The organism is Mesorhizobium sp. KACC 23794, assembly GCF_052180275.1.
In the GTDB taxonomy this organism is placed as follows: domain Bacteria; phylum Pseudomonadota; class Alphaproteobacteria; order Rhizobiales; family Rhizobiaceae; genus Kumtagia.
The window spans coordinates 6,835,171-6,950,513 of the sequence record NZ_CP197465.1 but is presented as its reverse complement, the minus strand read 5'-3'; the positions used below and the strand labels follow the sequence as shown (position 1 = coordinate 6,950,513).

96 protein-coding genes, 1 tRNA gene and 2 pseudogenes (2 of these 99 only partly in view) are annotated in these 115,343 nt (G+C 63.2%); 71 read left to right on the top strand and 28 right to left on the bottom strand.

All coding sequences use genetic code 11. The features are described from left to right. The 4 genes from ACSBOB_RS33575 to ACSBOB_RS33560 all read left to right on the top strand — a co-directional run. Positions 1-301: the 3' end of an ATP-dependent DNA helicase gene (locus ACSBOB_RS33575; RefSeq protein WP_442580322.1), read on the top strand. 3,494 nt of this gene lie to the left of the window's left edge; only the last 301 of its 3,795 coding nucleotides appear in the window; its start codon lies beyond the left edge, outside the window; the stop codon is at positions 299-301. A 14-nt stretch (positions 302-315) separates the two neighbouring features. Continuing rightward, positions 316-2,379, top strand: coding sequence for a UvrD-helicase domain-containing protein (locus ACSBOB_RS33570; protein ID WP_442580321.1), 2,064 nt, complete (start codon positions 316-318; stop codon positions 2,377-2,379). A 201-nt stretch (positions 2,380-2,580) separates the two neighbouring features. Next, the gene (locus ACSBOB_RS33565) at positions 2,581-10,149 is read left to right on the top strand and encodes a sacsin N-terminal ATP-binding-like domain-containing protein (RefSeq protein WP_442580320.1); all 7,569 of its coding nucleotides are present in this window, start codon (positions 2,581-2,583) and stop codon (positions 10,147-10,149) included. Further along, positions 10,146-12,803, top strand: a complete 2,658-nt coding sequence (locus ACSBOB_RS33560; RefSeq protein ID WP_442580319.1) for a DEAD/DEAH box helicase — start codon at positions 10,146-10,148, stop codon at positions 12,801-12,803. The genes ACSBOB_RS33565 and ACSBOB_RS33560 overlap by 4 nt, the downstream gene beginning before the upstream one ends. A gap of 199 nt (positions 12,804-13,002) precedes the next feature. Here ACSBOB_RS33560 and ACSBOB_RS33555 read toward each other — a convergent pair. Next, positions 13,003-14,192 (bottom strand): IS3 family transposase gene (locus ACSBOB_RS33555; RefSeq protein ID WP_442580318.1). Its coding sequence is split into 2 segments (ribosomal slippage): positions 13,003-13,940 and positions 13,940-14,192, totalling 1,191 coding nucleotides; the frame shifts between segments, so codons are not numbered across the junction. Positions 14,193-14,306: 114 nt separating this feature from the next. On the opposite strand from ACSBOB_RS33555, the gene ACSBOB_RS33550 reads away from it, so the two are divergent. The 5 genes from ACSBOB_RS33550 to ACSBOB_RS33530 all read left to right on the top strand — a co-directional run bounded on the left by ACSBOB_RS33550 (position 14,307) and on the right by ACSBOB_RS33530 (position 18,928). Continuing rightward, positions 14,307-14,618 (top strand): hypothetical protein, encoded by a 312-nt coding sequence (locus tag ACSBOB_RS33550; protein WP_442580317.1) that lies wholly within the window; start codon positions 14,307-14,309, stop codon positions 14,616-14,618. Continuing rightward, the gene (locus ACSBOB_RS33545) at positions 14,618-15,664 is read left to right on the top strand and encodes a DUF7146 domain-containing protein (protein ID WP_442580316.1); all 1,047 of its coding nucleotides are present in this window, start codon (positions 14,618-14,620) and stop codon (positions 15,662-15,664) included. Before ACSBOB_RS33550 ends, ACSBOB_RS33545 begins: the two co-directional genes overlap by 1 nt. 81 nt (positions 15,665-15,745) lie before the next feature. Further along, entirely contained in the window at positions 15,746-16,993 is a 1,248-nt protein-coding gene (locus ACSBOB_RS33540) for a tyrosine-type recombinase/integrase (protein ID WP_442580315.1), read from the top strand. After that, a complete protein-coding gene (locus ACSBOB_RS33535; protein WP_442580314.1) occupies positions 16,990-17,940 on the top strand; it encodes a tyrosine-type recombinase/integrase in 951 nt (316 codons plus the stop codon). Before ACSBOB_RS33540 ends, ACSBOB_RS33535 begins: the two co-directional genes overlap by 4 nt. Continuing rightward, complete coding sequence (locus ACSBOB_RS33530) at positions 17,933-18,928, top strand: tyrosine-type recombinase/integrase (protein ID WP_442580313.1); 996 nt, start codon at positions 17,933-17,935, stop codon at positions 18,926-18,928. The genes ACSBOB_RS33535 and ACSBOB_RS33530 overlap by 8 nt, the downstream gene beginning before the upstream one ends. 344 nt (positions 18,929-19,272) lie before the next feature. On the opposite strand, the gene ACSBOB_RS33525 is transcribed toward ACSBOB_RS33530, so the two are convergent. Genes ACSBOB_RS33525 through ACSBOB_RS33505 form a run of 5 tightly spaced genes read right to left on the bottom strand, consistent with a single transcriptional unit; the run spans position 19,273 to position 24,710 of the window. Continuing rightward, on the bottom strand, positions 19,273-20,235 hold the full coding sequence (locus tag ACSBOB_RS33525) for a SphA family protein (protein WP_442583921.1): 963 nt from the start codon (positions 20,233-20,235) through the stop codon (positions 19,273-19,275). A 5-nt stretch (positions 20,236-20,240) separates the two neighbouring features. Beyond that, complete coding sequence (locus ACSBOB_RS33520) at positions 20,241-21,758, bottom strand: DUF1254 domain-containing protein (RefSeq protein ID WP_442580312.1); 1,518 nt, start codon at positions 21,756-21,758, stop codon at positions 20,241-20,243. Between the two features lie 25 nt (positions 21,759-21,783). After that, positions 21,784-22,281: a hypothetical protein gene (locus ACSBOB_RS33515; RefSeq protein ID WP_442580311.1), complete on the bottom strand. Its 498-nt coding sequence runs from the start codon at positions 22,279-22,281 to the stop codon at positions 21,784-21,786. Positions 22,282-22,296: 15 nt separating this feature from the next. Further along, positions 22,297-23,706, bottom strand: a complete 1,410-nt coding sequence (locus ACSBOB_RS33510) for a DUF1254 domain-containing protein (RefSeq protein ID WP_442580310.1) — start codon at positions 23,704-23,706, stop codon at positions 22,297-22,299. Positions 23,707-23,723: 17 nt separating this feature from the next. Next, a complete protein-coding gene (locus ACSBOB_RS33505) occupies positions 23,724-24,710 on the bottom strand; it encodes an HAD family hydrolase (protein ID WP_442580309.1) in 987 nt (328 codons plus the stop codon). Positions 24,711-24,873: 163 nt separating this feature from the next. Here ACSBOB_RS33505 and ACSBOB_RS33500 point away from each other — a divergent pair, with 163 nt between their 5' ends. Then, positions 24,874-25,893: a helix-turn-helix domain-containing protein gene (locus ACSBOB_RS33500; protein WP_442580308.1), complete on the top strand. Its 1,020-nt coding sequence runs from the start codon at positions 24,874-24,876 to the stop codon at positions 25,891-25,893. A gap of 351 nt (positions 25,894-26,244) precedes the next feature. Here ACSBOB_RS33500 and ACSBOB_RS33495 read toward each other — a convergent pair whose 3' ends face one another. Then, positions 26,245-27,312 (bottom strand): DUF7146 domain-containing protein, encoded by a 1,068-nt coding sequence (locus ACSBOB_RS33495; RefSeq protein ID WP_442580307.1) that lies wholly within the window; start codon positions 27,310-27,312, stop codon positions 26,245-26,247. 132 nt (positions 27,313-27,444) lie between these two features. Here ACSBOB_RS33495 and ACSBOB_RS33490 point away from each other — a divergent pair. Both ACSBOB_RS33490 and ACSBOB_RS33485 read left to right on the top strand, forming a co-directional pair. Then, positions 27,445-28,296 (top strand): annotated as a pseudogene (locus ACSBOB_RS33490) (DUF7146 domain-containing protein); the annotation flags it as partial. Positions 28,297-28,619: 323 nt separating this feature from the next. Next, positions 28,620-29,555: a DUF2493 domain-containing protein gene (locus ACSBOB_RS33485; RefSeq protein WP_442583920.1), complete on the top strand. Its 936-nt coding sequence runs from the start codon at positions 28,620-28,622 to the stop codon at positions 29,553-29,555. Positions 29,556-29,562: 7 nt separating this feature from the next. Here the strand turns inward: ACSBOB_RS33485 and ACSBOB_RS33480 are convergent, their stop codons facing one another. Next, the gene (locus tag ACSBOB_RS33480) at positions 29,563-30,018 is read right to left on the bottom strand and encodes a hypothetical protein (protein WP_442580306.1); all 456 of its coding nucleotides are present in this window, start codon (positions 30,016-30,018) and stop codon (positions 29,563-29,565) included. A gap of 610 nt (positions 30,019-30,628) precedes the next feature. Here ACSBOB_RS33480 and ACSBOB_RS33475 point away from each other — a divergent pair. Beyond that, positions 30,629-31,375 carry a hypothetical protein gene (locus ACSBOB_RS33475; RefSeq protein ID WP_442580305.1) on the top strand — a complete coding sequence of 249 codons (747 nt, stop codon included), beginning with the start codon at positions 30,629-30,631 and terminating at the stop codon, positions 31,373-31,375. A gap of 127 nt (positions 31,376-31,502) precedes the next feature. On the opposite strand, the gene ACSBOB_RS33470 is transcribed toward ACSBOB_RS33475, so the two are convergent. Next, positions 31,503-32,744, bottom strand: a complete 1,242-nt coding sequence (locus ACSBOB_RS33470) for an MBL fold metallo-hydrolase (protein WP_442580304.1) — start codon at positions 32,742-32,744, stop codon at positions 31,503-31,505. Continuing rightward, positions 32,741-33,664, bottom strand: a complete 924-nt coding sequence (locus tag ACSBOB_RS33465) for a hypothetical protein (RefSeq protein WP_442580303.1) — start codon at positions 33,662-33,664, stop codon at positions 32,741-32,743. The genes ACSBOB_RS33470 and ACSBOB_RS33465 overlap by 4 nt, the downstream gene beginning before the upstream one ends. Before the next feature lie 472 nt (positions 33,665-34,136). On the opposite strand from ACSBOB_RS33465, the gene ACSBOB_RS33460 reads away from it, so the two are divergent. The 30 genes and pseudogenes from ACSBOB_RS33460 to ACSBOB_RS33315 all read left to right on the top strand — a co-directional run bounded on the left by ACSBOB_RS33460 (position 34,137) and on the right by ACSBOB_RS33315 (position 61,470). Then, entirely contained in the window at positions 34,137-34,463 is a 327-nt protein-coding gene (locus ACSBOB_RS33460; RefSeq protein ID WP_442580302.1) for a DUF736 domain-containing protein, read from the top strand. 191 nt (positions 34,464-34,654) lie between these two features. Further along, a complete protein-coding gene (locus ACSBOB_RS33455) occupies positions 34,655-34,915 on the top strand; it encodes a hypothetical protein (protein WP_442583919.1) in 261 nt (86 codons plus the stop codon). A gap of 157 nt (positions 34,916-35,072) precedes the next feature. Continuing rightward, the gene (locus ACSBOB_RS33450; RefSeq protein ID WP_442580301.1) at positions 35,073-35,336 is read left to right on the top strand and encodes a DNA -binding domain-containing protein; all 264 of its coding nucleotides are present in this window, start codon (positions 35,073-35,075) and stop codon (positions 35,334-35,336) included. 107 nt (positions 35,337-35,443) lie between these two features. Then, positions 35,444-35,563, top strand: a pseudogene (locus ACSBOB_RS33445) (transcriptional regulator domain-containing protein); the annotation flags it as partial. Between the two features lie 97 nt (positions 35,564-35,660). After that, entirely contained in the window at positions 35,661-36,200 is a 540-nt protein-coding gene (locus ACSBOB_RS33440) for a DUF2285 domain-containing protein (RefSeq protein WP_442580300.1), read from the top strand. A 142-nt stretch (positions 36,201-36,342) separates the two neighbouring features. Then, on the top strand, positions 36,343-36,624 hold the full coding sequence (locus ACSBOB_RS33435; protein WP_442580299.1) for a helix-turn-helix transcriptional regulator: 282 nt from the start codon (positions 36,343-36,345) through the stop codon (positions 36,622-36,624). 17 nt (positions 36,625-36,641) lie between these two features. Beyond that, complete coding sequence (locus ACSBOB_RS33430) at positions 36,642-37,796, top strand: replication initiator protein A (protein WP_442580298.1); 1,155 nt, start codon at positions 36,642-36,644, stop codon at positions 37,794-37,796. Continuing rightward, positions 37,793-38,446 carry a ParA family partition ATPase gene (parA, locus tag ACSBOB_RS33425; RefSeq protein ID WP_442580297.1) on the top strand — a complete coding sequence of 218 codons (654 nt, stop codon included), beginning with the start codon at positions 37,793-37,795 and terminating at the stop codon, positions 38,444-38,446. The genes ACSBOB_RS33430 and parA overlap by 4 nt, the downstream gene beginning before the upstream one ends. A gap of 79 nt (positions 38,447-38,525) precedes the next feature. Then, positions 38,526-38,780 carry a hypothetical protein gene (locus tag ACSBOB_RS33420; protein WP_442580296.1) on the top strand — a complete coding sequence of 85 codons (255 nt, stop codon included), beginning with the start codon at positions 38,526-38,528 and terminating at the stop codon, positions 38,778-38,780. Further along, on the top strand, positions 38,777-39,283 hold the full coding sequence (locus ACSBOB_RS33415; RefSeq protein WP_442580295.1) for a DUF2840 domain-containing protein: 507 nt from the start codon (positions 38,777-38,779) through the stop codon (positions 39,281-39,283). The genes ACSBOB_RS33420 and ACSBOB_RS33415 overlap by 4 nt, the downstream gene beginning before the upstream one ends. Continuing rightward, positions 39,280-39,825 carry a S26 family signal peptidase gene (locus ACSBOB_RS33410; protein WP_442580294.1) on the top strand — a complete coding sequence of 182 codons (546 nt, stop codon included), beginning with the start codon at positions 39,280-39,282 and terminating at the stop codon, positions 39,823-39,825. Before ACSBOB_RS33415 ends, ACSBOB_RS33410 begins: the two co-directional genes overlap by 4 nt. A 67-nt stretch (positions 39,826-39,892) precedes the next feature. Then, positions 39,893-40,228: a DUF736 domain-containing protein gene (locus ACSBOB_RS33405; RefSeq protein WP_442580293.1), complete on the top strand. Its 336-nt coding sequence runs from the start codon at positions 39,893-39,895 to the stop codon at positions 40,226-40,228. A 2-nt stretch (positions 40,229-40,230) separates the two neighbouring features. After that, positions 40,231-40,995: a lytic transglycosylase domain-containing protein gene (locus ACSBOB_RS33400; protein ID WP_442580292.1), complete on the top strand. Its 765-nt coding sequence runs from the start codon at positions 40,231-40,233 to the stop codon at positions 40,993-40,995. A 243-nt stretch (positions 40,996-41,238) separates the two neighbouring features. Further along, positions 41,239-42,978, top strand: coding sequence for a relaxase/mobilization nuclease domain-containing protein (locus tag ACSBOB_RS33395; protein ID WP_442580291.1), 1,740 nt, complete (start codon positions 41,239-41,241; stop codon positions 42,976-42,978). A 21-nt stretch (positions 42,979-42,999) separates the two neighbouring features. Next, the gene (locus ACSBOB_RS33390; protein WP_442580290.1) at positions 43,000-44,988 is read left to right on the top strand and encodes a conjugal transfer protein TraG; all 1,989 of its coding nucleotides are present in this window, start codon (positions 43,000-43,002) and stop codon (positions 44,986-44,988) included. A gap of 5 nt (positions 44,989-44,993) precedes the next feature. Then, positions 44,994-45,428 (top strand): CopG family transcriptional regulator, encoded by a 435-nt coding sequence (locus ACSBOB_RS33385; protein WP_442580289.1) that lies wholly within the window; start codon positions 44,994-44,996, stop codon positions 45,426-45,428. Between the two features lie 329 nt (positions 45,429-45,757). Next, positions 45,758-48,019, top strand: a complete 2,262-nt coding sequence (locus ACSBOB_RS33380) for an McrB family protein (RefSeq protein ID WP_442580288.1) — start codon at positions 45,758-45,760, stop codon at positions 48,017-48,019. 8 nt (positions 48,020-48,027) lie between these two features. Next, the gene (locus ACSBOB_RS33375) at positions 48,028-50,643 is read left to right on the top strand and encodes a hypothetical protein (protein ID WP_442580287.1); all 2,616 of its coding nucleotides are present in this window, start codon (positions 48,028-48,030) and stop codon (positions 50,641-50,643) included. A 363-nt stretch (positions 50,644-51,006) separates the two neighbouring features. Then, positions 51,007-51,984 carry a P-type conjugative transfer ATPase TrbB gene (gene trbB, locus ACSBOB_RS33370; protein WP_442580286.1) on the top strand — a complete coding sequence of 326 codons (978 nt, stop codon included), beginning with the start codon at positions 51,007-51,009 and terminating at the stop codon, positions 51,982-51,984. Continuing rightward, entirely contained in the window at positions 51,981-52,310 is a 330-nt protein-coding gene (locus tag ACSBOB_RS33365) for a TrbC/VirB2 family protein (protein ID WP_442580285.1), read from the top strand. Before trbB ends, ACSBOB_RS33365 begins: the two co-directional genes overlap by 4 nt. Then, positions 52,310-52,591, top strand: a complete 282-nt coding sequence (locus tag ACSBOB_RS33360; protein ID WP_442580284.1) for a VirB3 family type IV secretion system protein — start codon at positions 52,310-52,312, stop codon at positions 52,589-52,591. The genes ACSBOB_RS33365 and ACSBOB_RS33360 overlap by 1 nt, the downstream gene beginning before the upstream one ends. A 10-nt stretch (positions 52,592-52,601) precedes the next feature. Further along, positions 52,602-55,058, top strand: a complete 2,457-nt coding sequence (trbE, locus tag ACSBOB_RS33355; RefSeq protein ID WP_442580283.1) for a conjugal transfer protein TrbE — start codon at positions 52,602-52,604, stop codon at positions 55,056-55,058. Further along, positions 55,055-55,819, top strand: a complete 765-nt coding sequence (gene trbJ / locus ACSBOB_RS33350) for a P-type conjugative transfer protein TrbJ (RefSeq protein WP_442580282.1) — start codon at positions 55,055-55,057, stop codon at positions 55,817-55,819. Before trbE ends, trbJ begins: the two co-directional genes overlap by 4 nt. A 10-nt stretch (positions 55,820-55,829) precedes the next feature. Continuing rightward, a complete protein-coding gene (trbK-alt, locus tag ACSBOB_RS33345) occupies positions 55,830-56,117 on the top strand; it encodes a putative entry exclusion protein TrbK-alt (protein ID WP_442580281.1) in 288 nt (95 codons plus the stop codon). A 3-nt stretch (positions 56,118-56,120) separates the two neighbouring features. Beyond that, positions 56,121-57,449: a P-type conjugative transfer protein TrbL gene (trbL, locus tag ACSBOB_RS33340; protein WP_442580280.1), complete on the top strand. Its 1,329-nt coding sequence runs from the start codon at positions 56,121-56,123 to the stop codon at positions 57,447-57,449. Continuing rightward, the gene (gene trbF, locus ACSBOB_RS33335) at positions 57,446-58,135 is read left to right on the top strand and encodes a conjugal transfer protein TrbF (RefSeq protein WP_442580279.1); all 690 of its coding nucleotides are present in this window, start codon (positions 57,446-57,448) and stop codon (positions 58,133-58,135) included. Before trbL ends, trbF begins: the two co-directional genes overlap by 4 nt. Then, complete coding sequence (gene trbG, locus ACSBOB_RS33330; RefSeq protein WP_442580278.1) at positions 58,132-59,139, top strand: P-type conjugative transfer protein TrbG; 1,008 nt, start codon at positions 58,132-58,134, stop codon at positions 59,137-59,139. Before trbF ends, trbG begins: the two co-directional genes overlap by 4 nt. Further along, entirely contained in the window at positions 59,136-60,293 is a 1,158-nt protein-coding gene (locus ACSBOB_RS33325) for a TrbI/VirB10 family protein (RefSeq protein WP_442580277.1), read from the top strand. Before trbG ends, ACSBOB_RS33325 begins: the two co-directional genes overlap by 4 nt. Before the next feature lie 2 nt (positions 60,294-60,295). After that, on the top strand, positions 60,296-60,523 hold the full coding sequence (locus ACSBOB_RS33320; RefSeq protein ID WP_442580276.1) for a DUF2274 domain-containing protein: 228 nt from the start codon (positions 60,296-60,298) through the stop codon (positions 60,521-60,523). Positions 60,524-60,876: 353 nt separating this feature from the next. Next, positions 60,877-61,470 carry an NAD(P)H-dependent oxidoreductase gene (locus tag ACSBOB_RS33315; protein ID WP_442580275.1) on the top strand — a complete coding sequence of 198 codons (594 nt, stop codon included), beginning with the start codon at positions 60,877-60,879 and terminating at the stop codon, positions 61,468-61,470. A 232-nt stretch (positions 61,471-61,702) separates the two neighbouring features. Here the strand turns inward: ACSBOB_RS33315 and ACSBOB_RS33310 are convergent, their stop codons facing one another. Then, positions 61,703-62,767, bottom strand: coding sequence for a LysR family transcriptional regulator (locus ACSBOB_RS33310; RefSeq protein ID WP_442580274.1), 1,065 nt, complete (start codon positions 62,765-62,767; stop codon positions 61,703-61,705). Between the two features lie 247 nt (positions 62,768-63,014). Here ACSBOB_RS33310 and ACSBOB_RS33305 point away from each other — a divergent pair, with 247 nt between their 5' ends. Then, positions 63,015-64,622 (top strand): RcgA family putative transporter, encoded by a 1,608-nt coding sequence (locus tag ACSBOB_RS33305; protein WP_442580273.1) that lies wholly within the window; start codon positions 63,015-63,017, stop codon positions 64,620-64,622. Next, complete coding sequence (locus tag ACSBOB_RS33300; RefSeq protein ID WP_442580272.1) at positions 64,612-65,610, top strand: alpha/beta fold hydrolase; 999 nt, start codon at positions 64,612-64,614, stop codon at positions 65,608-65,610. The genes ACSBOB_RS33305 and ACSBOB_RS33300 overlap by 11 nt, the downstream gene beginning before the upstream one ends. 126 nt (positions 65,611-65,736) lie before the next feature. On the opposite strand, the gene ACSBOB_RS33295 is transcribed toward ACSBOB_RS33300, so the two are convergent. From ACSBOB_RS33295 to ACSBOB_RS33285, 3 genes are all read right to left on the bottom strand, one after another. Next, on the bottom strand, positions 65,737-66,192 hold the full coding sequence (locus ACSBOB_RS33295) for a hypothetical protein (RefSeq protein ID WP_442580271.1): 456 nt from the start codon (positions 66,190-66,192) through the stop codon (positions 65,737-65,739). 505 nt (positions 66,193-66,697) lie between these two features. Next, positions 66,698-67,003: a hypothetical protein gene (locus ACSBOB_RS33290; protein WP_442580270.1), complete on the bottom strand. Its 306-nt coding sequence runs from the start codon at positions 67,001-67,003 to the stop codon at positions 66,698-66,700. An 18-nt stretch (positions 67,004-67,021) separates the two neighbouring features. After that, entirely contained in the window at positions 67,022-67,645 is a 624-nt protein-coding gene (locus ACSBOB_RS33285) for a recombinase family protein (RefSeq protein ID WP_442580269.1), read from the bottom strand. Between the two features lie 103 nt (positions 67,646-67,748). On the opposite strand from ACSBOB_RS33285, the gene ACSBOB_RS33280 reads away from it, so the two are divergent. Continuing rightward, complete coding sequence (locus ACSBOB_RS33280; protein ID WP_442580268.1) at positions 67,749-69,554, top strand: inositol monophosphatase family protein; 1,806 nt, start codon at positions 67,749-67,751, stop codon at positions 69,552-69,554. A gap of 165 nt (positions 69,555-69,719) precedes the next feature. Continuing rightward, a complete protein-coding gene (locus tag ACSBOB_RS33275) occupies positions 69,720-69,980 on the top strand; it encodes a hypothetical protein (protein WP_442580267.1) in 261 nt (86 codons plus the stop codon). A gap of 94 nt (positions 69,981-70,074) precedes the next feature. Here the strand turns inward: ACSBOB_RS33275 and ACSBOB_RS33270 are convergent, their stop codons facing one another. Continuing rightward, positions 70,075-70,341 (bottom strand): hypothetical protein, encoded by a 267-nt coding sequence (locus ACSBOB_RS33270; protein WP_442580266.1) that lies wholly within the window; start codon positions 70,339-70,341, stop codon positions 70,075-70,077. 83 nt (positions 70,342-70,424) lie between these two features. On the opposite strand from ACSBOB_RS33270, the gene ACSBOB_RS33265 reads away from it, so the two are divergent. Together ACSBOB_RS33265 and sbcB are read left to right on the top strand one after the other, a co-directional pair. Continuing rightward, the gene (locus ACSBOB_RS33265) at positions 70,425-70,826 is read left to right on the top strand and encodes a hypothetical protein (RefSeq protein WP_442580265.1); all 402 of its coding nucleotides are present in this window, start codon (positions 70,425-70,427) and stop codon (positions 70,824-70,826) included. A 79-nt stretch (positions 70,827-70,905) separates the two neighbouring features. Further along, positions 70,906-72,333: an exodeoxyribonuclease I gene (gene sbcB / locus ACSBOB_RS33260; RefSeq protein ID WP_442580264.1), complete on the top strand. Its 1,428-nt coding sequence runs from the start codon at positions 70,906-70,908 to the stop codon at positions 72,331-72,333. A 645-nt stretch (positions 72,334-72,978) separates the two neighbouring features. Here sbcB and ACSBOB_RS33255 read toward each other — a convergent pair. From ACSBOB_RS33255 to ACSBOB_RS33230, 6 genes are all read right to left on the bottom strand, one after another. After that, positions 72,979-73,055: transfer RNA gene (locus tag ACSBOB_RS33255), tRNA-Arg, on the bottom strand. A 274-nt stretch (positions 73,056-73,329) separates the two neighbouring features. Then, the gene (locus ACSBOB_RS33250; protein WP_442580263.1) at positions 73,330-75,705 is read right to left on the bottom strand and encodes an aldehyde dehydrogenase family protein; all 2,376 of its coding nucleotides are present in this window, start codon (positions 75,703-75,705) and stop codon (positions 73,330-73,332) included. 160 nt (positions 75,706-75,865) lie between these two features. Then, a complete protein-coding gene (locus ACSBOB_RS33245; protein ID WP_442580262.1) occupies positions 75,866-76,957 on the bottom strand; it encodes an ISAs1 family transposase in 1,092 nt (363 codons plus the stop codon). Between the two features lie 118 nt (positions 76,958-77,075). Beyond that, positions 77,076-78,125 (bottom strand): deoxyribose-phosphate aldolase, encoded by a 1,050-nt coding sequence (deoC, locus tag ACSBOB_RS33240; protein ID WP_442583918.1) that lies wholly within the window; start codon positions 78,123-78,125, stop codon positions 77,076-77,078. Between the two features lie 194 nt (positions 78,126-78,319). Further along, complete coding sequence (locus tag ACSBOB_RS33235; RefSeq protein ID WP_442580261.1) at positions 78,320-78,718, bottom strand: DoxX family protein; 399 nt, start codon at positions 78,716-78,718, stop codon at positions 78,320-78,322. An 81-nt stretch (positions 78,719-78,799) separates the two neighbouring features. Further along, complete coding sequence (locus ACSBOB_RS33230; protein ID WP_442580260.1) at positions 78,800-79,627, bottom strand: ferredoxin--NADP reductase; 828 nt, start codon at positions 79,625-79,627, stop codon at positions 78,800-78,802. Positions 79,628-79,834: 207 nt separating this feature from the next. On the opposite strand from ACSBOB_RS33230, the gene ACSBOB_RS33225 reads away from it, so the two are divergent. Beyond that, positions 79,835-81,904 carry a hydantoinase/oxoprolinase family protein gene (locus ACSBOB_RS33225; protein WP_442580259.1) on the top strand — a complete coding sequence of 690 codons (2,070 nt, stop codon included), beginning with the start codon at positions 79,835-79,837 and terminating at the stop codon, positions 81,902-81,904. A 5-nt stretch (positions 81,905-81,909) separates the two neighbouring features. Continuing rightward, positions 81,910-83,649: a hydantoinase B/oxoprolinase family protein gene (locus ACSBOB_RS33220; RefSeq protein ID WP_442583917.1), complete on the top strand. Its 1,740-nt coding sequence runs from the start codon at positions 81,910-81,912 to the stop codon at positions 83,647-83,649. 384 nt (positions 83,650-84,033) lie between these two features. Here ACSBOB_RS33220 and ACSBOB_RS33215 read toward each other — a convergent pair whose 3' ends face one another. Then, positions 84,034-85,257, bottom strand: coding sequence for a Tm-1-like ATP-binding domain-containing protein (locus tag ACSBOB_RS33215; protein WP_442580258.1), 1,224 nt, complete (start codon positions 85,255-85,257; stop codon positions 84,034-84,036). 295 nt (positions 85,258-85,552) lie between these two features. Here ACSBOB_RS33215 and ACSBOB_RS33210 point away from each other — a divergent pair, with 295 nt between their 5' ends. Next, positions 85,553-87,064, top strand: a complete 1,512-nt coding sequence (locus ACSBOB_RS33210) for a malonate--CoA ligase (RefSeq protein WP_442580257.1) — start codon at positions 85,553-85,555, stop codon at positions 87,062-87,064. A gap of 29 nt (positions 87,065-87,093) precedes the next feature. After that, the gene (locus ACSBOB_RS33205) at positions 87,094-87,447 is read left to right on the top strand and encodes a DUF488 domain-containing protein (protein WP_442580256.1); all 354 of its coding nucleotides are present in this window, start codon (positions 87,094-87,096) and stop codon (positions 87,445-87,447) included. A gap of 45 nt (positions 87,448-87,492) precedes the next feature. Here the strand turns inward: ACSBOB_RS33205 and fsa are convergent, their stop codons facing one another. Further along, complete coding sequence (gene fsa / locus ACSBOB_RS33200) at positions 87,493-88,149, bottom strand: fructose-6-phosphate aldolase (protein WP_442580255.1); 657 nt, start codon at positions 88,147-88,149, stop codon at positions 87,493-87,495. A gap of 371 nt (positions 88,150-88,520) precedes the next feature. Between fsa and ACSBOB_RS33195 the strand changes: the two genes are divergently transcribed. The 16 genes from ACSBOB_RS33195 (at position 88,521) to ACSBOB_RS33120 (ending at position 108,335) form a co-directional block, all read left to right on the top strand. Next, on the top strand, positions 88,521-89,537 hold the full coding sequence (locus tag ACSBOB_RS33195) for a substrate-binding domain-containing protein (protein WP_442580254.1): 1,017 nt from the start codon (positions 88,521-88,523) through the stop codon (positions 89,535-89,537). 68 nt (positions 89,538-89,605) lie between these two features. Then, positions 89,606-91,126, top strand: coding sequence for a sugar ABC transporter ATP-binding protein (locus ACSBOB_RS33190; RefSeq protein ID WP_442580253.1), 1,521 nt, complete (start codon positions 89,606-89,608; stop codon positions 91,124-91,126). Positions 91,127-91,131: 5 nt separating this feature from the next. After that, positions 91,132-92,154, top strand: a complete 1,023-nt coding sequence (locus ACSBOB_RS33185; RefSeq protein WP_442583916.1) for an ABC transporter permease — start codon at positions 91,132-91,134, stop codon at positions 92,152-92,154. Further along, entirely contained in the window at positions 92,141-93,136 is a 996-nt protein-coding gene (locus ACSBOB_RS33180) for a sugar-binding transcriptional regulator (RefSeq protein WP_442580252.1), read from the top strand. Before ACSBOB_RS33185 ends, ACSBOB_RS33180 begins: the two co-directional genes overlap by 14 nt. 52 nt (positions 93,137-93,188) lie before the next feature. Next, the gene (locus ACSBOB_RS33175) at positions 93,189-94,139 is read left to right on the top strand and encodes an aldo/keto reductase (RefSeq protein WP_442580251.1); all 951 of its coding nucleotides are present in this window, start codon (positions 93,189-93,191) and stop codon (positions 94,137-94,139) included. 20 nt (positions 94,140-94,159) lie between these two features. After that, positions 94,160-95,944, top strand: a complete 1,785-nt coding sequence (locus tag ACSBOB_RS33170; protein ID WP_442580250.1) for an FAD-dependent oxidoreductase — start codon at positions 94,160-94,162, stop codon at positions 95,942-95,944. After that, positions 95,886-96,731: a class I fructose-bisphosphate aldolase gene (locus tag ACSBOB_RS33165; protein ID WP_442580249.1), complete on the top strand. Its 846-nt coding sequence runs from the start codon at positions 95,886-95,888 to the stop codon at positions 96,729-96,731. The genes ACSBOB_RS33170 and ACSBOB_RS33165 overlap by 59 nt, the downstream gene beginning before the upstream one ends. 253 nt (positions 96,732-96,984) lie before the next feature. Beyond that, on the top strand, positions 96,985-98,502 hold the full coding sequence (locus ACSBOB_RS33160; RefSeq protein ID WP_442580248.1) for an FGGY-family carbohydrate kinase: 1,518 nt from the start codon (positions 96,985-96,987) through the stop codon (positions 98,500-98,502). Further along, complete coding sequence (locus ACSBOB_RS33155; protein WP_442580247.1) at positions 98,486-100,087, top strand: GMC family oxidoreductase; 1,602 nt, start codon at positions 98,486-98,488, stop codon at positions 100,085-100,087. Before ACSBOB_RS33160 ends, ACSBOB_RS33155 begins: the two co-directional genes overlap by 17 nt. Before the next feature lie 276 nt (positions 100,088-100,363). After that, positions 100,364-102,748, top strand: a complete 2,385-nt coding sequence (locus ACSBOB_RS33150; RefSeq protein WP_442580246.1) for a heavy metal translocating P-type ATPase — start codon at positions 100,364-100,366, stop codon at positions 102,746-102,748. Positions 102,749-102,924: 176 nt separating this feature from the next. Continuing rightward, positions 102,925-103,338 (top strand): MerR family transcriptional regulator, encoded by a 414-nt coding sequence (locus ACSBOB_RS33145; RefSeq protein ID WP_442580245.1) that lies wholly within the window; start codon positions 102,925-102,927, stop codon positions 103,336-103,338. Between the two features lie 199 nt (positions 103,339-103,537). Then, on the top strand, positions 103,538-104,446 hold the full coding sequence (locus tag ACSBOB_RS33140; protein WP_442580244.1) for an EamA family transporter: 909 nt from the start codon (positions 103,538-103,540) through the stop codon (positions 104,444-104,446). Positions 104,447-104,558: 112 nt separating this feature from the next. Continuing rightward, positions 104,559-104,732, top strand: a complete 174-nt coding sequence (locus ACSBOB_RS33135) for a hypothetical protein (protein ID WP_442580243.1) — start codon at positions 104,559-104,561, stop codon at positions 104,730-104,732. Then, on the top strand, positions 104,729-106,183 hold the full coding sequence (locus tag ACSBOB_RS33130) for a GMC oxidoreductase (RefSeq protein WP_442580242.1): 1,455 nt from the start codon (positions 104,729-104,731) through the stop codon (positions 106,181-106,183). The genes ACSBOB_RS33135 and ACSBOB_RS33130 overlap by 4 nt, the downstream gene beginning before the upstream one ends. A 211-nt stretch (positions 106,184-106,394) precedes the next feature. Then, positions 106,395-107,900: a methyltransferase regulatory domain-containing protein gene (locus tag ACSBOB_RS33125; RefSeq protein WP_442580241.1), complete on the top strand. Its 1,506-nt coding sequence runs from the start codon at positions 106,395-106,397 to the stop codon at positions 107,898-107,900. Between the two features lie 15 nt (positions 107,901-107,915). Further along, positions 107,916-108,335: a VOC family protein gene (locus tag ACSBOB_RS33120; RefSeq protein WP_442580240.1), complete on the top strand. Its 420-nt coding sequence runs from the start codon at positions 107,916-107,918 to the stop codon at positions 108,333-108,335. A gap of 52 nt (positions 108,336-108,387) precedes the next feature. Here ACSBOB_RS33120 and ACSBOB_RS33115 read toward each other — a convergent pair whose 3' ends face one another. The 5 genes from ACSBOB_RS33115 to ACSBOB_RS33095 all read right to left on the bottom strand — a co-directional run bounded on the left by ACSBOB_RS33115 (position 108,388) and on the right by ACSBOB_RS33095 (position 113,903). Continuing rightward, positions 108,388-109,389, bottom strand: a complete 1,002-nt coding sequence (locus ACSBOB_RS33115; protein WP_442580239.1) for an ABC transporter ATP-binding protein — start codon at positions 109,387-109,389, stop codon at positions 108,388-108,390. A gap of 73 nt (positions 109,390-109,462) precedes the next feature. Then, a complete protein-coding gene (locus ACSBOB_RS33110; RefSeq protein ID WP_442580238.1) occupies positions 109,463-110,302 on the bottom strand; it encodes a carbohydrate ABC transporter permease in 840 nt (279 codons plus the stop codon). 213 nt (positions 110,303-110,515) lie between these two features. Next, the gene (locus ACSBOB_RS33105; protein ID WP_442580237.1) at positions 110,516-111,448 is read right to left on the bottom strand and encodes a carbohydrate ABC transporter permease; all 933 of its coding nucleotides are present in this window, start codon (positions 111,446-111,448) and stop codon (positions 110,516-110,518) included. A 243-nt stretch (positions 111,449-111,691) separates the two neighbouring features. Next, complete coding sequence (locus tag ACSBOB_RS33100; RefSeq protein ID WP_442580236.1) at positions 111,692-112,951, bottom strand: ABC transporter substrate-binding protein; 1,260 nt, start codon at positions 112,949-112,951, stop codon at positions 111,692-111,694. Between the two features lie 25 nt (positions 112,952-112,976). Then, positions 112,977-113,903 (bottom strand): N-acetylmuramic acid 6-phosphate etherase, encoded by a 927-nt coding sequence (locus ACSBOB_RS33095; RefSeq protein WP_442580235.1) that lies wholly within the window; start codon positions 113,901-113,903, stop codon positions 112,977-112,979. Between the two features lie 197 nt (positions 113,904-114,100). Between ACSBOB_RS33095 and ACSBOB_RS33090 the strand changes: the two genes are divergently transcribed. Further along, positions 114,101-114,982, top strand: a complete 882-nt coding sequence (locus tag ACSBOB_RS33090) for a BadF/BadG/BcrA/BcrD ATPase family protein (RefSeq protein WP_442580234.1) — start codon at positions 114,101-114,103, stop codon at positions 114,980-114,982. Then, positions 114,975-115,343, top strand: partial view of a GntR family transcriptional regulator gene (locus ACSBOB_RS33085; RefSeq protein ID WP_442580233.1) — the 5' portion only. It continues 414 nt past the right edge of the window; 369 of the gene's 783 nt are visible here — the first part of the coding sequence; the start codon lies at positions 114,975-114,977; its stop codon lies off the right edge, out of view. Before ACSBOB_RS33090 ends, ACSBOB_RS33085 begins: the two co-directional genes overlap by 8 nt.

Genomic DNA, 115,343 nt, shown 5'->3' with positions numbered 1-115,343 from the left:
GAAGATCTCATACGCTTACGAGCAGCCGATGAAGGGCAAAGATGGGTCCGTGAGATATCCCGACTTTACGATCGAAGATGCGGAAACCGGGCAGCGCGTGTTCCTGGAACACCTCGGCATGATGAGCGAGCCATCGTATCGCAAGCGTTGGGAGGAAAAGCTGGCCTGGTATCGGGCACAAGACGTTCGATTGCACGAGGACGGCGGCGGCGAGGCAGGCATCCTCTTGGTCACGACTGAGGAAGGTGGAATTGATTCATCCGGAATCACCAATCAACTCAAGGCCGTATTGGCGCTTTAGGGTGGAGGGCTGCAATGGCCGAGTTGCTGATCACCCAAAAGCCAACGTTCCTCAGCGAGCTTCTCGCTTTGCCGGCCAAGGAAAGCCACCAAGTTCAGGAAAAGCTTGCAGCTCTCACGAAGGATCCGCGGCCTGACGGCAAGGTGCGCAAGCAGCTCAAGGGGTGGTCGCCGACGCTCTACCGATTGAGAAGCGGCAACTACCGCATTTTCTATACCTTCGACGACCGATATATCAGCCTGCTGGCGCTTCGCCGTCGCAGCGAGGATACGTATGATGAGGAAATCGAGGCTGAAGATCTTGGCGGTTTTGACCCCGGCGATCCGCGCCCCGTTCCACAGGTGAACTGGGAGGACATGCTGGCAGCGAACCAGCCCAAAGCCACCCCGCTGCCGCGTCCAATCGACAAAACCCTGCTCGAACGGCTGAGAGTGCCGGTCCAGTTGTCGGGCCCTCTCCTGGAAGTGACCAGCCGTGAGGCGTTGCTCGGCTGCAGCTCAGTTCCAGACGACTATCTTCTCCAAATTGATGAAGTCTTGTTTGAGCGCCCCCTTGAGGAGGTCCTTGAGCAGCCGGATCTGATCTCCGGAAGCGTCGACGATCTCTTCCGCTTCAAGGAGGGCGACCTAGTTGGCTTCCTTCTCAAGCTCAGTCCCGAGCAACAGCAGCTGATCAGCCTTAATCTGGGGCATGCTGGCCCGGTCCTCGTCAAGGGTGGCCCGGGAAGTGGAAAAAGCACGGTGGCACTATATCGGTCGGCCAAGCACGTCGCACGCCTTCCACCAGGCTCGAGGGTGTTATTCACGACCTATACCAACGCGCTGGTTGCGGTTTCTCGCGGGCTTTTGAAAACGCTGCTTGGTAGCAGAGCTGACGCCGTTGAGGTCATGACAGCCGACGCGATTGTCGGCGGCGTGCTCGCCAAGGCTAGGATAGTGTTTCGGCCGGCTTCGCAGGAGCAATTGCTGACGGCTGTTCGCCAAGCGCGCGAGGCGGGCATGTTTGGAAGCAACGCGTTCGAGCGATTGCGCTCCAAGGAGCGGATCGGCCACCTAACAGACGATTATCTCATCGATGAGATCACTGCCGTAATTGAGGCGCGAGGTCTGAGCTCACTCGAAAGCTACCTTCGCTTCCCGAGAACGGGGCGAGAGGAGCCGCTCGATCCCGAACAGCGGTGGTCCATTTGGCAGATCAAGAGTGCATTCGAAAGCCGCCTGAAAGAGCACGGGGTTCAAACATGGTCGCAGGCGAGAAGTACGGCTGCCCAAAAAGTGGGGTCAGCTCCGCCGGCGCGAATCTATGATGCGATCGTGATCGATGAAGCCCAAGATCTCGAGCCCACCGTTCTTCTGGTGCTCAGGTCCCTGCTCAAGGAAGGGGGCGAGATTTTTGTCACGGCTGACGCCAACCAATCCATCTATGGCTCCAGCTTTCGCTGGAGCGATGCCCATCAAGATCTCCATGTCGAGGGGAAAATCGGACTGTTGACCGCGAATTTTAGGTCCACGCGTGAGATCAGCCTAGCTGCCGCCTCCTACCTGAAAAACGCTGCCATCGATCAAGATGCGGTCGATCAGACGTTCGTTCATGAGGGGCCGCTTCCCGCCCTGCGACGCGTTCGCACGCCTAAGCAGGAGATCGAGTTGCTCGTAAGATTTGTTGATGGAGCCTCGCGACAGCTTCGCCTGGCGAAAGGGTCAAGCGCCATTCTGTGCCCATCTGCGCGCGAAGGCGAGCGGATTGCCGACGAACTATCGGCTCATGGCTTACACGCGACGTTCATGCTGAGCAAGGATTTGGACGTTGAAGCGCCCGGCGTGAAGGTGCTCCCGCTTCGTTCGGCCAAAGGGCTTGAGTTTCCCATCGTCGCGTTGGCAGGTTTTTGGCCGCCTTACCCGTCCATGCCGGCCAATGCTGGCAAGCGGGAGCGAGAGGAGCGACTTCTTCTCGAGAGACGCGCTCTGTTCGTCGGCATGACGCGAGCGATGCGAGCACTGCTCGTCATTGTCCCAGACACTCTTTCTTCGACCTTGTTTGCAGGGTTCGATGGGACGCTATGGAATATGTCTGCCTGATGAATCGACCGGAATGACGCTCCGAGACCGCTGTTGCCGGCAGACCCGGTTCTCGGCTCAAAGCCGGACGCTTGCGCTTTCGCGTATTGCACCGCGGGAGTTGCCGGCTATAACTGCGTGATCGACTGGCTTCTGGGGCGTGGCCGGCGCTGCGCGTTGAGCAATCTCAGCCGCTTTGTTTGAAGAGTTTGGCGGGGGATCATGGCTGGCTATTCGGTTAATGCTCGGTCTGTCATCCTTTCTATCCAAAACAACCTGGTCGACCGTTACAAGACGACATTCGACATTTTAAAAGAGCTCGTCCAAAATGCCGACGACGCTGGCGCTTCCAAGCTTGTTGTCGATCTGCGGCCAGGTGTTGCAAATGCCTTTAATCCGCTGCTGCGTGGCGCGGGCTTGCTGATCGTCAATGACGGTCGATTTACCAAGGAGAACGAGGCCGGCATTCGGCACGTTTCGGCGAGCAGCAAGACCGATGAAATGGGCTCGGCTGGCCGTTTCGGTCTTGGTCAGAAATCCTTGTTCCATCTCTGCGACGCGTTCATCGTCGTTCCGAGCGGATACGCAACCGACCTGCGGCCGTTCATTATCAACCCGTATTTCGCCCTGTTTGAGGAAGCGAAGGGCAAGGCCGCCTCGGATGAAACATGGCATGCGACCGCACAGTGGGAGAGGATTGAACCCGAGGTCTCAGCTTTGCGGGGACTGGTCGATACGGCAGCGTTTCCGAAGGCGCATCTCGCTTTCTGGCTGCCGCTGCGCCGTCGTGATCTTTTTCCCGCGGCCAAGGCCGGATTTACCCAGAAGCGTTTCGACACGGCCGATGATCGGAATGAGCTTTTAAACGAATTTTGCCAGGCAGACGCACTCGCCGAACTCGTCGCAGCGGCGCGAAGTCTCGAACATATTGCGATCCGGCTCGACGGTCGTGACGTGATTGCGGTCCAGCGCTCTGGTGAACACATGCGGCTGCTGCCCAAAAGGGGCGAAGAGGCAGCAGACGGCGAGCGACTATTTGGTGGAATGGTTTCGGTCAGCGAAAACGGCACGCAGCGCAAATCAGGCTTCGCTGCGGCTGAATTGCTATCGCACCATAGCGACCTCGTCGGTATTCAAACGGCCGACGACTGGCCGGTCACGCTGGATCTGTTTTCCAATCGGGTGCCAGAAAAAGCGCTGCCACATGGCGCGGCCTTTTTGATCCGGAATGCTGGTCATCGTTCCCGCTTGGCCATCCACAACGGCGTGTTCTTGCCGACGGGCATCAGCCACGAAATCGACCTCGCAGGCGCGGCGAATGGCGACAGCGTCGCGCCACTCGATCTCGCCCTCTTCCTTCATGGGTACTTTTTCGTCGACTCTGGTCGAAAAAACCTCCAGGGCCTGGAGGGTGATGCCTCCGATCGTCAGAGCGTGCCAGTGCTCTGGAACTGCACCTTGCGCGACAGGCTCGTTCTGCCGATCTTGCCCAGGCTCTTTTCGCAGGCACTCGAGCAGCGGCTTGTTTCGTCCGATGAGATGGCGCGATTGGTGTGTGGGCTCGCCCAAAGCTCGTGGTTCCGACAGATGCACCGCGTCGCAGTTTGCTGGCGTGACGCTTGGGCACAAACATGGGGTGCCGGATCGCTGAGCTGGCGTATTCTGCCTGCGGATGCAAAGGTTCGCCCTCTCCCTTCATCTTTGTTGGAATCCGCGAAGGATGTCACCGACCTCTTTCCTGGCCTGGAGGCGTTTGCTGAGGGTCGGCACATCGTGCTTTGCGCGGCGGACGCGCGCGGTTCCGCCCGAGTGCTCGCGCCATTGGATCCGGTTTGGCCGACCGATGAGTTGGCTGAGCTGCTCACGCTCATACCGGCGCGCGCATTTAAGCGCGCGAGGGCTGCTCGTCTGCTACGGGATTTGCTCGAGTGTGTTTCACCGACAGGGATGCCCATTGAAGCGGTCGGCGCCGTATTGCGACGCAAGCTGCGCGAAGCCATGCAGCTTGAGGAGAATTTCGCTCCGGCCGAGGTGATGCGTGGCATTATCAACCACATTCCGGATGCGGGCCTTGTGTTTCTTCCGGAAAAGGCGCGGCATTCCGAGATCCTGAGCGCGCTTGCGCGCGCCCCAGTCGACGCACTTGTTGTGGGCGACGATTGGATCGAGGGAGGCGTTCGTTCCCTGCTCGCTGACTCGTCCCATCTGCCCGAGCTTCTGCGCGCCCTTGAGCCGATCGCCGCACAGGAACGGGAACCGATCCGTGCTGAGCAGGCCGCGCGCGCCGCAATGTCGCTGGTCGCGGCTGCCCGCACAAGTTTATCGAGCCTGTCCCGTGACGCAGCGTGCCGATCCATCCGGGTGTTTCCCGTTACAAGACAGCCAGATGGAACGCGCCTGGCGCTGTCGATCGCCGACCTGGCCGAATCGGCTAAGCGGAAGACCATTTTTCTGGCAACCCCGACCACGAATATGAACGTCAAGGCCGTTTGCGACGCGCTTCCAGAGTTGGTGCTCAACATAGCCATGTCCAACGATGCGGAGCTGTTTCGGAGCATACCCGGGACGGAAGCAGAGTCGGGCAACCTTGAGGCGTCGCACATCGTCGCGCTGGTCAATACAGAGATGCGGTTCGGCGAGGTCGAGCAGCGCAAGACACTGCTGAGCAAATTAAAGAAAGCTTGGTCCGACGACGACCGGTTTCGCGATGCTGTTCGCCGTCTCGTTGTGGGCGTCGCGGAGGCGGGCAATCCGTCGACGAGGCTGTACCACAAGATTCCCCAAGGGCTCGAAGACTTTGTAGAGCGATTGCTCCGCAAGGACGGTTCAGCTTTTGTGGCACCGCAAACCATCCTTGAAGATTTTACCGAGCGGGATAAGGCAACGATCGGTTTGTCTGCGATGGACCCACCGGAACTTGCCCGCCGGATCGAGGCAGCGCTCGCAGCCGGCAGTTTCGATGTCAACGCGGCCGAGGGCGAAGCGCTTCTAGAAGCAGAGCTTTCCGATACGCTGCTTCGCCGATTGCCGATCCATCAACTGGAAGGTGGCGCCCTCGTGGCGCTTGATCCAGGGACGTGTCTTGCGTCGCAGCGAGCTGTTCCGCAAGCGCTCCGGCCGTTCCTGCGCCGGGTTCGAAAGGCACACAGCGAGAAGGCCCGCTTGGTGCAAGAACGTCTCATGCCAGCCCACGACGCTGCCGTGGAGCTCAACGCGGCCGTTCGTGCCCTGGAAGAGCATACTGTTAACGACGCGCTGCGTGACTGCATCCTTGCGGCCCTGGCTGACCTAGCCGAAAATCGTGAGATGGACAGTCAGGTCCGCGACCGCCTGGCCAAAAGCGCTTGGTTGGCTGTTGGGGGTCGCAACGTTGCGCCAACTGACATTCTTTCATTACCGGAAGACGTCGGCGGCCCGGCACGAGCGTTGCTCGGACGTGGAGAAGATTTGGCATTTCATCCGACGGCGAGCCTGCTGCCAGCTATTCGCGAACATCGAGGCTTTGGTCGATTGACGCGGGATTTGCTCCCCTCTCTGCACGAATCGTTTGCAGCGCTCGCTGTGCAGATCGAAGAACGCGGCCTGGTGGGCTTGCCTTTCCCATACAATGGCCAGATGCTCCCAGATTTGGCGCGGCTTGCTGGTTCGGGCGTGGACCTCGGACTGGTCGGCTGGCCGCTCATGGCCGCGCTGTTGCGGGATGACACGGTCGCAGCTTTGTCTGAGCCTTGCCTCGCAGGTTTGGCCCGCGCCAACTCCGTCGACCAGCTCATCACCACGATGTCGGTCTTGGCCGAAACGACAAAACTCGGCGGGGGCGATGGTGAAGCGGCGCGCCGCCTCTATGATATCGCCTTCCAGCAGGCAACCATCTTGGGCGATTCCGAAAGACAGCGACTGTTTGCCAACGTCGACGTGCGAACTCGAGGTGGGTCATGGCGACGGGGAAGCAAGGTCGCGCAGAATGGCGCGGGACTGGATACTGAATGCCTGTTGGATGAGCGGCTGGCGGACTTGCTTAGCAAGCAGCAGGTCAGCGCTACGCATAATGACACAGCACCCGCTGGGAGCAGGCCGGCGGAGATCGCCCTCCAGACAGGTGATGATCTGGACGCCCGATCCGCCAAAGATTTCGCATCGTTCTTGGGCGGGTTGCGGGGCCGCATCGAGAGCGATTTGGCATTGACCGTGCTTGCGCTTGTCGGCCGCTTCGCGGCGATGCGTGATGTCATGGATGAGTGGCGCGCCGGCGCGACGCTGGAGACCCAGTTACACATCGACAAGGTGGACGCGCTGATCAGCAGCCGGCTGGCGCAAGAAATCGATGAGCGGCGTTTCTTGATCGAGGTGATTGAGACCCGGTCTGTCCGCGTGACCGCTTTGAGCGGTGCAGCGTTTGAGGCGAGTCTCGGAGGCCAGCCCGAACTGCTGGTAACAGAGGAGCATAAAAAGCGTCGCCGAGTGGTTCTGCCAAATGGACGGCGAGTGGACCTGTTCGTCCTGCAGCTTCGGCCATCGGTGCTGAACACAGCCTCAACGCATGAGGTGACGCAGCGGCTTCGCCAGCTTGTCAGCGACATTGCACAAGATTGCATGGGCTTCATCTTGAGCTCGCAAGAAGAGTCGCTCAACAAATTGCCTGGCATGTCGGGTGAAGCCGCGCAGGCGCTAATCGAGCACACCCAGGCCGCGTTGCGCGAGCATCTGCCAACCCTGCTTGGGCAGCTTAAATCCAAAGGCCAGCCGGTGCTGCGTTCCCTTGTGGATGAGCATGAAAGGGAGGCGGAGCGGCGTCGTTCGCTTCAGAAGGAAAACTCTGCGTCACGGGCCGACGCCGAGTGGAAATTGTGGCATGGGCTGATTTCCAACCCGGAGGCGCAGAAGGCTCTTCTCGACCGTGTTCGCGTTCGCGTTGGCGAGTTCGGCTACGACTCCAAGCGGGTCGTGCTCGAATTGTTTCAAAACGCCGACGATGCGTATTTGGAGCTCGACGCCAGCCCGATTCTCAGAACCTTCAGGCTTGAGAGCGACGATTTTCGGTTTGAGGCCATTCATTGGGGGCGTCCGATCAACGATCGCGGGCCGAATAGAGAGATTGGCGAACGCAAGAACTGGCACCGCGACCTTCAAAACATGCTGATGATGCATTTTTCCGATAAGCCCGGTGGCGACGAGACCAGCGGCAAGTACGGACTGGGTTTCAAGTCGGTGCATGTGCTGAGCAGCGACGTGAAGATCGCGTCCGGTCTCCTTGCGGCGCGCGTCGTCGGAGGCATGCTGCCCCAGGTGTGGCCAGAGGGACCTGGTCTGGTTACAAGGCACCCCACCAGTGATCGCCACGCCGCGACTGTGATATCGGTCCCCTATGACGACGACAAGATTGGAGAGGGACAAAGCGCCGTCCGCCATTTTTCCGCCTTGGCTCCGTACCTGCCGCTTTTTGCCAAAGCGATCCGTCGCGTGGAACTTGAGACGGCAAAAGTCTCACGTAGCTTCTGGCGCGCCGATGCTGACGATGCCCCGCCTGTGTTGCCGGGCCTGAGGCTTGCCCGGATTGATGGCTCGAATGCGTATCGGGCGCTCCTGGTCGACCTTGATGAGGGTTTCACCCTGGCCATCAAGCTTGGCGAGACCGGGGTGGTGCCGTTTGCAGCTGACGTGCCGCGTATCTGGTGTGTCGCGCCGCTGGCAGAAGACTCCGGAGCGGGCTGGCTGCTCAACGGACCATTTTCGTTGAGCTCCAACCGCTCATCGCTTGCTGACGATCCGGACCGGCTGAAAAACCTTTTCCAGAGATTGGGGAAGGCGTTAGGGCGACAATTGATCAAACTGCACGCGGCGGCCGCGGCTGACTGGCAAGGTTTCGCCCCTGCACTGGGCATCGATCCCGCCGATGCAAGTCTACTGAACTTCTTCGCCGGTCTATGGAATCTGTTCCGTGAAGACCTCAACGACGAGCTGGCCAATCATCTCCATGGCCGCGATCGTGGCCTGGGCGCGTTGGCCGATTCGGCGGCAGTCGTTCCGTCGAACCTCCCGGAACCCTTCAGAAAAATGCTGCGTGCTTCTGACGCGAAGGCTGTTTTCGCCGGTGCGCTTGTCGATGAGGACTTGCGCCGGAGCGTTTCCAGCTGGGTCTCAACCGTCTTCAGCGACGGCGAGATCGTCAGTCACGAAACTGCGAACGACTTGGAAAAGCTTGGATTTGCTCGTCCCGTGCAGTTCACAATGGAGCGGCTGCTCAAGGACGAACTTCAGAGCGTCCACTACCGTGTTGAGCCCGCGACCGCTTTCCGCCTCGGCACAGAGCTCACACCTTCCGCCCTCAGCAAGCCTCCGCTGCAGCTAGAAGGTGCGCAACTGCGCCGGCTCGGCGGGCACGCAACATTCTTAAGTCGTAACGGTACCTGGCGAGGTGCTCGCGAACTTACCACACCGCAACAAGAGGGAAGGAAGGGCGACGCCATTCGCGCCGCTTTTGCTCCGCCGGAGCGCGTACTTTCCGAACAGTATCGGGATGCCGCCGTGAGCTTCGTTCTGCTCGCCAGTGCTGACGCCGGTTACAATGTTGGCGGCGAACTCATGCGTGACTGGGCGACAAAGGCAACAACGAGCGCCGCACAGGAGGGGGTGCTTCGCTTTTTGGTCGAAGAGGATGAGAAAGAGGACTTCCTCAACGCGCTCTTGAGCGATACCCCGCGGTGGATGAGACCACTCACGTCTTTGGCCGACGGCCCGTTGACGCGGACGTGGAAGGATGAGGACCGCAATAAACTCCATAGCAAGCTGACAGCCTATGCGCGCACCCCCGTCCCCGACCATTTACGTTCGGGAGCTGAAGAGCCGGTGGCAATCACCAAAGCCCAGGCAACTGAGGCATTGGAAAACATCTGGGACTGGTGGGCGAACAACCGCGACGAGCTCATCCTCGAATACGACAGACATGTTTATCCAAGCGGCTTCGCTGTCGCGGCCGTGCCTCCTGCGACTAGCACCGAGGAATGCCCGGATCGCGAGAGATGGTTTGGCTTGCTTGCGCTCGCCTGCTTCCAAAACTTCGGCGGAACGCAGAATGGCCAACATCGAACGTTCGTTGAAGACGGCATTCGAAACGGGTGGTGGGCAGAGCTCGCCCAGTCCGAGCCGCCGCAGGATCATGAAGCGTGGATCGCCCGGTTGCGCGAGTGGTCATCAAGCGAGTTGCCCGACCTCCAGCATTGGCGTTGGCGGCGCGCGCTCATTGACCTCTACAAGGTGGCGCGCTGGCTGCCTCAGTATGCCTGGATCATAACCAAGCTCCCTCGCGCGGCTGCCGCGGCTCCCAAGGGTCAAATCAAATTAAGCGACGTTCTCACCCCCTCGTTCTCGCCGCTTTGGCGAGAGGCAGGGGTTGATGCCGCGCCGCTCATTCGTACGCTGGGGCTCGGCGCGAACTGGATGCTGCGTGAGCTGTCGCGCAACAAGTTCTGGACGGACAGCGATGTCGCCGCCATCGCACCCTACACTTGGGCCTCCACGGGCCGTGCTCGGGGCCTGCTGAATAAGCTTGGCGCTGGACTAGGCGACGTCGGGTCCATGGATCTAAGTCGAGCGATCTGGGAGTTCGTAAGCGATCGCTTATCAAACCGGCGAAACGAGCTTGTTCTGGATGGCGACCTGCCGCTCCAAATCATTGCCACGATGCGGCGCAGGAGTGATCTTGATAACTGCCTCTATGGAGTGGCAAATCTGGATGGACCTTGGACCGACTGGGAGGACGAAACCGAGGAAGCTGAGGCGGGCGCCGAATGAGCGACACCATCGATCAGGTCTTTGAGCAGGACACCGTTGTCAGTCACGCCCGTCACGGTGATGGGCGCGTCTTGGCGCAGACCGGAGACCTCGCCATTGTTGAGTTCGCCGGCGGAATTCAGCGGGTTCCCGCGGCCGAGCTGCGCGCTGCCGCAAGCCTCGCGGGAGCTATTGGGGAGGGGCGGTTCGGCGATCCGACCGAGGCGGTTTTGCGGGCCCAGGCACTCGCCATCACCTCGGTCAATGATCAATGGGGCGTCTTTTCCCGCTCGCGCGTGCAGATTCTTCCGCACCAATTGTGGGTCTGCCGCAAGGTGACAAACGCTTGGCCGTTTCGCTGGCTGGTCGCCGATGACGTGGGTCTTGGCAAGACGATCGAAGCTGGCCTTATTCTGATGCCGCTGCTCGCTTCAGGTCGCGTGCGGCGGTTGCTGGTGCTTGCGCCTGCCAAGCTGGTGCCGCAGTGGCGCTCGCGCCTCAAATCGATGTTCGACATCCGCCTGCAGCAATACGCCTCCGCTGCTGACGGAGAACGCAACAATTTCTGGGACACGGCCTCCATGGCGGTTGCGTCTTTTCACACCTTACGCGCCGATGGCCGCGGTGCGCGCTCGCGCCTCTTGGAGGCTGATCCTTGGGATCTGGTGATCGTTGATGAGGCCCACCACCTCAACCTGGACGAGCGGGGTGGCGACACACTGGCCTTCAGCCTTCTCAAAGAGATGCAGGAACGCGGCCGGATCGAGTCGCTGCTGCTTTTCACCGGGACGCCTCACCGCGGCAAAGACTACGGATTTTTCGGCCTCATGGGTTTGTTGCGCCCTGACCTTTTCAATCCCGAGGCGGACCGAGACGGCCAGTTGGCGGCGCTGCCGCACGCCATGATCCGTAACAACAAGGCCACGGTGACTGACCTCAAGGGAGAGAAACTGTTCAAGCCCGTGGCAACGGAGAACCGCGACTACTCTTACTCGGCCGCGGAGGATCATTTCTACCGCACGTTGAGCGATTTCATAATGGACGGGCGCGCCTATGCGAGTTCACTTTTTGGCCGAGCCCAAACCGCGCGCATGCTGGTTCTCATCACCTTGCAGAAACTGGCGGCAAGTTCGACCGCTGCTATCCTCAGTGCGCTGTCCAAGCGCCGAGCCAAACTCAAGGGTTTGTTGACAGAGGGGGGCAAACGCGCCGGAGACTCTGCATCCTCGTCTTTGGGGGAAGAGCTGAACGAAGGCGACGAGGAGGCAGCCGAAATTGCTGCCCTCTTGATGGAAGACGAAGTTTCGAGGCTGGACGAACTTATTGAGCTTGGCTCGGCCATAGCTGATGAGACCAAGATAATGCGGCTGCTCGATCTCATCGAGTCGGAGTTGCACGATGAACAAGTTTTGCTTTTCACCGAGTATAAGGCCACGCAAGCGCTGGTACTGAACGCGCTGCACAGGCGCTTCGGGCAGAATACGGGCACCTTCATCAACGGCGACGAACGGCTGGAAGGCGTGTGGACGGATTCGGGGAAGCAAGCCTTGTCTGTGGGCCGCGACTGGGCTGCCGATGCGTTCAATACGGGCAAAGTTCGCTTCATGATCTCAACGGAGGCGGGCGGGGAAGGCATCGATCTCCAAGAGCGGTGCTCAAAGCTTATCCACGTGGATATGCCATGGAATCCCATGCGCCTCCACCAGCGCGTCGGCCGCATATCGCGATACGGTCAACGTCATAGCGTACGGGTCTTCCTTCTGCGCAATCCCGACACGGTCGAAGCTCGCATCTGGGGGCTGCTGACGGCCAAGCTGGAACGCATCCAGGCGGCGTTGACAAACGCGATGGAGGAACGAGAGGACATCACGCAGCTCGTCATTGGTATTGCCGGGGAGAGCTTCTTTAACGAGCTTTACGTGGGCGCCGAGGGCAGACGCGGCGAAAAGCTCTCCGCTTGGTTCGACGAGAAGACCGCTACACTTGGTGGACAAGATGTCATCGACACCGCACGGGATCTGTTCGGCAACGTTGCGCGCTTTGACTTCCAGTCGGTCGGTCGTGACGTGCCGAAGATCGATCTCCCGGCGCTCGAACAGTTCTTCGTGGGCGCCCTCCAGAGGAACAGTCGGCGCGTGACGCGCGATTCGGAGGGTGGCCTGGAGTTTCTCACACCCGATAGCTGGCGCGAGCGGAGCTGGAGCGTTGCCGATCGCTATAAAGGTCTCGTCTTCGAACGCAACTTGAAGGGAGAAAAGGCTGCAGCTCGTGTCCTCGGCGTCGGCCACCAGCTTATGGATATGGCCCTGGGCGAGGCGCGCGGGTTCGAGACGCGAATGGCGGCGTTCAGTGAACTTACCGAGGCTCTCCTTATCGTCACGGTCGAAGACGGGATCACCGGCGCAGGCGGCACGACCCGGCGCCTCGTCTTCGGCGTGATGGAACAAGAGGGTGCAACCACCATTCTTCGAGATTGGGAACTCATCGAGTGGTTGAATGGGGTCTCAGCCAGGAAAGCCTCCCGCAAGGATGCCCCCGCTACGGACGTTCCCTCCCCAACACAGCTGACCTCACGTCTGTTGGCTGCCATCCGGGCCGCGATGCCTCCCGCCACCATTATTTTTGCTCGACCGATAGTTCGCCCAGAGATGTTGCTGCTACCGCAACGCCCATGAGATGGCACCATCATGGGACAGGCGGCAGGGCCTTCACTCTGCATTAAGGTGCAACGAACCCCTGGCAGCAAAATAGTTCGGACTTCTTTCATGCCGATGAGATCAGGACGTTGGACGGCCAATCGGCTATTGATTTCCACCCAGAGGTGAGCCGGTTGGGCGGTTGGGCGCGTAATATTCATGACCTGCCACTGAACTTTCATCCAGCGGCGATTAGAGCCTTGGCCGTTTCTGTTACGCCATAGGGCGCAGGTTGAGCAACCGGCGGAGACACGCAGCCCATATCGAGCGAAGCGTCGGAGCCGGTTGCGGCGAGGGCCTCGGCGAAAGCCGCCGGGGTCTGGTAGCCGAGCGAGGAATGCGGCCTCGCGGTGTTGAAATCTTCCCTCCATTCGGCGATGGCGCTGCGCGCATGATCGATGCCGAAGAAGAGGCTCTCGTTCAGCAGCTCATCGCGCATGCGGCCGTTGAAGGATTCGACATAGCCGTTCTGCATCGGCTTTCCGGGCGCGATGTAGTGCCATTCGACACGATGATCCTTCGACCAGGCGAGGATGGCGTTCGACGTGAACTCGGTGCCGTGGTCGGAAACGATCATGTCCGGCTTGCCGCGACGGCTGATCAGATCGGTCAGCTCACGTGCCACCCGGCGACCGGAGATCGATGTATCCGGGATCGCGGCCAGGCACTCGCGCGTGACGTCGTCCACGATGTTGAGCACACGAAAGCGCCGGCCACAGGCGAACTGGTCGTGCACGAAGTCAAGGGACCAGCGCGCGTTCGGTCTTGCCTCGACCAGGATCGGCGCTCTCGTGCCCACCGCTCGTCGCCGCGCCCGGCGCTTGCGAACCGTCAGCCCTTCCTCCCGGTAGAGCCGATAGATGCGGTTGATGCCAGATGGCTCGCCTTCCCGCCGCAGCAGGATGAACAGCCGCCGATAGCCAAAGCGTCGGCGCTCATTGGCAAGGTCACGTAGCCGGTCGCGCAACTCGGCCTCCGGCGGACGGCTCGACTGGTAGCGGATCATCTTGCGATCGGCACCGACGAAGGAACAGGCCCGACGCTCCGAGAGGCCCATGACGGCCTGCAGATGCGTGACGGCTTCGCGCTTAGCGGCGGGCCCTACCATTTTTTTGACAGAAGCTCGCGAAGGGCCGAGGCTTCCAGCATCTGGTCGGCGAGCAGCTTCTTCAGCTTCGCGTTCTCGTCCTCCAGAGCCTTCAGGCGCTTGGCGTCGGACACGTCCATCCCGCCATACTTCGCCTTCCAGTTATAAAGCGTCGCCTCGGAAACCCCGTGCTTGCGAGCCAGATCGGCCGCCTTTGCGCCCGCCTCGTGCTCGCGCAGAACCGCGATGATTTGATCTTCCGTGAACCGCTTCCGCTTCATCTGTCCGTCCTTCAATCGAGGCCGGACTCTAACTCCAGGTGGAGGAAAAACTCAGTGGCAGGTCACATCTGCGAGTTGCGCAACTGGCCCGCCGGCGACGGCGGGCCTTTTTGCATGAAGGAGACCGCGATGGCCGAAAGCCCGCACGACCTGGCCCGCCGCCTTGCCGACCAAGCCGATGCTGTCTGCCGTCACTATCTTTCCAGTGGCAAGCGTCAGGGGAACTATTGGCTGGTCGGCGATGTCCGCAACACGCCGGGCCGCTCGATGTTCGTCAGGCTGAAGGATTCCGCAAAGCGACCAGCTGGCAAATGGGCCGAATATGTTGCGGCGGGGGTTATGTTGCGCTCCCGCGATTGGGCGCTGTCCCACGGACGATGGACGGCGTCTACGCAACATAATCTCAGCACGCGGGAGGTGTCGTGATGCCCCGCGACGCTTCCGAGCTTGCGCGTCGCCTCGCCCGCGATGCCGAGGCGGTCTGCCGCCATTACCTGTCCAACGGGCGGCGCCAGGGTCGCTACTGGACGGTGGGCGACGTTCGCAACACGCCGGGCCGGTCGATGTTCGTCCGGCTCAGCGGGCCGGAATCCGGTCCCGGTGCGGCCGGGCATTGGACCGATGCCGCCTCGGCCGAATATGGCGATCTGCTCGACGTGATCCGTGAGAGCTGCAGTCTCGTCGACTTTCGCGATGTCGTCGATGAGGCACGACGGTTTCTGAGCCTGCCGCGCGCCGAACCGCACGGCGCCCCAAAGCCCGTTCGTACACCCGTTCCCGCCGGGTCGCCGGAAGCGGCGCAGCGGCTCTTCGCCATGTCGCAGCCGATCCGCCGGACGCTCGTCGAGACCTACCTACGCAATCGTGGCATCAAGGCTGTTTACGATGCGGGAGCGCTGCGGTTCCATCCGCGCTGCTACTACCGGCCGGACGAGCATTCGCCGACCGAGACCTGGCCGGCCATGATCGCCGCCGTCACCGATCTCGACGGCCGCATCACCGGGGCGCATCGGACCTGGCTCGATCCCAACGGCTTCGATGCCGTGCGGCTCGGCAAGGCGCCGATCGACACCCAAAGGAAGGCGATGGGTGGTCTCCTCGGTCACGCTGTGCGCTTTGGCGTGTCAGGTGAGGTGATGGCGGCCGGCGAAGGCATCGAGACGATGCTGTCGCTGCGCTGTGCGCTGCCTGCCATGCCGATGGCGGCCGCGCTCTCGGCCAACCACCTTGCCGCGCTTCTGCTCCCGCCGGCGCTGCGTCGGCTCTACATCGCCCGCGACGCCGATGCCGCGGGTGACCTGGCGCTCACGGCATTGACCGAACGCGCCGAAGCAGCAGGCATTGAGGTGCTTGCCCTGTCGCCGCGGAGGGGCGACTTCAACGAGGACCTGCGTGCGTTCCGCCTCGGCGCGCTCCGGCGGACATTGCGCGTCCAGCTCGCACCCCAGGATTGCTGCTTTACCTGCAGATGATGAGCACCTTCTTCGCATCAGCGCTTTCATCACAGTGCTCGGTGCGAAAGCTTGAGCCTCCACCAACCTGGAGGCACAAGTATGTTTGAAGCAATCTTCTTTCCCCAAACCGCTGAGAGATATCGAACAGCACCGCTGTCCGAACCGCGCGCGCGGTACCTTCGATACCTAAATGAACTGGGCGCTTGCCGAACAACCTTGCGCAAAAATGCGAACGATCAACTCAGTCTCGTCCGTCTACTGGATTTGCGAGAAGGCGACCGGGTAAGCATTCCCCAAATAGAAGCCGCAGCAGCAAACTGGGCGCTGCCTAAAGGACACAGATATGCTCGGGCAGCTTCGCCCAAGGCGAGAACACTCTTTGTCAGTCGCGGAATCCAATGGCTGCGCTTCCTCGGGTGGCTCGACGCGCCCGAACATAGGCATCACCTACATCAGGCAGAGATTGTGATCTTTGAGAGGTGGCTGCGCGAGGAGCGCGGCCTCTCCACGGCGACCATCCAAGACTACTGCGCCGCCGCCAACCACTTCTTGGCCTGGTTGGCTGGGAAGGGTGTTCCCCTAAACGCCGTCCGGATGACCGACATCGACGATGTCATTGCGGCAGAGCACAGGCGAGGAGTCTGGAAGCGCCGAACGATACACGATTACGCTCAGCGTCTGAGGGCGTTCTTCCTGTTTGCCGAAGCAAGCGGCTGGTGTCGAGCTGGGCTGGCCGCGGGGATCATGGCGCCCCAGTTCATGTCGGACGAGACCGTGCCGAAGGGCATAACGCGCGACGACGCCCTGCGGCTACTGGCTTCTGTTCGGGGGGATCGCCCGGTCGACAAGCGCGACCGCGCGATACTCATGCTGTTTGTAACTTACGGGCTGCGGGCTGGGGAAGTCGCCGGCCTGCGGCTCGACGATTTGGACTGGGAGAACGAGGTCATTCGCGTTCGCTGCTCGAAGCCAGGACGGACCCATATCTGGCCGCTGTCGCATGAGGTCGGACATGCCATTCTGCGCTACATACGGGAGGCACGGCCGTCCGGCTTCGGCCGCAGCCTCTTCTTCACTGCGCATGCGCCCATCCAACCGGTTGGCAGAAAGACCCTCGGCAAGATCGCCCGTGATCGTCTCGCAGGAATAGGCATCGTCACCGGCCGACGCGGCACACATGCCTTGCGCCATACCGCGGCCCAGCATCTGCTGGATCAGGGCATGTCGATGAAGGTGATCGGGGACTTTCTCGGGCACCGCGACCCGTCCTCCACCGCGATCTACGCCAAGGTCAACATCGCGGCGCTTCGCGAGGTGGCGACCCTCGATCTGGAGGGGTTGGTATGACACTGCGCGAGTCCATCGAGCAATACATCCTCTGGCGACAGGCCCATGGAGCCAAGTTTACGACCGGGGCGAACCTCCTGCGTCACTTCCTCAAATATGCGGACGGAGATGAGACCTGCGACGCGGTGACCACAACCCAGATTCTGGCCTTTCTGGTAGGCAAAGGGCCACTGGCTCGCCATCGCGAGAACAAGTATTACGCGCTTGCAGGCTTCTGGCGCCATGCCATCAGCCGTGGCCATGCGACTTGCTCGCCGTTGCCGAACAGCGAACCAAAATCGCCGCCCCGGACGCCACCGTATATCTACTCGCATGACGAGTTGCGGCGGCTCCTCGCCCCCGGGACCGTGGAGAGCAGTCGGCGCGGGGGAGTTCAGCTCGACGCAGTGACATTCCGGACCCTGCTTCTCCTGTTATATGGGGCCGGGTTGCGCTTCAGCGAAGGAACGCGGCTCACGCTGGCGGATGTCGATCTGACGGAAGACGTTCTGACCATACGCGCGACGAAGTTCTACAAGAGCCGTCTGGTTCCGATCGGACCGCAGCTTGCAACGGTGCTGGCCAACTACATGCTTCTGCGGCGGCGCGGCGGTCTTGCGCAGGGCGAGACTTCCTTCCTCTTGGCGAACCGGGACGGCACGCGGCTCGCCAGCAGCACGGTTCAGGCCGCCTTCGACGCGCTGCGGCGTATCGCCGGAGTCCATAGCACGGCAGGAGGGCGACAGATCCCACGCCTACACGATCTCCGGCACAGCTTCGCGGTTCACAGCCTGACTGCCTGGTATCGTCAGGGAGCGGATGTGCAACGGTTGCTGCCCGTACTCTCCACCTACCTCGGCCATTCCGATTTGGAGGGCACGAAGGTCTATCTGTCGATGACGCCGGAGCTTCTGCAGCAGGCATCACTGCGTTTTGCGCAGTATGCAAGAGGAGGCCAGCATGAGTGATCTCGTAACCCTTGGCCCCTGGCTTCGACGCTTTCTGTGCGAATATATCGTCACCGAACGCAATCTGGCGCGGAACACCCGCAAGAGCTACCGGGACACCTTCAGCCTTCTGCTCCCGTTCGTCAGCCGCAAGCTGCACAAACCCGTGGACCGGCTAGCTGTATGTGATCTCACCTCCCGGTATGTGTTGCAGTTCCTTACACATATCGAGGAAGATCGCGGGTGCTCTGCCCGGACCCGCAACCAGAGGCTTGCCACCATCCGGGCCTTCGCCCGCTTCATCGGCAGCCGGGATCCGGCCCATGTCGAATGGTGCGGCCATATCCGCGCCATCGCATCGAAGAAATCCGTGTCGCCACCGGTCGGATGGCTGACCAGGGCGGAAATGGAGACCATGCTCGCTGTGCCTGACCGCAAGACCAGACGGGGCCGCAGCGAATACGCCCTTCTCCTCTTTCTCTACAACACCGGGGCGCGTGTCTCCGAGAGCACGCAACTGAAGGTGCGCGATTTGCAACTCGGGGGCAGGAATAGCGGTCACGATCTTGCCACCCTGCACGGGAAGGGCGGCAAGACCCGCCAGTGCCCGCTGTGGCCGGAAACCGAACGAGTTCTGGCAGACGAGATTCTCGGTCGCTCGAACGATGATGCCGTATTTGTCAGCAGGCTCGGAACGCCCTTTACCCGCTTCGGGGTCTATCGCCTTATCGAGCGTTGCGCGGCCGGGGTGCCGGAACTTGCTGACAGAACGATAACCCCGCATGTGATCCGGCATACGACGGCTTGCCATCTGGTTCTCGCCGGCGTGGACATCAATACCATTCGCGCCTGGCTCGGCCATGTCTCGATCAGCACCACCAACATCTATGCCGAAATTGACCTCACGCTGAAAGCCAACGCCGTAGCTCTTTGCGAAGTCGGTCAGGCACGCCCCGCTCGCTCATGGAAGGAGGACAAGGATCTCATGGCCTTTCTGAAATCATTGTGAGTCCTGAGGTACGTTACGGCGCACTCGGCCTAGCACTCTGTATAAGTGGTGGACGCGCGCGGCGCGGCGACCGCCCTCTTGAAGACCGGCGCGGCTTTGTCCGGAATGGCCTCGCCGGATTGGAGGCGATCGCAAGATTGCCGTGTCGCCGCGCACGAACATGGCTCCGGCCGGGGAGAAGGGGACGTCCGCAATGTGGGCGTTCCGGTCATTCGTAGCGCAAGCGAAGAGGCGTTCTCTGGCGCGCGGTGCGCAACAGGTCAAGGAAAAAGAACGTCCAAAATGGAGGCCGGAAGCTGACGGGCACCTTGAGCCGGGAGCTTTTTCAGAAGCGGAATTAGACTTTAGAATTTCCCAGCAAGATTGAAGAAAATGGCATTACCCTTCATCCGATTTTCCACCTCGATTTCGTGCGCCCACTTCAGCGTCATGTTTATCTCGTTACCTTCACCGAATTTGGCCTTGTAGGTCGCCAGTGGACCAATCGCCACAGACCGCCCCTTGAAGCCATCGTCACGATTGTTGGCGAATGTGCTGTCGTCGTCCTGAATCTGGTAAAGGAACCCAGCCAAAACCCCAACACCGAAATTCTCCGTCACGTTCTTGGTCACGGACAGATCGAGATGCGCTACGGCGCCGCTATAGTAGTCCGTATCAGGATTTTTGGTGTTGATATCGACGCCGAAATTTCCCGAGAAGTCCAAGCCGTGTTGCGGTACCAGTCGGGTGAAGGCAACCGAGGGCGTGAATGTCCAGTAGTTCAACCCGACGAAGGCAATGTCGCCTTCTGTCCAGACGCCCGTCGGTGCGGTGATTGTAAGCGACGTTGACACCCAGGTGTCCATCGCATCGCTATGCCAGCCAAGCACCACGGGAGCGAACGCAATGTCACCGATCCCACTCACCTCCTGGATCACTTCCAGAGGTCCGACATCTGCCTTTGCTCTGGTCCAACCGACGGGAAGCAATCCCTGAACGGCGTAGGTCCAGTTGCCTGGCAAATCGATCTCCGGAACGTAGACCCCCGCGAGGCCTGTAACCCAAAGGTCTGCTTTGAGGCCGAGCGCTATGGAGCCGTCGCCGAAAGGCACATCGCCCGACGCTCCGCCATGATAGTAGATGTTCGAAATAGCCCAATAACCACCTGGGACGGGTGGCACTATGCCGGCTCCCGGCCCAGCAAATGCACCAGGGATGTATCGTCCTGCGGCAGCTTCGGTGGCCTGTGCCTGTGTTCCCAGGAACGTCAGAACCGTCGCGATGGCCACGCCCCAGAATGCTCGTCTGATCATCTCCGTGTCCAACATCAGGATCAACCTGCCTTCTCTACGGGAGGCGGAGTCCACGAGCCGTCCATGACGGCAGGCTTCGGCCAATAGGCGCGCACGTAAAGTGAAAAGTCGCCTTTCGGCGCCGGCAGCCAGTTGGCGCGCGCGACCGGATCGGTCGGCTCATCGGCCTGCACCGTGACGGTGAGCGAGCCATCATCGGCGAGCTTCAAGTCCTTGTTCTTGGTGCCCACGGAGAAGCGGTTGATCGGGTTGGCGATGAAGAAGTGGTGCTCGTTATAGATCGACAGCGACCAGAAGCCGTTCACTGGCGGCGTCTGATCCTTCGCGAACGTCACCGTGTAGCGGTTGGCGCTGCTCAGCCGTGCACCCGAGGCATCGAGATCCTGATAGAAATACTTCGTCTCGTCGGGTGAATTAACCAGGATGTTCGACTTAGCGACAGCTGTCCTCGTGAAATAGTCGACCCCAAAAGCGGATTCGTTGGAGATCGTACTCCAATGGTGGGGCAACTGCTGGCCGTAGTTGCGGAACTGGAACAGCGGGTTCACGAGCTTCTCTTCCGCGTCCTTGGCGGCCTCGATCATTGTCTGCTTGATTTTCGGATCGCCCTCGGAGGCCGCAAGCACGGCCAGCACCTGCGCGTAGCGGGCTTCTTCGCCGGGCAGCGGCGGCGCATCGGCGAGCACCGCCGGCAACTCGTCGAAAAACTTGTCCGGGAATACCCACCGCGTTTCCTCTTCGCCGGGCGGAGCGCCGGGGATCTTGGGCAGCTTGCTCCACTCGATGCGCTTCATCTGTCCGTCATAGTCAGCGAGCGGATACATCACGATTCCGGTCAGGACATCCTGAATTGCCCGCTTGTCTTCCGGCGTATCGTCCTGGGCGATACGTGGCGCGGCGAGACCCGTGCTGCTCGACGCGCGAAACACCCTGGTAATGCCTTTCGGGATCTCACCACTCCAGTCAGGGCCGACCAGCAGGTAGAAGCCGGGCGTGGTGCCGTGCATCTTGCCAAGTTGCGCAAAGCTGTCGGTGCGCAGATCGACGATCTGGTAGACCCAGAACCGATCGCCGAAATCCGGCACCTGGATGACGACAGGGGAAATATCCAGCGCGAGCAGGCCGAGCCCGTAGACCACGTCCTGATTGGGACAGGCGACATTGCGCTCTTCCGGATTGACATAATCCATGAGCATGGTGAGCTCGTTGAGCGGAGACTCGAGCAGAGGGCCGGCGTACCTGTGCTCCTTCATCTTCGAGAATGCGAGCCGGCGATTATACATGTTGACCAGCGGCCAAGCCCAGAAGAAGACGTCGCGAGCGACGTGGGCGGCATAGGCCTCTGTGATCTTCACGCGCGCATCGGGCCCGGGCGGAAGCGCCCCGCCCCAGCCGGGAGACGGCGGCAACGGTTGCGGGTTCAGTTCCGAGGCGTGGGCCGTCCCTACGCCGCCGCTCGCGTCGACCGCCGAAGCGGCAGCAAGTGTTGCGGTGCCGAGCAACATGTCTCGACGGTTAAGTCTGGCAATGCTGGTCATGGCATCCTCCCTGTCTGGTGTTCGGTTAAGCAGCTTCGCCGACTGTCTTGAGGGCGCGCGACACCGCGGCGAACATCACGACCGCGCCCGTGAAAAAGATCGCAATGAACAGCGCCTGACCGAGCAGCCAGGCGTTTTTTCCGATCGCGACAGGGGAGTAATAATAGCCCGGCCAGATCGCATCGAAGACGAAATAGCCGGGATAGCCGACTGCGAAGACGCCTAGCAGCCCAATCACGCAGAGCCAGAGGGCGCCGGAGCCCTTGGCGTCATCCGCCGATCCTGCGCGGCTGGCGACCATTGACGTCAGTCCCAGCGCCACCATGCCCAACCCGCCGGCCTGCACCGCGGCGACCGACAGCGTCCATGGACAGGCCCACCAGAGGGTGATGTTCTGCATGAACAACTCACCGGTTGGCCAGCGCGCGCCGACGCAGTAGTGCGCGACGATGCCGAAGGTCAGGAACACGCCGAATATGAAGAGGCCGAGTCCCCATGTCGCGAAGCGCGCGCCGATTTGCATGACACGCTCCTTTCGCTAGTTCATCTTCTCGACGTCGGGAAGAGTCCACACCTTCTTCTCAAAAAGCGCTTGGGTCGGCGAATAGAGCCGGAACAACAACTCGAAGCCGCGTTGCGGGTCAGTAGGCACCCAGTTCGACTCCTTTCCTTCCGGCGCCTTGGGGCCGAAGAAGATGTCCGTCGATCCATCGGGGTTCGTCTGCACTTCCGCGGCATTTGACGCACGGCTGGCACGGTCCATGTTCTTGACCAGCGCATGCGTCTCCCGGTCGTAGACAGTCACCGACCAGTACAGCTCCACAGGCACATTCGGCGGTACATGCAGGCGGTAGCTGTTGCCGCCGGCCAGCGGTTCGCCATCCTTATCCTTGTTCGCGATAAGGTAGGTCTGTGCAGTGCCGAGGCGCTTTATGCCGATATAGCCCATGCTGTAGGTGAGGGCGCGATAGTCAACTGGGTAAATGTCGGTCTCGGCGTATCCCGAGGATCCCGCCTTGACGAGATCGGGAAAGGCCGGAACGGCCCAATGCGCCGTGGGGAAGAATGGCGGGTACCCAGCCTCATACATCTGATCGAGGAAGGCTCTCGCTTCGGTTGCAGCGGCGTTCAGGATCGCAGTCGTTTCGGCATCGGGAGCGAAAGGCTTGCCTTTCTCTATCCCGATGGACTTGAGCTGATCGATCATCGCCTTGTCGCGGGTCAGCCACGGCTCGCTTTGCACGATGCGATCCAGCGATTCGAAGAAGCGGATGTCGTAGGGAATGCTCGAGTCGTATAGCACGTCGTTGGCGTCGGTGAATTTCGTCTCCGGGGGGCTTGCCGCCTGTGAGAGTGGATAGACCTTGAGCCGCTTCCCGTAAGCCACTGCCTTCTCGATGTCCGCATCGCCATGACTGGCAAGGTTCGAGCGCAACAGCGCATAACCGCCGAACGTCTCGGATTGGACGGCTATGTATCCGTCGGGTGCCTTCCCCTGGTAGCCGGGGGGCAGAATCAAATACTTGCCGCCGGCTCCCTTATCCGCGCCGTAAGGTCCCGCGTCCTCGAGCGGCATCTGCCAGACGGTGTCGATATTGGCGGCAAACGAGCCACCCTCGGCCGGCGGAACGTCGATCACGATCGGCCCCGCTTCCTTCGTGTCGAAGAAGATCATCAAATAGATCGCATCGGGATTGGGCGTGAGCGTCTGGTTGTGCCAGTCGACCGGGCGGGACCAATAAGTGACCTGGTTCACCTTGCCCTTAGTCTTGGTCAACATCTCCTGCAGCATGAGATCGTAGTTGACCGCAGGCATGCCCCAGATGACCGCTTCGACGGCGCGGCGCTCGATGGCTCGCCGCTGCAACTCTTCGGGTGCAAGGCCCTGCGCCTTTGCCGTGCCAATGGCGGCGAGGAGCGAAAGCACGGTAAGGATCGTCTTCAGCATGATCTTGCCTCCTTCGTTCACGGTGCGACAACCGTCTTCCAGTCGTCCCTGATGCTGACCACATGGAAGCCGTATCTTTTCGCTGCGTCGAGCGAGTAGTTGTCGGGCTCGGAATACTCGAACTCGCGCTCTGCATCGTCATGATTGATGAGGAGTTGAAAGCTCGGGCCCGTGCGGTCCTTTGACCAGCGCATCATGGCGATGTCGCCCCTGCCACCCTCGTTGCCGCCGACGAAGACTGGCCGCGCTCCCAGAGCAAGATTGATCGTGGGCGGCTTGCCTTCCTGATCGTTCAGGTGGTCAATTGTGCCGTCGAACACCAATACCGTCTTGCCGTCGCGCTCGTCCAACCTGGTGCCGGAGCTCGTACCCATCACCCGCGCGGGAGGTATTCCAAGCATCTCCATCGAGACGGCGCGCGTGAACAGGATCGGACTGCCGCTGCAGATCCAGTTTTTGAAGCCATTGTCCTCCAGATAAGACAGCAGTTCCGCCATCGGCTTGTAGACGGCACGCGTGTAGGGAACACGGAACTTGTCATGAGTCGTTGCTTTCATGAGCGGAAGAATGCTCGCAGAAAACTCCTCTGTCGTTCGACCATCGGTGACAGCTGCGATCAGATCGTTCAGACCTTGCTCACCTGCATTGTGCAATGCCGCCGCATCGCCTTTCAGGAAGGCCGCGATCGCCGGCTTGTCGGCCAGGATCGGCTTCTTTGCCACCGCCTGCTTGAGGTCAGCGGCGAGTGGAATGACCGCGGCAGGTATCGGCTTCTCCGGAATGAGAGTGCCGTCCATGTCGAAAACGGCGATGCGCTCATCGTCCGGCACGAACTCAGGTCCGCCTCGTTGCGTCACCGTCGTCACGAAATCGATGATCGCCTGTTTTGTGGCTGTGTCGTTCCATGAGGGCAGCGGGTCCGCGCGCGCGACGGCTATGGTTGCGATCAAAGCGAAGGTGAGCGAGGAGCCCAGCCTGCGATATGGAAATATACTGAGCCACATAAGTTACCTCCTCTCCCGGTTGCGGCATGGCATGTGGGCAGATGCACCTCGTAGGGTAGGACATCTCCTCTCCGGAGCAATCGGCAAACTGTGCCACCGTATTGACGATTTGTGCCGCGAAATGTCTGATAGAATTGAGCTTGGCACCGTCGCGGAGGTCACTGTGTCAACGATTCTGCCCTTCGCTCACTTTTCGACCAAAGACTTGCCCGCGAACTTGCAGTTCGAAGCCTGGCGAGAGCAGCCCTATGCATTTGAGGTCAGCCCGGCAGAAGACGAGTGGCCAAAGTCGTTTGCTGCTGAAGTGGATGTATACGTTTTCGGCTCTGCTTTGATGTTGCGCGCCCGACAAGGCGCACAACGATATGCGATCAGTCCCGACCGAGCGCGGACGAAAGGTCGAAATATCTTCCTGTTCACATGTTATGAGCGCGGGGCGTATCGAGGATGCGCTGGAGCGGATGAAATCAACGGAGAAGCCGGTGACATTCAGGTGCTGGACCTCTCCCAAACCATGAACACCATTGAAACCTCGTCAATAATGACGGGCATCGCAATCTCACATGATAACTTGCGAGAAAAGCTCGGTACCCTGGACAAGCTGCATGGTTTGGATCTTCGACAGACCGCTGGGGCATTCTTAAGCGATTATTTGCAACTGTTGCTACGACGACTGCCGACCATGTCGGAACGCGAAGCGTCGGCGATGGCTGACGCCACGATCGATGTCATCGCGGCCTGTGTGCGGCCGACGCAGGAGCGCATGCTGCCGATCGCTGCACAGGTACAAAGCGTCCTGATCGTTCGTGCAGAAAAGTTGGTGGAGCGATATATTCAGGAGCCTCAACTTTCGCCAGCGTTTCTCTGCAAGCAGCTCGGAGTGTCGCGTAGAACCCTTTATCGAGCGTTCGAAGAACGTGGTGGGGTACACGATTACATCCTGGAGCGGCGGCTTGCCGCAGTGGCAGCTAAGGTGACCGCGCCGGGCGAAACTCGGTCCATCTCTGAATTGGCCGAACTTTACGGCTTCACTACATCCGAGACCTTCTGGCGTGCCTTTAAGAGAAGGTACGGAGTGACTCCCGGAGAGTTCCGGGCAGTGGGCCACTTGCATCACGCCGGACCGTCTTCGTCAGCGATCGCTTCTCTGTTCAAGCAATGGACGAACGGAACATCTGCGTAAGGGCTAAACGGCTGACTGCAAGAAATTCGATGCCAATCTCTGCACGTCTCTGAGGCGCCGATTTGTCGGAACGTCGGCTGTCAGGCAGCGACAAAGAGTACTGTTACGACCAGATGGAAGGCGCGAAGCAGTCGTCTGTCTAGGATTGTGGCCAGCAGCGACCATTGAGGCGAACTCTCTGCCGCGAGTGCACTGCACGACCCTAAGGTATGCCGTGCTATGCTCGAATGTCAGTGATGGGCTCTTAGCAACGATTGGAACGGCTCCGAAGGGCAGTTTCCGCAGTCGAGCCGGAGTAGTTCTGATGCTCCCTCGCTGAAAATGGCCTGGACAGCCGAGAACGGCCATCTGTCACCCCGTCTTGGCAGCTCTTCGGCGCATGAAGCGAACGACATCCTGGGGTGCGAGCTGGACGCGCAATGTCCGCCGGAGCGCGCCGAGGCGGAACGCACGCAGGTCCTCGTTGAAGTCGCCCCTCCGCGGCGACAGGGCAAGCACCTCAATGCCTGCTGCTTCGGCGCGTTCGGTCAATGCCGTGAGCGCCAGGTCACCCGCGGCATCGGCGTCGCGGGCGATGTAGAGCCGACGCAGCGCCGGCGGGAGCAGAAGCGCGGCAAGGTGGTTGGCCGAGAGCGCGGCCGCCATCGGCATGGCAGGCAGCGCACAGCGCAGCGACAGCATCGTCTCGATGCCTTCGCCGGCCGCCATCACCTCACCTGACACGCCAAAGCGCACAGCGTGACCGAGGAGACCACCCATCGCCTTCCTTTGGGTGTCGATCGGCGCCTTGCCGAGCCGCACGGCATCGAAGCCGTTGGGATCGAGCCAGGTCCGATGCGCCCCGGTGATGCGGCCGTCGAGATCGGTGACGGCGGCGATCATGGCCGGCCAGGTCTCGGTCGGCGAATGCTCGTCCGGCCGGTAGTAGCAGCGCGGATGGAACCGCAGCGCTCCCGCATCGTAAACAGCCTTGATGCCACGATTGCGTAGGTAGGTCTCGACGAGCGTCCGGCGGATCGGCTGCGACATGGCGAAGAGCCGCTGCGCCGCTTCCGGCGACCCGGCGGGAACGGGTGTACGAACGGGCTTTGGGGCGCCGTGCGGTTCGGCGCGCGGCAGGCTCAGAAACCGTCGTGCCTCATCGACGACATCGCGAAAGTCGACGAGACTGCAGCTCTCACGGATCACGTCGAGCAGATCGCCATATTCGGCCGAGGCGGCATCGGTCCAATGCCCGGCCGCACCGGGACCGGATTCCGGCCCGCTGAGCCGGACGAACATCGACCGGCCCGGCGTGTTGCGAACGTCGCCCACCGTCCAGTAGCGACCCTGGCGCCGCCCGTTGGACAGGTAATGGCGGCAGACCGCCTCGGCATCGCGGGCGAGGCGACGCGCAAGCTCGGAAGCGTCGCGGGGCATCACGACACCTCCCGCGTGCTGAGATTATGTTGCGTAGACGCCGTCCATCGTCCGTGGGACAGCGCCCAATCGCGGGAGCGCAACATAACCCCCGCCGCAACATATTCGACCTTATGTGCAGTTCAACATAAGACCGACGCGGCGACCGGCGAGCATGGCGACTTGCTCGATGTGATCCGCGAGACGTGTAGCTTCGTCGAATTCAGGGATGTCGCCGAGGAGGCGCGCCAATTCCTCAGCTTGCCCCATGCCGAGCGGGAACTCGAGACGCACCGGACCCGCACGGCGCCTGCACCGACCGGATCGCCGGAGGCCGCGCGGCGGCTCTTTGCCATATCGCAGCCGATTACGGGCACAGTCGTAGAGTCGTATCTACGGAAGCGCGGCATCACGGCTTTGCACGGAACCGGATCGCTCCGCTTCCATCCACGCTGCTACTACCGGCTGGACGACCATTCGCCGACCGAGACATGGCCGGCGATGATCGCGTCCGTCACCGACCTCGACGGCCGGATCACGGGCGTACATCGCACCTGGCTCAGCCCCGAAGGGAGCGGCAAGGCGCCAATCGACACACCGCGGCGGGCAATGGGCGATCTCCTCGGTCATGCGGTCCGGTTCGGCGCGGCGCACGATGTGACCGCAGCCGGCGAAGGCATCGAGACGATCCTGTCACTCCGCATGGCCCTACCTGGCCTGCCAATGGCGGCTGCGCTCTCGGCCGCACACCTTGCCGCCATCCTGTTCCCGGCGACCCTTCGCCGACTCTACATCGCCCGCGACGACGATCCGGCCGGTGACGGCGCGCGCGATAGCCTGGTCGAACGGGCGCAGACGGCCGGCATCGAGGCGATTGTGCTGTCGCCGACACTTGGGGACTTCAACGAGGATCTCCGCACCCTCGGCATCGGCGCGCTGCGGGAAGCGACCCGTCAGCAGCTCGTCCCTGAGGACGTCGCCCGTTTTCTCACCTTGGCGGCATAGCCGGAAGGGACAAGCGCGCGGCAGCGGCGGCCGTCACAGGTTTCGCACGAGGCCGCAACCCGTTGCGCCGGAGAGGACCGCGACCAGGCCTTCGAGTGGGCGATCGGCCGTCAAGCGGTCCGGACCGGCAATGGCTGCGCCCGGCCATTTTCCGGCGCGCTCCAGCGGAGCGCTTTCCATCGCGAAACAAAATAGCCGGCCTTCACCATCCGGCGCGATGCTTGGCCCTGCGCTCACGCTCCGGGTGCAGGTCCGGCCCGCCCGACGGCTTTCGTCGCCAGAAGGCCGCGAGGGTCGCGGTCGAACCGACGAAGGAGCATCCCATGGCGAACGAACAAGACGACGGCTTCGAACCGCACCACGCCTCATCCCCCACCGACCATGTCCTGACCGAACTCCAGCTCTACGGCTTTCGTCCCTTTCAGGACGAACCCGATCCGAGGCCACTTCCCGAAGGCGATGCGGTCGCCGGGGCCATCGCCGACATCTTCGACGCCCTGATCGCCACCCTCGAGGACACCCGCCTCGAACCCGACCTCGATGACCTCCTCTGGTCGACCGTCAACCTCTTCCATCGCGCCACAGACCGGATCGAACGCGAACTCGATGACAATGAGCAGGCGCAGCGTCGCGGCCAGCGCGAACAGGACGGCTCGGAGGTGAAGTCGGTCGAGCTCGAACGTCTCACCGCCGAAGGGCGGACCATGATCGAGCGCCGCAACGCCTTCGAGCTGATGCGCGATCAGGCCGCAGAACACTTCGAGCGCCACACCGGATCATCCTGGCGGCCACGCTACGGCTCGATGGTCAATCACCGCGCCATGACCTCGGCGATGATCGACAGCCGCGATTTCCTCGCCGCCAAGCGCCGGGCAGAGAGCGAGGTGATGATCCCGGCGGGTCCGAAGATCGCCGTCACCGGCGGCCTCGACTTCAACGATCACCGGCTGATCTGGGCCAAGCTCGACCAAGTCCGCGCCAAGCATCCCGACATGGTGCTGTTGCACGGTGGATCACCGAAGGGCGCCGAGCGCATCGCCGCTCGCTGGGCGGATCACCGCAAGGTTCCGCAGATCGCGTCCAAGCCCGACTGGACGAAGCACGCCAAAGCCGCGCCGTTCAAACGCAACGATCAGATGCTCGCCGTCCTGCCGATCGGCGTGATGGTGTTCCCCGGCACCGGCATCCAGGACAATCTCGCCGACAAGGCGCGCAAGTTCGGCATCCCGGTCTGGAAGTTCGGCAATGGCGGCGCGTGAGCGCCGCCTAGCCCAGCTCGATGCCCCAGAATTTCAGCACGCCGATGACCTCCTCCTTCGGATAGTGCAGGAACGCCGCGTTCTCGATATCGATCTTGATCTTCCGTTTGCGCTTGTCGATCTCGCGCGCGATCCGCTCGCTGAACGGCGCGGTGCCTGGCGGCAGCACACCGGGGCGATCAGGACTCGGCGAACTCTTCGGATACCCGTCAGGAATCGATCCAGACGTCACTTTGGTGGCCTGCTCGGCGACCGAGGGATGCTCGCAAGCCCATCCACAGAGATGGAAAGCGCAGACCCGGAGCATGGCCTTGATTTCCGGGAGCGTGTCGGTGAAGCCTTTCAGCGGCGTGGGCAACCACACCATGTTGGCGACGCACGAGAAGTATCGCGGATCTTGCACGACGCTGCTCTGCTGCGCGAACGACGGATCGTCATATCCCAGATATGGCAGACGGTCCAATTCTTGGGCTTGGGTGACGCCACGTCCAGGGCGGCCACCAGCGCTTGGAGCGCAGCGACGTTGCCTTCGAACTTCTCGGCAGTGACCCCGGTAGCCTTTCGGGTGTTGGTATAGCGGCGGGTCCATCCCGCATCGTAGAGCGGTCGTCCGCGAGCGGTGTGCGGCGCCCACACCGGCAATCGCCGGAATGTCTCCGGATTGACCCACCGCGCGGTTCGCTCGATCAGCTCCACGACCGCCGGGATGTCGTCCCGCAGTGCCTCATTGCCGTCTGGTATGTAGAATCCGTCAGCCACTCTCCGCCACCACCCTCATATCATCTGCCCCGGCTGCACGAGGCGGATCACAATTCGGGAGTGAGTCCTGAGCGGCAGAGCTGTTTGAGAGATCATTCCTCTACCATCTCCGCGAAGCGATGCACCCCCCCGCTTCCTTGCGCTGATCCTTGGTCCGGCCGAGGGCCTGGCGCCATCAACCCGTAAAGGGTCCGCTACGCGAGCGTGCGGCCTTGAGGCTTCGCCCCTGCGGTGATTGCGGCCCTTGGCCGGACACATCGGGCGCCTGTCGCGCGGGGGGATGGTCCCCCGCCTCCACAACAGGAGCCGGATCGATGTCCCTCAACGATGCTCACGCCTTCGCCTTCAGCCTCGCCACCACGCTTATGGTCGCGATCGTGATCTTCAAAGCCGGCAACGGCACGATGAGCGTCATGCCGGCGTCCGAATACGACGGAGACGCCTCGGCGATCATCCGCGAAGTCGATCCATTCGCCCCTTGCGGGCGACGGTCCGCTCGGCCGAGCGGAAATCCCAACGGATTTCCGCTGCGGTCATCACTCAACTTCGGCTATACTGAGGTCTGCGCCGTGGTGGTGGTGGAAGGCGCGACCGTAGACCTTCATCTCACGGAGCACACCACCATGGTACTCGGCATTCTCTTGAGCATCACAGCCATCGGCGTTGTCTGCTGGCTGCTGTTCACTCTCGCTATCTACGCGCTGCCCCTCTTCGGGGGCATCACCGTCGGCACCTGGGCCTATGGCACTGGCGCGGGCTGGCCCGGCAGCATCGTCGTCGGACTTCTTGCCACCGGGCTGATGCTCGGCGTCGGCCAGTTCCTCTTCGCCTTTGCACGCCCGGTCTGGCTCCGCCTGACCATCGGACTTGTCTTCGCAGCACCGGCAGCCGTCGCCGGCTACCATGCCGTTCACGGTATCGCGAAGCACGCCATGCCTTCGGAGACCTGGCAATTCATCTTCGCAGTGGCCGGCGCCATCGCCGTCGGCGCGACGGCCTGGATTCGCATCGCGGGGACGGAGCCCACGCGGCGATCCGGGCAGAATCTCGTTCGCGGCTGACATCTACGCGGCAACGTCGTGGCGGAGGCGCCCTCGACATCACGGAGGAGGCAGGGATCGGCCACGCTCGGCCGTCAGCGTGGGCCGGGAGATTGCGGTCGATTGAGCAATACGGACCAGCCGCCTTCTAGAGGACCATCGGCTCACCATCGCGAAGGCGACGTATCGGCGGAAACCCCGTCGCATCTTCATCCCAGGCTACGCCGTGAATGGGGACCATTTTCTTCGGTGCCAGCGCGGCGGCGAATGCGCGCAGGTCCGCTGGCGATGCATGGCCGCTCGTGTGGATGTGTCGCGCCGAAGCTCCACCAGCGTCGAACCAAGTCTGGAGCCGTTGCCCGTCCTCACTGGCGAGATACCCCTTCCACATGGACCATGACCACGCATCGTGCCGATTGGGTATCACGCCGGCGCGGTCGAGATCGCGGATCAGTGAGGGCCGGATCATGCTCACCCACTTTTCGGGCGTGTCGGCAAGAGCACGAGCCGGTATGCCGTTACGCGCCATGCGCGCGACCAGTTCCTCGCGATCGGTCCGCCGATACATCCGCGAAAGTGCGCCGGTGACGACAACCTTCACACCGCGCCAATCTGGCTGCGGCAGACGCCCATGCTCGGCGAGGAGTTCCATCACCTCGGCTGTATAGAGGTCGACCACCAGCGTGCGGCCAGCCTTCAGAGCTGCTCTGTAGAGGGTGACGGTGCGGTCGATGTTTTGCGCCGACCAGGCCACGAAGACACGCCCCGGTGTCTCCTGGAACAGCTCGACGAACTCCTTCTCCAGATCGGCTTCAGCCATGGTCGACTTGTTCGAGCCGAGGTTCGTCCCCTCCATAAGCAGCACGTCGATCTCGCGCGGCGGGGTTGCCATCAGGCGCTCGACCAGCGCTGCCTTGCGTCCGTGGCGACGAAAATCGCCGGAGTAGAAGAATCGCCGGCCATCGATCTCGATCAACAGCATATGCGCGTCAAAGGCGCTGTGGTCGGTGACGAACGGTGTGATCGTGAACGCGTGGATCCGGTTTGGCTGGCCGGGTCGCCAATGATTGAAGCGGCAGCCGACGGTCTTCCCCCTGATCGCGGCGGTGAGCCGGATCAGCTTCTCGGTCGCTTCGCCGGCATAAACCGGCCACCCCTCAGGTATTTCCTCGAGCAAGCCATAATGATCTTGGTGCGGATGGCTGATCAGCACCGTCGCTGGACGTTGCCGATCCAGCGTCTCCGGCAGCAAATCCACAGCACCTTCGGGCGCGTCCAGTGGCCGCCCTACGTCGAGGATGAGGCGCTCGCCCGAGACGGAGGCGATCTCGATGCAATTGCCGCCGATCTCCTTTGCGGAACGATGGACCGTGAGCGTGACCCCGCTCAAGCGGCGAACTCGACCTGAGAACGCGGCGGCACGACCGTTACCGGCATCCGCTCAGACAGCCTGAGGAGATGTCCCTGCCAGGCTTTCTCATCCCTCTTTGCGCCGTCATCAAAGATGAGCAACCGCGGAGTCAGAGCGACGTCGAGCCGTCCGTCGTCGCGGGCAGCCTCGACGATGAGATCGTCAATCGGGGGGACGTGGGCAATCTTCTGTGCGACCACATTGAAGTTGCGCAGCAGCTTGCAGGTTCGACGGTATGCCTCAACGACGCACCGGCGATTTCGATCATCGGCAAGGAAGCGCTCATAGGCTTCCACCTGCTCGAAAACTTTCGGCGTGGTCCGGGAACGGAGCCGCCCGTCGCTGATCATCTTCGCTTCCCAAAAGACGATCTGAATACCGTCGCCGGTCTGCTCCAGCGCCACCATATCCATGCGCATCGGTGTTTTCTGACCTTCGCAGGCAGGCAGCCCCATCTCCACGTCGATCACGGTGGGCATTTGCGCCACCGCCTTTTCAACATCGCATTTCTCCGGTCCGCGATGCTTCACCGAGTTCGCGATCCAGGAGTGCAGCATAGAGGCTCCGCCCCACGCGCAGATTTCACCCTGTCGATCGCACCCCTGTCCGACAAGGAGCTTCACATAATCTTGGCCGCCATTGGGAGAGCCAGACACATATTTCCGGTGAACGTAGAGCTTCGGCGTTCCCTTTCGGTCAAACTCGATTCGGGCAACCGACTGGCCGCACGAATAAAAGTTCATATAGCCATTCCGGATAGCGAGGCGGAGCGCGCCCTCGTGGCCGCTAGGTGCCCACAGCGAGAGGAGGTCGCGCCACCAGTTTGGGCGATCGTCGCAGGCCATCTCTGCCAAGGTCTCCCTGGCCTCGATACTAAGCTGCCGATCGAATTCCGACATTCTCCCCCCTCTTGGAGCAACGTGCATCTCTGTTCACAGAATGTCCAGAACCCGGCAGACCACGATACAGCACCCCCTTGGCATACTGCCCGGAAGCGTGGCGCGAGAACCGATTCAGGCGTTGAGTCCGGACCGGGAGACAAGAACGGCCGGTGCGCCGCGTCCTTATTGGTTCACCGAGGTGGTCGCCATCGTCTCCGTTGATCGGTTCCGCCTCGTCGAGCGCTCCAAAACGGCCTCTTCGATGGGTGTATCTGGCCGAAGGACGGCTTCGCCTCGATCGCCTATGACGCAACAGCGCCGTCAAGACTTTCTTCCCTGCCGGCTGCGCCGTCATCCCTCGCGGGACAAGAAAGTCCCTCCTTTGCTGTCTGAAGCCCTGCGGGTGCGCCGTCGATCGCCTCCGGCCGGTCGATCACCATCGAGGCCGCAATGGTGCGGGCTCGAAAGACAGTGATCAAGGAGACTTCTCATGGCGACCATCGGCACCTTCAAGAAGACCGGCTCGAACGAGTTCACCGGCGAAATTGTCACCCTCAGCGTCCAGGCCAAGGGCGTCCGCATCGTCCCCGAGACCCGCACCACGGGCGAGAACGCTCCCAGCCACCGCGTCTTCGTCGGCCGCGCAGAGATCGGCGCCGCCTGGTCCAAGCGCTCCAACGAAGGCCGCGACTATCTGGGCCTCAAGCTCGACGATCCGAGCTTCACCGCCCCAATCTTCGCCAACCTCTTCGACGACGAGGACGGCGAAGGCTACAGCCTCATCTGGTCCCGCCCCAGCCGCCGCAACGCCGACTGAGGCCCAGGGGATGCCCCGTCCGGACGATCTGGGCGGGGTATTCGCATGGCCCCAGCGGCCGAATCACTCTGCAGCACAATCGCGCCGGCGACTGGAAAAGCCGTTCTTCCGGGTGGCCAGAAGACTAAAGAACGACTATTATAGTCGTAGTTCTGGCTCGTGCCTCGCGCCTTGTGGCGGTGATCACGTTCATGATCACCGCTCGTCAATCGCGGGCCGCGCGAGCGTTGCTTGGCTGGAATCAGGAGACGCTTGCCGACAAGGCCCGAGTATCGTTGACCGCACTGAAACGCCTCGAATCCGAGAGCGGATTGCGCGTCTATGAATCGACACGCGACCAGGTGAAGCGTGCGCTTGAGGGCAATGGCATCGTGTTCCTGACCACCGACAAGGGAGAGGGCGTGATGGTCATGCGCAACGCGATTGCAGAAGACGGCAAGAAGCGTCCTTGATCCTTGATCGACAACTGGCCGCTATCGCGCTGACCGGTGTCGCCGGCACGATGCCTTTCGTCAGAATTGTTGTCATACTTACATCGAGGAAGCCGACAATAGACCCGGTTCACACCGCGCCCGATCAAAGGTATGCATCCCCCGCTTGGGGGCGCCGATGACACATTCAGCTTTTTTGGACGAACCGCCGCAGAGCGCGGTGCTCACAGATTATGACCGTGAGCATATGAAGATTTATATGCGCGTTCTCGACGCAGCGACCGACGGCGCCGATTGGCGGGAAGCCGTCGCCGTGATCTTCGGAATCAGTCCTGAGGCCGATCACGAGCGGGCGCGACGGGTTCACGACAGCCATCTTGCCCGCGCGCGCTGGATGACCGAACACGGCTATCGACAGCTGCTCCGCGAAGGACGCGAATAGCCCAGGCGATGCGCTCGGGGCATAGCTTGGTGCTTCCTTAAGCTCTTCCCAAATCGTCACATTTCGCAAACGGTGCAGCCTCCACGTTGCGGCAACGAGGAGACACGATGACGCCTCACACCTCCCGCTGGCGGTCCTCCGAGACTTACGACTACTTGGACGCCCTCGACCCTCCCGCTTTGGCCTGGGAATGGCTCAGGCGCAATACCGAGTACCAACGAGACTACGCGCGCGCCGACGACCCTTCGGCGCAGCGCGAGCTAAACCAGAGATGGGGATTGCAGTTTTTTCGCACCGCCGTCGCTGAATGCTGGGGAGGGTCCCGTGTTCTGGTCCGCCGATGCGGACACGAGCGCCGTGCTGCTCACGCAGTCGCCTATCACGCTGCCGACGGCCGGCAATCTTTCCTCCGACCTGCGCGATCCAGCCGCGCGGTCGGACGACCAGGGCGAGCACATGCTGCTCGCCGCCGGCAACCAGACCATCCGTCTGGTGCGGCTCGCCGGGGTGCCGCCCGGAACGCCTCTCGCCGCGCTTGTGCCGCTTGATATTGATGGTTTCGACCGGATCGAGGCAATCGACCGGCTTCTGCGAGGCCTGTTAGGACGCACTGTCCCGAATGATCGTCGTCTGACCCAGCAGCAGAAGCGGCGGCATAGGTTCATGCTCCAAGCGACCGACGGTCGCATCGATGGCGCGACCTATCGCGACATCGCCGGCGTCATCTTCGGCGTCGACCGAGTTGCGTCCGAGCCCTGGAAAACCTCGGCCCTGCGCGACGCCACCTCCGCCCTGGTCAAAGACGGGCTGGCGATGATCGCCGGAGGCTATCGTGCTCTCCTTCGTCATCGCCGCCGGGCCTGATCCCCTCCGGTCGTCGTCCGGAGGGGTGAGATTTAACGTCACCCAACTTCCCCCTCCCTCCGCGCCAGCAATCTTCGCCACCGTGGTCCCCGTTCGCCGCTGGGCACCAGCGGCCACCCGGAACCCCACGGAGGCCCGCTCGATGCGACCCGACCTGTCCGCTGTCCCGCCACGCTTTCTTCGCACCAAGGAAGCCGCTGAATTCCTGAGCCTGTCTGCCCGCACGCTCGAAAAGCACCGCACCTACGGGACCGGGCCCGCCTACCGAAAGCTCGGTGGGCGGGTCGTCTACGCCATCGACGATCTTCAGGCCTGGGCCAACCGCGGCGCCGTCACGTCGACCTCCGACCCGCGCGGTTCAGTCCTGCCCGCCAAGCGCCACACGCCCACGCCGGCCGCTCACGCCAGCCGCTTCGCGCGCTGACCGGAGCGGATCCTTGAATGGCGGCGCGGCGCCAGGCCCTTTCGGAGCGCGGACAGCTCGATTTGTTCCGAGCGCTCCCTGGCAGCTTCGCGCCGCGAGATGCGCAGGACCTCATGGCTTACCCGTTCTTCTCCCTCTCCAAGACGCACCGCGTCGCGCCGATCGATTTTTGCGCCGGCGATATCTCGATACGCGTCGAAGCCGTTCCCGATCACGGGATGGCGACCATCTGGGACGCCGACATCCTGATCTGGGCGGCCAGCCAAATCGTCGAGGCGCGCGACGCGAGGCTACGCACTTCGCGGCTGATGGCCGCCACACCGTACGAAATCCTGACCTTCGTCGGCCGCGGAACGTCCTTGCGCGACTATCAGCGCCTGAAGGCCGCGCTGGACCGCCTCCAGTCAACGACCGTTTCGACCTCGATCCGCCAGCCGGCCGAGGGCCGCCGCCATCGCTTTTCGTGGATCAACGAGTGGCAGGAGCGCACGGATCGCCAGGGCAGACCCGCCGGCATCGAGCTCATCGTTCCGGACTGGTTTTACCAAGCGGTTCTCGACGACGCGCTGATTCTCACTATCGACCGCGCCTATTTCGACCTGACGGGCGGCATCGACCGCTGGCTCTATCGGCTCGTGCGCAAGCACGGCGGTCGCCAGCAGGACGGTTGGCGCTTCGACTTCCGCCACCTTCACCAGAAGTCCGGCAGCCTGTCGCCGTTCAAGCGCTTCGCCTTCGAACTGCGCGACATCATTCGCCGCCAGCCGCTGCCCGGCTACACGCTGTCGCTGGAGATCGAGATCGGCGGGCGCGTGCTGCTCGCCTTCGAGCCGGCCTGTGGGCAGGCTGTGGAAGGCCTCGTGCTAACGGGAACCCGCACTCACGTGCTATCGGGAACCGGAGGCTCGTGCTATCGGGAACCGAAACGGCCCTCAAGCCCAAGACAACCAACAGAAAATCGCGCCCTTAACTTAGACTCTAACGGAGAGTCTAACCTTAAGAGGCGCGCGCGCGATGTGAACAACATCCAAAGCGGCCATCGGAACAGACCCGAAGCGTCTGCCGATCGCGCTATCCCTGATACGACTTTCCGTAGTTCCGCTTCTACGACGGACGATACTTCCGACGCGCCGAACCTGCCCCGAGGCCGCAAGCCGGGAGGGGCAAGATGATCGTCGCGCTGCTTAACCAGAAAGGCGGCGTCGGCAAGACGACGCTGGCGCTGCATCTTGCTGGCGAGTTCGCGAGTCGCGGCAAGCGCGTGACCCTGATCGACGCCGACCCGCAGGGATCGGCACTCGACTGGTCACAGCAGCGCGGCCGCGAGGGCCTGCCGCGCGCCTTCGGCGTCGTCGGCCTGGCGCGCGACACGTTGCATCGCGAAGCGCCCGAGCTGGCCCGCGATGCAGATCACGTCGTCATCGACGGGCCGCCGCGTGTCGCCGGCCTGATGCGCTCCGCGCTGCTCGCCGCCGACCTGGTGCTGATCCCCGTACAGCCATCACCGTTCGACGGCTGGGCGTCGGCCGAGATGCTGGCGCTTCTCGCGGAAGCGCGCATCTACCGGCCCCAGCTCGTCGCCCGCTTCGTGCTCAATCGCTGCGGCGCACGCACCGTCATTGCCCGCGAGACGGCCGAGACGCTGGCCGACCATGATCCGCCGCTGCTCGCCACCACCATCGGCCAGCGCGTCGTCTTCGCAGACGCCGCGCAGTCCGGCCGGCTGGCTTCCGAGATCGATGGCGACAGCCCGGCGGCGCGCGAGATCTCGGCGCTGGCGGCCGAGGTCGCGCGGCTGGCCATCGGCAGGATCACACGATGACGGCGGTCTCCGAGATCGTGCCGGTCGGTGCCCGCGTTCGTATCGCCTCCGAGCCGCCGTTCCACGACGGAGACGGCGCATGACGGACCGCACCGACAAGCGCCGCTTCGCATCCCGGCCGGGCGGTCCCGAAAGCTGGATCAAGGCGGCCGAGACGCAGGTGAACAGCAAGGCCGGCGACAATACGTTCACTGCCCGTCTGACCGTCGACATCACGCCCGAACTGCGCGGCCGCATCAAGGTCGCGGCGTTCCGGCGCGGCGTGACCGTCGCCGACATGCTGCGCGACCTGCTCGCCGGCGAATTTCCCCCCACAGATGGAGACGCCTCATGACCGGCCATGCGGCACGCCGTCCGCTGCCGGGCGGACCGGCAACATTCACCACGCTCGTCGAACTGACCTGGCGCCAGCGCCAGATCGAGCACTGGATCAGGTTCGGCCGCAAGAGCTACGGACAGGTCCTCGACCGCCACCGCAGCATCGCAGGCTTCGCGCCGAACAGCATCTTCGCCTTCGTCCGCTGGGCCGCCAACGACTACGGCACGATCGTCTCGCGCATCGACATCGTGCGCGCGATCGGACGGGGCGAGCCGTTCCAGACCCTGCCGTTCGTGCGCCCCGGCGGCGAGATTCTGCTGAAGGCTGAGAGCTGGCCGACCGTCGAGCGCGTGCTTCAGCATATCGATGCGATCGAGGCTTGCGGCATCGATCCTGCCGACGTCGACCCGGCCCACTGGCGGCATGTCCACAATCGCCTTCGCGCCGGCGAGACGCCTTCTTCCTACACACCGTCGCGGCACGAGGCCTGGCTGAAGCGCGGGAGGACCGGCCCTTGACGCGCCTCGGCCTCCTCATCGCAACCGCGCTCGCTGCGACCGGCGTCGGTTATCCCGGCCTCGTGCCGATGCCTACCAAGCTGATCTGGAACGCATCGGCCAGCGCGCCGATCGGCCTCTACACGGTTGCGCCGGCCGACCGTCTCGACGTGCCTGAACTGGTCACCGTCGACCTGCCGGAGGTGCTGGCAATGTTCCTCGCCGCGCGCGGCTATATCCCCGAAGGCGTGCCGTTGATGAAGCGCGTTCTTGCGGTCCCCGGACAGACGGTCTGCCGCACCGGCCTCGTCGTCACCGTCGACGGCATCGAGGTGGGAGCGGCGCTCGAACGCGATCGCTCTGGCCGTGACCTGCCGGTCTGGCAGGGCTGCGAACGCGTTCCTGCCGGCGCGGTGTTCCTGATGAACTGGCAGGTCCGCGACAGTCTCGACGGCCGCTACTTCGGCCTGACTCGCACCAGCCAGATCATCGGCCGCGCGGTCCCCCTTTGGACCGACGAGGACGGCGACGGGCGGTTCCAATGGCGCGCGCCGACGCGGTGAACGCGCGCCGATCGCGTGCCGTGGCCCGGTGCGCGTCATCTCCACCGCACAGACAAGGAGCCCTGCCATGCCACAAATCGGTCATTTCGCCCGCACTCCCTCCGGATATTCCGGACGCGTCCGCACGCTCTCGCTCGACCTTGAACTGACCTTTGTCCCGTCCGAGAATGCAGACGTCGAGAATGCGCCCGCTTACCGCATCCATCTCGGCGGCGAGGACGGTCCGGAAGTCGGCGCCGGCTGGAAACATACCGGCGATCGCGCCGGCGCGTTTATTTCCGTCGTGCTCGACGACCCTGTCTTTGCGCATCCCGTTCGCGCGCGATTGTTCCAGTCGGATGAGGACGGCCACGACTGGGGCCTGCACTGGACGCGCCAGAAGAAGCGCGAGGAGCAGGAATAGCCATGCTCCATTCCGGCGCCGATCCTGTCTTCCGGCGGTGCGGCGGCCGACGCCACATCGTCCTCCTTCTCCTTTCCGGCTTTGCCTTCGCGACGGACGCACCGTCTCCGACCCTGGCGCAGGCGGCAGCCCCGGTCCGCATGACCGACGCGCATCCGCATGCAGCCCACATTGCCACGGCATCGCGCCGGTTCGGCATACCGGCTGCATGGATCGCCGCGGTGATGCGCGCCGAAAGCGCCGGCGACGCGCGCGCGGTGTCGTCGGCGGGCGCAATGGGGTTGATGCAGGTGATGCCCGACACATGGGCGGAGCTTCGCGTCCGTTACAGCCTCGGGCACAACCCTTATGACCCGCATGACAACATCCTCGCCGGCACCGCCTACCTGCGCGAGATGTGGGACCGCTACGGCAACGTCGCTGCGATGCTCGCGGCATACAATGCCGGCCCCGCACGCTACGACGAGCACCGCGCAACGGGCCGCCCGTTGCCGGCCGAGACGCGCGCCTATGTCGCTTCGCTCGCGCCCGTGCTGCGCGGCGAGCGTCCGTCGAAGATCGCATCGGTGGTCGCGAAGCCGCTCGACTGGCGCGAGTCAGCGGTCTTCATCATGCGCGACAGCGACGCACCTAGCGTCGATCTCCTGCAGGGCGGCCGCCGATCGCGCGCGCCCCATTTATTTCTTCCGGCGACACCGGAGGCACTTCCCACGCCGGCGTCGCAGGGACTCTTCGTCGCCCGCGGCGACAAGGGAGCCGTCCCATGACCGGCTCCGCGGCAATTCGCATCCTGTCGTGTTCCAGCGTATCACCGAGGACGCTGAGGGTGGCGCCAGGCACCACAACCGTCCGATGGCGAGATAAAAAGGCGCAACGTGCGCCTCGGTCGGGTGGTTGTTTTTGCTGGGTTTTCTGGCGTGCTCCGCACGTTGCAGAGATTTCGCGCACCGTGCGCTGCAAGCTCATGTCTTTCTATTTTCGAGCTGTTTTGCACGTCGCAGGGCCGCGCCATGGCCGATGAGCGCGAGTTCCACATCCGTCCGGGGCGCATTCGTTCGACCCGCGCGCAGCAGGCGCGGCCCTTTATTGCCCAAGCGCTCGCCGCCGCGCAGAAGGCCGGTGGCCGCGTCTCGCGATCCGGCAGGATCACGCCCGGCAACCGCTCGCGCTTCGGCCGCGGCCAGCGCGCCAGCATCCAGGCCAACCGCCTTCTCACCGGGCGCTCGCGCATCGTCGTCATCAAGACCCGCGTCGTTCGTCACACAGCGCGCTCGACCCCGGTCGGCGCGCACCTCAACTACCTGCGCCGTGACGGGGTGACGCGCGAGGGGGAGAAGGCCCGGATGATCGGGCCGGAGGGCGACGAGATGGACGCGCGGGACTTCGCCGAGCGCTGCGAAAGCGACCGGCATCATTTCCGCTTCATCGTCTCGCCGGAGGACGCAGCCGACATGGCTGACCTCAAGGCGCACGCCCGTGAGCTGATGAGCCAGATGGAAAAGGATCTCGGCACCAAGCTCGACTGGATCGGCGTCGATCACTGGAACACCGACAATCCCCACATTCACATCATCCTGCGCGGCCGCACCGACGACGGCCAGGACCTCGTCATCTCCCGCGACTACATCAAGGAGGGCATGCGCGCCCGCGCGCGGGATCTGGTCACGCAGGAACTCGGCCAGCGCACCGATCTCGAAATCCATCGCAATCTGGAACGTCAGGTCGAGGCCGAGCGCTGGACCCAGCTCGATCGGCAGCTTGGTCGCGACGGCGGCAAGACCGGCATCATCGATCTCGCTCCGCTCCCTGATCGTCGGCCGGACGAATTCCATGCGCTGAAGGTCGGCCGGCTCCGCACCCTCGAAATTCTTGGGCTGGCCGGACAGGTCGGCCCGGCTCAGTGGTTCATCAAGGAAGAGGCGGAGAAAGTCCTGCGTGAACTGGGCGAGCGCGGCGACATCATCAAGCGAATGCATCGTGCTCTCACCGAGCGCGGCATCGAGCGCGGCTCCGCCAGCTACGTCCTCGCAGCTGAGAGCCTTGACGTGCCCGTTATTGGCCGGCTGGTCGAGCGCGGACTCGATGACGAGTTGAAGGGCACGGCCTATGCCGTGGTCGACGGGGTCGACGGACGAACGCATCATATCAAGCTGCCACATCTGGACGCCGCCGGCGACAGTCCTCCGGGCTCGATCGTCGAGCTTCGTTCCTATGAAGACGCCCGCGGGGAACGCCGCGTTGCGATCGCCGTCCGCTCCGACCTCGACATCCACACACAGGTCAACGCGACCGGAGCAACGTGGCTCGACCGGCAGGCGGTGGCGCGTGAGCCGATCGCTCTCTCGGAGGACGGCTTCGGCGCCGAGGTGCGCCAGGCAATGGAACAGCGCGCCGAGCACCTGATTGGCGAAGGCCTCGCGGATCGGCAGGGTAGGCGCGTCGTCTTCGCGCGCCGGCTTCTCGACACCTTGCGCGACCGGGAAGTCGATGCGCTCGGCGAGAAGCTCGCTGGCGAGACCGGCCTGCCATTCAATCGGGCCGGCGGCGGCGAATTTGTCGCCGGAACCTATCGCCAGCGCTTCGCGCTCGCCACTGGTCGCTTCGCCATGATCGACGACGGCCTCGGTTTCCAGCTCGTGCCCTGGTCACCGTCCCTCGAAAAGCAGCTCGGTCGACACGTCTCCGGTGTCGCCCGCGACAGCGGCGGCGTCGATTGGGATTTCGGCCGCAAGCGGGGACTCGGCCTCTGAAACTCAGGAAAGGAACCTGAAATGTCCGCGACCAAGATCCTGTGGGGACAAATCACCGTCGTCTTCCTGATCGTCCTATGCACTACATGGGGCGCGACACAGTATGTCGCGTGGAGTCTTGGGTTCCAGGCGCAGCTCGGTCCGCCCTGGTTCGCGGTCGCGGGCTGGCCCGTCTACTATCCGCCTGCCATCTTCTGGTGGTGGTATTTCTACGAGGCTTATGCGCCCGACATATTCGTGGAAGGCGGACTGATCGCCGCGTCTGGCGGCTTCATCGCAATCGCCGTAGCCATCGGCATGTCGGTCTGGCGGGCGCGGGAAGCAAAACATGCCGCCACCTACGGCTCGGCGCGCTGGGCCGACAAGGCCGAGATCAAGGCGGTCGGCCTGCTCGATCCAGACGGTGTGGTACTCGGACGTTTCGAACGGAATTATCTTCGCCATGACGGTCCGGAGCATGTGCTGTGCTTCGCGCCGACCCGTTCCGGAAAGGGCGTCGGGCTGGTCATTCCCTCGCTCCTGACCTGGCCGGATTCGGCGATCGTTCACGACATCAAGGGCGAGAACTGGCAGCTCACCTCCGGCTTCCGCGCACAGCATGGCCGCGCGCTGCTGTTCGACCCGACCAATCCGAAGTCATCCGCCTACAACCCGCTGCTCGAGGTCCGCCGCGGCGAATGGGAGGTGCGCGACGTTCAGAACATCGCGGACATTCTCGTCGATCCCGAAGGCTCGCTCGACAAGCGGAACCATTGGGAGAAGACCAGCCATAGCCTTTTGGTCGGCGCGATCCTGCACGTTCTCTACGCCGAGAAAAACAAGACGCTGGCGGGAGTGGCCAACTTTCTCTCCGATCCGAAGCGGCCGGTTGAATCGACCCTGCGTGCCATGATGAAGACCGCGCATCTTGGAGAGGCGGGACCGCATCCCGTTGTCGCCACCGCGGCGCGCGAGTTGCTGAACAAATCCGACAACGAGCGCTCTGGGGTGCTCTCGACCGCAATGTCCTTCCTCGGTCTCTATCGCGATCCCATCGTCGCCGAGGTCACCCGGCGCTGTGATTGGCGAATCAGCGACATTGTCGGTGGTGATAGGCCAACCACGCTCTACCTCGTCGTGCCGCCATCCGACATCAACCGAACCAAGCCCCTGATCCGCTTGCTGCTGAACCAGATCGGCCGTCGCCTGACGGAGGATCTTCAAGCCAACCGCGGCAGGCACCGCCTATTGCTCATGCTCGACGAGTTTCCGGCGCTTGGCCGGCTCGACTTCTTCGAGAGCGCGCTCGCCTTCATGGCCGGCTACGGCTTGAAGTCGTTCCTGATCGCGCAGTCGCTGAATCAGATCGAGAAGGCGTACGGCCCAAACAATTCGATCCTCGACAATTGCCACGTCCGCGTCAGCTTCGCGACGAACGACGAGCGGACGGCGAAGCGAGTCTCCGATGCGCTTGGCACCGCGACCGAGATGCGGGCTATGAAGAACTATGCCGGCCACCGGCTGTCGCCGTGGCTGGGGCATCTGATGGTCTCGCGACAGGAGACCGCCCGCGCGCTGCTGACGCCGGGCGAAGTGATGCAGCTTCCGCCGAGCGATGAGATTATCATGATCGCCGGCATCCCGCCGATCCGGGCAAAGAAGGCGCGCTACTACGAGGATGCGCGCTTCGGGGAACGCATCCTGCCGCCGCCGGAATTGCGGAGTCCCGCTGAGGTCCACGCCGACGACTGGAGCAAGCTGCCGATTCCCGTCCGGCCCAAGGCCGCCACAGCATCGGACGAGCAGCAGGCGGACGACGAAGACCCGACCGAATCCGAGCGCCGGCTACAGCCCGAGCTCAATCGCGTGAAGCCGGTTGAGAAGAAGGAGCCGATCGAGAATGAATTCGAGATCGATCCGAGCGACGATGGAGACGATGACGATGCCGTGCGCAACCGTCGGATGACCCGCCTCATGCAAGGTGTCGCGCGCCAGGTCTCGCTCGATCCGAACGACGGCATGGAGCTGTGAGCGCCATGGCCGGTCGCAGAAAGAAGATCAAAATCTCCGCCTATCTCGACCCGGATGTCATGACCATGCTGACCGACTACGCGGCTCGCCGAAACCAGCCACAGTCGATGATCGCCGAGGCCGCCATCGCATCATTCCTCTCACCCGATGCAGCCGAGCGGCGCGAGGCGGCGATCGGTAAACGTCTCGACCAGGTCGACCGGCGCATGATGCGGCTTGAACGGGATCTCGGCATCGCGGTCGAAACGCTGGCAGTGTTCGTCCGCTTCTGGCTGACCACGACGCCGGCCTTGCCGGAGCCCGCCGCCCAGGCAGCGCGCGCTAAGGCGAGCGAGCGATATGAGGCCTTCATCACCGCACTCGGCCGACGCTTGGTCAAAGGGCCGAAGCTGCGGCAGGAGATTCCCGAAGATGTTCCGGGTGAGAAGAGCGATCAATAGCGTTCGGCCGGCGACATTGCCTCTCGTAGTGATCGTGGATGACGCGGGCTCCGTTCTGTGCGCCGGCAACTGGATGGGAAGCGCCTTCAACTCAGTCATTCCGACCGTGACAAAGATTTACCTGAAAGCGGACTATCTCGAGCCCAATCGTCCGCGTCAGGAACGATGCGGCATACCTTCAAAAATAGCCACTTGCAGCACCGCAATTTCGTTGCATAAGGTCTAACAAACAAACGAGAGTTGTCCTCAAAAAATCATGCTGCAAAATGTGCCACATGTCCTGACGGCGGACATCTCAAGACCTCAACGCTGGTGGCGCCTCCAGTAGCATGATAAAGCCTCAAGCCGGTTTGTCCGCCGGAGGAAATTATGCGACGTTCAAGGAGGCAATTGAGCGTAGCCCTTCTGACCTTCTCGATGAATTGCGTTTTGCGTGGGACTTGCCTGAAGACAAGCCCATCCGTGTCATCGGTCGCGTATGGTTAAAGGCGCTGGCAGACGGACGGGAGCTTTGGTTCCTCGATGACATAGAGCATCCCGAGAAGGGCGTTGGGTTGCTCTATCCTACGCTCTCAAACCCATTGAATAACAAGGACGCCGTCGCAGCATCGGCGTTCGTGCCTCCAGGCCCCTCGCGCAAGGTTATTGACCATCAGGTTGCTGCATCCGGTGGCCAGTGGGCGGTGGCAGAGCTTGAACTCTCGCCCGTCGCAGAGCGTCAGAAACAGCGGAATCCGTGGCTCATGAATGTCCGCTCAGGGACGCTGCGTCCCCTGAGCCAAATTCCCGTGGATTGGCACGTGGCCGTGACTGGTCTCGAATCAGCACGTAGAATTTCGGCGTTGGCTCGCGGCCAAATCGAAGACTACCTGCGTAAGCTGGTCCTCGACGAGGACCAGGAACTGGCACGCCGTCTGGAAGAAAACAATAAGGCGCTCGACAATCTGGCAGCCTCACTTCGGCAGGCAGAAGCAGACGCCGAGATGGTCCACGCCAAGGTCGAGGCCGAGCTTTCCTCGCACCGCCAGCGCCGCGATGAGGCCGAGCGCAGTGTGATCGAGGTGCAATCCCAGCTTAGTAACGAACAAGAACGCCTCGCTGCCTACCAACGAACCGTGGAACAAGAGAAGCAAACTATGGAAATCGCCTATCGCCGCCTGGAAGAGTTGCTCTCCGAGAAGGGCGACCGGCTTGTTGCGCTTGGACTGGCGGATGCCGAGGATGTGGCAGCGTTGTTGCCTCATCTGGGCACCACGGAAGATGCACGCGAGGGGATCAGCTTCGCGGACGCGCTCCCCGGCGGCTTCGCCCAACTGGCGCCGTTGATGCAGAGTCGGATAGCCGAACAAGGCCTGCTCTACTCGCAGGCCCAGCTTCGTGACTTCCTTGCGCTGTTGCGTACCCGTGACCTGGTGGTGCTGGCCGGTGATTCCGGATCGGGAAAGACAAGCCTCGTGCGGGCAGCAGCTAAAGCTATCGGCGGTGCCTGCACGATCATCCCCGTGAAGCCCAACTGGACTGGCCCGGAGGACCTTCTCGGATATTTCAACCCTATCCAGCGGAGCTATCAAGCAACGCCTTTCCTTCTCGCACTGCAGGCTGCCGCGCGTAATCCGCTGGTGCCGCACTTCATCTGCCTTGATGAAATGAACTTGGCACGCGTGGAGCACTACTTCTCCGATTTTCTCAGTCTGCTCGAGAATCGCGTGAAAGCTCCCCAGATCCCGCTCTACACCGCCGACGAGGAGCGTCACGTGGTGGTGGAACAAGGCATCTTCCTCGAGGTCGAGGCGGAGGCGCGCCGTCGCTCCGGGCTTGGCGATGGTGCCACGCTCGAAGAGGTACTGCGCGACGATCGCGCCAATGCCGAGCTGCACCGTCTTGGGGGCTTCGCGGACAATGAATCCGTGCTGCTGCATCATGGACGCCTGCGTCGTTCACTCGCGGCCCAGATGCGCATGCCGACCTCGATCACCCTGCCTGAGAACGTCTGGATATTCGGCGCCGTGAACATGGACGAGACCACTCACCAGCTTTCGCCCAAGGTGCTCGACCGCGTGCAGGTAGTGCGGTTCCGCAACCCGATGCTGGCCGACTGGGACGCGATCGAAGCCGAGGTCCAGGGGGCTCACGAAAGCCTGCCTTCGGACTTTGCAGAGTTGCGCATGACCCCTGAGGATTTCGGCGTCCGCAGCGACTATCCGGCCTTCGACCGTCATGATGCGAACGTGGCATTCCTCTCGCAGCTGTCGCGTGAGTATCTCGACCCCCTCGGCGTGGAATTCGGGCTGCGCGCCATTCGCCAATCACAAGGTTACATGATTGCGGCCGAGGCTGCCGGGATCGGCCCTGACGAGGCCCTGGACAATGTCATCAAGCACAAAATCCTCCCCAAGATCGCCTTCGACACCGCACGTCCCGCCGGCAGCGGCCGTCCTCGCCGCGAACTCCTTGATGAGTTGCGAACCGAGCTGACGCAGCGATTCGTTGGCACAAGCCTCGATCTCGAAGCAAGCTGCGTCGGCGACCTTGGACGCATGATCCGCCTGACCGACGGGAACAATGGCATCGTCAATTACTGGCTGCGCTGACCCGTCCGATGGGGGTGTCGGCGCACTATCTTGAGATCGAATGGGATTCGCCCGGAATTGGCCGGCGGATCGAGGTGTCGACTTATCCAATCGAGATCGCTACCGAGAGAGATGGCACGATGTATGCCGAAGTTTCGATCTTCCGGAATTTCGCTCCATGGGTCGGCCTGAAACTCTTTGGTCAACTCGCAAGCGTCGAACCGGCGACCGTCGATGCCCAAGGCGAACGCCATCCATGGCTTCCGGTGCTTGATGAGCACGGTGCTGTCTGGTGGATTCCCGCTACTGGCTGGAGCAAGCCCAACAACCGATATCTCTCTGAGATGCACCGATCCTTCGGGACATTCTCGGTGGAGCTTGGACCATACCGGAAGCTGGTCATCGACGCCGTCGCGAGCGAGCTCGATCGCGCCCATGCGCAGGAGTATCTCGATGACTTTCGGGACGAGCTGGTCTGGCTCGCGATTGGGAAGCCGACAGGGGCTTTGGGCGAGGTGGGGTCCGACTACAGCCGTGACCTTGTCGATGCACTCAGGGAGTTTGCCCACGCTGCGGGCCGCGTCCTCGAGCGTCCTGCTCAGGAAATCCGGGAAGTCACGACGCTGGCCCCTTCATCGCGTCTACGTCCGAATGCCGAGACGTTTCGTGCCGTCATGCGCCGCCCTGGGGCACGGCTCTACCCCGGGCGCGCGGCACAGGAGAGCGCTGACGTTCCTGAGAATCGATACCTGCGCGGACTGGTTCAGCATTGCCGACGCGTGGCGCAATCTGTTGCCCGCTCGTCATCGCGTCACCATCGGGAGCTTGCAGCCCGTTCTGCAAGAGAGAAGGCACGTGCGGCAGATCTACTCGCCATCGAGCGGATCGAGGTAGATCAGGAGATATTCGACAACCAACTTGCCGATATTCGGCGACGCATGGAAGCGATCGCCAACTGGGCGGTCGGTTCGGTCTTATCTCGATCAACCGAACGCGAGTATCGCTTCTCGGTAGGCAAGAAGTATGAGGGAAAAGGTGGAGGCCTTTTTTATCGAAATCTGGATGGCGACAGCCAGAGTGGCGCAGGCGAGCGCTTCCAGGTCAGTGTGGCCCAGTTCCCCGAAGGCCTTCATGAGCTTGTGGGGGAGGCTCAGAGTATCGACAAAGACCTCACCTTGGCTTTGGTGGGAGAGGCGAGTGTCAGGCCCTTTACCACGGTGAACGGCAAGGCGGGACGCAGAGCGACTTTTACTAGGATCTCGGCTGTCCGACCTCAATCACCAGTGCTTGAGCGACGCGTAGCCACCCGCTTGCGATATGAACGCGAAGGCTGGCACAGGGCGATCAGCAGCAAGGAGCGCCAGGAGTATCGCGCGGAGGCAAACACCGCGCTTATCCGGGCAAGCCAGTTCGATGTTCGTGCCCAGGATGGCGCAATCGCGTCTGTCGCACTCGACGCCATAGAGAGTGGCCTAGGTCGCCAGGACGCTTTATGGGATCGCCTCGGGGTTTCGGCTAGTTCAACATTTCCGATGGGCATGCGTTTTGTCCAGAATCCGATCTATGCGGGCGCGCTGGCAGCCTTCCACAAAGTAGTGGTCCTGGAGCAGAGCATGGGCATTGGCGGAGACACGCTCGAAAAGCTCGGACGCATCAACGTCTTGCATGCCAGCGCGCTCTATGAACGCTGGTGCCTGATCAAGATCGTCGCGGTTCTGATGCAGGACTTTGGCTTTGTCCCACAGCCGGATTGGGTCGAACATGTCGTGACGTTCTCAACTCAAGCGAGGGAGCCCAGAGACACGGGTTTCACGATCAAATTCACACGTCAGCACCCCAGTATGACCGTCCGACTGGATGTTGAGCCCGTGTTGGTCAACGGACGGCGTCCGGATTTTCGGCTACGTTTCAAGGTCTCGGCCCCCGCAGCAGACCTTGAAGCCAGTAATGATTTGGCATGGGGCTATCGCCCATCAATCTTCGGTAACCTGGCCCGGCAGCACTCTGGCCTCGTCATGGATGCGAAGTTTCGCACGCGCTGGAAGCATGGGGAACTTGCCGATATGTTGAGGCTGCTGGTCGACACCAAGGACTATGGTCAGGACGGCGACCGCGTCTTCATCCTCCATCCTGCCAAGGGAGCGGTTGACCATAGGACTTCGCCGTTGGTCTGGAGCCGAGACTGTGACTACGGACAGGACCACCCAACGGGTCACGCTCACGGCAGCATCCAGCTGGGTGCGGATCCCGTGTCCGCCGACGCATCGACCATGAATTTGCGCCGTCTTATCGCACTCGAGCTTCAGCAGGCGTTTCCCGAGCCCGAGTTCGGGCGGATCAATGCGAATGGAGCTGGGCAAGGTGATCAGTGGGGCGAAAAAGCCGAGGTCTGCCGGTCCAATGCAAGCTTATGTATCGCCTGCGGCAAGGCTCACGAGAGGACTGATGTCACACAAGGAAGGACCGAACGCGGCAATGCCAAATGGTTCTACCGATGCTCGCACTGTGGTGCCGCGTCAATGCGGACGCCCTGCTTTGGATGTGGCACTCAACTACATAAGAACGGACTGCAGATGACGTACCACCTCACAATTGCCGACCAAATAGCTAACGTCGTCTGTCCGGACTGCGGCGCGAACTTCTAATCATTCCGAGAAAACGACGACATGCGCAAGGAGCGACGGCTTTCGGACGCCGTCAGTGACCCGTCGAACGACTGAGATTAAGGTCGAAACCGGACGCTGGAAGTCACGGGTGATCGATCCCTGATTCCGGTGGCCAAATTGCAGGCGCTTTGCATCCCGCAGACGTCGAATCAAGAAGCAGCGCAAGACGCCTTCAGTGATGACCCTCCACGGTTCAAGACAGGGCATCACTGCCGATCTCCTGTATTTGCACGCCACGCCGCTACTACGACCGAAACTTGTTGAATCGGCCTGATCTGAGGCTCTTTTAGTCATCCCCATTCGGGGAACAGATCGTTGCGTCCCCGCCGAAACGGGGACGATATGTCGGCCACTCACCACAGGCAGGAAGCGATCCAGCGCGGCGCGCGCATGCTGCGCACGGCACTTGGATCTGCCATTGCCCGGCTTCTGGAAGAGCCGACGGTCGTTGAGGTGATGCTGAACCCGGACGGCCGCATCTGGGTGGACCGGCTGTCCGAGGGCCTGGCCGACACAGGTGAGACGATGTCGGTCGCCGATGGCGAGCGCATCGTGCGCCTGGTCGCCCATCATGTCGGCGCCGAGGTGCATGCGCGCCGCCCGCGCGTGTCGGCCGAGCTGCCCGAAACCGGCGAGCGTTTCGAAGGTCTGTTGCCGCCGGTTGTTGCCGCACCGGCGTTCGCGATCAGGAAACCCGCCGTCGCGGTGTTCACGCTCGACGACTACGTGGCGGCCGGCATCATGAGCGCCGACCAGGCGGCCACGCTTCGCGCGGCGGTCCAGTCGCGTGCCAACATCCTTGTGGCCGGCGGCACCTCGACCGGCAAGACCACGCTCACCAACGCACTGCTCGCCGAAGTCGCCAAGGGCGCCGATCGCGTCGTCATCATCGAGGACACGCGCGAGCTGCAATGCGCCGCGCTCAACCTTGTCGCCATGCGGACGAAGGATGGCGTCGCTTCGCTCTCCGATCTAGTCCGGTCCTCGCTGCGCCTGCGGCCCGACCGCATTCCGATCGGCGAGGTTCGCGGCGCAGAAGCCCTCGATCTGCTGAAGGCATGGGGAACGGGGCATCCGGGCGGGATCGGCACCATCCATGCCGGCAGCGCGATTGGCGCGCTTCGCCGGCTCGAGCAGCTCATTCAGGAAGTCGTGGTCACCGTCCCGCGCGCGCTGATCGCCGAGACCATCGATCTCGTTGCGGTGCTCTCCGGCCGCGGATCGCAGCGCCGGCTTGCCGAACTCGCCCGCGTCGATGGCCTCGGTCCGGCCGGCGACTACCGCATCACCACAACCAATCCCGAAGGAGAACCCGAATGATCCAGCGCGCCTTGCGCATGCGTCGCCGCCTCGCGACAGCCGCCGCGTTCCTGACCGTCATCGTGACGGCGCCGGCTGCCTACGCCTCCGGCTCCTCCATGCCGTGGGAACAGCCCCTCGAAAAAATCCTCCAGTCGATCGAGGGGCCGGTCGCCAAGATCATCGCCGTCATCATCATCATCGTGACCGGCCTGACGCTCGCCTTTGGAGACACCTCCGGCGGTTTCCGCCGTCTGATCCAGATCGTCTTCGGCCTGTCAATCGCCTTCGCAGCGTCGAGCTTCTTCCTGTCGTTCTTCTCCTTCGGCGGCGGGGCGCTCATCTGATGGCGACAGCCTTCGAACAACTCGACGCCGTGCCGGGATTTTCAATCCCGGTCCATCGCGCGCTGACCGAGCACATCCTGCTCGGCGGCGCGCCGCGTTCCATCGCCATCATGAACGGCACCATCGCCGGCGCGGTTGGCCTCGGCCTTCGGCTCTGGCTGCTCGGCCTCGTGATCTGGGCGATTGGCCATTTCGCGGCCGTGTGGGCGGCGCGACGTGATCCGCTGTTCGTGGAAGTCGGGCGCAGACACCTGCGCATCCCTGGCCATATGGCGGTGTGAGGGCGCGGCCATGATGAATCTCGCCGAATACCACCGCACCGCTTCTCGCCTCGCCGACTATCTGCCCTGGGTCGCACTTGTCAGCGAAGGTGTCGTGCTGAACAAAGACGGCAGCTTCCAGCGCACGGCACGTTTTCGTGGTCCAGATCTTGATTCCGCCGTCGCGGCCGAGCTGGTCGCCGTGGCCGGCCGCATCAACAACGCCTTCCGCCGCCTTGGCTCCGGCTGGAGCATCTTTGTCGAGGCGCAGCGTCACGAGGCCGCGACCTATCCCGACAGTACCTTTCCCGATCCGGCCTCCGCCATGGTCGATGCCGAGCGCAAGGCCGATTTCGAGGAAGCAGGCGCGCATTTCGAATCGAGCTATTTCCTAACCTTCCTCTATCTGCCGCCGGCTGAGGAAGCCGCACGGACCGAAGCGTGGCTCTACGAGGGCCGCGAGCGGTCGGGCGTCGATCCACACGAGATCCTGCGCGCCTTCATCGATCGAACCGACCGTGTTCTCGCGCTGCTCGACGGCTTCATGCCTGAATGCGCATGGCTCGATGACGCCGAGACGCTGACCTATCTGCATTCCTGCGTTTCGACGAAGCGCCATCGCGTCCGCGTTCCGGAAACACCGATCTATCTGGACGCGCTGCTAGCAGACCAGCCGTTGACCGGCGGGCTGGAGCCGCGACTTGGCGATCAGCACTTGCGCATCCTCACGATCGTAGGTTTCCCGACCGCGACCACGCCCGGCCTGCTCGACGATCTCAACCGGCTGGCCTTTCCTTATCGCTGGTCGACACGCGCCATCCTGCTCGACAAGACGGATGCCACACGGCTGCTGACCAGGATCAGGCGGCAGTGGTTTGCCAAGCGCAAGTCGATCGCCGCGATCCTCAAGGAAGTGGTGACCAACGAGCAGTCCGTGCTCGTTGATACGGACGCCGCCAACAAGGCGGCCGACGCCGACACCGCCTTGCAGGAACTTGGCGCGGACGTCGCCGGCATGGCCTATGTGACGGCCACGATCACCGTCTGGGATGCCAATCCGCGTCTCGCCGACGAGAAGCTGCGGCTAGTGGAGAAGGTCATCCAGGGCCGCGACTTCACCGCCATGATCGAGACGGTCAATGCCGTCGATGCCTGGCTTGGTTCGTTGCCCGGTCACGCCTACGCCAATGTCCGCCAGCCGCCCATCAGCACTTTGAATCTCGCCCACATGATCCCCCTGAGTGCCGTGTGGGCGGGGCCGGAACGGGACGAGCACTTCGACGCGCCCCCGCTGCTTTACGGCAGAACCGAAGGCTCGACCCCGTTCCGGTTTTCCCTGCATGTCGGCGACGTCGGCCACACGCTGGTCGTCGGCCCGACCGGCAGCGGCAAGAGCGTATTGCTCGCGCTCATGGCCTTACAGTTCCGGCGCTACGGCCAGGCCCAAGTCTTCGCCTTCGACTTCGGCGGTTCGATCCGCGCCGCAGCGCTCGCCATGCAAGGTGACTGGCACGACCTTGGCGGTGGCTTGACGGAGGGCTCGGACACCTCCGTCTCGCTCCAGCCGCTCGCGCGCATCCACGACACCTACGACCGCGCCTGGGCCGCCGACTGGATCGTCGCGATCCTGACCCGCGAAGGCGTGAAGATCACGCCGGAAGCCAAGGAGCATATCTGGACGGCGTTGACCTCGCTGGCCTCCGCGCCGGTCGAGGAACGCACCATCACCGGCTTGAGTGTGCTGCTCCAGTCGAATGACCTCAAGCAGGCCTTGCGGCCGTTCTGCGTCGGCGGTGCTTACGGACGCCTGCTCGACGCCGAGACCGAGCACCTTGGTGGTTCGGACGTGCAGGCCTTCGAGATCGAGGGGCTGGTGGGGACAGGCGCTGCGCCCGCCGTGCTCGCCTATCTCTTCCATCGTATCGGCGACCAGCTCGACGGACGACCGACGCTGCTCATCATCGACGAAGGCTGGCTCGCGCTGGACGATGAAGGCTTCGCCGGCCAGTTGCGCGAATGGCTGAAGACCCTGCGCAAGAAGAACGCCAGCGTCATCTTCGCCACCCAGTCGCTCAGCGACATCGACAATTCCGCGATCGCACCCGCCATCATCGAGAGCTGCCCGACGCGGCTGCTTCTGCCGAACGAGCGCGCGATCGAACCGCAGATCACTGCGATCTATCGGCGCTTCGGCCTAAACGACCGTCAGATCGACATCCTCGCGCGGGCGACGCCGAAACGGGATTATTACTGCCAGTCCCACCGCGGCAATCGCCTGTTCGAGCTCGGCCTTTCCGAAGTCGGCCTCGCGCTCTGCGCCGCGTCCGCCAAATCCGACCAGACGCTCATTGCGCAGATCGTCGCCGACCACGACCGCGAAGGATTCCTCGCCGCCTGGTTCAACGCCCGCGGCGTGAACTGGGCGGTCGATCTCCTCCCCGCTTTCCCGACCCTCATCTCCCAGCCCGAAAAGGAGGTCCACCCATGACCCGTCGTTTCGCCGGCCCGCGCGCCGTTTTCCTCGCCGCAACCATGCTCGCAGCGCCTATTGCTCTCGCGCCCGTCCTGACCACGCCGGCTCATGCGTGGAGGATCGTGTTCGACCCGTCGAACTACGCGCAGAACGTGCTGACTGCCGCGCGTACGCTGGAGCAGATCACCCACCAGATCACCTCGCTCCAGAACGAGGCGCAGATGCTGATCAATCAGGCCCGCAATCTCGCGAGCCTGCCGTTCTCCGCCCTTCAGGAGATCCAGCAATCGGTGCAGCGGACGCAGCAGCTTCTGCAGCAGGCCCAAAATATCGCCTTCGACGTCCAGCAGATCGACCAGGCCTTCCAGCAGCAATACGGCAACGTGTCCATGTCTGCGACCGACCAGCAGCTTGTCGCGGACGCGCGCACCCGCTGGCAGAACACGGTCGGCGGCTTGCAGGACGCGATGCGTGTGCAGGCCGGCGTGGTCGGCAATATCGACACCAACCGCATTGAGATGTCCGAGCTGGTGAACCAGAGCCAGGGCGCGACCGGCGCGCTTCAGGCGACGCAGGCCGGCAATCAGATCCTCGCGCTCCAGTCGCAGCAGCTCTCCGATCTTGTCGCGCTGATCTCGGCCAACGGCCGCGCCGGTGCGCTCACCGAGGCGGAGCGTGCGGCCGCAGTGGCGCAGGGCCGCGAACAGCGCCGTCGCTTCCTCACGCCTGGCAGCGGCTACCAGCCAGGTAACGCCCAAATGTTCAACGGCAACTGAGGGCGGTCGGATGGACGGCAAGATACTGGCCCGGCTGGCAGCGGTCATCTTCGTCGCCGTCGCTATCACGGCGACGGTGATCGAGCTGACCCGCAAGGACGAGGACCCGGCATCGGCACCCGGACATCTCGTCCAGCCGGAGCGGGACCCCCTGCGCGAAGGTCAGCGCCGCTGTCAGCAGCTTGGGCAGAAGGCCGCCGAGGATGCCGAATGCCTGCGCATTTGGGCCGAGACCCGCGATCGCTTTCTCGGCCGCAGGCCCGCGCCGGCATCACCGTCCGCCAGCGAAGGACGGTGACAAATGGGCGGTTCGGGGGTCATAGACAATTTCCTCGGGGTCTTCACCCGCTACATCGATTCCGGCTTCGGCCTGCTCGGCGGCGAGGTCGGTTTCATCGCCTCGACGCTGATCGTCATCGACGTCACGCTGGCCGCTCTGTTCTGGAGCTGGGGCGCCGACGAGGACATCATGGCGCGGCTGGTCAAGAAAACGCTATTCGTTGGCGTCTTCGCATACCTCATCTCAAACTGGAACAACCTCGCCAAGATCGTCTTCGACAGCTTCGCGGGCCTTGGCTTGAAGGCCTCCGGCACGGCCTTCACCGCACAGGACCTCATGCGCCCCGGCAAGGTCGCGCAGACAGGTCTCGATGCCGCGCGGCCCTTGCTGGAATCCATCTCCGACCTGATGGGCTGGGTGGCCTTCTTCGAGAACTTCATCCAGATCGCCTGCCTGCTCTTCGCCTGGGCGCTGGTCATTCTTGCCTTCTTCATTCTCAGCATCCAACTGTTCGTCACGCTGATCGAGTTCAAGCTGACCACGCTGGCGGGATTCGTGCTGATCCCGTTCGGCCTGTTCGGCAAGACCGCCTTCATGGCCGAACGCGTGCTCGGCAATGTCATTTCTTCCGGCATCAAGGTGCTGGTGCTCGCCGTCATCATCGGCATCGGCTCGACGCTGTTCAGCCAGTTCACGCAAGGTTTCGGAGGCGTCACGCCAACAATCGATGACGCCATGGCCGTCGTACTCGCCGCATTATCACTGCTCGGCCTCGGTAGCTTCGGCCCCGGCATCGCATCCGGCCTGGTCAGCGGCGGCCCGCAGCTTGGAGCCGGCGCGGCCGCGGGCGCCGGCCTTGCTGTCGGCGGAGCCGCGCTTGCCGCCGGCGGTGGTGCGGTTCTGGCAGCGAGGGGCGGGGCCGCTGCCGTGCGTGGCGGTGCGACCATCGCCGGCGCGATATCGTCAGCCTACACCCTGGGTTCGATGGGTCAAACGGGTGCGGCGGGCGCCGCTTCCGGTCTCGGCGGTGTCGCGCGTGCTGCCGGATCAGCTGCCGTGTCGCCTTTGCGACGGGCCGTCGCCGGCGTCCAGTCGAGCTACGCTCAAGGCGTCAAAGGCGGGTTCAGCGCCACTGGCGGCACGTCCACCCAGGGAACCGTTGGATCTGGGAGCGTTGCCGCGGCGGCCTCCTCTTCGGCCACGACCGGCTCACCGCCCGCCTGGGCAGAGCGCATACGAGGCAGGGGACATACCGGCCATGCGGTTCAGGCAACCGCGCATGCCGTCCGCTCCGGCGACAGCCACGGCTCCGGCACCTCCGTCAATCTCTCCGAAAGTGACAAGTCATGAACCTCTTCAAGCGACCAGCCGCCCATTACGGCAAGACCCCACAACCCGAAACACCGTATCAGAGGGCCGAACAGGTCTGGGACGAGCGCATAGGCTCGGCGCGCGTGCAGGCGAAGAACTGGCGCTATATGGCCTTTGGATCGCTGGTCCTGTCGGCCGGTTTCGCAGCGGCCCTTGTCTGGCAATCGGTACAAGGAACCGTCGTTCCGTGGATTATCCAGGTGGACAAGCTTGGTCAGGCGCAGGCGGTCGAACCGGCCACTGCGGACTATCGGCCGACCGATCCGCAGATGGCATGGCATCTCGCCCGCTTCATCGAGCAGGTCAGGAGCATTCCGGCCGATCCCGTCATCGTCCGCCAGAACTGGTTGCGCGCCTATGAGTGGACGACGGATCGGGGCGCGGCGGCCCTCAATGATTACGCCCGCTCCAACGACCCGTTCACCAAAGTCGGCAAGCAACAGGTCTCCGTCGACGTCTCCTCGGTCATCCGCGCCTCGGCCGACAGCTTCCGCGTTGCCTGGACCGAACGCCATTACGAGAACGGCCAACTTTCCACCAGCGAGCGCTGGACCGCGATCCTGACCATCGTCATCCAGCCGCCTCGCGACGCCGACCGTCTCAAGGCAAATCCGCTCGGCATCTACGTCAACGCCATCAACTGGTCGCGGGAGATGAGCCAATGAACCGGTCGATCATCCGCACTTCCGGAAAGCCACTTTTCCATATCGTCGTCATTCCGGCTTTCCGTAAATCCGCCTTTCCGGTTCTGCTGCTTTCCGGGATTGCGCTCGCCGGCTGCGCTACGCCCCAGAAGCCGCCGGAAATCAGCTACGATCGCAACGTGCCGCCGTTGCCGACCGTGCCTGCCTCCGTCACCGACGACCGGCCGAAGCCGCTGCATATCCCGCCGGCCTGGACGCCGGCGAAAGGCGGCACGGCAGCAGGCACCCCGGTCGAGCGCGTCGAGAGCGCAAATGCCGCCGCGCGTGTCCAGCCGCGCCGCGAAGGCTACTACAACGCCATCCAGATCTATCCCTGGTCGGAAGGTGCGCTCTATCAGGTCTATGCCGCGCCAGGGCAGATCACCGACATCGCGCTGGAGCCGGGCGAAAGCCTGACCGGCGCCGGTCCGATCGCCGCCGGCGACACGGCACGCTGGATCATCGGCGATACCGAATCCGGTTCCGGTGTGACGCGTCGCGTCCATGTGCTGGTAAAACCCTCGCGCCCGGACATCACCACCAACCTGGTCATCACCACGGACCGGCGGAGCTACATGCTCGAGCTGCGCTCCGGCCCAAAACCCTACATGCCAGCCGTTGCCTGGGCCTATCCGCGCTCGGCGACCGCGAATGGGCAAAGCGTTCCGGCCACGCCGGTCATCCCGATCGTCGCCGCTCGCAACTATCGCTATGGCCTGACTGGTGACAATCCGCCCTGGAAGCCGGTCTCCGTCTATGACGACGGCAGGCGCGTCTATGTCGAGTTCCCGCGCGGAATCGTCCAGGGCGAGATGCCGCCGATCTTCGTGATCGGACCGGAGGGTGAGGCGCAGATCGCCAACACCCGCATCTACCGCAACATTCTGATTGTCGACCGCCTCTTTGGAGCGGCCGAGCTGCGCCTTGGCAGCGGCAAGCAGCAGCAAACCGTCAGAATCGTGCGTACGGATGGGAGGCCTTCATGAGCGACAACACCGATACGATCGCTGCCGCTCCTATGCGTCTTCGCGCCGAGCCGCCGCGTGTCACGCGTCTGTCCCGCAAGGTGCTGGCGGGCATCGCTGTGGTTGGAGGCCTCGGTATCGGCGGCTCATTGATTTATGCGCTCCAGACGCGGACATCCGGCGATGACGGCAAGGAGCTCTATTCCACCAGCAACCGTCAGCCGGCCGACGGTCTCGCCGGCCTGCCGCATGACTATACCGGCCCGGTACTCGGCCCACCGCTGCCCGGCGATCTCGGCCGGCCAATCGTCGATGCGCAGAACAAGGGGCAGCCTGTCGTTCCCCCGACCATTACGACACCCACGGTCGACGAGGCCGAGCAACGGCGGCGAGCCGAGGAAGAAGCCGCCCGCACAAGCAAGGTGTTCTTCCAGACCGCGCCGGGCGCATCGACAGCCGGTGCACTGCCGGGAGGTTCAGCCCTGCCGAATCTCGCCGGTCTCGACCTGACGGGTCAGCCCGGCCAGCCGACCGCACAGGACAAGCAACTCGCCTTCCTCAACGCGGCCGTCGATCGCCGCACCACGTCGTCGGATCGCGTCGTGACGCCCGCCTCGCCCTTTATCCTTCAGGCAGGCGCTGTCATTCCGGCCGCGCTCATCACCGGCATCCGCTCCGATCTACCGGGCCAGATCACCGCCCAGGTCACCGAGAACATCTACGACAGCCCGACCGGCCGCATCCTGCTCGTGCCACAAGGCACGCGCGTCATCGGGCAGTATGACAACAATGTGCAGTTCGGTCAGCGCCGCGTGCTGCTCGTCTGGAACCGGCTCATCCTGCCCAACGGTCGCTCGATCGTGCTCGAGCGCCAGCCCGGCGCGGATACGCAAGGCTATGCCGGGCTCGAGGATGGCGTCGACTACCATTGGTGGGATCTGGCAAAAGCGGCCGGTCTCTCCACTCTGCTGGCTGTCGGGTCTGAGCTGGCCGTCAGCGACGAGGAGCGGCTGGTTCGCGCTATCCGTGATGGAGCGCAGGACACCATCAATGACGCCGGCCAGCAGATCATCCAACGCCAGTTGCAGGTCACGCCGACCCTGACAATCCGGCCGGGATTCCCGGTCAGGATCATCGTCACGCGAGACTTGATATTCGAGCCGTACAGGGGATGACCATGGCCAAGCTGAAACTCGGCGCGATCGCCGACGAGAAGCCGGTGAAAGTTTCGCTGGAATTGCCCGCCTCACTCCATCGCGATCTTGTCGCCTATGCCGAAGTACTCTCACGTGAGTCCGGACGGCAGGTTATTGACCCGGTGCGCCTGATCGTTCCGATGCTGCAACGATTCATCGCGACCGATAGAGGTTTCGCACGTTCGCGCAAGGCATTTCCTGGAGCCTAACCATCCGGCTTGCAGCTAGTGGTGAAAACCTAACGGTTGGTACCCGACGCGAAATACCGTTCGCGATCCCCTGCGGACCTTCCTTTCAAGACATCGAAGGGGAAGCCATGACCCGAAGCGGACCATCGTCGCACGAACAATGTCGAAGTAGACCTACACTGCTTCGCCGACAAATATCCGGTGCCGTACGTCCGCCAGCTTCGCCTCGTCAATCCGAGAAAGGGGCGAAGGTGCGACTATCAGCGTGGGAGCTCGAACGTACCGGTGGATCGCATGTGCTTTACCTGACGGCGGACCTTGGGGGTTTTTGCGCAAGCTGCCATAATCGGTAGGCGCGGGGGGTGGGGCGCTCCATGAAGGTCAACGTCGTCTATGCGCATCCGGCAGCCGACAGCTACCACGCGTCGCTGCACGAGCGGATCCTGCGGACGCTCAACGCCAGGGGCGACGAGGTCATCGATTTCGACCTTTACGCGATGAAGTTCGACCCGACGATGGGGGAGGAGGAGTGGCGCGGGCACGAGGCGCCGCTGCCGCCGCCGCAGGACCTGAAGGTCTATATCGACGCGCTGAAATGGGCCGACGCCTGCGTATTCTGCTTTCCCACCTGGTGGTTGGGCATGCCGGCGATCCTCAAGGGTTATTTCGATCGCGTATGGCGTCCGGGCGTTGCCTTTGAACAGCCGCCGGACGGAGGTCTCATCAAGCCGGCCCTGCTCAACCTCACTCGGATGGGCGTGGTCACCACCTGCGGCGCGCCCTGGTTTTACAACAAGCTGTTGATGCAGGATCCGGCGAGAAAGGTGCTGCTGCGCGGATTGAAGGCCACCTGCGGCGGCCTCGGCGTGAAGCACCTGTATCTCGCGCAGCACTCCATCTACGACATCTCGCCGGAGGCGCGGGAAAAGTTTGCGCAGAAGGTCGAGCAGCGGTTCGCCCAGTTCTAGAGCGCGGGCCGAAGGGTGGTTGGACGACGCCACCTAGGCTGCTCAAGTCCGCCAGGGTGATAATTGCTGCAAAAGTGGCAATCTCGCTCGGCCATCCCGCCGTGATCTGTCGACGCCGCTGCCAAAAATGGCCGCCATTGGCGCTCGTTGCTCGTTCCGGTCGACGAGATTCACGGCAGGAGACCATCCCGAACGGTCCTCCGAGACGGGTACCATCTGTCAGGTTTGACCACTAGGTGGCCATGCGAGCACAGCCAGATTCCCGCACGATGTCGAGCAGTCGCTTCAGCGCGGGATTGGGGTTGGTGTCCATCCAGACCGCATGTAGCGACAGGGCATTTCGAGCCACCAGCGGAACGAGGACGACTTCATCGGTGACAGCGCGTAGGGAAGAGCCGACGACGATAGTCACACCAAACCCCATACCCACCATGTTGATGAGATTGCATTGATCCACGCGATGCAACTGCATGTTCGGGCTAACAGCCCATTTCGCCGCCCGGCGGATGAGGTGGTCTTCAATTTCGGGTCCCGAGCCGCCGTCGCTAAGGATAAAGCGCTCGCGGCGAAGTTCTTCCAGGTTCAATCTGCGCGCACCGGCAAGAGAATGAGATTTCGGCAGGACCGCGAGCATGCGTTCATTCCCCATATGCAGCGAGCGGAGCTCTCCGTGTCCCGCGACCTTCGTCACAAATGCCACATCCACTGTGCGCTGCTGAACCGACGCGCAGCTCGCGCTCGATGTGGCCTCGACAATCTCGACCGAGATACCTCCGTACCTTTCTCGAAACCTCTTAAATGCGTGACCCAACCGGACGAATGGCACGCTGACGGCGATCGCAAGTTCGCCATGCTCGCCCCGCTGCAAAGCTCCAACACGCCGGGTTGCACGTCTGAAGTGATCGAATCCCAGCGTGACTTCTTCCAGGAATCGATTGCCGGCCGGCGTTGGTCGTATTCCCGAATGCGCCCGCTCAAAGAGCTTTGCGCCGACACGATCCTCGAGACTGCGGACGCTTCTACTCACTGTCGACTGCTGAACATTCAGCGCGGCCGCTGCGCGGCGAAAGCTGCCATGCTCTGCCGACGCGAAAGCGTACTGGAACAACCGGAAATCCGGGACAGTGGCAGGTATCCCCGACCTCCGAGCTAGATAGGCGACGCCAGCAAGGTCAGTCTCCAAGCGACGGGCTTCCCGTTCCTTCACGACCGAATTCGCCGCCTTTTGAGCCGTCAGGTGCTCGTTAATCGGCTCCGCGAGGGTCGGTCGCCCGCTCTCTGTCCTCATTTCAACCATTGCCGCCTCAGCTCCTTCCAAGCTGCCTTTTTCCCTTTCCCTCGAAGCGGTTCTCCTGCTCCTCGAATTCGCGCGGAGCAGCGGGAGAGAGGGGACAAGCAGAAAACCGGAAAGGGGATCGCCGCCCGCGGGGCCAGCCGGAGATCTGCGATGCGTTGCACCGGGTCGATAAAACGTTGATTAAGGACGAGAGCACGATAGGATACGAAGCTGAGCGAAACGAAACGGAATCAGTGCCTGTAAGCTATTGTTTAAGAACGGAAAGTTATTTCTCCCTCCGCCGCGAGACGGGAGTGATTTCAAAGAACTGTTCCAACGATTGGCCGCCGCGGGTGCGGGTCGGCGATTGGGCAAAGATGGATTTCCTGCAGGCCCATGGACACCCGAGCTTCTTGCGGAGGCGATTTCACAGATTGATTCCAACCGGATTGGGGTCGATCTGCGAACGGTGCAGCTTTGGTTTCAAGAGAACGAGAAGGGAATCAGCACTGCCAATATTCGCTGGCTGGCAAGGGTTTTTGGCTGCGATGATCCGGTGGCGACCAGCGAATGGCAGATGGAGCTCAGCGCGGCGCAGTCGCGGTTAACGGCCAGGAGACGAGAATCTAAAAGAGAGGCAGGCACCATTGCGCCGACGTCTCCGGATGCGGCGCTGACTCCGGCCTTCGATGACAACGGGACAGGGTCTCCGGCTGAACTGGCGCGGGATACTGACGCCAGGGGGCCGGGCCGGCGTTTCAGCCTGGCGAGGCGATCGGAGGCGCTTTTCAGTCGCGGATCTCCCTTGAACCTGCCGGCATCGGTGTTTGCGGGCATCACCGCTCTCGGGTTTTTGTCGTATATTACGGGCATACACAACGTGACATATACCCGGGCGGACGGCGTCGTTAAGCAGGTCGGGTTTCTTTGGGCGGCAAACTGGACGTTCGTGTTCATGGTGTTCCTGCCGCTGTTTTTTGCCTTCGTGTCTGAGTTGGTGACCTTTTGGAAAGATGAAGGGCGCTCGAAGCTGGCAGGACACGGTGACCGGAAGGATAGCGACGATGCCTGGGCGCGCAATGTCGAAGCATCATCCTATTCATATTGGGCGGTCTTTTTGATTTGCGTGATGTTCGCCGGTCTTTTCCAGTGGATCGGCGTGTGCCTGATCCCGCTGCTGAATGGCGGTGGCGAGTATGCGATTGATTGGGGAAAGATTGCGATTGTGCGGCCTGAGATCATATCGGCGCCGGTAGCGATCGTATTCACAGGGCTTGCGTATCTTTATATGTGCTTGTGCTTTTATCTTTTCTTCGCAGGTCTCATTTTGCTCTATACGGTTGTCGATGATCTTTGGAGAATTGGAGAGGCATCGAAAGACCAGCCGGAGGTGGATTACAGAAGTGAGCTGAATGAAGCTGGCTTCAGGGTGATGCGATGGATTTTCCGATCTACTGTTCTGGGCATTCTGATCGCCACTGTTATGAAACTTCAAAGCTCCTACCTAGCATCGAATGGAACGAATATTGTGGCCTGGCTGGTCGGCGATCTGTCTTCAGCCTGGTATGAGCACGACGACGCGAGCAGTGGATTCAGCTACAGACTGCCGACGCAATACAGCAGCCTTCTTATCGTCATTTCGACCTGTTTTGTTTTTCTGTATGGCGCAATCCGTTCAGGCGTCGGGAGCCGGCTTCATGTACCTTTGTGGAAGATGTCGGCGGTCGTAGCGCTGCTCGTTGCCGGCTATTTGCTGATCGGTGCATTTGCCGGTTTCTCGATCCTTCTGGGCGCCGGAGTGCTGTTCGCGATATACGGCCTGTTTGATCCATGGTTTGGGCGATGGCCAGCGAGTGAGTCGCAGAGTGTTACATAGCTGGCTTGATCACTGGGATGAGCAGCGGGCGCGGCGCGGCGAGGAAGGGAAGAAAGCATCGGATTTCGTCCTTGATGCGGAACGCGCCTTTCCGGGCGCGATGAAGGCGACAAGCATCGAGGAGTTTTGCGTCCTTGCGGACAGCGCCCTGGCTGATCCAGCTTTCTTCGATGAGCCGAGCGGGAGCGGCCAGGGATTTGAAAGGGAAGAGGGCTGGCTCAGATTTCCGTCGGGCATTTCGACTGACATCGAAGCGAACAATGTAGTCTGGGCGAAAATCACGGAAAGCGGGTCGCTCGATCGGGCGATGGTGGTTTTTCATCACTGGAATGCAAGCGCGCGGAATCGCCAGATTGCCAAGTTCTTCTCACTGTTTGGCGTCACGGTTGTCGAGATCGCCATGCCTTATCATTTCGAGCGCAGCCGTCCTGGCTCCGCCCATGCCGATTACATGCTCAGCCCGAATCTCGGCCGGACGATCCAGTCTGTCAGGCAGGCCGTATGGGACGGGCGAAAACTCATTCGTTGGTTGAAAAGCGAAGGCTATCGAGAAATTTCCGTTCTCGGCATGAGCTTAGGTTCCTGGGTCGCAGGTTTGATCGCTGCGCACGATCCGGCTGTGTCAAAAGCCTCGCTGTTTCTGGCGGGGGGAAGTCTTGCGGATATGGTTTGGACGGGTCGCGCGACACGTTCAATACGTGAAAGCCTTGAGCCTGAGATTGAGCTTGCCGATCTCAGAAGGTGCTGGGGGCCACTTGACCTGGAGAACCACGCGCATGGTCTGGCACGGCCTGGTCTCGATCTTCAGCTTGTGCTGGCCAGGAGGGACAAGGTTGTTCTGCCAGAGCTGTCGCAGAGATTCATGCGGAGGCTGAAGGACGCCGGGACCATGCCTGATATTCTGGAATTGAACTGTGGCCACTATTCGCTCGCTATTCCGCCTTACATTTTGTTCGCCGGTTTGAGCTTGAAGCGGTTTCTGTCGTGAGCTGACAAGTTGGCCCGGCGAGCATGAGCTTGGCGTTGGCCGTCAGGCCGTCAAAAACGGCTTGAAATCCATGCTTCTCGTTGGCGCCAAAATTCTTCAAACATGCTGAAACGTTGTCTTCCGAATTCAGGCGCCTATATCCTCATGACTACGAGGAAGTCTTGCGCGCTTTTCCAGCCATTCCGACGCGCCAGATTCCATTTCGGTGATCTTCTGCCATGCGTCGAGTTGGCTGAGCGTCAGCAGCGATCGACGCGTGTGGTTCAACACGCCCCACAGATGCTGAACCGCCTTTGCATAAATCTGTTCGTCGAATCCTTTCAGTGTTCTTAGGTCATCAGTTAGTGGGGAGTTGATGAACCCCGCCGCACCGGCGAGATCATCCCCTGTTAGGTAGCCCTGTTCCTCGCCCAAATACAAGGCATGAAACCCATCGCCCGCCGTGCATGCGCGTTGGATCGAACTCCGCCAACGAGAGACGTCGGTACCAAGGAAGTACTCATACCTGACACTCGCTCCCGGATAGAATTTGGCGCCGGCGAGATATTGGCTTGGCCAAGGCTTCCAGTCGACGCTGGCCATGCTGCCAGCCAGATTCAGGCTTAAGTCGTAAAACCGACGCCCTCGAAGCCTGCCCATGCGTGCTCGTCAACGGAAAGAAGACCTGCGCTGCCGTTTGACGTGGGACCCACCAGAGCTACCTTCCCCCAGCAGAGAGCAGCACAATAGCCACACAAAGCTCCAATGCCGGCCACCAGGAAAGCGTGATCTCGGCACATCCACCCTTCGTCGCGCTTTCCGTGATTATCGAAATGCGGTCGCCAGAGCAGGTGGTGCAATTCTGACAGAAAGCGCTTATCGGTAAGCACCTTGCGAAGACGTTTTGGATTTGGCGGTTGACCCATTGGCCTTTCCTCGTCGTCCGCTGCGTGAGCCGTATGGATTCCCACGCCGAATCCCTAGAGTTTACGTCACGCCAGACACCTTCCTACGTCATCGAGGAGGGTCTGCATACCGGGCTAGCAAGCGCCCTTACCACTGACAGTAGTCATATCAGACCCGTTTCCGAAGATATGAGAGCCGACGATCACACCGAAGAAGATCGAGCAGACGAAGCCGCGCTCATCGGGTAGAGCGCAGATTGCGGCGCGAGAGGGTAAAGTTCGAACCACAGATACCCGTCAAGCTGGGCAAGAGCTGCGTGCCAGTCCGTCACCCAGGGACGCTGCGGGATTTCGAGCCAGTCATCCTCCTCGAGCAGGTCGAGCAGAGCGGACTCGTTCGTTTCAACCCGGAACCGCCACGATCCGCCGGATTGGCTGCCAACGAGGGTGATGCTGCCACGTTCCGCGCCGACCTCTAGTATGACTTGCTTCGATTCCGTTGTAGCCATCGCACAGCCGAAGACCGGTTACGAGGCGGTTTGCAGAAGCCTTCGAACATTGTCGGCAGTCCATGGCTTACCTGTGGCGCTGCGAATGCTTTTAGCATTGAGCGTGTCGGCGATGTCTTTGAACTTTTGCCCCTTTGATTTGAGTTCGCTTGCACACGCCCGAGCCCTGGCGACCCGCAGTTCCTTGCCATCAGTCCATTCATGCTGACGTTTCCGCCAGTCGCTGAAATGCTTGTGCGGGTCGAACAGCTCGCCGTCGATCGTGATCGGTTCCGTCCAAACCGGCTCAGTGAGGATATTCGTCGAGCGTGACCACTCGTTCATGGGCCCGTGACTGCGCCAACCCTGCACGTACGAGAAATCGACGTAGAGCAACGTGGCGTTCTCGGCCCGGCAGATCGTCTCGATCTTGTTCAACGGCTCCCGAACAAGGTCGCTGCCGCGATCGGGCTCAATCTCAAGGAAGGCGACCTCGCGGATCAATTTATAGCCATTCTTCGCGGCAAAGGTGCGGACAGCCTCGACCTGGAAGCGGATCGTGAGACTTTCCCTGGCCGCTTCGTCGATGTTTCCCGACAGCTTGGTGAACCCCGCCCAGGGCACCGGCAGCGTCCAGTAAAATCCCACCGCTTTGCCACCCATCCGCTGCCCCCTGAGGCTCGAACCGGAAAATCCCGCCGGTTTCCCTTGTGATCCGTCCGGCGCGTAGCATCACGCCCATCGCACTCAACTAAGGAGGATCGCCATGAACCGGCCAACCATCCCAACTTCCACCCTTCATCTGCTGCCGGATGTCGTCGAGGCCGTCAAGGAGGCAGGCGTCCTGATCCGCGAGGAGTTCCATCGTGCCGGCGGCCCGCGCGGTCACGATGGGCACGCCCCCGTCGACGAGGATGTGGAAGAACTGCTGAAGCGCCGCCTGATGGCGCTCTATCCCTGCGGCTGGCTCGGCGAAGAAACATCAGCCATCGAGAGCCCCGACGGCTCCTGCTGGGTGGTGGATCCGAACGATGGGACACGGGACTTCCTGAAGCTGATCCGCGGTTCGGCCATCTCGGTGGCACTGCTGAAAGATTGCGTGCCCGTCCTCGGCGTCGTCTATGCGCCAGTTGCACCGGACGACAGGGGCGACCTGTTCGCGTGGGGCCAGGGCGGGGTTCTCACCCGCAATGGCGAGCCTGTCCGCCCGGTGGAAGCCAATCGGCCGTCCCTCGTCGCCATGACGACCGATGCGGCGGACTATGCGCTGCACAACCACCTGACCCTTCCAGGCTTCCGTGTGCGCGCGGTGCCGGCCCCCGCCTACCGCCTGGCACTTGCTGCCGTGGGCGAGGTCGATGCAGGTGTGAGCATGGCCTACGCACTCGCCCCCTGGGATATAGCCGGCGGGCACGCGCTGCTTAGTGGCGCCGGCAAGGTTTTGGTGGACGGCGCCGGAAAAGCCATCGACTACCGTCAGCGCCAGACATTCGATGGCTGTATTGGTGGCTTCCCTGAGATCGTCGCAGCCGTTGCCAAGGCGCGTACCCGCCCAGGTATCCGGAAGCCACGCAACGGCACGCGGCCGAAGGCTCGCGTTTCGGATCCCTTGAGGCTCAGTTACGCGCACGGCTGCCTGCTTGGCCAGCTCACGGGAGACGCGCTGGGTTCCGCCGTCGAGTTTGAGACCGCAGCGGCGATTGCGCGCCGCTATCCCGATGGTGTCCGCACCCTGAAGGACGGAGGAACGTGGAACCTGATCGCGGGCCAGCCCACCGACGACAGCGAAATGGCGCTCGCTCTGGCGCGCAGCCTCGTCAAGGACTGTGGCTTCAACCGCGATGCCGTCGCCCGAGCCTATATAGGCTGGCGCAAGTCAGGTCCCTTCGACATCGGCGTGACCACGTCGAGCGGGATCGGGGCGCTAGAAGCGGGACGCCCGGCTGCTTCTGCCAGCCAATCGAACGGCGCGTTGATGCGCGCGGCGCCCATCGGCATCTTCGCGGCAGGCAACCCCAAACTGGCCGCCGAGATTGCCGTCCAGGACGCGCTGCTGACTCATCCCGATCCCGTGTGCCTCGCGGCGAATGCCGCTTTCGCGGCGGCAATCGCCGCGGGCGTCAACGGGATCACGGAGCGGGGGCCAGAGGCAATGCACCGGGCCGCCTACGATCACGCCGACACGGGCGAAGCCGCTCCGGGCGCCCAAGTGGTGCGCGACTGCGTCGTGACGGCGGGGGGGCGATCGCCCAAGGACTACCAGCATCAGATGGGTTGGGTGCTGACGGCCCTCGGGAACGCGTTCTTCTGGCTGATGCGCGACGCGGATCTCGAAGAGGCCGTTATCGGAACGGTCAAGAGGGGCGGCGACACCGATACCAACGCTGCCGTCTGCGGCGCTCTGCTCGGCGCGTTCCACGGCCGTGACGCCGTTCCGCTCCAGTGGCGGAACGCCGTCCTCACTTGCCGGCCAGTCGCGGCCAAGGGCGTGCACCACCCGCGCCCGATGGACTACTGGCCCGACGACGCTCTCGACCTCGCCGAGGCGCTGCTTACCGCGAACTCGAACTAACCCGAACGGCGTGAACCCTGGGCACCGGCAGCGTTCCAGCAAGATCCCACCGCTTTGCCACCCATCCGCTGCCCCTAAGGCTCGAACCGGAAATCCCGCCGGTTTTCCATGCGATCCGTCCGACGCGTAGCCTCACGCCCATCGCACTCGCCTAAGGAGAACACCATGCCGGATTTTGCCAACCTCAACGGGCCGCAACAGGCCATGCTTCAGTTCAAGCTCGATGGATTCATCGAGGCCTGCGTCCACACGGCCCGCGTCAATAACATCGGGCTGTCGGAGGCCCTGGATCTCACCATCCGCGCACTGCTCCGCGAAATCGGAGCGCACAAGGTTGATCGTGACCATGCCAACAAAATCTGGGTAACCGCACTCAACGAGATGTTCCCCGTGGAGACGCTGCCCAACGTGGCGCGGATCAACTAAGTTAAGTTAACCAGAGCACTTTCAGCATTGGGCAAAGGGGCAACACATGACAGATCTCAAGACGTTGAGAACCAGCAAACTCGGTAAGATCGAGCTAAGCTTGGTGAAGAAGGACGGCAAATTCTACGGAAAAGCCGACGGGAAGGTCCTTATCCACCGCGGCGAAAGTGCTGACAGCACTTGGCACCAACTTCACGACGAAGTCGCCAAGACCCAGAAGCGCTATTTCGGCTTTGATGGTGCTTGCAAGACATTCCTTCGGCACTTTCCAGGCGGCTTCAAATCCGAGCAATTCGTGAAAGGAGAACGGGACTACAAGGTGGCGGCCGGCCGCAAGCTCGAGGAGAGCGTCCCAGTCCAAAAGGCCGCCATCGGTTCAGGTTTCGGCGAGGCCCTGCTATCAAAATCTACAATGCAACGAACCTGCTGGCACCGTACGAAAAGATGCGGGTCAGGGATCTGCTGCGCAGTGCGGCAGCCGACGACTTCATACGGGGCGTGGCCAGATTCACCCTTAGCAAGGATAAGCAGTCACTTGCCGACATCAAGCATGCGGTCGGGCGCGACAACGCCAAGTGGACGGTCGTGACGTATCTTCCGTTTCTGTGGAGACCAGAGGAGCACCTGTTCCTGAAGCCGGAGGTAACCAGGGATTTCGCCGAGCGGGTCGGTCATCGATACCAGTGGGACTATAAGCCCGACCTCGACATCACCGTTTACGAGAGCCTGCTCGATCTCAGGCGCCGAACAGAGAACGAATTGGAGGACCTTGAACCTCGCGACGGGATCGACATCCAAAGCTTCATCTGGGTGATCGGCGCCTACGACCTTGAACCACAACTCTGAACAGGAATTCGGTTCGAACTGGCTGCGTATTCGGCGGCCACGAGGACAGATCCACGTTCGCGGGGCGAAAGAACGTCAAGTGCCTTTCATCTTCTACGACACTGAAACCACGGGAGCGGACCGCGTGTTCGACCAGATCTTGCAATTCGCGGCCGTGCTCACCGATGACGAGCTGAACGTCGTCGACGAGTTCCAGATTCGGTCCAGGCTGCTGCCGTATGTCGTTCCCTCGCCAGGCGCGATGGTCGTGACCGGCGTCAGCGTCGAGCAGCTGTTCGATCCCGGCACGCCGTCGCACTACCAGATGTGCAGGCGCATCCATGCGGTCATGACGGCGTGGTCGCCAGCCACCATCGTCGGCTACAACTCTCTGCGATTCGACGAGGAGCTCCTCCGGCAGGCATTCTACAAGTCGTTGCTGCCGATCTACCTGACCAACACCAACGGCAATTCGCGTCTCGACGTGCTGACTATGGCGCTGGCCGTGCATGCGTTTCAGCCGGAGGCGCTGACTTGGCCGATTAACGAAAAGGGCCGGGTGAGCTTCAAGCTCGACCGGCTTGTGCCAGCCAATGGCTTCGACCACCGGAACGCCCACGATGCGCTGGCCGACGTCCATGCCACCATCCACATTGCCCGCTTGATCCGGGAGCGTGCGCCGGCCGTCTGGAGTGCCGCGACGGCCTATCGGACGAAAGCAGCCGCTGCCCAATACGTCGAGACGGAACCGGTGTTCGTGGCGACGCGCCTTGCCTTCGGTTTCCACAGTTCGCGCCTCGTCACCGCCCTTGGCCTGAACCCAGGCAACTCGAGCGAACTACTCGCCCTGGACCTGCAACACGATCCGGCGGAGCTCGTTTCGATGAGCGACGAGCAGCTCGCCGCGCATATCGCTACGGTGCCGCGACCAATCCTGTCGGTGAAGCTGAATGGTTGCCCGGTGTTCATGCCGACCGAGATCGCCGGGCCGCTGGCGCCGGGGCACGAGCTCGGAACGTCAGAACTTGCACACCGTGCGCAGTTGGTGCGGAACAATCCCGACCTGTGCAGCCGGCTGATCGCTGCAGTGCTGGCCGGACGCATCCCTTTCGAGGAGAGCCCGCATGTCGAAGAGCGGATATACGCCGGGTTCTACTCGCAGTCGGACCAGGCGGTTCTCGACGATTTCCACCGTTCCGATTGGCAGCGGCGGATCGAGCTCTCCAACCATTTCGAGGACGGCCGCCTAAGAATGCTGGCGAGGCGCATCGTCTACTGTGAGGCCCCTGAGGTCATCCCGGCCGAGACCAGGGTAAGCTACGCGCGCGCAATTGCGGACCGGCTTCACACGAGGAGGGAGACGACAGGACGGTGGACGACGCTCGACGACGCCATCGCGGAAGCGAACGAGCTGCTCGAACAAGACATAGCCAAGCGGGCATTAGTTCGAGATCACCTCGATTGGCTGAAATCTCGGCGGAAAGAAGCCGGTGCACTCCTGACAGGGCCATTCATGGCGATCGGCTGAGGCAGGCATTCTCGACTCGGCGAGCCTGCGGCTCATGGCTTTTGACCCGACCCGCCGAACAGGGGCAACATACTGTTTGTCGCCCCCCGCGACAGGCACCGAAACCTGAACCGTAGTGCCGCAGCCTGGTCCCGAAGTGATGTTGAACCTGCCGGCGCCAGCCGTCACCATCTGGGTGCATCCGGTGAGGCCGAGACCCGTATGCGAACCTGCCTTGGTCGAAAAGAACAGTATCTGGGTGTGAATCAGCGCTTGTGAGAGCAGCTTCCGAATGTCTCGGCAAAACGCCGGCTGCAGTTCTGTCTTTTGTTCGAGAATGGCGCACCCGACACGATTCGAACATGTGGCCTCCACCTTCGGAGGGCAACGCTCAAACGGGAATACCTTCACTTCTTGCCCCAGCGGCTGCATAGCTCCGACCCGCAATGGAACGAAGCCGTGCACCCACGACAAAGGGCGCTCAACGGATTGCGCCGAATTCCCGAAGTCCTTCGCCTGCCTATCCGATTGTCCATAACCGTTTCAAAAACCGTTTCAAATTGGAATTTTGAAACGGCGAAACTCGCATAAGGTATTGAATTTATTGGCGCGCCCGAAGAGATTCGAACTCCTGACCCCCAGATTCGTAGTTTGAAGGCTAGCAGTTGGCGCACCCGACAGGATTCGAACCTGTGACCTTCGCCTTCGGAGGGCGACGCTCTATCCAGCTGAGCTACGGGTGCATCTTGCTTACGCAGTGCTTACGCGGATTTTCCGCGACTTTGACGGGCCGGATACCCTTCGCGTAAGCCATTGATCTTCTACGTTCTTTTTCTCTCCATTTCGCGACCCACCGGCTTGACACGAGCCTTCGGAGGGCAGCGCTCTATCCAGCTGAGCTACGGGTGCAGACCGATAAGGCCGAACCGGATAGGACTCGGCCATCGCTTCTTATCCGAAGCCGCTGGGCTGTTCAACGGCCATCTTGGCGCCGCTGTATGTGCGACCGGGCACAGCTCAATCCCCGTAAGGCACCCAGACGTTCTTGACCTCGACGGCGCGGCGCAGGAAGGTTTCGCCGGCCGCCAGATCCGATGACCAGTCGAGCGCCTTGCCGCCGCTCGTCCACACACGCTTCAGATTGCCGATCGATTCGGCCTCGGCCTTGCGGCAGGTGTCGGCGTCGGCGACGACCCACAGCCCGTCGACATCGTCATGTTTGGCGAGCACGCCTGCAAGCTCGGCGCTGCGTCCGGTGACGATGTTGACCGCGCCGGCCGGCAGGTCGGAATATTCGATCACCTGGTAAAGGTCGGTGGCGAGCAGCGGGTATTTCTGGCTGGGCACCGCGACCACAGCGTTGCCCATGGCCAGCGCGGGCGCGACCAGGGAGATCAGGCCGAGCAGCGGCTGCTCGTCCTGCGCGACGATGCCGATGACGCCGACCGGTTCGTTGAGCGCCAGCGTCACGGCGCGGGCGGGTGGCTGGTGTACGCGCCCCTCGAACTTGTCGGCCATGCCGGCATAATAGAACAGGCGCTCGGCCGAGAGTTCGACCTCCTCGCGCGCCGCCTTGGGCGAAACGCCGGTGAGGGCGGCCAGCCGCGCCGAAAATTCGTCGGCACGAGCGGAAAGGTTTTCGGCGAGATAGTAGACCACCTGGCTGCGGTTGAAGCCGGTGGCATCGGCCCAGCCTTTGGCGCCGCGCGCGGCGGAGACGGCGTCGCGAATATCCTTGCGGCTGCCGAGGCCGACCTCGCCCAACACCTTGCCCTTGCGGTCGAGGATCGGCAGCGAATAGTTGCCGTCGGGCCGCACCTGCTTGCCGCCTATGAACAGCTTTGCCGTGCGGTCGATGCTGGGCAGGGCGTCAGCGCCTTCGGGCGAAGGCGCGACATCGGCCGCGGGCTTGATGGCCGCGCCATAGGGCAGGGGCGCGACCAGATATTCGAACATACCCTCGCGCCCGCCCTCGCGGCCAAAACCGCTCTCGCGATAGCCGCCGAAGCCACAGGCGGCGTCGAACATGTTGGTGCCGTTGACCCACACCACGCCGGACTTCAGTTGCGGCGCAACATGCAGCGCGACGTTCAGGTTCTCGCTCCACACGGAAGCGGCGAGCCCGTAACGTGTGTTGTTGGCGAGTTCGACGGCTTCCTCGTTGGTACGGAAAGTCATCGTCGCCAGCACTGGGCCGAACACTTCCTCCTGTGCCAAAATGTTGGCGGGAGCGACGCGCGTCGCCAGTGTCGGCAAATGATACCAGCCGGTCTCGGGCAGGGGGCAGTCCGGCTGCCAGCATTCGGCCCCTTGCGCAGCACCTGCCTCGATCAGCCCGCGCACCCGGTCCAACTGCACCTTGTCGACCAGCGGGCCGATGTCGGTGTTCTTGTCGAGCGGGCTGCCGACGACGAGTTTCGCCATGCGCGCCTTGACCTTGGCGATGAAGGCGTCGGCGATGCCTTCCTGCACCAAGAGCCGCGAGCCGGCGCAGCAGACCTGGCCCTGGTTGAACCAGATGCCGTCGACCAGCCCCTCTACAGCACTGTCGAGATCGGCGTCCTCGAAGACGATGAAGGCCGACTTGCCGCCAAGCTCCAGCGACAGTTTTTTGCCCGACCCGGCAGTCGCCTTGCGGATGATCTTTCCGACTTCCGACGAGCCGGTGAAGGCGATTTTTTGCGCGCCCGGGTGATTGACGATCGCCGCTCCCGCTTCCGGTCCGCCCTGGACGATGTTGACGACGCCTTTCGGCACGCCGACGCTCTCGCAGATCTGTGCGAACAGGATGGCCGTCAGCGGCGTGAATTCGGCGGGTTTCAGCACCACGGTGCAGCCGGTGGCCAGCGCCGGCGCGATCTTCCAGGCGAGCATCAGCAGCGGAAAATTCCACGGAATGACCTGGCCGACGACGCCTGCCGGTTTGTGGTCCGGAAACTCCTTGTCAAGCGCCTGCGCCCAGCCGGCGTGGTGGATGAAGTGGCGGATCGCGAGCGGCACGTCGATGTCGCGGCTTTCCCGGATCGGCTTGCCGTTGTCTATCGATTCCAGCACCGCGAACAGACGCTGATGGCGCTGCATGGCGCGGCCGATGGCGTAAAGCACTTTTGCGCGTTGATAGCCGGACTGCGCGCTCCACTTCGGCAGCGCCTTCACCGCGGCGGCGACCGCCGCATCGACATCCGCTTCGCCGGCGTCCGACACCTTCGCCAGAAGCTTCGTCGACGACGGCTCGCTGACGTCAAAGGTGTTGCCGGATGCCGCCGCCTTCCACTCGCCGCCGATATACAGCGCCTTGGAGAAATCGCGGGCCGCCAGCCAGGCATCCGCCTCGTTGCGGGCTTCCGGCGCCGGGCCGTAGTTCATGGCATTGAATTTCTCGAGGATATTCATGAGGTGCCTCCTTTACCCTCCCCCTTGTGGGGAGGGTCGATCGACGAAGCCGATCGGGGTGGGGGTAAATGGCTGTTCAGTTGATTCATCGGGATAAGTGAGCTTCCTCTTCGACCCCCACCCCGCGCCTGCGGCGCGACCCTCCCCCTTGAGGGCAGGGCTATCGCATATGAGTGATGAGCTGGAAGAGATAGGCGTCGTTCCATCCAGCGCGCATCATCTTGCCGCGCATGGTGTCGTTTTTGCTGTCGGCGCGGAAAGTATTGACGCAGAAGCGCCGCAGCAGAGCAAGGTTTTCGGGGCCGTGATCCTTGCGGGTTCGGCATTCGTCCTCGCGGAAGATCACGTCGAGCTGCCAGTGCAGGCCGTTTTCGATATCCCAGTGACTTCGAACGGCGGCAAGCAGGTCGTTTGCCGCCATCGGCCGCGAGAGCACGTAGAGGCAGCGCTCCTCCTGCCGTTTGTCTCCGACAACACGCGTGCGCCTGACCTCGCCGATCGCCGCAAGGCCGGGAAAGCCGTGCTTGCGGCCAAGCCCCGGCGCGCGCACCACCCGCGCCTGGCGCCATTCCTGGCGTCCGTGCCCCTCCTCCCGGGTGAAGGCCAGCGCCGCCCTGGGCGTGACGGCGCGGGCGAGGAGGTGCTCGGCGTCGGCCAGAAGCGCTTCGCGATTGCCCTTCAAGGCCAGCACGTAGTCGCCGCCGCGCCGCACGATCTGTTCGGCCATGCCGGCCGAGCAATGCAGCGCATCGGCCGTGACCACGGCGCCGCGCAGGTCGATCAGGCCGAGCAGGTCGATGGCCGCCCGGGCTTCGTTGCCGCCCTTTGCCGGCAAGGCCGCCAGCGTCATGCGCAGTTCCGTTCCCCAGGCCGACACCATCATGCGCGGCGCGAATTGCCGACCTTTCTCGAAGGCGCCGCGCATCGCCTTGCCGTCCAGCGCGACCTGCCGGTTGCCGCCGGCCGCCGCCGCGACATGCTGCATGAAGCCGGCGAAGGCCTCGGCAAAAGCCTGCGGGACAAGCTTGCGAAACAGCGCCGAGAAGGTGTCGTGCGAAGGAATGCCGTGCGAAAGCGTCAGCACCTGGCGCAGCATCGCCTCCTTCTCCTGGCCGAAACGCCAGATGTCCGAGCAATTCCTGGCGCCGCACAGCATCGCCGCGAAGGCAATGAACAGTATCTCGCAGAAATCGTGCCGTGCGTTCTGATCGCGCGGATCGAGATGACCGAATGCAGCCTGGATCGTTTCCATCGAGAGCTCCCCAACACTGGAGCCTTTCCAAGAATCCACAATCCGCCAATTGGCAACCCTCTGACAATCTACTCATATGCGATTCCCCTCCCACAAGGGGGGAGGGTGGGCGCCGACCTCATGCCATCGCGTGGCGATGGTTGGCCGAATAGCGGCCGGTCAGGTGATGCTCGAGCTGCCGCTCGATGTCGGTGAGCAGGCTGGAGGCGCCGAAGCGGAACAGATCGGGCTCCAGCCACGGGCGGCCGAGTTCCTCCTTCATCAGCACCAGCCAGTCGAGCGAGGCTTTAGCCGTCGAGATGCCGCCCGCCGGCTTGAAGCCGATCAGGAAACCGGTTTCCTCGAAATAGGCGCGGATGGCGCGCACCATGATCAGGCCGACCGGCAGGGTGGCGTTGACGCTTTCCTTGCCGGTGGATGTCTTGATGAAATCGGCCCCCGCCATCATCGCCACCATGGAGGCCAGCATGACGTTGCGCAGCGTGGCGAGGTCGCCGGTGCCGAGGATGACTTTCAGATGCGCCTCGCCGCAGGCGGCGCGCATCTGCACGATCTCGTCGTAGAGTTCCTGCCATTTCGCCGAGAAGACCAGGCCGCGCGGAATGACCACGTCGATCTCGTCGGCGCCGTCCTTCACCGATGCTTCGATTTCTTTCAAACGCGTGTCGAGCGGCGCCAGGCCATGCGGGAAGGCGGTGGAGACCGCCGCCACATGGATGCCGGTGCCGCGCACCGCCTCGGCCGCGGTCGCCACGAACGGATGATAGACGCATACGGCCGCCGGCCGGATGTTGGCGCCGGCGATGCCCAGCCCCTCGACGATGTCCGACCGGAACGGGTTGACCGCCTTGGCGCAGAGCCGGCGCACGCGCTCCTCGGTGTCGTTGGAGTTCAGCGTCGTCAGGTCCATGCAGGCGACGGCGCGCAGCAGCCAGGCGGCCTGGTTGTCGGCCTTGATCGAGCGGCGCTTCGTCAGGGACGCGACGCGCCGCTCCAGCGCGCTGCGGTTGACGTTGCGTGCCGATTCCAGGAAGCCCAGATCGAGCTTCATGCCGGGATTGCGGGCGATCGCATGCACCGCGACAGCGGGCGTGTTTGCCGCCTCGCGCGGCGGCAGCGGTGTCACGTTCGGGGTTTGCAGATTGGCCTGCGCCGCAGCCTTGCTCATCATTGCCTGCCCTTCGATGCCTACCGGCTGAATTACGCCAGCGGTCGTGTTTGGCCGAGAATAGGACAAACTCCGCCGAACGGGGAGTCCCAGCAGCCGAAGGGATAACGCAGTTCGGCGAACAAATCAGCCGGATTTTACCGGTCAGTCAAAATTCATGCGCGATGCGAGGTTTCAAACAGGCAAAATACCTGTCATCGACGAGCGCCGTCCACGCTCCAGGCGCCGGGGCCGGCGAACACCAGATAGAGAAAGATGAAGCAGAACAGGATTGCCGCGTCGCCCATATTGTTGGCGGGAAAAAAATCCTGCGGGGCATGCGCCTTGAAATAGGCGACGGCCATCTGGCCGGACAGGATGAAGGCGGCCGTGCGGGTGTGGAATCCAACGACAATGAGCAGCCCGCCAAACGTCTCGAGGATGCCGGCGACCAGCATCAGCGTGGAAAGCCCGCCGTCGCCAGGCGCCATGGAAGAAGCCGGGAAGCCGAACAGTTTCATGGTGCCGTGCTCGATATAGAGCAGGGCGGTCACGATCCGCAGGACCGCCAGAAACTGCGACTGGTATTTCGAGAGACCTTCGAACATCTGCAAATTCCCTGTTCGGCGTCCGACCGGCTGAGCACCGGGCCGCAAGCCTAACCGACTTGGAAACCTGCTGTCCAGCGTCAGCTTTCACCCGACGAAGGCGCGCTCCACCACGAAATCGCCGGGATGGTTCAGCGAGCCTTCCTTGAAGCCCAGGCTTTCGACCAGCTCCTTGACGTCCTTCAGCATGTGCATGGAGCCGCAGATCATCACGCGGTCGGTGGCGGGATCGAGTTTTTCGATACCGAGATCGCTGTAGAATTTGCCGGAGCCGATCAGCGCGGTGATACGGCCCATATGGCTGGATTCCTCGCGCGTCGTCGTTGAATAGAGTGTGACGCGGCCTTGCGTGAACTCGCCGATCAGCGGGTCATCGGCGAGGCCTGCGACCAGTTCCTGGCCGTAGACCAGTTCGGCGCGGTCGCGAGAGGTATGGGTGACGAAGACCTGCTCAAATTTTTCGTAGGTGTCGGGATCGCGCAGCAGGCTGGCGAAGGGCGCGATGCCGGTGCCGGTCGAGATCATGAACAGGCGTTTTGCCGGCGTCAGCGCGTCGACCACCAGTGTGCCGGTCGACTTGTGCCGCATCAGCACGGCGTCGCCCGGCTGGATCTTCTGCAGTTCGGAGGTCAGCGGGCCGTCCGGCACCTTGATGGAGAAGAACTCCAGTTCCTCGTCCCAGGCAGGGCTCGCAACGGAATAGGCGCGGAAAACCGGCTTCTCGGCATTCGGCAGGCCGATCATGACGAACTCGCCCGAGCGGAAGCGCAGGGACTGCGGGCGGGTGATGCGAAACGAGAACAGCCGGTCGGTATAGTGTTTCACCGACACCACCGTCTCGACATGTACGTTGGCTGGAATCGGGAAAGCCAGCGGCCGGACCGCAGCGTTTCCGAGAGAGAGGGGGGAGTTCATCGACGCCGCGCCTTTTCGTTTTCTTCAGCGCAAAGGCGTCTTTCGCGGCGGACCCGAACGGCCCGGCGCTGCTCAACGCATGCCCGAAAGCTAAGCTCTTGTGTCGGAAATTTATTAGTATACAAACGAGTTTAGGGTCAAGACGCGGGCGGAGAACAGCTTTCCAAACTGCCCGGGGCGACTAGTCCGGCATTGCGGGTTTGTCGAATGGCAGAGAATAATTCCGCGCGGCCGGGAAGCGTCGTGGCCGGCATCGATGTCGGCGGCACATTTACAGACCTGATCCTGATCAACGGAAGCGACGGCGGCAGGGTGCGCATCGCCAAGACCCCGACCACGGTGGACAACCAGGCTTTCGGCGTCGTCGCGGCCCTGTCGGAGACCGGATTTCCGATCGGCGACATCGACCTGATCGTGCACGGAACGACCACCACCACCAACGCGGTGCTGGAACGCCGGCTGGCCAGAACGGGCATGATCACCACGCGCGGCTTTCGTGACGTGATCGAGCTTGGCCGGCGCACACGGCCGCAGGCCTATGGCATGACTGGCAGTTTTGTGCCCGTCATCCCGCGCAACCTCCGGCTCGAGGTAACCGAGCGCATGGAGGCGTCAGGCGCGGTGCATACTGCGCTGGACGAGGACGCGGTGCGCGACGCGGTGAAGCGGCTTCTCGCCGCCGGCTGTGAATCCATCGTCATCCATTTCCTGCATTCCTATGCCAATCCGGCGCATGAGCGGCGCGCCGCCGAGATCGCGGCGGAACTCTGGCCGAACGCCTATGTAACCACCGGCCATTCGCTTCTGTCTGAAGCGCGTGAATTCGAGCGCGGCGTCACGGCGGCGGTTAACGCCAGCGTCCAGCCGATCCTGGAGCGATATGTCGAGCGGCTGCGGCGCGAGCTGGAAGGGCGCGGCTATGGCCGCGACTTCCTGATCATGAACGGCAATGGTGGCATGATCTCGGCGCGCTACGTGACGCGCGATGCGGCGAAGACCGTCATGTCCGGGCCGGCTTCCGGCGTCATCGCCGCCGCCTATACCGGAAAGCGGGCCGGCTTCCCGTCGCTGGTCACTTACGACATGGGCGGCACCTCGACCGACGTGGCGCTAATCCTCGACGCCCAGCCCGCCGTCTCCAACGAGATCGAGATCGAATATGCGATGCCGATCCATGTGCCGATGGTGGCGGTGCACACCGTTGGCGCCGGCGGCGGCTCGATCGCCCGCGTTGACGCTTCGGGCCTGATCCAAGTCGGCCCGCAAAGCGCCGGGGCCGACCCCGGCCCGATCTGCTACGGGCGCGGCGGCATGGAGCCGACCATCACCGACGCCAACCTGGTACTCGGCCGGCTCAACCCGAAAAAACTGCTCGCCGTCGAACGGCCGGTGACGGTCGAGCATGTGCGGGCGATCTTCGAGGACAGGATCGGCCGCGCCGCTGGCCTCGACGGCTACGCGGCGGCCGGCGCGGTGCTCAGGCTCGGCAACATGAAGATGGCCGGCGCGATCCGCATGGTCTCGGTGGCGCGCGGCTACGATCCACGCGATTTCACGCTGTTCGCCTTCGGTGGCGCGGGACCGCTGCATGCCAGCGCGCTGGCGCGCGAACTCGGCTTGCCGCGCGTGCTGGTGCCGGCGCGGCCGGGCATCACCAACGCGCTGGGCTGCGTCGTTGCCGACCTGCGCCACGATTTCGTCAACACGGTCAACCGTCCGGTGGCGACGCTGGATGAGGCGGCGATGCGGGCGGTGCTGGAAGGCCATCGCGCCCAGGGCGTGATGCTGATCGACAAGGAGGCGGTGAGGCCGGAGGTCATCCGCTTCAGCCATTCCGCCGACATGCAGTTCGTTGGACAGACGCATATCGTCACCGTGCCGCTGCCTTCGGCGGAGGTTTCGCGCGGCGAATTGCAGGCACTGTTCGAGAAAGCTTATTTCGCGCGCTTCCGGGTGGAGCTTCCCGAAATCCGAGCCAATCTCGTCAACCTCAACACCTCGGTGACCGGCGTGCGGCCACAAGTCGACCTGTCGCGGCTGATCGACCCGGCCGGTCGCGCGGCTACTCTCGCCGATGCGCTGACCGAGATCCGGCCCGTCCGGTTCGACGGGATTTTTCGCGACACGCCGATCTATGCGCGCGGAAAATTGCCGCTTGATACTGAAATCGTCGGGCCCGCGATCCTCGAGCAGATGGATGCGACGACGGTGCTGGAGCCTGGGGACCGGGCGCGGTCGGACAGCGACGGCAACCTGATCATCGAGGTCGGAGCATGACAGCGATGACGCTCGACGCTATCACCCTTTCCGTCATCCAGGCGGCCCTGCAGCAGACCTGCGACGAGATGGACCTGACCTTCTCGCGCGCCGCCTTCTCGCCGGTGATCGCTGAGGCCAACGACCGCTCGGACGGCATCTATTCGGCGCTCGACGGCTCGCTGATCGCCCAGGGCAGCCAGGGCCTGCCGGTGTTCGTTGGCGTCATGCAATATTCGACGAAGACGATCATCGAGATGATCGCCGCCGGCCGCTGCCTCCCGCCTCAGGAGGGCGACATCTATATCGTCAACGACCCCTATCTCGGCGGCACGCATCTGATGGACGTGCGTTTCGCCATGCCGGTCTATCGCGGCGGCAAGATATTCTGCTGGCTGTCGAACACCGGCCATTGGCCGGATATCGGCGGTGCGGTGCCGGGCGGCTTTTCCGCCTCGGCGACGGCGGTCGAGCAGGAGGGGCTGCGCCTGCCGCCGGTGAAACTGTTCAAGAAGGGCGTGCTCGACACCGAAATCTACGCGATCATCACCTCCAACATCCGCGTCGCCGACCAGCGTATCGGCGACATCAAGGCGCAGGCCGCCGCCCTTCATGTCGGCCGGGAACGGCTCTTCCAGATTCTGGACCGCTACGGCGACGGCACGGTCGTCGAGGCGATCGCCGAACTGCGCCGCCGCGCCGCTGAGCAGATGCGGGCGAACATCGCGCGCATTGCCGACGGCACCTACCGCTCGACCGCCTTCGTCGATTCCGACGGTGTCGTCGACCGGCCGCTGACCATCGCGCTGGCGGTGGAGAAGGCGGGCGACACGCTGACCTTCGATTTTTCCGGCTCCAGCCCGCCTTGCGCCGGACCCATGAACAGCGTGCTGGCGACCACCCTTTCGTCGGTCTATCTCGCCATGCGCCATATTTTCCCCGATGTGCCGATGAGCGCCGGTGCCTTCGAGCCTTTGGTTGTCAAGCGTCCGGAAGGGACTTTCCTCGACGCAAAGTATCCTCGGCCAGTATCGGGCTGCGCCGCGGAAGTCTCGCAAAGAATAGCCGAGGCGGTGTTCGCGGCCCTGGTTCAGGCCTTGCCGGACGAGGTTACGGCGGCGCCGGCGGGGTCGAGCGGGAATTTCGCTCTGGGCGGGCATGATCCGGCTCGCGGGCGCGATTTCGTCATGTACCAGATTTCCGGCGGCGGTTATGGCGGACATGCCGGGGGTGACGGATTGACCAATGGCTGCTCGACCATCGGCATCTCGAAATCGCCGCCGGTCGAGATCATGGAACAAGCGTTTCCAATCCTTTACCGGCATTATGCGCTGCGCGAGGGCTCCGGCGGCGCGGGAAAACAGCGCGGCGGTTTTGGCCTCGCCTACGAGGTCGAACTGCTGCGCGGCGAGGCGCGCGCGTCTTTCGTCATGGATCATGGGCGGGTCGGGCCGCAGGGCGTGCTCGGCGGCAAGGATGGTGAAGTGAACAAAGTCACGGTCTGGCGCGACGGAGTGGCCCACGTGCCGCCGCACCTGTCGAAAGAGCAGGATATTCCGCTGAAGGCTGGCGACCGGGTGAGCGTAAGCACGCCGGGCGGCGGGGGTTTTGGCGATCCTTTCCTGCGCGATCCGCAGGCGGTGCTGAAGGATATCAGCCTTGGATATTATTCGGAAAATCAGGCGGTAAGACTGTTCGGCGTAGCCCTTCGCGATGGCCGGATTGATGCCGAGGCGACGGCCCGTTTGCGGGCGAACCGGGGCTGAAAGCCGTTCCATCCGGCGGGCGAACTTGACGGACCGGACTGCCTCGCCGAATCCATGTGAAGTCCGTAATATCGCACGATTCCAATGGTTTGTGCGCTCAATACGCCTGCGATGCGGTATTTGGCTTCACTATAGGCCCGAAAATGGCGATCGTGACGCTGTTTTCGGTGTTTCGGCTTCACGCCGGGGCCTTTTGACTTCACAAGCAAAGAGCGTTTGAGACGCACCGATTGATCGTGCGTCCTTCGAGGCTCGCCCTTCGAAAATCGAGCCCGGCTCTCCGCTTCGTGCGGGCTCGCACCTAGGATGAGGATCGTGGGTGGCTGCAGCGCCGGTCGCAAGCGGCTCGGCATGAGAAGGTATCTGCAGCACTGGTCCCGGCGGCTACAGGGTGGCCCTCGCTTCGATCGCCTCGACCAACAGCCGCGCCGCCTCAGTCGCGAAAGCCTCGTCGTTGATGTCGGTATCCAGTTCGACCAGCCGGACATTGCCGGCGAGGTTTTGTTTCAGCGTCTCGAACAATGCCGCGTCCGCCGCCGGGTCGTGGAACGGCTTTCCCTCCATGCCGATGGACGACACGCCCTGTTTCGGAATCATGAAGACGGTCGGCCCGGTCGCCCGGTTGAGTTTTTGGGCGATGGTCGTGCCAAGCGCCGCATTCTCCTCGGGCGTGGTGCGCATCAGCGTGACCAGCGGGTTGTGGCGGTAGAAGGTGCGGCCGGCGTAGCGCGCCGGCACGGTGTCGGGCGCGCCGAAATTGACCATGTCGAGCGCGCCGGCCGACACGACCTGCGGGATGCCTTTTTCGCCGGCAGCTTCCAGCCGGTGCGGCCCGGCGGAAAGGATGCCGCCGGCGAGTTCGTCGGCGAGTTCGGTGGTGGTGATGTCGAGCACGCCGACGATGAAGCCGGCGCGGATCAGTTCCTCCATGGTGCGGCCGCCGGTGCCGGTGGCGTGGAAGACCAGCACTTCGTAGCCGGCCTCCTCCAGCACGGCCCGCGCCCTGGTCACGCAGGGCGTGGTGACGCCGAACATGGTGGCGGCGACAAGCGGCTTTTCCTCGACCTGTTTCAGGCGCTCGACGCCGGCCATGCCGACGATGGCGCCGGCGGCGTTGGAGAGGATTTGCGAGGACAGGCGGTTGATGCCGGCGATGTCGACGATCGACGGCATGACCACAATATCCTTGACGCCGACGATCGGGCTGACGTCGCCGGAGGCCAGCGTCGAGACGATGAGTTTTGGGAAGCCGACCGGCAGGGCCTGCATGGTCGCGGCCGCGATCGACGTGCCGCCGCCGCCGCCCATGGCGACGATGCCGTCGATCCGCCGTTCTGCGACGAGGCGCGTGGCAAGCGCCGCCGCGCCCCGGCTCATGACCACCATTGCCTCGCCGCGGTCGCGCCGCGCCACCAGCGTTTCGAGATTGCTGCCGCCGGCCTTCGCCACCTCGGCGGCTGAAATGTCGGGCCGGAAGGGCGGCTCGCCGAGCACGCCGGCGTCGATCACCAGCGTTTTCGCGCCCAGCGCCTCGACGCGCGCTTTGAGAAATGCGTATTCGACGCCCTTGGAATCGAGCGTGCCCAGCAAAGCGACTGTTTTCGTCATCGGCCCTCCCCGCGCGGCGGTCACCGTCCCCGTCGCGTCGGCCGATCCTATGCCTCAATGGGAAGCGTGACGACAAGCGTTTGGTTTTGTTCAATTGCCGGGGGTTGCGTCTCTATGTGCTGCTCGGACTGATCATCCATGGTCAGTCCAGCACGGCTCGATCTGAACCGTCACGTTGAACAGTGCGTCCCACCCCGTAGCCGAAATTCAGCCGGAATACGTTGCTGCCACTCCCCGGTTGCACCCGCTCCGGCTTGGCGCTAGCCATCGCATGCCAGTGCGAGAAAAAATCCCGATGAACCATTTGTTCGACCTTGTCCGTTCCCGCATGCCGGAGGCCGGGAAACCGTGCCTGGAGCGCGAGGACGGCCGCGTGCTGACTTACGGCGATCTGCTTGCCGAGACCGGCAGGCTCGCCAATGCGCTGGTGGGGCTTGGCGTGAAGCCCGGCGACCGGGTCGCCGCGCAGGTGGAAAAAAGCCCGGAGGCGCTGCTGCTCTATCTCGCCTGCGTGCGCGCCGGCGCGGTGTTTTTGCCGCTTAACCCAGGCTACATGCTGCGCGAGGTCGAGTATTTCCTGCTCGATGCCGAGCCGGCCGTTGTCGTGTGCCCGCCAGGCAAGAACGCCGAGATGGAGGGCATCGCGGCAAAAGACTGCCGGGTCGTGACGCTGGGCCATAAGGGGGACGGCTCGGTTGTCGAACTTGCGGCCGGCCAGCCTGAAAATTTCGAGGACCGGCCGCGCGAGGCTGGCGACCTCGCGGCGATCCTCTACACCTCCGGCACGACCGGGCGCTCCAAGGGTGCGATGCTGACGCATGGCAACCTCGCCTCCAACGCGCTGACGCTGGTCGACTATTGGCGTTTCACGCGTGACGACGTGCTGATCCACGCGCTGCCGATTTTTCACACGCACGGCCTGTTCGTGGCGTTCAACACGGTGCTGCTGTCCGGCGCCAAAATGCTGTTCTTCCAGCGCTTCGACCCGGCTGAGGTGATCACGGCGTTTCCGCGGTCGACGGCAATGATGGGCGTGCCGACCTTTTATGTCAGGCTGCTCGACCATCCGGGGCTGGCGGGCGCCCGGCTGGAGACGATGCGGCTGTTCGTGTCGGGCTCGGCGCCGCTGCTGGCCGAGACCTTTTCGGCGTGGAAGGAGCGGACTGGCCACGCCATCCTCGAACGCTACGGCATGACCGAGACCAACATGAACACGTCGAACCCTTATGACGGCGAGCGCATGGCCGGCACGGTCGGCTTTCCGCTGCCCGGCGTCGACCTGCGCGTCGTCGACCCGGCGACCGGCGAAAAGCTTGGCGGGGAGGCGATCGGCATGATCGAGGTGCGAGGGCCGAACGTGTTTTCCGGCTACTGGCGCATGCCGGAGAAGACGGCGGAAGAATTCCACCCGGACGGGTTCTTCATCACCGGCGACCTCGGCAAGATCGATGCGCAGGGTTATGTGCAGATCGTCGGGCGTGGCAAGGATCTGATCATTTCCGGCGGGCTCAACGTCTATCCCAAGGAGGTCGAGACCGAGATCGACCTGTTGCCGGGCGTGCTGGAAAGCGCGGTGATCGGGCTGGCGCATCCGGATTTCGGCGAGGGGGTGACGGCCGTGGTGGTGAGGGAGCGTGGCGCCGAGATCGATGAGGCCGCCGTGTTGCGCGGGCTGGAGAACAGGCTGGCGAAGTTCAAGCAGCCGAAGCGGGTGATGTTCGTCGAGGAACTGCCGCGCAATACGATGGGCAAGGTGCAGAAGAATGTGCTGAGGCAGACCTATGAGGGACTGTATCGGAAGGGGTGAGTCGCGTCCCGACGAAGGGAGATGAACGCATGGTCAGACTGAAACGGGCGTATGAGCAGCCGTCGAGCGAAGACGGCTTCCGCATCCTTGTCGACCGGCTGTGGCCGCGCGGGGTCGCTAAGGCCGACGCCGCGATCGATTTGTGGCTGAAGGAGGTCGCGCCGAGCGCGGAATTGCGCCGCTGGTTCGGCCACGATCCGGAGAAATGGGAGGAGTTTCGCCGCCGCTACCGGGATGAACTCGACGGCAACGCGGAAGCCGTCGAGGAACTGCGGCGGGTCGTCGCCGGCAAGGACAAGGTGACGCTGCTCTACGCGGCGCGGGACGACGAGCACAACAATGCGGTCGCGCTGCTCAATTACCTGAAAGCGTCTGAAAAGTAGGGCGGACGCCGGCCGCGTTTATCGGCCGGCGCGCAAGGCAAAAGATCAGCCGATGGTCTGGCCGGTCTTGGCCCAGTCGGCGAGGAATTGTTCCAGGCCCTTGTCGGTCAGCGGGTGCTTGACCAGCGCGCGCAGCGTCGCCGGCGGGGCGGTGATGACATCGGCGCCGATAAGCGCTGCCTGCTTGACGTGGTTCACGGTGCGCACCGAGGCGGTCAGGATCTCGGTCTTGTAGTCATAGTTGTCGTAGATGGTGCGGATTTCCGAGATCAGCTCCATGCCGTCCGATCCCGTGTCGTCGATGCGGCCGACGAAGGGCGAGATGAACGAGGCGCCGGCCTTGGCGGCCAGCAGCGCCTGGTTGGCCGAGAAGCACAGCGTGACGTTGACCATGCGGTTCATTTCGGTGCGGATCGTCTTGCAAGCCCTCAGGCCGTCGAGCGTCAGCGGCACCTTGATGCAGACATTGTCGGCGATCTTGGCCAGCACCTTGGCTTGCTCGATCATCTCCGAATATTCGGTGGCGACCACTTCCGCCGAGACGGGTCCGTCGACGATGTCGCAGATCTGCTTGGTGACCTCGGCGATCTTGCCGCCGGATTTCAGGATCAGCGACGGGTTGGTGGTGACGCCGTCGAGCAGGCCGAGATCGTTGAGCTCGCGGATTTCCTTCACATCGGCGGTGTCGACGAAAAATTTCATGGGACCGTTTCCTTTGTTGTCCGCGTGACCTGCTGACCGTCCTGGGCGGCTCGCGCCGTGGGACTGGTCTTGCCTCACGGCCTTTTATGCGATCCCGCCCCGCCCTCAAAGCGGTGTTTTCATTCGCCGGTCTTTTCAATCACCGGTTTGCCACTCCCACCCACCCGCGCCTTCAATTCCGGCCCGCGCCAGTCGGGCAATGCTCATTCGTGGCCGTAAAACGCCGCATCGAAAGCCGCCTGTTGACAGGACAGCCGGCTGCGGATATTTCCGCTATGAAATAGATGTCACTAAGTGAAATTTATTTCACGCATGACAATCGAAGGCGACCGGGAGGGCTCTGGTCGCCGCCATCGGAGGAGAACAATCGCATGAAGAAATTCTTGATAGGCCTTGCCGCCGGCGTGTCGCTGCTGGCCGCCACGGCCGCGCAGGCTGAAAGCAAGTATCAGTGCAAGGAAGGCGAGACCTATGTGATGAACGTCATGGTCTCGGGCGTGGAATACTGGTTCCCCGTCTATGAGGCGTTCAAGCAGGCCGCCCAGGCGATGGGCTGCAAGACCGCCTATACCGGCACGCCGGAATATGACGTGACCAAGCAGATCGCCAGTTTCGACCAGGCGCTGGCCAAGCAGCCGGCGGGCATCCTCGTCCACCCGATGAACTCCGATCCGTTCATCGAGCCGATCAACCGGGCCGTCGATTCCGGCGTGTCCATCGTCACCTTCGCGGCCGATTCGCCCAACAGCAAGCGCGCTTCCTACGTCACCTCGGACAACAACAAGGAAGGCGCCTACGCGGCTGACGTGATCGCCGAGGCACTCGGCGGCAAGGGCGAATACGGCATTCTGGAAAATCCCGGCCAGGACAACCACGACAAGCGCGTCGTCGCTTTCATCGCCCGGATGACGGAAAAATATCCCGACATCAAGCTGGTCGGCCGCGCCGCCACCAACCAGGACCCGACAAAAGCCTACCAGGCGGTGCTGTCGATGGCGCAGGCCAATCCGAATCTCGGCGCGCTGTTCATGCCGGAGGCCAATTCGGCGCTGGGCGCGGCCCAGGCGGCGCAGGAACTCGGCGGCAAGATCAAGATCATGAACGCCGACGTCAACGGCAAGATTCTGGACATGATCAAGGCCGGCCAGGTGTTCGGCGCGGTCAACCCGAACCAGGGAATCCAGGGCTATATGGGCTTCATGCTGCTGTTCAACGCCGCCCATCCCGACCTGATTGACCCGATGAACGACTGGAAGCGCTCTGCCTACAACCCGATGGGCGTGCCTTTCGTCGACAACGGTTTCGCCGTGGTCACCAAGGACAATGCCGACGATTTTTATTGGGACGCCTATCTGAAGCGGCGCGGAACCAAAGGCATCGAGGAATAATCTTTCCTCTAAGCAGCCGGGCGGCTCAGCCGCCCGGCCTGTTCCCGAAAAACAACCGGCAATCCGTCATGCACGAAACCCTCGCACTCGAAGTCAGGGGCGTCTCAAAAGCGTTCGGCCCGATCCAGGCGTTGAAGGACGTCAGTTTCGGCCTGCGCAAGGGCGAGATCCATGCGATCGCCGGCGAGAACGGCGCCGGCAAGTCGACGCTGATGAACATCGTCGACGGCATTTTGAAGCCGGATCGCGGCGAGATTTTTGTCGGCGGCCGCAAGGCCGAGATGTCGTCGCCGGAAAAGGCCCAGGAACTCGGCATCGGCTTCGTGCACCAGGAAATCGCGCTCTGCGCCGACATCTCCGTTGCCGAGAATATCTTCATGGCCGCCACCAACCGGCGGCGGGCTTTGTTCATGAACTATGGCGAGCTGCGCGAAAAGGCGCGCGCCGTGCTCGCCACGCTGGGCGACATCGACCCGGACCTGCCGGTCGAGAGCCTGTCGATTTCCGAGCAGCAGATCGTCGAGATCGCCAAGGCGCTGACGCTGGATTGCTCCGTGCTGATCCTCGACGAGCCGACCGCAGCACTTACCGAACGCGAGGCCGGAAAGCTGTTCGCCATTATGGCCGACCTGAAGCGCCGGGGCATCAGCATCATCTATATCAGCCACCGCATGGCCGAGATTTTCGGCAATTGCGACCGCATCACCATTCTACGCGACGGCCGCTACGTCTGCACCGAGGAGATTTCCGGCATGACGCCGGAGGCGGTCGTCGGCCGCATGGTCGGCCGGCATCTCGGCGACCTCTACCCCGAAAATAATTCTGCGAGCGCCGATGCGCCCGTGCTGCTGTCGGTCGAGGGACTGAGCGATGGCGAACGGTTCCGCGACGTCTCCTTCGATCTGCGCGAGAAGGAAATCCTCGGCATCGCCGGCCTGATCGGAGCTGGCCGCACCGAGATCGCGCTGGGCGTCTGCGGGCTGCGCCCGACGGTATCCGGGCGTGTCACGCTGGCAGGCAGGGACGTCACTCCGCGCGGCTATACGGACAGCATCGCCAACGGCGTCGTCTACCTCTCGGAGGATCGGAAGGGCGCCGGCATCTTCCTCGATCTGCCGATTGCCGCAAACGTCTCGGCGCTGCGGGCCGAGCAGGTTTCGACCGCCTACGGTTTCATCGACCGCAGCCGCGAGCGGCAGCAGGCGAACCGGCTGGGCAATGCGCTCAACCTCAAGCGCGGGTCCATCGACGATCCCGTCTCCACGCTGTCGGGCGGTAACCAGCAGAAGGTGGCGATTGCCAAGATGCTGTCGGTCGACCCCAAGGTGATCCTGCTCGACGAGCCGACGCGCGGCGTCGACGTCGGCGCCAAGGCCGAGATCCACCGCATCCTGCGCGACCTCGCCAACAGCGGCACCGGCATTGTCGCGATCTCCTCCGAACTGCCGGAACTGATCGGCCTGTGCGACCGGGTGATCGTCATCCATGAGGGGCGCATCGCCGGCGAGGTTATAGGCGCTGATATGACCGAGGAAAACATCATCCGCCTGGCCTCCGGCCTGGCGCCGGCGGAAAGGGAGAGGGCATGACTGTGATGGGCGACATCGGAACGGGCAAGGGCAGTCAGGCGGCCGCGCCGCGCCGCCCGTCGATGCTGCGCGGCATCGGCAACATGCGCGAGCTCGGCCTGGTGCTGATCATCCTTGCGCTCTGCGTGGTGATGAGTTTTGCTTCGCCCTATTTCCTCACCTGGACGAATTTCCGGGCAATGCTGATGTCCTTCTCGGTCGAGGGCATCGTCGTTGTCGGCATGACCATCCTGCTGATCGTCGGCGCTATCGACCTCTCCGTCGGCTCGGTCGTCTGTTTCTCCATGGTGGTCGGCGGGTTCTTTTTCCTGGCGGGCCTCGATCCCTGGTCGGCAAGCGCGCTGGCGATCCTTGCGTGTGCCGGCGTCGGCGTGCTGATGGCGCTGTGTGTGACAAAAATCGGGCTGCATTCCTTCATCGTCTCGCTGGCCTTCATGGTGATCGTGCGCGGGCTGTGCCTGGCGATCACTGGCGGCACGCCGCTGTCGCTGTTCTCGCTGCCGCCGAGTTTCAAGTTCATCGGCCAGGGCACGGTCTACGGCATGCCTTTTGTCATCATCGTCTTCGTGGCGGTGGTCGTCCTCTTCGACCTGCTTTTGCGCAGGGCGACGGTCTTCCGAAAAGTCTTCTACACCGGCAGCAACGAGAAGGCGGCGGCCTATTCGGGCGTCAGGACGGATCACGTAAAATTCTTCTGCATCGTGCTGTGCTCGACTTTGGCCGGGCTGGCGGGGGTCATCTACATGGCGCGCTTCGGCGCGGCGACGCCGACCTTCGGCCTCGGCATGGAGCTGAACATCATCGCGGCCGCGGTGATCGGCGGTGCCAGCCTGAACGGCGGATCGGGCACCATCCTCGGCGCGATCCTCGGCATGGCGCTGCTGTCGGTGGTCTCCAGCTCGCTGATCCTGCTCGACGTTTCGCCCTACTGGCAGGACACGATCCGCGGCCTGATCCTGCTCGCCGCCGTTTCATTCGACCATGTCCTGCACAAGAACAAGATGGCGGCTGCCCGTGCCGGTCGTTAAGTTGAAGCGCATGGGGGCGACAGAGCAGATCGACGACTATGAGCGCGTGCGCAAAATCCACCGCGTGCTGGTCATGCATTACGTCGAGGGCCTGAGCCAGGCCGAGATCGCCAAGCGGACGGGCATCTCGCATCCGACCGTCAACCGGCTGGTCAAGGAAGGCCACGAGCGCGGCTTCGTGCAGATTTCGGTCAAGTCGCCGTTCCAGTCGCTGTTCGAACTGGAGCAGCAACTGGTCGAGGCCGGCGGCCTGCGCGAGGCGATCGTCACGCCTTCGGTGTCCGAACTGGAGGAGGTGAACCTCACCACCGCCGGCAAGGCCGCGGCCGAATTTCTGCTGGCTAACCTGAGGGACGGCGACACGGTCTGCGTTTCCGGCGGGCAGGGTGTCAGCGCTGTGGTGAATGCGCTGAACCCGTCGCGCGCCTATGACGTGACGGTGGTGCCGGCGACGGGCGGCGTGCAAGGAAAACACTTCATCGACGTGAACCACGTCGCAGCTAGACTGGCCGCCAAGCTGCAGGGCAGGGCGTTCCAGATCCATGCGCCGATCTTCGCGGCCTCGCGCGAGGAACGCGACGTCCTGATGGCCTTGCAGTCGGTGCGCGAGGTTCTGGCCCGGGCCCGCGAGGCGCGGGTGGCGCTGGTCGGCATCGGCTCGGTTCATTCGGACAAGTCGACCTATTTCAACCTGCAGACGACCGGCAAGCTGCAACTGCCGGATCTTGGGCAAAGCGGCGCGGCGGGCGAACTGGTGGCGCATCTGATCGACCGCAAGGGCGAGCTTTGCGACTATCCGCTGAACGAGCGGGTGGTGGCGCTGACGCCGGCCGAGTTCAAGGCCGTTCCGCTGTCTATCGGCATTTCGGCGGGCGAACGCAAGGCCGAGCCGATCGCCAGCGTTTTGCGCGGCGGGTTTCTCGACGCGCTGGCGACGGACGAGGCCACGGCGGCCCGCGTCGTCGGCATCCTGAAAGGATAAGATATTGAAAACGAATAAAATTACATCCCGCCCCTTGGGCGGCTCGGGCATCATGGCGAGCACCATCGGTCAGGGCACCTGGGCGATGGGCGGCTGGATGTGGGGCGGCACCGACGAGGCGCAGTCGGTCAAGGCGATCCGCGCCGCGATCGACGAGGGTGTAACGTTGATCGACACGGCGCCCGCCTATGGTCTTGGAAAGGCGGAGGAAATCGTCGGAGAGGCGATTGCCGGCCGGCGTGGCGAGGTGGTGGTCGTCACCAAATGCGGCCTCGTCTGGCACACCGACAAGGTCACGCATTTTTTCGACGAGCACGGCAAACGCGTCTACCGCTATCTCGGCCGCGACTCGATCTTTTATGAGGTCGAGCAGAGCCTGCGCCGGCTGCGCACCGACCATATCGACCTCTACATAACCCATTGGCAGGACGCGACGACGCCGGTTGCGGAGACGATGGGCGCGCTGCTCGATCTGAAGCGGCAAGGCAAGATCCGGGCAATCGGCGTCAGCAACGTCGAGCCCGGAACCTTGCAGGAATATTTGGAGATAGGCCCGGTCGACGCGATCCAGGAGCGTTTCAGCATGATCGACAGGGCGATCGAGGCGAACCTGCTGCCGCTTTGCCGCGAAAACAACGTGTCCGTGCTGAGTTATTCCTCGCTCGCGCTCGGCCTGCTGTCGGGCAAGATCGGACCGGGCCGGACGTTCGAAGGCGACGACCTGCGTAAGGACAATCCGCGCTTCTCACCGGCCAATCTTGAGTGCGTCGCGGCCTTAATGAAGGAGATCGCGCCGGTAGCGGCAGCCAGGCAGGCGACGCCGGCGCAATTGGTCATCGCCTGGACGGTCGCCCGGCCGGGCATCACCTACGCACTCTGCGGTGCGCGCAATGCCGAGCAGGCGGCGGAGAACGCGGTGGCTGGACGGCTGTCGCTGTCTGCGGACGAAATCGCCCTGATCGACGCGGCGATCGCAAAACATCTCGCCGGCATCGACGGCTAAGGCTTACGGAATTCGGGGTCATGAACAGGACGCGCACCGAGAGGCTGGACCGATTGCGCGGCATGGAGCGCGTCTCCGTGCTCGTGGTTGGCGGCGGCATCAACGGCATCAGCGCCTGGCGGGAACTGGCGCTGCAAGGCATCGACGCCGTGCTGGTGGAGCGCGGCGACTTCATGAGCGGGGCGAGTGCGGCGCCGTCGCGCATGATCCATGGCGGCCTGCGCTACATGGAGAATGGCGAGTTCGCGCTGGTGCGAGAATCCCTACGTGAGCGTAATTTATTACTTACCAATGCGCCGCACATGGTGTCCCCGCTGCCGACGCTGATCCCGCTCGCCGACCGGTTTTCCGGGGTGCTGGCGGCGGCAAGGCGCTTCCTTGGCGGCAAGCCGAAACCCGGGCCGCGCGGCGCGCTGATCGTCAAGCTGGGCCTGACGCTCTACGATCTCTATTCTGGAGTCGGCAAGGCGGTGCCGCGCCATCGTTTCTACGGCAGGCGGGACCTGAACCGCCGTTTTCCGGACCTCGACCCGGCGCAGCGCTTCGGCGCGGTCTATTACGACGCGAAGATAGCCTATCCGGAACGGCTGGGCGTGGAGATGGTGCTGGATGCGGAAGCCGCCGCGCCGCAGGCGCTGGCGTTCAACCATCTGGGGCTCGACGGCTTTTCAGATGGTAAGGCAGAGATTACGGATCGGCTAACCAGCGGAAAATTCTCGCTGCGGCCCGACATCGTCGTCAACGCCACCGGCGCCTGGATCGACATCACGAACGGCCTGATAGCCAAAAATCCGCAGCCGCTGATCGGCGGGACGAAGGGTTCGCATCTGGTCATCGACAATGACCGCCTGCGCAACGCGCTGGGCGACAACATGGTGTATTTCGCCAATCGCGAGGGCAGGGTCTGCATCCTGTTCGTGCATCTCGGCCAGGTGCTGGCGGGCTCGACCGACATCAGCGTCGAGACGCCTGAGGGCGTGCGCTGCGAGACTGACGAGGCCGACTATATTCTCGCGTCGGTGCGCGAGGTGTTTCCGAGCATTGGCATCGCGCCGCAGGAGATCGTCTTTCGGTTCGCCGGCGTGCGGCCGCTGCCGCGCAGCAATGCCGGCGTCAACGCCGAGATATCGCGCGACCATCAATGCGACTGGCTGCCGGAACAAGCTGGGCGCCCGCCGGTGCTGAGTCTGGTCGGCGGAAAATGGACCACCTTTCGCGCCTTTGGCGAGCAGGCGGCCGATCTTGTGCTGCAACCACTCGGCCGCAAGCGCACCGTGTCCACGCAGAATCTGAGGATCGGCGGCGGCCGCGACTATCCGACTGAAACCAATGCGCGCCGGGACTGGATCGCCGACGCCGTCGCACGCAGCGGACTTCCGGCGGCGCGGATCTCTGTCCTGCTCGACCGCTACGGAACGAAAGCGGCGGCTCTTGCCGTCCATCTCGGCGGCGAAGGCGACGAACCGCTTGCGAGCCTGCCGGCCTATGGCCGGGGCGAACTTGCGTATCTGGTCGTCCATGAACATGTCGCCACACTTGCCGATCTCGTGCTGCGCCGCACCGCGATCGCGCTCAGGGGCGAGTTGTCGCTCGACGCGGTCGAGGAGATCGCCGGCCTCACGGCATCGGCGCTTGGCTGGGGCGAGGAGCGCCGCGTTGCGGAAATCGAGGCGCTGATTACCCATCTCGAAGACTTTCACGGCGTCGGCAGGGCCGCGCTGGAACACCGCAACCGGAGGCAAGACCATGTACCAGTCGAAAAAAGTCCGCATGAACCGGCTGTTCGGAAACGGCAGATGTCTTGACGTCGCCATCGACCACGGCGTCTGCAACGAGCCGTCCTTCCTCGACGGGCTGGAGGATATGGGAAAAGTGGTGCGGCTGTTGGCTGAGGCCGGGCCGGACGCCATCCAGATGAATTATGGGCAGGCGGACCTGCTGCAGGACCTGCCGGGCAAGCAGAAACCCGCGCTGGTCATGCGCATCGACATGGGCAATCCGTATAACCGCACGCGGCATCGTGAGATGTGGGCGGTGCTGCAGAACGCCCATGACCCGATCGCGCCGGCGCTGCGGATGGATGCGGCCTGCGTGGTCGTCAATTTGTTCATGCTGCCGGACGAGCCGGGCCTGTTCAAACAATGCGTCGAAAATATTTCTCGCGTAAGCCAGCACTGCGAGAAATACGGCATGCCGCTGATGATCGAGCCGCTGGTGATGCAGCCCAACAGCGAGCGTGGCGGCTATCTGGTCGACGGCGACGCCGAAAAGATCGTCACCCTGGTGCGGCTGGCGCGCGAGATGGGCGCCGACATCGTCAAGGCCGACCCGACCACCGATCCCGGGGATTTCCACCGCGTCGTCGAGGCGGCGCGCTGTCCTGTGCTGGTGCGCGGCGGCGGCAAGGCTGACTTGCGCCAGGTCTTCGCCAACTCCCATGCACTGATGCGGCAGGGCGCGCACGGCATGGTCTATGGCCGCAACATCTACCAGCACGCCGACCCGGCTCGCGTCGTGCGCGCACTGATGGCGATGATCCACGATGGCGTGGATGACGCCGAGGCGTGGCGGATTTATTCAGACGGGAAGTGATGGTGGTGGCTGTTACTCTTGGCAGTGTGCGCCACGGCTTACCCTCCCCCTTGTGGGGAGGGTCGGCGAGCGGGCTGAGCGCAGCGAAGTCCGGGAGACGGGGTGGGGGTTCTCGTTCCAGTCTTCTCTTGATTCTGCCGCACCCCCACCCCGCGTCGCAAAAGCCGCCTTGCGGCATTTGCTCCGCGACCCTCCCCACAAGGGGGAGGGTGGGCCGGCCGCAGCGCGGCGGCCAAACACGAAAGCCTAATTTATGACCAAATACCTCCTCGGCCTCGATGCCGGCAACACGGTGGTTAAGGCCGTGCTGTTCGATCTCGACGGCAATGTGGCCGGCAGCGCCTCGACGGAGGGCCGGTCGCGCCAGCCCGAGCCCGGGCATGTGGAGCGCGACATCGCCGAGCTTTGGCGCGGCGCGGCGGATGTGATCGCGCGGTGCCTGGATGAGGCGGGTGCGCAGGGGGCGGATGTCGCCGCGGTCGGAACCGCCGGCCATGGCAACGGGCTCTACCTGCTCGACAAGCAGAACCAGCCGCTGCTCGGCATCCAGTCGATCGATACCCGCGCCGTCGACCTTGCGACGGAACTGCGGGCGGATGGGCGGGGCGAGCGGCTCTACGCCCAATGCCTGCAAAAGCCGTGGCCGTCGCAGACCGCGACCTTGCTGGCCTGGATCAAGCGATATCGCCCCGACCTCTACGCACAGGCGGGGACCGCGTTCCTGTGCAAGGACGCGCTGACCTTCATGCTGACGGGCGAGCGCGTTAGCGATTTTTCCGACATGAGCGGCTGCGGCCTGCTGCGGCTGCCGGAGTGCCGCTACGACGCGGCGCTGCTGGACGGTTATGGCATTGGCGAGGCGCTGCACCTGTTGCCGGACCTCGTGCAGTCCGACCACGTTGCCGGCCGGGTGACGAGCGAGGCGGCCGCGCTTACCGGGCTGGCCGAAGGCACGCCGGTGGCGGCGGGTTTCTTCGACGTTATTTCGTCGATGATCGGCGCCGGCACGATTTTGCCCGGCGAGGCGGCGATCGTCGCCGGCACGTGGAGCATCAACCAGGTGATCCTCGAAAGCCCCCTGGTCGACGACCGCATTTTCCATGCCTCGACCTGGCGGCCGGGCCGGTACGTTTCGATCGAATCCAGCGCGACGTCGGCCGTCAACCTCGAATGGTTCGTGCGCGAATTCGTCGACGGGCATGGCGCCGAGGCCTATGACCAATGCAACGCGCTGGTCGCATCGGTCGAACCAGGCGCCGGCCTGCCGCTGTTCCTGCCGTTCCTCTACGGCTCGGCGACGCAGCCCAACGCGCGCGGCGCCTTCCTCGGTCTGTCGGGATGGCACGGCAAGGCGGAGATGCTGCACGCGATCTATGAAGGCGTCATCTTCGAGCACCGGCGCCATATCGAAAGGCTGCGCGCCGCCGGCGCCCGTTTCGACAAGGCGAGCCTGTCGGGCGGCGGTTCGCGCAGCGAGGTGTGGTGCCAGATGTTCGCCGACCTGCTCGATCTCAAGGTGACGGTCGCCGACTGCATGGAGACCGGCGCGTTGGGCGCGGCGATTGCCGGCGGTGTCGCGGCGGGCCTGTTCCCCGATCTCGACGCCGGGGTCTCGCGCATGGTCTGCGTTAAAACAGCGTACAATCCGCGTCCTGAGCGGAAGGCCCTTTCCGACGCGCGCCACCGGCTCTATCGTGGCCTCGCCGAAACCCTGCCGGAACGCTGGGCGGCATACGGGGAGGAGGCACGTTCCGGTGACGGACAGGCTTGATCTGGGGTCCTACGACTACATCATCGTCGGGGCTGGTTCCGCTGGCTGCGTGCTTGCCAACCGGCTGAGTGCCGCACCCGGCAAGCGTGTGCTGCTGCTGGAGGCGGGGGGCTCCGACAACTACCACTGGATCCACATTCCGGTCGGCTACCTCTATTGCATGGGCAACCCGCGTACCGACTGGGGTTACAGCACGGTTGCCGAGCCCGGCCTGAACGGCCGCTCGCTTGCCTATCCGCGCGGAAAGGTGATGGGCGGCTGCTCGTCGATCAACGGCATGATCTACATGCGCGGCCAGGCGGCCGACTACGACCATTGGCGCCAGCTCGGCAATCCCGGCTGGGGCTGGGACGACGTGCTGCCGCTGTTCCGCAAATCCGAGGATCACCAGAGTTTTTCCGGACCGTTTCACGGCCAGGGCGGAGAATTGCGGGTCGAGCGGCAGCGGCTGTCCTGGCCGATCCTCGATGCGGTGCGCCAGGCGGCAGAGGAACTCGGCGTGCCGCAGGTGGACGACTTCAACGCCGGCGACAATTTCGGCTCGTCCTATTTCGAGGTCAACCAGAAGGCCGGTTTCCGCTTCAACGCGGTGCGCGCCTTCCTGAAGCCGGTGCGGCATCGCAAGAACCTGACGGTGATGACCGGCGCGCATGTCGAGCGCATCCTCTTCGACGGCAGGCGGGCGACGGGGCTGGAATTGCGGCTGGCGGGAAAGCCGGCGCGGGCAGGCGTGACGGGCGAACTCGTGCTCACCGCCGGGGCGATCGGCACGCCGCAGCTTCTGCAATTGTCCGGCGTCGGCGCGTCGGCCCTGCTCGACCGGCACGGCATCCCGGTTGTCGCGGATGTGCCCGGCATCGGCGAGAATTTGCAGGATCATCTGCAGATCCGCACCGCCTTCCGCATCAGCGGCGCGATGACGCTGAACGAGCGGCAGGCGAAATTGACCGGCAAGGCGATGATCGCGCTGGAATATGCGCTGCGCCGCACGGGTCCGATGTCGATGGCGCCGAGTCAACTCGGCATCTTCATGCGCTCCGACGAGCGTTTTGCCACGCCCAACATCGAGTTCCACGTGCAGCCTTTGTCGCTGGAGAAATTCGGCGAGCCGCTGCATTCCTTTCCCGCGGTCACCGTGTCGGTCTGCAACCTCAGGCCGCAGTCGCGCGGCCATGTGCGGATTTCCTCGGCTGATCCGTTCCGCCAGCCCGACATCGCCCCGAACTACCTGTCCACCGAAGACGACCGCGCGGTGGCGGCCGATTCGATCCGCATCGCGCGGCGGTTGATGGCGACGAAGCGCATGCTCGAATACGACCCGCGCGAATTCAAGCCGGGGCCGGAGATCACCGGGCCGGAGGAATTGGCGAAGGCGGCGGGCGACATCGCCACCACCATCTTCCATCCGGTCGGCACGGCGCGGATGGGCACGGACGCCAACGCGGTGGTGAGCCCCGACCTGAAGCTGCGCGGCTTCGAGGGGGTGCGGATTGCGGATTGCTCGGTCATGCCGACGATCGTGTCGGGCAACACGCACGCGCCGGCGGTGATGATCGGGGAGAAGGCGGCTGAGATGATGCTATAGGCTGACGATCCGCTTCACCCCCACCCCTAACCCCTCCCCACACAAGGGGGAGGGGGACCTTGCGGCCGCTGTGCTGCACAAGACCATCGGCGACTGCCACCTAGCGGAGACGCGAGCGAGTCCCCCTCCCCCTTGTGGGGAGGGGTTAGGGGTGGGGGTAAGTGCCAGCGAGGATATCAGGCAGCCAGCGCGAAAAATTCCGAAAAAAGCCTCTTGTCTCTCTAGCTGCTAGAGGAATTAGGCATGCTCCCGACACGTTGTGCGAGAGCATTTGCCATGAATGAAATTATCAGGAGCAGCCGGTTCCGGGTCGAGGGCATGGATTGCGCGGCCTGCGCGGCCAAGATCGACAAAGCGGCGCGGCGCGTCGACGGCGTCGAGGATGTGTCGGTGTCGGTGACGGCCGGCACGATGACCGTCGGCCACCGCGCCGAGACCGATCTGGAGGCGCTGGCGCGAAAAGTGACCAGCCTGGGCTACAAGGTGGCGCCGCTGCCGGCCCGTGCCGCGAAGGCGCCGGCCGAGGACCATGACGGATGCGGTTGCGGCCATGACCACAATGACCATGGCGACGCCCATGATCATACGCACGGTCATGGGCACGATCATGATCATGGCCACGATCACGCGAAAGACGGCAGGCACGATCATGCGGATCATCATGATCACGATCATGCCGACGGCTCCGAGCACGAGCATTCCCAAAAGCACGGCCACGATCACGACAAGCCCGGCGCGGCAGTCGCGGCCAACGACGCTTCCGGCCTGCACGGTCACGATCCCGGCCCGGCGGAGGGCCCATGGTGGAAGACCGCCAAGGCGCGCCTGACCATCGCCTGCGGCGCGGCACTTGCGGCGGCCTATCTGATCGGTCAGGTCTTTCCGCAATATGACACGATCCTGTTCATCGCCGCGATGGCGGTCGGGCTGATCCCGATCGCGCGGCGCGCTGTGATGGCGGCCGTCAACGGCATGCCGTTCACCATCGAGACGCTGATGACGGTGGCGGCCGTTGGCGCGGTAATCATCGATGCCGGCGAGGAAGCAGCGGCGGTGGTGTTCCTGTTCCTGGTCGGCGAATTCCTGGAAGGCGTTGCCGCAGGACGGGCGCGGGCCGGCATCCGGGCATTGGCCTCGCTCGTGCCGAAGACGGCGTTTTTAGAGAAGGACGGGCGCACGACGGAAGTGCCGGCCGAAAGCCTTGCGGTGGGGGCGACGATCCTGGTGCGGCCGGGCGACCGCGTGCCGGCCGACGGCGAGATCCTGTCAGGCGAAACCTCGGTCGACGAATCGCCGGTGACCGGGGAATCCGTGCCGAAGCGCATGGTGCCGGGCGACAGCGTGCGGGCCGGCACGATCAACCAGGACGCGGCGATCCGCGTGCGGGTGACGGCGGCAGCGCAGGACAACACGATCTCGCGCATCATCCAGATGGTCGAGCAGGCGCAGGAATCGAAGGCGCCGACCGAACGCTTCATCGACAGCTTTTCCCGCTATTACACGCCGGGCGTGATGGTCGTGGCGGCGCTGGTCGCCATCGGTCCCCCGCTGGCCTTCGGCGGCGTCTGGGACGAGTGGATCTACAAGGGCCTGGCGATCCTGCTGATCGGCTGCCCCTGCGCGCTGGTGATCTCGACGCCGGCGGCGATCGCCGCCAGCCTTTCCGCCGGCGCGCGGCGCGGCCTTCTGATGAAGGGCGGCGCGGTGCTGGAGACGCTGGGCAAGGTGACCAAGGTCGCCTTCGACAAGACCGGCACGCTGACGGCCGGCAGGCCGGTGGTCACCGACGTCGTCGCGGTCGAAAAGAGCGAGGCCGCGGTGATCGAAAGCGCGGCGTCCCTGGAAGTCGGCTCCAGCCATCCGCTGGCGCTGGCGATCCTCGGCGAGGCGAAGCGCCGGGGCATCGAGGCGCGCTCGGCGGCGGATACGCGAGCCATCGGCGGCGAGGGTGTTGTCGGCAAGGCGGGCGGCGTGGACCTTTTCCTCGGTTCGCCGCAGGCGGCGGAAAAGCGCGCGCCTCTCGCGGACGACCTCAAGACCCGCATCGCCGCGCTCAACGACGAGGGCAAGACGGTGTCCGTGCTGCTGGAAGGCGGACGGCTCGCCGGGTTGATCGCCATGCGCGACGAACCACGCGAGGACGCCGTTGCCGGCATCCAGGCGCTGAAGGAACTCGGCATATCCGCGGTGATGCTGACCGGCGATAACCGTCGCACGGCGGCGGCGATTGCCGGAAAACTCGGCATGGAGCCGCGCGCCGAACTGCTGCCTCAGGACAAGCAACGCATCGTCGGCGAATTGCGAAAGGCGGGCGAGATCGTCGCGAAAGTCGGCGACGGCATCAACGATGCGCCGGCGCTGGCCGCCGCCGACATCGGCATCGCCATGGGCGGCGGCACCGATGTGGCGCTTGAGACGGCGGACGCAGCCGCGCTCAATGCCCGTGTCAAGGATGTCGCGTCGATGGTGGCGCTGTCGCGGGCGACGATGGCCAACATCCATCAGAACATCGCGATCTCGCTCGGCTTGAAGGCGGTGTTCCTGGTAACCACCATCGCCGGCATCACCGGCCTGTGGCCGGCGATCCTTGCCGATACCGGCGCCACCGTGCTGGTCACCGCCAACGCCATGCGGCTGCTCGGCTGGCGTGGGCTGAAGTGACCGTTCTTTGACGGCGGTTGGGTAGATGGTCATCGCACCGAGGCTGACGCGGCCCTACTGCTTGCGGCAACATGGCCATGACTGCCCCCGGATACGGCCCATCCGGTAGGGGCAGCAACATTGCCGATCATCGCCCCATGCCATATCTATAGCGACTGGAGTTCTTGGAGGCCGCGATGCTGACCATCGGCGAATTGTCCCGGCGCACGGGCGTAAAAATCCCGACCATCCGCTATTACGAGCAGATGGGGCTGATGACGGCGGCGGAGCGCTCGGAGGGCAACCAGCGGCGCTACGGCACCGAGGAGCGGGACCGGCTCTCCTTTATCCGCCATGCCCGCGACCTCGGCCTGACCATCGATGCCATCCGCGAGCTGATCGAGCTCAGCGCCCATCCCGACCGCCCCTGCGCCCGCGCCGACCGCATCGCCGCCGAGCAGCTGGAGGCGGTGCGCAAGAAGATCGAGAAGCTGCGGCGGCTGGAGCAGGAGCTGGAGCGGATCACCACGCACTGCCACGTCGATCAGGTGCGCGACTGCTACGTCATCCGCGCGCTCGCCAATCACGATTTGTGCGAGGCGGAGCATTGATGATGTGACGACCCGCTCTTGCCGTTGTTGCGTCGACTGCCTGAGCTCATGGCGCATGACCTGTCAGCACATGTTTGTCGCGGCCGGTAGCGTTGCGGCACAGCCGGCCGTCGAACTTGTTCGAGGGGACGATGCCATGTTGCGCCGTCCCACCGCGATCGCCTAAAGCCGGTCGACTGACAAGGGCGGCGCGCGGTGCATGGTTGAACTCTGGATTCCGATAACCGTCGGCGCGGCGTTCCTGCAGAACCTGCGATCGGCCGTTCAGAAACATCTCAAGGGCGTGATGGGCACGACGGGGGCGACCTTCGTGCGCTTCGGTTTTGGCGTGCCGTTCGCAGTCGGCTTCGTGGCGCTGCTGCATCTCGGCTTCGGCTATCGGCTGCCGGCGCCGAACCCGACCTTCTTCGCCTGGTCACTGTTCGGCGGGCTTGCCCAGATCGCCGGCACCTTCCTGCTGGTCCATCTGTTCTCCTTTCGCAATTTCGCGGTCGGCACGGCCTATTCGCGCACGGAGCCGGCGCAGGCGGCGCTGTTCGGCCTGCTGTTCCTCGGCGAACGCGCCACGCCGGGCGTGCTTATGGCCATCGCCATCAGCGTCTTCGGCGTCATGCTGATCTCGGTGGCGCACATGGCGTTCAGCCTGCGCACGCTGGTCACCTCGCTGTTTGCCCGCAACGCACTGATCGGGCTCGCTTCCGGCACGGCCTTCGGCGTGTCGGCGGTCGCCTATCGTGCGGCGTCGCTGTCGCTGGGCGGGCCGAACTTCATCATGCAGGCGGCCTTCACGCTCATCCTGGTGATCGTTTTCCAGACCGTCTTGATGCTCGCCTGGATGCTGCTGCGCGACCGCTCCGAACTCGGCCGCATCGCAAGGGCCTGGAAGCCGGCGCTGTTCGTCGGCATGGTCGGTGCGTCGGCCTCATTCGGCTGGTTCACGGCGATGACGCTGCAGCAGGCGGCGATCGTCAAGGCGCTGGCGCAGGTCGAGATGATCTTCACCTTCGCGTCCTCGGTCTTCTTCTTCAAGGAGAGGATCAACCGGCTGGAGATTGCCGGCTGCGTGCTGATCGTTTTCGGAATTTTAACGCTGATCGCAATCGGCTAGCCGTGATTTGCGCTGGCAGGGCACCACATGGCATGGTTTTCGCTCTTTGTTCAGCAAGTGTCCCGAAATCAGGGGGCACGACGCAAACTGAACCATGTTCCGGAGCGAATTCATGGCCCCCAATCGAATTGCCCCCCAGGCAACGCGTCGTACGATTCTCCAGGCGTTGCTGTCCGTCCCTGCCTTTGCGCTGTTCATCGCGCATAAAACCCCTTCCAGGGAACAGCCCGCCGACGAGCTCGTCGAGGTTAATGGCTGGATCCTGAAGAGGAGTGAGTTGGCATGATATTCGAGAATTTCGAGGGATTCGGCGCTTCCGGCTTCAAGCCGAGGGTCATCCTGATCGGATCGGGCCCGGCCGGCGTAACGATTGCCCGCAAACTCGCCGCCGCCGGCATTCCGGTCGCGATCTTCGAGGCCGGGAAGGCCGACCTCACCGAGGAATCGCAGGACATCTACAAGGGCAAGACGGTCGGAGATTATTATTTCGACCTCGACGTGACTCGACTGCGTTATTTCGGCGGTTCTTCCAACCACTGGGCCGGATGGTGCCGGGTCATGGACGCAATCGATTTCGAGCCGAAGGCCTGGGTTCCCGACACCGGCTGGCCGATCCGCCGCACCGACATCGAGCCTTATCTTGCCGAGGTGCACGACATCCTCGACCTTGTGTCATTTCAGGACGACGTGCCCATTTCCGACGACATCCGCTGGGTGCAGCTGATCAAGAGCCCGGCTGTACGCTTCGCCGAGAAGTACCGGGCTGAGATCGAGGAAAGCAGGAACATCGCGCTCGTGCTGGACACCTACGTGACCAGGCTGGAAGGCGACGGAACGAAGGTCACCGGTGCGCATGTCTGGTCCGCCGGCAAGGACCAGGGCGTGGCGACGGCGGATTATTACATCCCTTGCACCGGCGGGCTGGAGAACTCGCGGCTTCTCCTGTGGTCTAACGAGCAGTCGAACGGCGGGGTGGTGCCGCATGCCGAGGCGCTCGGCAAATACTGGATGGAGCACCCGCAGTTCGAGGGCGGCAACGCCATAATGAACAATCCGGACCAGTTCCAGATGGACGCCGTCTCGGAAGCCTTCTTCTCGCCGACGCAGGAGGCGATGGAACGCGAGCAGATCATGAATTTCGGCATCCGCTTCATCACCATGCCCTATCGCGGGGCGAAGTGGCTGGTGGCCGAGCTTGCCTGTGTCGCGCCGGAAACCGCCGAATGGGTTTCGAGCGGCGTTGGCGGCAATCTGCGCTGCGCTGCGCAGCTGGTCATGGGCTGGGAGCAGGCGCCGCGCGCCGACAATTTCATCGCGCTGTCGGCGACCGACAAGGATGCGCTGGGCATCCCGCGCCTCGAACTCCACTGGAAGAAGAGCGAACTCGAGCACCGCACCCTGCTGCAAGGGCTGCGGTTGTTCGGCAAGACGCTTGCCGAGAAGGACTATGGCCGCGTCCGCATCGACGAATGGGTGCTGAACAACGATCCCTACCCGACAGACCAGGAGCTTGCCGGCCACCACCATATGGGCGGCACGCGCATGGGTGAGGACCTTGCGAAAAGCGTCGTCGACCGCAACCAGCAGGTCCATGGTATGGCGAACCTCTATGTCGGCGGCTCGTCGGTGTTCGCGACGTCGGGCCAGTGCAACCCGACGACGACGATCGTGGCGCTGAGCTGCCGGCTCGGCGATCACCTCGCCAAGCGCATCGGCCAGAGCGCCATGGTGCAGTAGGTTTTGAGGAGAGGCTTCCGCGCGGTCCGCCAGTCTGGGCGGAGCGCCGGCGGGAAGCCCGGACTGCGGAAAACTTTCATTGTTCCGCCTTCTACTTCGAGAGGGGGCTTCGGCCCCCATTTCTTTTTGATTCCGGACCGGCTACGTCTACCAACACTTCGCCGACAAGCGCTGGGATGGAGCCGTTATGAGTTCTTGGACGTCCGGATACATGTCTGAGGTCGCCTATACGGCCGGCTTCTATCGGGAACTGACCCCGGCCATGCTGGAACTTGCCGCACTTGGCAAGTCGACGCTGACGACGCAGGCGACCACGCCGCTGGCCATGTGCGAGCTGGGCTGCGGCCGCGGCGTTTCCACCAACGTGCTGGCCGCCGCCAATCCGCACAGCCAGTTCTACGCCACCGACTTCAATCCGGCGCATATCGTCGAGGCGCGGGCGCTGGCGAACGCCGCGGGCTCGAAGAACGTCCATTTCTTCGATTCGAGCTTCGCCGAATTCCTTGACGAGCCGAGCCTGCCGCAATTTGACATCATCGCGCTGCACGGCATCCTGTCATGGATCAACGAGGCCAACCGGCGCACCATCGTCGCCTTCATCGCGAAGCACCTGAAGCCGGGCGGGCTGGCCTACGTGTCCTACAATTCCATGCCCGGCTGGTCTTCGGCGGCGCCGCTGCGCCGGCTGATGATGGAATTCGGATCGCTGCACGCCGACAGTGCCTTCACCAGGCTTGGCAAGTCGCTCGACATGCTGAGCAAGTTGAAGGAAGCCAACGCCCGCTATTTCGCCGCCAGCCCCGGCGTTGCCGAGCGCCTGGAAAAGTTCAAGACGCAGAACAAGAACTACCTCGTCCACGAATTCATGAACGAGGACTGGCACCCCTTCTACCACAAGGACGTGGCGCGCGAATTCTCCGAGGCGAAGCTGAACTTCCTCTGCTCGGCGCATCTGCTGGATCATGTCGACGCGCTGAACATGACCGAGGCGCAGCGCAATTTCCTCAACGAGATCGAGGACATCGCGCTACGCGAGACGACGCGCGACTACATCGTCAACCAGCAGTTCCGGCGCGATATCTTCATCAAGGGCGCCGTGCCGCTTGGCCTGTTCCCGGCGCGCGAGCGCTGGCAGGAGGCGCGTTTCGCGCTGTCGATCAACCGCGCCGACGCGCCGACCAAGGTGACGGGCGGTCTCGGCGAGGCGGCTATGCAGCAGGAAGTATACGGGCCTTTCCTAGACGCGCTGGCGTCAGGCCCGAAGACGCTGCGGGCCATGCAGGCGGTTCCCGGGATCGCCGAACTGGGATGGGCGCGTATCATCCAGGCGCTGCTGGTGCTGGTGGGATCGGGGCATGTCCAGCCTTGCCTCGACGAGAAGAACGACGGCAAGCGCCGCGAATCCACCCGCCGCTTCAATCGCGCGGTGATGGAGAACGCGCGGCATTCGGCCGATATCCAGGCGCTGGCATCGCCGGTTACCGGCGGCGGCATCGGCGTCGACCGCTTCGAGCAGCTGTTCCTGCTGGCGCGGCTCAACAAGCAGGCCGACGTGCCGGCCTTCGTCTGGCAAATCCTCTCCATGCTCGGCCAGCGGCTGCTGCGCGAGGGCGTGGCGATCGAGACGCCGGAGCAGAACCTCGAGGAGCTGCGCACACGCCATGCGACGTTCCTGGAGAAGCGCCTGCCGGTGTTCGAGCAGCTCGGGCTGACCTGACGGGAGGGACGTCCGGTGCTGACCTATATCTATTTCGGCACCAACGATCTCGAGCGGGCGACCCGCTTCTACGATGCCGCGCTGGCGCCACTCGGCATGCGGCGCTGCGTAACCAATGATCCGCAATGGGACAGCGTTTCCGCCGGCTGGGGCACCTATGAGGAGAATGGCCTCAGCGAACTCGCCTTCTGGATCGGCAAGCCATTTGACGGCGGGAAGGCTACGGTGGGAAACGGCAGCATGGTTGCCTTCAGGGCGCGGTCATGGGCCGAGGTGGATGCGTTCCATGCCGCAGCGCTTGCCCATGGCGGCGCCGACGAGGGTGCGCCGGGTTTGCGCCAACACTATGCGCCGGATTTTTACGCGGCTTACGTCCGTGATCCCGACGGCAACAAAGTTGCCGCGGTTTGTCGAGGGATCACGGCACCGGCGTGATTGGTGACGGCAGGCTCTTGCCCGCGCCTCCAAGGCGGCACGAAAGCAACTTTCAGCGCATGGTCTGTCCGTTGCCGTCGAAGCGGTATGTCTTCGCAGGGTCCGGCGTGGCATAGAGCGTGGCGCCAGGCTCGGCATTGTACACGCCAAAAATGCGCGCCGTGATCAGCCCGGCCTTCTCGCAGTCGAGATAGAGGTTGGTGTCTGCGCCGAGATGTTCGGCATGCACGACGGTCCCTTTCCAGGCTCCCGATGAGGCATCGACGGTCAGATGCTCGGGCCGCACCCCGACGGTCTTCGCCTGCGCCTCGCCGAGCCGCGCGCCGTCGACGAAGTTCATTTTCGGCGAGCCGATGAAGCCGGCGACGAACTCGTTGGCCGGGTTGTTGTAAAGGTCCATCGGCGCGCCGACCTGTTCGATCTTGCCTGCGTTCAGCACCACGATCTTGTCGGCCAGCGTCATCGCCTCGACCTGGTCGTGGGTGACGTAGATCATCGTCGCCTTCAGCCGGCGATGCAGTTGTGCGATCTCCAGCCGCGTGTTGACGCGCAACGCCGCATCAAGGTTCGACAGCGGCTCGTCGAACAGGAACAGCTTTGGTTCACGCACCACGGCGCGGCCGATGGCGACGCGCTGGCGCTGGCCGCCGGACAGCTCCGCCGGCCGCCGATGCAGGTACGGCTCCAACGACAGCATGGCCGAGGCGATGCCGATGCGCTTGTCGATCTCGGCTGTCGGCGTTTTCGCCTGCTTCAGGCCGAGCCCCATATTGTCGCGCACGGTGAGATGCGGATAGAGCGCATAGGTCTGGAACACCATGGCGATGCCACGCTTGGCCGGCGGCGTGTTGACGACGTTGACGCCGTCGATCAGCACTTTTCCGGAAGTCGCATCCTCCAGCCCGGCGATGACGCGCAGCAAGGTCGACTTCCCGCAGCCGGACGGGCCGACGAACACGACGAATTCGCCATCGTCGACCTTGAGGTCGATGCCTTTCAGCACGTCGACCTTGCCGAAGGATTTTTTCACGTTCTCGATGGTCAGCGAGCCCATGGGCGTTCCTTCAGAGCAGGTTGGGCCGCGCGATATGGGGTCGCGCGTGTCAGATTGTTCGGGAAAGGAAGGGTCACTTCACCGCTCCCGAAGTTATGCCGCGGATGAGCTGCCGCGAGAAGATCAGGTAGAGAATCAGCACCGGCAGGATGGCGAGCGACAGCGCCGCCAGTACCGCGTTCCAGTTGGTGACGAACTGGCCGATGAAGATCTGCGCGCCGAGCGTAACCGTCTTGGTGCCTTCGGAGGGGGCGAGGATCAGCGGGAACCAAAGGTCGTTCCAGATCGGGATCATGGTGAACACCGCGACCGTCGCCATCGCCGGGCGCACCAGCGGCAGCACGAGCCGGAAGAAGATGCGGTATTCCGACAGGCCGTCGATGCGGCCGGCGTTCTTCAGATCGTCCGATACGGTCTTCATGAATTCCGACAGGATGAAGACGCAGAGCGGCAGGCCCTGCGCGGTGTAGACCAGGATCAGCGCCGTCAGCGTGTTGACCAGCCCGCTCGCCACCATCAATTGCAGGATCGCCACGGTGCCGAGGCGGATCGGGATCATGATGCCGAGCGCCAGATAGAGGCCGGTCATCGTGTTGCCGCGAAAGCGATATTCGGACAGCGCGAAGGCGGCCATAGCGCCGAACAGGATGACGAAGAACAGCGAGCCGACAGTGACGACAAGGCTGTTCTGGAAATACTGGATGAAGTCGCCCTGCGCCATGACGGTCGTGTAGCCAACTGGATCGAAGGTTTCTGACGTCGGGAAAGAGAGCGGCGAACGGAAGATCGCATTGCGCGACTTGAAAGAGTTGATGACGATCAGCACCACGGGGAATAGCGCGATGACCGTGTAGGCGATCAGCACGGCATGGGCAGCTGTTGAGCGCAGAGGGGACGAGGTGGCGCGGCTCATGGCGCTTTCCCTACCCTCCCCCTTGTGGGGAGGGTCGCGGAGAAAGCCGAGCGGAACGCGAGGATTTTGATGCGGGGTGGGGGTTCGTAGAGCACGGCCCGGCAGCCCCCACCCCGTCTCGCAAACTCCACTTCGTTTGGTCCGCTCGCCGACCCTCCCCACAAGGGGGAGGGTAAGGCGCGAGCGTATGAAGCATGTTCCATCTCCACCCCTTCAGAACTGATACCGACGCAAACGCGTCTGGATGGCGAAGAGATAGACGCAGACGCCGGCCAGGATGATGAAGAACATCATGGTAGCGATGGCCGCGCCCATGTTCGGGTCGCCGAGTTGCAACTGGAAACCGAAGAAGGCGCGGTAGAGGAAGGTGCCCAGAATGTCGGTGGAGAAATTAGGACCGGCCAGCGCCCCCTGCGCCGTGTAAATCAGGTCGAAGGCGTTGAAATTGCCGACGAAGGTGAGGATCGAGATGATGCCGATTGACGGCAGGATCAGCGGCAGCTTGATCTTCCAGAACTGCGAAAGGCCGGTGATGCCGTCGCATTCGGCGGCCTCGATCACCTCGTCGGGGATCGACAGCAGCGCCGCGTAGATCAGCATCATCGGGATGCCGATGAACTGCCAGACCGAAATCAGGCTGAGCGTGGTCAGCGCGTATTCCTCCTTGCCGAGCCACGGCGTGAACAGGCTCTTCAGCCCGACCGAATCCATCAGGAACGGTGCCACGCCCCACAGCGGCGACAGAATCAGCTTCCAGACGAAGCCGACGATGACGAAGGACAGGATGGTCGGGATGAAGATCGCGGTGCGGTAGAAGGCGCGGAAGCGCAGTCTCGGGCTGGACAGCAGCGCGGCGAGCAGCACGCCGATCGGGTTTTGCACCAGCATGTGGATGATGAAGAACCAGACATTGTTGCCGAGCGCATTCCAGAAATTCACCGACCAGCGCGGGTCGCCGAACAGCATGCGGAAATTGTCGAGGCCGACGAAGACGAGTTTCTGGTCGATTTTCTGGAACAGCGATAGCTGCAGCGTGCCGGCGAGCGGCACGATCATGAACGCTGTGTAGACAAGCAATGCCGGCGCCAGAAACACCAGGATGTGCCAGCGGAAGGGTCGTTTGATTTCGCTGTCTTGATACGACATGCGTTCCCCGCTGAGCCATTGCTGCCCGGAAGAGCAGCCTAGTGCCGCCTGCCACTTGTTGGAAAGGGTATCGAGTGCGCGCCTTGCCTTCTCCCCTTGTGGGAGAAGGTGGATCGGCGCGCAGCGCCGAGACGGATGAGGGGTGTTGGACGATGTGTTCCCCTGGAACACCCCTCATCCGACCTCGCTTCGCTCGGCTACCTTCTCCCACAAGGGGAGAAGGTAAGCCTCTTCAGCGCCGCATCACTTCGCCGGCTTGTACCAGGCGTCGAGGCCCTTCTGCAGTTTCTCGCCAGCCACTTCCGGCGTATCGGTGCCGTTGATGACGTTGGCGGATTCCACCCAGGTCTCGTTCTCGAGGTTCGGCGTGCCGCGCGACAGGATCTGGTAGGTCGAGCGGATCGTCGGCTTGCACTTCTCGCGCCAGGAGACGAATTCCTGCGCCAGCGGGTCGGCCATCTTCACCGGTGTCGAGGACAGGCTGAAGAAGCCCGGCAGCGCGTTGGCGTAGATGTCGGCGAATTCCGGCGAGGCGACCCAGGTGAGGAAGGTCTTGGCCGCATCGGCGTTCGGGCTCTTGGCGTTCATGCCGATCGCGATGTCGGTATGGTCGGAGATGTAGCAGGTGTCTCCGGCCTTCTGGACCGGCGGCGGGAAGGCGCCCATCTTGAACTGGGCCTGCGTGTTGAAGCCCGAGATTTCCCACGAACCGGCCGGATAGATCGCGGCGCGGCCGAGCGTGAACAGGTTCTGGCTGTCGGGATAGGTCTGCGCCTCGAAACCGTCGCCGAGATAGGGCTTCCACTTGGCGAGCGTCGCATAGGGCTCGACCCAGTCCTTGTCGGTCAGTTTCTGCGTGCCCTTGATCAGCGCCAGCCGGCCTTCCTCGCCTTTCCAGTAGTTCGGGCCGATGTTCTGGTAGCCCATGGTGGCGGCTTCCCAGAGGTCCTTGGTGCCCATGGCGAGCGGGATGTAGGTGCCGTCGGCCTTGATCTTGTCGAGGGCGGCGAAGAAGTCGGCCTCAGTGGCCGGCACCGCGATGCCGAGCTTGTCGAAGGCGTCCTTGTTGTAGATGAAGCCGTGGATGACCGAGGCCATAGGCACGCAGAAGGTGGCCTTGCCGTCGTCGGTCTGCCAGGCCGATTTGGCGACGTCGGAGAAGTTTTCCATGCCCGGCAGCGCGGTCAGGTCGGCCAGATGCCCCTTGGTGTAGAGGTCGAGCGAGGCGTCGAAGGGACGGCAGGTGATCAGGTCGCCCGCCGAGCCGGCGTCGAGCTTGGCATTGAGAGCCGCGTTGTACTCGGTCGGCGCCGACGGCGCGAACACCACCTTGATGCCGGGGTTGGCCTTCTCGAAGGCGGGGATCAGCTTTTCCTGCCAGATGGCAAGATCGTCGTTGCGCCAGCTCTCGATGGTGAGTGTCTTGTCCTGCGCCAAGGCGATCCCGGCTGAGCCGAGGACGCTGGAGCCGAGCAGAAGCGCCGTCAAAAATTTCGTTTTCATGTGCAGTCTCCCTGTTTTGACCTGTTCAGGTTCCATTTTGACGAGAGCGGGTGCTCCCCTCTTCCAGACTGGCGAGCGCCGGCCGCAGCTTTTGGCCGGCTCCCGCCAGAATTTGGTCCGCGGCGGCGGCGTCCCTCGCGCCGGCCGCCAGCAGGATCGCGGTCTTCACCGAGCCGCCGGTCTTTTCCAGAAAGCCGCTTGCCTCGTCTTCCGAACCGCCGGCGATGGCCGAGACGATGCGCGCCGCGCGCTTGCGCAGCTTCATGTTGTCGACCCTGAGATTGACCATGTAGCCGTCATGGACATGGCCGAGATGCACCGCGACCAGCGTGGAAAACATGTTGAGCGCGATCTTCTGCGCCGTGCCGGCGCCCATGCGGGTCGAGCCCGCGACGATCTCCGGCGGCGTTGCGAGCACGATGCCGACGTCTGCGCGCATCACCAGCGGCGTGCCGGCATTGTTGGCGACGCCGACCGTTGCCGCGCCGCGCTTCGCCGCTTCCTCCAGCGCTCCGAGCGCATAGGGCGTCGTTCCGCTGGCCGACAGCGCGATGAGGCAGTCGCCGGCCGTCAGGCCGTTGTCCGCCACTTCTTTCGCGGCCTGCGCGGCATCGTCCTCCGGCGCGCCGGGAAGGTCAACGAAGGCGTCCCTGCCGCCGGCGATCAGCACCACGACGCGGTCATGCGGAATGCCGTAGGTGCCGGGCAGTTCCAGCGCGTCGGCAAGCGCCATCAGCGCCGAGCTTCCGGCCGCCGCATAAAACAGCCTGCCGCCGGATGCGAGCTTCCCGGCCGCGAGTTCGGCTGCCTGGGCGATCTCCAGGATGGCGCCTTGCACACTCCTGGCGGCTTCCACCTGGGCCTCGGCCAGCAGGCGCAGGATCGTGGCGGGCGGCTGCAGATCCAGCCCCTTCGCCTTCACGTTCACTGCTTCCGTCCCGGCAAGCGCCATCAGTTTTCCTCCATTAAGGCGACAATACCAAAAAAATACCACTTGTCCAGCGACGTTAACGGATTTTTCGGATGGCTACGTTACGCGACCGACAAATCGATTAAATTACAAGGATTTGATGCAATCGGCTCGCTTGCATAAATTAACGCTTGGATATTGGTATTTTATTGGTATCATAGCCGCAGAGGAGCATCCGCGTGGAACTGGTATTGGGCATCGATGGCGGCGGGACGAGCTGCCGGGCGGCGGTCGCGACCGCCGATGGGGCCATCCTGGGCCGCGCCAAGAGCGGCGCCGCCAACATCCGCACCGACCTGACCGGCGCCCGTTCCAGCATCGTCGAGGCGGCCCGCCTGGCCTTCGTGGAAGCGGGTCTCGACCCCGACCTGATCCCGAAGACGCCGGCGCTGTTGGGGCTGGCTGGCAGCAATGTCGGCACCTACCGGCAGCAGCTGGAGGCGATCCTGCCCTTCAGCCGCAGTGTTGTCGAGAGCGACGCGGCGATAGCCCTTGAGGGCGCGTTGGGCGCCGATGACGGCGCAATTGTTATCCTCGGCACCGGAACGGCCTATATGATGCGCCGCGCGGGTGTGGTGCGAACTGTAGGCGGCTGGGGGTTTCTTGTCGGCGACCAGGGCAGCGGCGCGCGCATCGGCCGCGACCTGCTCGAGGAGACGCTGCTCGCCTATGACGGCATCAGGCCCGACTCGCCGCTGACGAAGGCGCTGCTCGCCGTCTTCCGCGACAATCCCCGGGACGTGGTCGAGTTCACCACGACGGCCAAGCCGGGCGATTTCGGCGGCTTCGCGCCGATGGTGTTCGACCATGCCGAGAAGGGCGACATCGTCGCGCGGTTCATCCTGAAGCGTGCCGTCGCCGACATCGAAGCCTCGCTGGGCGTGCTGGGCTTGAAGGACGGCGAACCGCTTTGCCTGCTCGGAGGTCTGGCCGCGCTTTACGCCCCGCGGCTTTCGGCGGAACACCGGGCGCGGCTGCGCGACCCGTTGCAGGACGCGTTGGGCGGGGCGGTCTCGATGGCGGTCCGCCGGTTCGTTACGAGTGAGGCGGCGCATGGCTGACCTTGCCGAGCGCATCCAGAGCGCGGTCAGGGAAGCGGGTCAGAGCGGCGCGCCGCTCTATCTGAAACTCAAGCGCTCGATCGAGGATGCGGTTCGGCAAGGTGTGATCGGCCCGGGCGACGCCCTGCCGTCGGAACGCGATATAGCGACCAAGGCCGGCATTTCGCGCGTCACCGTGCGCAAGGCGGTTCAGGACCTGGTCAAGGGCGGTATGCTGGTGCAGCGGCACGGCTCCGGCACCTTCGTGGCGCGGCCGGTCGAGCGTGTCGAGCAGTCGCTGTCGCTGCTCACCTCCTTTACCGAGGACATGGCGCGGCGCGGCATGACGCTGCGTTCGGAATGGCTGGAGCGCGGCATCTAT

Coding starts and splice junctions, on each gene's coding strand:
- ACSBOB_RS33220 (WP_442583917.1), top strand. CDS start 81,910: ATGACGCTCGACGCTATCACCCTTTCCGTCATCCAGGCGGCCCTGCAG.
- ACSBOB_RS33265 (WP_442580265.1), top strand. CDS start 70,425: ATGCGGGTCAGGGATCTGCTGCGCAGTGCGGCAGCCGACGACTTCATA.
- ACSBOB_RS33195 (WP_442580254.1), top strand. CDS start 88,521: ATGAAGAAATTCTTGATAGGCCTTGCCGCCGGCGTGTCGCTGCTGGCC.
- ACSBOB_RS33460 (WP_442580302.1), top strand. CDS start 34,137: ATGGCGACCATCGGCACCTTCAAGAAGACCGGCTCGAACGAGTTCACC.
- ACSBOB_RS33550 (WP_442580317.1), top strand. CDS start 14,307: ATGAAGGAGACCGCGATGGCCGAAAGCCCGCACGACCTGGCCCGCCGC.
- ACSBOB_RS33560 (WP_442580319.1), top strand. CDS start 10,146: ATGAGCGACACCATCGATCAGGTCTTTGAGCAGGACACCGTTGTCAGT.
- ACSBOB_RS33225 (WP_442580259.1), top strand. CDS start 79,835: ATGGCAGAGAATAATTCCGCGCGGCCGGGAAGCGTCGTGGCCGGCATC.
- ACSBOB_RS33435 (WP_442580299.1), top strand. CDS start 36,343: ATGCGACCCGACCTGTCCGCTGTCCCGCCACGCTTTCTTCGCACCAAG.
- ACSBOB_RS33475 (WP_442580305.1), top strand. CDS start 30,629: ATGTCCCTCAACGATGCTCACGCCTTCGCCTTCAGCCTCGCCACCACG.
- ACSBOB_RS33565 (WP_442580320.1), top strand. CDS start 2,581: ATGGCTGGCTATTCGGTTAATGCTCGGTCTGTCATCCTTTCTATCCAA.
- trbJ (WP_442580282.1), top strand. CDS start 55,055: ATGACCCGTCGTTTCGCCGGCCCGCGCGCCGTTTTCCTCGCCGCAACC.
- ACSBOB_RS33140 (WP_442580244.1), top strand. CDS start 103,538: ATGGTTGAACTCTGGATTCCGATAACCGTCGGCGCGGCGTTCCTGCAG.
- ACSBOB_RS33310 (WP_442580274.1), bottom strand. CDS start 62,767: ATGGTTGAAATGAGGACAGAGAGCGGGCGACCGACCCTCGCGGAGCCG.
- ACSBOB_RS33215 (WP_442580258.1), bottom strand. CDS start 85,257: ATGACGAAAACAGTCGCTTTGCTGGGCACGCTCGATTCCAAGGGCGTC.
- ACSBOB_RS33290 (WP_442580270.1), bottom strand. CDS start 67,003: ATGGCTACAACGGAATCGAAGCAAGTCATACTAGAGGTCGGCGCGGAA.
- ACSBOB_RS33420 (WP_442580296.1), top strand. CDS start 38,526: ATGACGGACCGCACCGACAAGCGCCGCTTCGCATCCCGGCCGGGCGGT.
- ACSBOB_RS33230 (WP_442580260.1), bottom strand. CDS start 79,627: ATGAACTCCCCCCTCTCTCTCGGAAACGCTGCGGTCCGGCCGCTGGCT.
- ACSBOB_RS33275 (WP_442580267.1), top strand. CDS start 69,720: ATGCCGGATTTTGCCAACCTCAACGGGCCGCAACAGGCCATGCTTCAG.
- ACSBOB_RS33510 (WP_442580310.1), bottom strand. CDS start 23,706: ATGCTGAAGACGATCCTTACCGTGCTTTCGCTCCTCGCCGCCATTGGC.
- ACSBOB_RS33165 (WP_442580249.1), top strand. CDS start 95,886: ATGTACCAGTCGAAAAAAGTCCGCATGAACCGGCTGTTCGGAAACGGC.
- ACSBOB_RS33160 (WP_442580248.1), top strand. CDS start 96,985: ATGACCAAATACCTCCTCGGCCTCGATGCCGGCAACACGGTGGTTAAG.
- ACSBOB_RS33125 (WP_442580241.1), top strand. CDS start 106,395: ATGTCTGAGGTCGCCTATACGGCCGGCTTCTATCGGGAACTGACCCCG.
- ACSBOB_RS33360 (WP_442580284.1), top strand. CDS start 52,310: ATGGCGACAGCCTTCGAACAACTCGACGCCGTGCCGGGATTTTCAATC.
- ACSBOB_RS33375 (WP_442580287.1), top strand. CDS start 48,028: ATGGGGGTGTCGGCGCACTATCTTGAGATCGAATGGGATTCGCCCGGA.
- ACSBOB_RS33540 (WP_442580315.1), top strand. CDS start 15,746: ATGTTTGAAGCAATCTTCTTTCCCCAAACCGCTGAGAGATATCGAACA.
- ACSBOB_RS33250 (WP_442580263.1), bottom strand. CDS start 75,705: ATGAATATCCTCGAGAAATTCAATGCCATGAACTACGGCCCGGCGCCG.
- ACSBOB_RS33485 (WP_442583920.1), top strand. CDS start 28,620: ATGGCGAACGAACAAGACGACGGCTTCGAACCGCACCACGCCTCATCC.
- ACSBOB_RS33495 (WP_442580307.1), bottom strand. CDS start 27,312: ATGCCCCGCGACGCTTCCGAGCTTGCGCGTCGCCTCGCCCGCGATGCC.
- ACSBOB_RS33465 (WP_442580303.1), bottom strand. CDS start 33,664: ATGTCGGAATTCGATCGGCAGCTTAGTATCGAGGCCAGGGAGACCTTG.
- ACSBOB_RS33110 (WP_442580238.1), bottom strand. CDS start 110,302: ATGAGCCGCGCCACCTCGTCCCCTCTGCGCTCAACAGCTGCCCATGCC.
- ACSBOB_RS33515 (WP_442580311.1), bottom strand. CDS start 22,281: ATGCAAATCGGCGCGCGCTTCGCGACATGGGGACTCGGCCTCTTCATA.
- ACSBOB_RS33280 (WP_442580268.1), top strand. CDS start 67,749: ATGAACCGGCCAACCATCCCAACTTCCACCCTTCATCTGCTGCCGGAT.
- ACSBOB_RS33185 (WP_442583916.1), top strand. CDS start 91,132: ATGGGCGACATCGGAACGGGCAAGGGCAGTCAGGCGGCCGCGCCGCGC.
- trbL (WP_442580280.1), top strand. CDS start 56,121: ATGGGCGGTTCGGGGGTCATAGACAATTTCCTCGGGGTCTTCACCCGC.
- ACSBOB_RS33205 (WP_442580256.1), top strand. CDS start 87,094: ATGGTCAGACTGAAACGGGCGTATGAGCAGCCGTCGAGCGAAGACGGC.
- ACSBOB_RS33210 (WP_442580257.1), top strand. CDS start 85,553: ATGAACCATTTGTTCGACCTTGTCCGTTCCCGCATGCCGGAGGCCGGG.
- ACSBOB_RS33430 (WP_442580298.1), top strand. CDS start 36,642: ATGGCGGCGCGGCGCCAGGCCCTTTCGGAGCGCGGACAGCTCGATTTG.
- ACSBOB_RS33520 (WP_442580312.1), bottom strand. CDS start 21,758: ATGACCAGCATTGCCAGACTTAACCGTCGAGACATGTTGCTCGGCACC.
- ACSBOB_RS33245 (WP_442580262.1), bottom strand. CDS start 76,957: ATGGAAACGATCCAGGCTGCATTCGGTCATCTCGATCCGCGCGATCAG.
- ACSBOB_RS33320 (WP_442580276.1), top strand. CDS start 60,296: ATGGCCAAGCTGAAACTCGGCGCGATCGCCGACGAGAAGCCGGTGAAA.
- ACSBOB_RS33100 (WP_442580236.1), bottom strand. CDS start 112,951: ATGAAAACGAAATTTTTGACGGCGCTTCTGCTCGGCTCCAGCGTCCTC.
- fsa (WP_442580255.1), bottom strand. CDS start 88,149: ATGAAATTTTTCGTCGACACCGCCGATGTGAAGGAAATCCGCGAGCTC.
- ACSBOB_RS33135 (WP_442580243.1), top strand. CDS start 104,559: ATGGCCCCCAATCGAATTGCCCCCCAGGCAACGCGTCGTACGATTCTC.
- ACSBOB_RS33105 (WP_442580237.1), bottom strand. CDS start 111,448: ATGTCGTATCAAGACAGCGAAATCAAACGACCCTTCCGCTGGCACATC.
- trbB (WP_442580286.1), top strand. CDS start 51,007: ATGTCGGCCACTCACCACAGGCAGGAAGCGATCCAGCGCGGCGCGCGC.
- trbF (WP_442580279.1), top strand. CDS start 57,446: ATGAACCTCTTCAAGCGACCAGCCGCCCATTACGGCAAGACCCCACAA.
- ACSBOB_RS33400 (WP_442580292.1), top strand. CDS start 40,231: ATGCTCCATTCCGGCGCCGATCCTGTCTTCCGGCGGTGCGGCGGCCGA.
- ACSBOB_RS33150 (WP_442580246.1), top strand. CDS start 100,364: ATGAATGAAATTATCAGGAGCAGCCGGTTCCGGGTCGAGGGCATGGAT.
- ACSBOB_RS33315 (WP_442580275.1), top strand. CDS start 60,877: ATGAAGGTCAACGTCGTCTATGCGCATCCGGCAGCCGACAGCTACCAC.
- ACSBOB_RS33395 (WP_442580291.1), top strand. CDS start 41,239: ATGGCCGATGAGCGCGAGTTCCACATCCGTCCGGGGCGCATTCGTTCG.
- ACSBOB_RS33295 (WP_442580271.1), bottom strand. CDS start 66,192: ATGGCCAGCGTCGACTGGAAGCCTTGGCCAAGCCAATATCTCGCCGGC.
- parA (WP_442580297.1), top strand. CDS start 37,793: ATGATCGTCGCGCTGCTTAACCAGAAAGGCGGCGTCGGCAAGACGACG.
- ACSBOB_RS33385 (WP_442580289.1), top strand. CDS start 44,994: ATGGCCGGTCGCAGAAAGAAGATCAAAATCTCCGCCTATCTCGACCCG.
- ACSBOB_RS33170 (WP_442580250.1), top strand. CDS start 94,160: ATGAACAGGACGCGCACCGAGAGGCTGGACCGATTGCGCGGCATGGAG.
- ACSBOB_RS33380 (WP_442580288.1), top strand. CDS start 45,758: ATGATAAAGCCTCAAGCCGGTTTGTCCGCCGGAGGAAATTATGCGACG.
- ACSBOB_RS33530 (WP_442580313.1), top strand. CDS start 17,933: ATGAGTGATCTCGTAACCCTTGGCCCCTGGCTTCGACGCTTTCTGTGC.
- trbK-alt (WP_442580281.1), top strand. CDS start 55,830: ATGGACGGCAAGATACTGGCCCGGCTGGCAGCGGTCATCTTCGTCGCC.
- ACSBOB_RS33115 (WP_442580239.1), bottom strand. CDS start 109,389: ATGGGCTCGCTGACCATCGAGAACGTGAAAAAATCCTTCGGCAAGGTC.
- ACSBOB_RS33285 (WP_442580269.1), bottom strand. CDS start 67,645: ATGGGTGGCAAAGCGGTGGGATTTTACTGGACGCTGCCGGTGCCCTGG.
- ACSBOB_RS33130 (WP_442580242.1), top strand. CDS start 104,729: ATGATATTCGAGAATTTCGAGGGATTCGGCGCTTCCGGCTTCAAGCCG.
- ACSBOB_RS33145 (WP_442580245.1), top strand. CDS start 102,925: ATGCTGACCATCGGCGAATTGTCCCGGCGCACGGGCGTAAAAATCCCG.
- ACSBOB_RS33505 (WP_442580309.1), bottom strand. CDS start 24,710: ATGTGGCTCAGTATATTTCCATATCGCAGGCTGGGCTCCTCGCTCACC.
- ACSBOB_RS33190 (WP_442580253.1), top strand. CDS start 89,606: ATGCACGAAACCCTCGCACTCGAAGTCAGGGGCGTCTCAAAAGCGTTC.
- ACSBOB_RS33570 (WP_442580321.1), top strand. CDS start 316: ATGGCCGAGTTGCTGATCACCCAAAAGCCAACGTTCCTCAGCGAGCTT.
- ACSBOB_RS33175 (WP_442580251.1), top strand. CDS start 93,189: ATGGCGAGCACCATCGGTCAGGGCACCTGGGCGATGGGCGGCTGGATG.
- ACSBOB_RS33365 (WP_442580285.1), top strand. CDS start 51,981: ATGATCCAGCGCGCCTTGCGCATGCGTCGCCGCCTCGCGACAGCCGCC.
- ACSBOB_RS33450 (WP_442580301.1), top strand. CDS start 35,073: ATGACACATTCAGCTTTTTTGGACGAACCGCCGCAGAGCGCGGTGCTC.
- ACSBOB_RS33095 (WP_442580235.1), bottom strand. CDS start 113,903: ATGGCGCTTGCCGGGACGGAAGCAGTGAACGTGAAGGCGAAGGGGCTG.
- ACSBOB_RS33415 (WP_442580295.1), top strand. CDS start 38,777: ATGACCGGCCATGCGGCACGCCGTCCGCTGCCGGGCGGACCGGCAACA.
- ACSBOB_RS33390 (WP_442580290.1), top strand. CDS start 43,000: ATGTCCGCGACCAAGATCCTGTGGGGACAAATCACCGTCGTCTTCCTG.
- ACSBOB_RS33325 (WP_442580277.1), top strand. CDS start 59,136: ATGAGCGACAACACCGATACGATCGCTGCCGCTCCTATGCGTCTTCGC.
- ACSBOB_RS33535 (WP_442580314.1), top strand. CDS start 16,990: ATGACACTGCGCGAGTCCATCGAGCAATACATCCTCTGGCGACAGGCC.
- trbG (WP_442580278.1), top strand. CDS start 58,132: ATGAACCGGTCGATCATCCGCACTTCCGGAAAGCCACTTTTCCATATC.
- ACSBOB_RS33545 (WP_442580316.1), top strand. CDS start 14,618: ATGCCCCGCGACGCTTCCGAGCTTGCGCGTCGCCTCGCCCGCGATGCC.
- ACSBOB_RS33455 (WP_442583919.1), top strand. CDS start 34,655: ATGATCACCGCTCGTCAATCGCGGGCCGCGCGAGCGTTGCTTGGCTGG.
- ACSBOB_RS33405 (WP_442580293.1), top strand. CDS start 39,893: ATGCCACAAATCGGTCATTTCGCCCGCACTCCCTCCGGATATTCCGGA.
- deoC (WP_442583918.1), bottom strand. CDS start 78,125: ATGAGCAAGGCTGCGGCGCAGGCCAATCTGCAAACCCCGAACGTGACA.
- trbE (WP_442580283.1), top strand. CDS start 52,602: ATGATGAATCTCGCCGAATACCACCGCACCGCTTCTCGCCTCGCCGAC.
- ACSBOB_RS33525 (WP_442583921.1), bottom strand. CDS start 20,235: ATGTTGGACACGGAGATGATCAGACGAGCATTCTGGGGCGTGGCCATC.